This is a genomic window from Allobosea spartocytisi, from assembly GCF_014764685.1.
Taxonomy (GTDB): Bacteria; Pseudomonadota; Alphaproteobacteria; order Rhizobiales; family Beijerinckiaceae; genus Allobosea; species Allobosea spartocytisi.
This window is the reverse complement of sequence record NZ_JACXWY010000003.1, coordinates 1-114,124: the sequence shown is the minus strand read 5'-3', so window position 1 is coordinate 114,124 and position 114,124 is coordinate 1. Positions and strand designations below refer to the sequence as shown.

Here is a 114,124-nt window from a genome sequence, read left to right as displayed (position 1 = left end):
TCCACGGCGTCTCCTCCGACAACAACGATCCGGACGGGCTGACGGTGGTGCTCGACACCACGCTATCGCCGGCGCATGGCCGCTCGTTCAAGGTCGATGCGCCCCGCACCATCGCGGCCCTCGCGCGCGGCCGGGCCGAGTTCGACCAGGCCAAGCGCGTCGCGATCTACAAGGAGATGCAGGCCGCCGCCTTGGAGGAGGTGCCGCTGGTCGGCCTCGCCTGGCGCCAGCAGGGCTATGGCATGGACAAGAACGTGATGGGCTTCGTCAACCTGCCCGGTGCGCTGACGAACTCCTCCGGCAACATGCTCGAGCAGACCTATTTCGGATGAGCACGGCCTGGCTGACACGGCGGGTCCTGCTGACGCTCGCGATGGCCTGGGTGGTCGCGACCATCGTCTTCCTGGCACTGCACATGGTGCCGGGCGATCCGGCAGAGCTCCTGCTCTCGACCTCGGGCGCGGCGCCCGATCCGGCCTCCGTCGCGGAATTGCGCGAGAAGCTCGGCCTCGACCTGCCGCTGCTCACGCAATACGGGCATTTCCTCGCGGGCCTGCTGCGCGGCGATCTCGGAAACTCCCTCGTCGATGACTACCCCGTGCTGCAGGAGATCGGGCTGCGGCTGCCGCGCACGTTGGAGCTGATCCTCGCGGGCACCGTCATCGCCGTTATCTTCGGCGTGCCGGCTGGGGTCTATGCGGCTGTCCATCGCGGTGGGGCCTTCGACCGCGCGGCGTCCTGGATCACGGCGCTGCTGCTCGCCGTGCCGGTCTTCGTCGTCGGTACGCTGCTGGTGCTGCTGCTGGCGCAGACGCTGCGGCTCATGCCGGCGGGCGGCTATGTTCCCTTGGCCCAGGACCCGGCACAGCATCTCAAGCTGCTGACGCTGCCCGCCATCGCGATCGCGAAAGGCCTGGCGGCGGTGCTGTTTCGCATGACGCGCGCGGCGACGCTCGATGCGCTCGCCCATGACTATGTCCGCACCGCTCGCGCCAAGGGGCTGTCGCCCCGCCGCGTCCTCGTGGTGCATGTTCTGCGCAACGCCCTGAACCCGGTCGTCACCGTGCTCGGCCTGCAGATGGGCACGCTGCTCGGCGGTACCGTGCTGGTCGAATATGTCTTCAACTGGCCGGGGCTCTCCACGCCGCTGCTGCGGGCGGTCGAGGGGCGCGACTACCCGATGGTGGTCGGCATCATCCTGACGATCTCCGTGCTGTTCCTGCTGATCAACCTCGCCGTCGAGCTCCTCCATGCGGCGATCGACCCGCGGGTGCAGGCATGAGGCTCGCACGCGCCAAGGGCCTGAGGCGCCTCATCCTGCCCGCCGGCGTCGTCGGCCTGATCGTGCTCGTCGCGCTCGCTGCCCCGCTCCTGCCGCTGCCGGACCCGATCCGGCAGGATGTCGCCCAGCGCCTCGCCGGCCCGATGTCGGGCTCCTGGCTGGGCCGGGACGAGTTTGGCCGCGACGTGCTCTCGCGCCTGATCTGGGGCGCGCGCACCAGCCTCTCCGTCGCCTTCGCCTCGGCTGTTGTCGCCGGCCTCTTCGGGGTCACGCTCGGCCTGATCGGGGGCTGGACCCGGAGCTGGGGCGCCTTCCTGACCGTGCGCAGCGTCGAGATCATCATGTGCTTTCCGCCGGTACTGCTGGCGCTCTTGGTGGTCACGCTGCTCGGGCCGGGCGCAGGCACGCTGCTGCTCGTGCTCTCGGTGCTCTACGTGCCGGGCTTCGCCCGCGTGACCTATGCCGAGGTGCTGGCAGTGAAGGGCCGCGACTATGTCGAGGCGACGCGCGCGCTCGGCGCCACCTCCACGCATCTGCTATTCCGCACCGTGCTGCCGAACATTGCCGGCCCGCTGCTGGTGCAGTTCTCGCTGGCGGTCGCGGCGGCGGTGGTGATCGAGAGCGGCCTGTCCTTCCTGGGCCTCGGCGTCGTGCCGCCATCGCCCTCCTGGGGGCTGATGATCCGCGGCGCGCGGGCGACGATGGAGCAGGCCCCGCTGCTGCTGCTCTGGCCCTGCGCCGCGCTGACGCTGACCATCCTCGCCATGAACCTGCTTTGCGACGCCTTGCGCGATCTGCTCGATCCGCGCACGGCGGAGCACTGATCTCACCGCCCTATCAAGATCAAGCCTGAAGGAAGGACGAAGCCATGGCCGCCAAGACAGATCCCCTCGTTCACATGGGGACGATCACGGGCGGGGAGGCCCGCCAGATTCTCGAAGCGAACCCGGTCATCCTGCTGCCGATGGGCAGCCATGAGGATCAGGGCCCGCACGCGCCGATGGGCGACTATCTTCTCGCCGAGAAGATCGCCGAGCTCGCCGCCATCCGCGCCACCAAGGCCGGTACGCGCACGCTGGTGGCGCCCGTCCTGCCCTTCGGCGGGGCCGACTGGTTCGGCGCCATGACCGGAGGCATCGCCATCTCGCAGGCGACGCTGACACAGGTCATCGCCGAGATGGTCGAGTCGCTGCACCGCAACGGCCTGACGCGGATCATCGTCATCAACGGCCATGGCGGCAATGTCGGGCCGATCGCCGAGGTCGCGCGCGAGCTCTATCTGCGCGAGCAGATCGTGCTGCCGAGCCTTTATCTCTGGCGCATCGGCTACGGCCTCCTGCCCGGCATCCTCGGCGGCGCCGACAAGGCGGCGGCGGTCGCCGGACACGGCTCCGATCCGCTGACCTCGATCGGCCTGCACCTCTTCCCCGAGCTGATCCGCAAGGATCTGATCCCGGAGGGCAAGCCGCTGAAGAAGGATCCGGTTCTCGATCTGCAGTTCACCGGCCTCGGCACGGCGAGCTTCGAGGGCCATGAGGTCGCGATGCCCAACGAATACGACGAGGTCTACAATCTCGGCGTGGCCAAGGGCGATCCGCGCCTGTGCTCGGCCGAGACGGGCGCTGCCCTCACCGAGAAGCTGACCGATATCTGCGCCCGTTTCATCGCGCATTTCGCCAGCAAGGTCTCGGCCTGACGATTCCGCCTGCCGCGGTCGCCCGCGGCAGGCTCGCCCATGCCCCGCATTCGCACTCGCCAGTTGCAGGAGGTCCCATGCCGACACGCCGCCTCATCCTCAAGACGGGTCTTGCGACCATCGCCATGCCGGCCGTTCTGCGCGCGCAGGGCCTCAGCGGTCAGATCACCCTGCAATCCTATTCCGGCATCTTCCAGGACAACTACACCAAGGCGGTGATCGAGCCCTTCATCGCGGCCAATCCGGGCGTGAAGGTGAATTTCGTGCCCGGCGGCACCTCGGCCCAGATGGTCGGCACCATCCGCGCGCAGAAGGCCGACCCGCAGATCGACGTCTCGATCATGGACGTCACCACCTCCAGCATCGGCAATCTCGAGGGCCTGTTCGAGAAGCTCACCCCGGCCGAGTTCCCGGTGCTCGACGAATTGCTGCCGGAGGCGCGCAAGGCCGGTGGCGAGTTCGGCCCGGCCGTGACCTTCGACCATCTCGTGCTGGTCTACGACGCGGCGCTGACTCCGCCGCTCGCCAGGCTCGCCGATCTCTGGCGCCCGGATCTGAAGGGCCAGATCGCCCTTTCGGCCCCGCCGAACATCCAGGGCCTGGCCCTGACCGCCATGGTCGAGAAGATGGAAGGCGGCGACTATCGCAAATCGATCGACGCCGCGATGAAGAAACTCAGGGAGCTCGCCCCCTCGGTCAACACCTTCGAGCCCAATCCGGACGGCTACTCGCTGATCCTGAACGGCGTCGTCAAGGTCGCGACCGGCTGGAACGCCCGCTCGCAGCTCTATGGCGATCAGTCGAACGGCAAGATCCGCACGCTGCTGCCGCCCGAGGGCTCGGTCTTCCAGATCAACACCATCAACCTCAGCGCCGGCTCGAAGAACCGCGCCGCCGCTGCCGCCTTCGTCAGACACGCCCTCTCCCAGCCGGCGCAGAAGGCCTTCACCGAGCGCATGTTCTACGCGCCGACCAACGCCAAGGCCCAGATCGACGCCAAGGCCGTCGCGCGCACCGCCGCCGCGCCCGAAAGCCGCTCCACCATGATCCCGCTCGACTGGAACGACATCCTCAAGGTGCGCGACCAGTGGAACAATCGCTGGCGGCGCGAGGTCATCGCGGCGGCGCGCTGAGCGGGCAACGGGTAAGCGACGATGAGCTATCTCGAACTTGCCGGGCTGCAGAAGCGCTATGGCGCCTCTGTCGCAGTCGACGACGTCTCGCTCGCCGTGGAGAAGGGCGAGGCGGTCGCGCTGCTCGGCCCCTCCGGCTGCGGCAAGACGACGACCTTGCGGATGCTGGCCGGGCTCGTCGAGCCCGATCGCGGCGCAATCCGTGTCGATGGCATCGCGATGACCAATTTGCCGGCTCACAAGCGCAATATGGGCTATGTCTTCCAGTCCTATGCGCTGTTTCCGCATCTGAGCGTGGCTGGGAACGTCGCCTTCGGGCTGGAAGAGCGTCGCCGGCCGAAGGCCGAGATCGCGCGGCAGGTCGAGGACGCGCTGGCGCTCGTCCGTCTCGCGGGGCTCGACCAGCGCCGCCCGCGCGAGCTCTCCGGCGGGCAGCAGCAGCGCGTGGCGCTGGCTCGCGCGCTGGTGATCCACCCTTCCGTGCTGCTGCTCGACGAATCCCTCTCCAACCTCGACGCCAAGCTGCGCGACGCGATGCGCCACGAGATCCGCTCGATCCAGCGCTCGCTCGGCATCACCACCCTCTTCGTCACGCATGATCAGGTCGAGGCGCTGACCATGTGCGATCGCATCGCCGTGATGCATCGCGGCCGCATCGCCCAGATCGGCACGGCCGAGGACATCTACGAGCGCCCGGCGACCCGCTTCGTGGCCGAATTCGTCGGACGCGCCAACGCCCTGCCGGCGACGCGCGGTCCTGACGGCAAGGTCCTGCTCTGGAACGAGCCGCAGCCCGTCGCCGCTCCCGCCAGCGGGGAATTCGACGTCTTCGTCCGGCCGCAGCGCATGCGTATCGTTCCCCTTTCGGAAGCGGTCGGCTCGGAGAATGTCCGAGTGAGCGGGCGCATCCTGCGCAGTGTCTTCGTCGGCGACCATGTCGAGGTGCTGGTTGAGGGCGCGGGCGGGCAATTGACGGTCGAGATGCCGTCGGGCAGCCCGGCGCTGGCTGAGGGCGCCGAGGTCGCGGTTATCTGGCGGGCGCAGGACAGCCTGCCCTTCCCGCGCGAGGCGCCATGAGCGCGACGCGTCGACTGCCGCTGCTGCTGGTACCGGCCGGACTCTTCGTGCTGGCCATCTACGCCTGGCCGACCCTGCTCCTGCTGCGCAACGCCTTCAACGAAGTCGGCCCGACCGGCGCGCTGGTCGAGGCCTGGTCGCTGAAGACGGCTGCCGACACCTTCGCCGATGGCTTCACCTTCGAATTGACCTGGAACTCGATCTGGCTCTCGCTCGTCGCGACGGCGATCGCGCTGGCCCTGGCCTATCCGCTCTCGCTCTTCCTGTTCCGCACGACCTCGCGCTGGCGCAGCATCCTGGCCGTGATCGCCATCCTGCCGATGCTGATCTCCGGTGTCGTGCGCGTCTTCGGCTGGCTCGCCATCCTCGGCGACCGCGGGCTGGTCAACGGCCTGCTGCAATGGCTCGGCCTGATCTCGGCGCCGCTGAAGCTCGTCTTCAACTGGACCGGCGTCACCATCGGCCTGGCCGAGAGCATCATGCCCTACATGATCCTCGCCTTGCTCGCCGGCTTCGGCCAGCTCGACCGGACGCTGGAGGAGGCGTCGCGCTCGCTCGGTGCCTCGCCGTTCCGAACCTTCCTGCGCGTCACGCTGCCGCTCAGCCTGCCCGCCATCGTGCTGGCGGCGGGACTCGGCTTCGTCCTCTCGATGTCGGCCTATATCACGCCGAAACTGCTGGGCGGCGGGCGCGTCTTCGTGCTGGCGACCGAAATCTTCGAGCAGGCGACGACCAACACCAACTGGCCGGCGGCCGCGGTGCTCGCGCTCTACACGCTCGTGCTCCTGCTGGTGCTGCTCGCCTTCTCCAACCTGCTGGCCCGGAGGCTGAGGCGATGAACGGCGCCGGCCCCGTCCTCTCCGGCATCGCGGCACTCGTCTATGCGCTGATCCTGGCGCCGATCGTCGTGGTCTTCACACTCGCCTTCTCGGCGGATAATTTCATTCTGTTTCCGCCGTCCGGCTACTCGCTGCGCTGGTTCCAGGCGCTCGCCGGGAACGCTCCGCTGCTGTCGGCGCTTGGCTTGAGCGTGCAGGTCGCGAGCGTGGTGACGCTGTGCTCGCTTCTCGTCGGCGTGCCCGCTGCGCTGGCACTGGCCAAGGGCGAGTTCCGCGGCAAGGACGCGCTGACCGGCTTCTTCCTTGCGCCCCTCCTGCTGCCGACGCTGATCACCGGCCTCGCATTGCTGCTGTTCTTCACGCCGCTCCGGCTCACCGCGACGCTGCCCGGCCTCGTCCTCGGCCATATGACCGTGACGGTGCCCTTCGTCATCCGGATGATGGCAACGGCGCTCGCCAACCTCCCGCACGACATCGAGGCGGCCGCCGCGACGCTCGGTGCCACGCCCTGGCGTGTGGTGCGGCGCGTGACGCTGCCGCTGGCGGCGCCGGGTCTGATCGCCTGCGCCTGCCTGTCCTTCCTGCTCTCCTTCGACGAGACGGTGATCTCGCTCTTCATCGCCGGCCCGCGCGCCTCGACCCTGCCGGTCGAGATGGTGCGCTATGTCGAAGGCCGCACCGACCCGCTGATCGCGGCGCTTTCGGTCGTTCTCATCATCGCCACGCTGATCGTCGTCGTCGCGGTCGAACGCCTTGTCGGCGTCGCCCGCGCCGTCGGACGATAGCTTGGAAGCATCATGTCGTCCGAAAACCGGTCCCCACTTTTCGGCATCATGCCTCAGGAGAAGACACCATGCCCGATTACCGCATCGCCCCCATGCCCGAGCAGCTTCCGGCCGCGCTCGTGGAGAAGCTGCTCAAGGTCGAGACCGCGACCGTCGGCCACTCCCAGCATTGGGGCTTCATGGATCGCGGCATCCAGCCGTTGCTGCGCACGAAGCGCATCGCCGGCGCGGCGGTGACGCTCGCCATTCCCGGCCAGGATTCGACTTTGCTGCATCACGCGCTCGGGCTGCTCCGGCCGGGCGACATCCTCGTCGTTGACCGCCTGGGTGACGACAAGCACGCCTGCTGGGGCGGCGGCGTCACCGTCGCGGCCAAGGCGGCCGGCGCGCTCGGCGGCATCGTCGACGGCCCCTGCACCGATCTGACCGAGATCCAGGATTCCGATTTCCCGATGTGGTGCCGCGGCATGTCGCCGATCACCACCCGCCTCTACAATCTCGGCGGCACGCTCAACCATCCCATCTCCTGCGGCAATGTGCCGGTGAAGGCGGGGGACGTCATCCTGGCCGACGAATCCGGCGTGCTGGTGCTGCCCCGCGAGGAGGCCGAGGCGATTGCCGACGCGGCCATCGCCCGGCAGGAGCGCGGCGAGAAGACGCAAAACCGCGTCAAGGCCGGCGAGAAGCTCGGCGACATCTCCGGCGCCACCAAGATGGTGCTCGACGCGCTGGCCCAGAACGGCTGAGCCGCCTCGTCCCGAAGCCCCCACGACACCTTCGCCTTCAAGACCGGAATCCCATGATGTCTGAGACCATCGTCCTGCTCGATATGACGACGCCGGAGCGCGCCGACCGCCTGCGCGCGCTCCTGCCGCCGGGCTTCGTCCTGACCCATGGCACGGCGCGCGGCGATGAGCATATGAAGGAGATCATCGCCGAGGCCGACTATGCCATCTCCGGGCAGGTCGGCGTCTCGCGCGAGGTGCTGGCGGCGGGCAGGAAGCTGAAGCTCCTGCACAAATGGGGCGTCGGCTACGACAATATCGACGTCGCGGCGGCCAAGGAACTCGGCATCAGGGTCGCGCGCACCACCGGCTCCAACGCCGTTCCGGTCGCCGAATTCGCGCTCGGGCTGATGCTGTCCTCGCTGCGCTTCATCGCCTATGGCCATGAGGAGCTGAGACAGGGCCGTTGGGCGACCGGCAGGCTGCCCGGCGACACCTACATGCTCTCCGGCAAGACGGTCGGCATCGTCGGCTTCGGCGCCATCGGCAAGAACGTCGCCAAGCTGCTGAAGGGCTTCGGCTGCAAGATCCTCTACAGCAAGCGCACGCCGCTCAGCGCCGCTGAGGAGGCCGAGCTCGGTGTCAGCCACGCCTCGCTGGCGCAGATCCTGGCGGAGGCCGATGTCGTCTCGCTGCACTGCCCGCTGACGCCGGAGACCACGAACCTGATCGATTCTGCCGCCCTCAAGGCGATGAAGAAGACGGCGGTGCTGGTCAACGCCGCCCGCGGCGGGGTGGTCAACGAAGCCGATCTGGTCACGGCGCTGCGGGCGCGGGAGATCGCGGGCGCCGCGATGGACGTCTATTCGGTCGAGCCGCTGCCGCCGGACAGCGAGTTGCTGACCCTCGACAATATCGTGGTGACGCCGCATCTCGCCGCCATGGCGGCCGATAATTTCGCGCCGACGGTCAAGCGCATGTTCGCCAACATGGTGCATGTCTCGCGCGGCGAGCCCGTGCCGGAGCGCGACATCGTCGTCTGACCGGCAGCCTCAACTCCTGAGGAAGCCGATGGATATCCACGGGACTGCTGCGACGATCAGCAGCCCGATGAGAAGGGCCGCGATATAGGCCCAGATGTATTTCAGGCCATCGTCGGGGTTGATCTTCGAGATGGCGCAGGCGCCGTAATAGCCGACGCCGAAGGGCGGGGCGAACAGGCCGATGCCCATCGCGAAGATCACGACCATGGCATAGTGGACCTCGTGCACGCCGAGCTGGTGGGCGATGGGGAAGACGAGCGGCCCGAACAGCACGATCGCCGGGATGCCTTCCAGCACCGATCCCAGGATGGTGAAGGCGAGGATCGAGATGGCGAGGAAGCCCCAGCTTCCGCCGGGCACGGCGGCCATGGCCTGGGCGAGGTCGCGCGAGAAGCCGGACTGGGTCAGGCCCCAGGCCATGGCGGTGGCGCAGCCGATGATGAAGATGATGGCACCGGTGAGGGAAGCGGTCTCGACCAGCATCTTCGGCAGGCGGCGCCAGTCGAACTGGCGGTAAAGCAGGAGGCCCGCCAGAATCGCATAGGCGATACCGATGGTCGAAACCTCCGTCGCGGTGGCAACGCCTTCGACGACCGCGGCGCGGATGACGAAGGGCAGCGCGATGGCGGGCGCGGCGATCAGGGCGAGCTTGGCGATCTCGCGGCGGGAGAAGCGCGTGACGTTGCTGAGGTCCTCGCCCCGGCAGCGCCACCAGACGACGACGCAGAGCGCGGCGCCGAGCACGACGGCGGGCAGCATGCCGCCGGTGAACAGCGCGGCGATCGAGACGCCGGTGACCGAGCCGATGGTGATCAGCACGATCGAGGGTGGGATCGTCTCGGTCTGGGCGCCGGTGGCGGAGAGCAGCGCGACGAGGTCGCCGGGTTTGGCGCCGCGCTTCTGCATTTCCGGGAAGAGCACCGGGGCGATCGCAGCCATGTCGGCGATCTTCGAGCCGGAGATGCCGGAGACCAGATACATCGCGCCGATCAGCACATAGGACAGCCCGCCGCGGACATGGCCGAGCAGCGAGGCGAGGAACTGGATCATCGCGCGCGCCATGCCGGTCATCTCGATCAGAGCGCCGAGGAAGATGAAGAGCGGGACGGCGAGCAGGATGAGATGGCTCATGCCCTCGTCGAGCCGTCCGACCATGACGAGCATCGGTGTCGAGGTCGTGCAGGCGAGATAGCCGAAGGTGGCGAGGGCAAAGGAAAACGCGATCGGCACGCCGGAGAAGACGTTGAGGGCGACGACGCCGACGAAGAAGACGATCAGGTTGAGCTTGCCGAGCGGCTTCAGCATCGGGCCGGCGAGCCAGAACAGGGCGACGAGCGCGAGCGTGACGGTGGCTGCCAGCAGCACCGGCTTCCATGAGCCGAAGCGGACGAGGCGCAAGCAGGCGACGACGAGCATCAGGGCGATGCCGATGGGGAGCGCGCCCGCACGCCATGCATTGGAGATCCCCAGCGCCGGGGTGACGATGAAGTTCTCTTCCTCCGCATATTCCAGCGCATGCGGCAGGATCATCAGCAGAAAGGCGATCGCGGCGGTGACGGCGAGCGCCTCGAGCACTGCGCGGGTGCCGGGCGAGACGCGGCTGACAAGCCCGGTCATGCGCATATGCTCGCCGCGCCTGAGCGCGATCACCGCGCCCAGCATCGACAGCCACAGGAACAGGATCGAGGCGAGCTCGTCGGACCACACCAGCGGTGCGTGGAAGACGTAACGCGCCAGAACGCCGGCGCCGAGCAGCGAGATCTCGACGACGACCAGAATCGCCGCGATCGTCTCGACCAGCAGACCGAGCACCCGCTCGACAGGGGCGGCAGCGCGGCCAAGCGCGGTCGCGGAAACATCCGCCGAAATCGGCAGGCTTGCGCCGTGAGCATCCATCGAGACGTTTCCGCTTATCGTATTTTGAGCCCTTATAGGCCGGGGCGGGTCCGGGAGACTAGCCGTAACGTCGGGTTCTCCCGTTCGGCATGCACGCACCTCGATGCGTTGGGCCGCCTGGCTCAGGCCGATATCCCGTCAAGCAGTTTCGCGGGTTGCCTTTTTGAAAACAAAGAGAGAACATGGACCATGTCCCTCACCGACGCCATTCTCAACCCGCCGCCGGCGCGGCCGGATATCACCCGCGCCGTCTGCCGGGGCGCCAGCCGGCATCTGCGCGAGCGCGGCCATGCCATCGTCAAGGAGATGACCTTCGCCAATGGCCGGCGCGGCGACATCGTCGCGCTGTCGCCCGCGGGCGAGCTTTGGGTGGTCGAGGTCAAGTCCGGACTCGCCGATTACCGGGTCGACGGCAAATGGCCGGACTATCGCGACTATTGCGACGGTTTCCTCTTCGCCGTGGCGCCGGAATTCCCGCGCGAGATCCTGCCTGATGATGTCGGGCTGATCGTCGCGGACGCCTATGGCGGCGAATTGCTGCGCGAGCCGCCGCGCCATCCGCTCGCGCCGGCGCGTCGCAAGATGCTGACCATCGCTTTCGCGAAGCTGGCGGCGGGGCGGCTGGCGCTGCTCGAGGACCCGCCCGGCGCGGGCTGAGCGTCGGAGACGGCAGCGTTCCGTGTAGCCGGGTGCCCCATCGTGAATTCATCTCACAGATGATGATCCGTCTCTCATACTAATTCACAGCGCTTCAGGGGCTATCTCCGGGACAAATCGTATCCGGAGGCTTCCATGCCCGTTGCCCTTTATGCCCTGACCGTCGGTGCCTTCGGCATCGGCGTCACCGAGTTCGTGATCATGGGCCTGCTGCTGCAGGTCTCGGGCGATCTCGGCGTGTCCATCCCCGTCGCCGGCCTGCTGATGACCGGCTATGCGCTCGGCGTCTTCGTCGGCGCGCCCATCCTGACCATCGCGACGCGCGGTCTGCCGCGCAAGACGACGCTGCTCGTGCTGATGGCGATCTTCACCCTCGGCAATCTCGCAGCCGCCCTGGCGCCGAGCTTCGCCTGGCTGATGACGGCGCGCATCGTGACCGCGCTGGCGCATGGCACGTTCTTCGGCGTCGGCTCGCTGGTGGCGACGAGCCTCGTCGCGCCCGAGCGCAAGGCCTCCGCCATCGCGATTATGTTCACCGGCCTGACGCTTGCGACCCTGCTCGGTGTGCCCTTCGGCTCCTGGCTCGGCCTCGCCTTCGGCTGGCGCTCGACCTTCTGGGCGGTCACCGCCATCGGCATCCTGGCTTTCCTCGTGCTGGCGGCCTTCGTCCCCGCCGACAAGGAACGCGTCGTTCCGGGGCCGCTCGCCGAGGAGCTGAAGGTGCTGGCGCGGCCCCAGGTTCAGCTCGGCCTCGTCATGACCGTGCTCGGCTTCGGCGGCATCTTCGCGATCTTCACCTTCATCCAGCCGATCCTCGTCCAGCTCGCCGGCTTCAGCGAGGCCGCTGTCTCGCCGGTGCTGCTCGTCTTCGGCGGCGGCCTCGTCGTCGGCAACCTGCTCGGCGGTCGCTGGGCCGACCGGAGCCTCGCGCCGGCGCTGATTGGCACCATCGCCTTGATGACCGTGGCGATGTTCGCGTCGGGCTTCGCCTTCCACAGCCAGACCGGCGCGGTGATCGCTGCCTTCGTGCTGGGTGCGGCGGCCTTCGCCACGGTGGCTCCGCTGCAGATGTGGGTGCTCCAGCAGGCGGGCGGCGCTGGCCAGGGCCTTGCGTCCAGCCTGAACATCGCCGCCTTCAATCTCGGGAATGCGCTGGGCGCCTGGCTCGGCGGGCTGGTGATCTCGCATGGCCCCGGCCTTGGCGCGATCGCGCCGGTCGCCGCGCTGGTGCCGCTCGCGGCGCTGGGGCTGGCGGCGGTCGCGTTGACGCTGGATCGGAAGGCCGCGCGGACGGTCTGCGCCTGAAGAAGACGCTTCGGAAAGCAAAACCCCGCCGGATCGTGATCCGGCGGGGTTTTCGTTATCTGCCTGGCGTCAGCGCGGTGCGCGCTTGGCGAGGATGCGCTGCAAGGTGCGCCGGTGCATGCCGAGGCGACGCGCCGTCTCGGAGACGTTGCGGTTGCAGAGTTCATAGACGCGCTGGATATGCTCCCAGCGGACCCGGTCTGCCGACATCGGATTTTCCGGCGGCGAGGGGCGGGCGTCGCGGGCGGCGGCCAGCGCCGCATGGATCTCGTCGGCATCAGCCGGCTTGGCGAGGAAGTCGAAGGCGCCGAGCTTCACGGCGCTGACCGCCGTCGCGATATTGCCATAGCCGGTCAGGACGACGCCGCGCGCATCCGGGCGGCGCTCCTTCAGCCGGGCGATCACGTCGAGCCCGTTGCCGTCGCCGAGCCTGAGATCGATCACCGCGAAGGCGGGAGCCGCCTCTTCCACGGCGGCGAGGCCGGCCGCGACGCTGTCGGCGATGCGCACGATATAGCCGCGGCCTTCCATGGCGCGGGCGAGGCGGGTCAGGAACGGCTTGTCGTCGTCGACCAGCAGCAGGGACATGTCGGCGCCGGTTCCGGGCCTGTCGATCTCGCTCTGGGTATCCTGCATTCTGGTCTCCTTGCCGCTTGTCCATGCGCGCTGCGGTTGCGCGGGTTTTGGGATCGTTTCGGTTGTTCGCAGGGCTTTGGCCCCGCGCTCAACCCCTCTCATGTAGTGCGGATGGCGGGGCTGCGGTACCCCCGAAGGCCGGAAGGTCGGCTTCGAAGATGTCGCGGGGCCAGTCGATCCGGATCGAGGCGCCGCTCTCCGGCGCGGGCCGGTTCGAGAATTCGATCGAGGCGCCGCCGCGTTCGAGCAGCGTCTTGGCGATGAAGAGCCCGAGGCCGAGCCCGCCGCCGGCGCGGTTCTCCGCCGTCCCGCGCGAGAGATAGGGCTCGCCGGCTCGCATCAGCACGTCGGGCGGAAAGCCCGGCCCGTCATCGGCGATGGTCAGCGTGACATGGCTTGCGGTCCAGGATGCACGGATCGTCACGGCCGCGCGCGCGAAATCGACGGCGTTGTCGACGATGTTGCCGAGGCCGTAGATCATGCCGGGATTGCGTCGGCAGACGGGCTCCGGCTTCTCGCCTTGCATGGTGATCTCGAAGGGCACGCCGAAGGGTCGCTGCGGCCCGGCCGTTTCCTCGATCAGCAGGCGCAGCGTCAGCCTGTCGAGCGGGCCGGCATCTTCGTCCTGCAGGCTGGAGAGCTTGGCGAGGATGCCGCGGCAACGCTCGACCTGCTCGCGCAGCAGCGCGATGTCCTCCGCCATCTCCCCGTCGGGCGGGGCGAGGCGCGTCAGCTCGCGGGCGACGAGCGCGATGGTGCCGAGCGGCGTGCCGAGCTCATGCGCGGCAGCGGCGGCGAGCCCGTCGAGCTGCGAAAGATGCTGCTCGCGCGCCAGCACGAGCTCGGTCGCCGCCAGCGCATCGGAGAGGTCGCGTGCCTCCTTGGCGACGCGCCAGGCATAGATGCCGGTGAAGGCGAGGCCCAGCACCAGCGCGACCCAGTTCCCGAGCTGGTAATAGGGCGGCAAGGTCGGCCGGTCCGGCCCGGCCCAGGGCAAAGGCAGGTGGAAGCGGCTGAGCACGGTCGCCAGCGCCGCGGCGAGCAGGCCGAGCACCAGCGTGCGCTGCGGCGGCAAGGCGGTCGCCGAGATCAGCACCGGCGCCAGGAAGAGGATGGCGAAGGGGTTCTGCAGCCCGCCGGTCAGGTAGAGCAGCGCCGCGAGCTGGACGATGTCGAAGGCCAGCAGCGCGGTTGCCGGGGCGTCCCTCAGCCGGTGGCTCAGCGGAAAACGCACGCGCAGCGCGATGTTGAGCCAGGCCGAGATCGCGATGACGCCGAAGCACCAGCCGAAGGGCAGGAGGAAGCCGAGGCCGAAATGGACGCCGGCGACGGCGACGCTCTGCCCGGCGATGGCGAGCCAGCGCAGGCGCACCAGCGTGTCGAGCCGCAGATGCCGGTTGGAGCGCATCAGGGCGGGCGTCGTCAGGTCGGAGGCCGTCACTGTTCCAGAACCTTGCCCAGGACCTTGCTCAAGACCTTGCCCAAAATCTCGCCTAAGACCGCGTTCGACACCCCGTTCAACACCTTGCGATTGCTGCCGTCCTGGCTCCGTCCGCGCCGCTGCGGAGCGAGGTTCCTGCCATAGGCCATCCACATGTCAGAGAATCTTAGCCTTTAGCCGGGTTGAATGAGAACAAAATCAACGTAAGGTGCGTTGTTGCGACGCATCATCGTTTTGCTGCGCCGCCGGAAGGACGTCAAAATCGCATGTACGGGGCCGCCATGTCGTTTGCCTATCATGCCTATGAAGCGGTTCACATGCTGGTGAGCCCGATGCGCGGCGTCTCGGACGCGATGCAATTGGCGTTCAAGAACCCCGCCAATCCGCTGACCTATACGCCGATGGGCCGCAGCGTCGCCGCGTCCTGCGAGTTGTTCGAGCGCATGACCCGCCGCTACGGCAAGCCGGCCTTCGGCCTCGACGAGACGACGATCAACGGCGTCAAGGTTCCGGTCGAGGAGCGCGTCGTCTGGGAACGGCCCTTCTGCAAGCTCGTCTATTTCGACCGCAAGATTCCCGGCCGCCGCAAGCCCCAGCCCAAGGTGCTGATCGTCGCGCCGATGTCCGGTCACTATGCCACGCTGCTGCGCGGCACGGTCGAGGCCTTCCTGCCCGGCCACGAGGTCTACATCACCGACTGGGCCGATGCGCGCCTCGTGCCGCTCTCGGAAGGCCGCTTCGATCTCGATGACTACATCGATTACGTCATCGACATGGTGCACAAGCTCGGCCCCGACACGCATGTCATGGCGATCTGCCAGCCTTCGGTGCCGGTCATCGCCGCCGTCGCGCGGATGGAGGCCGAGGGCGACAACGGCGCGCCGCGCTCGATGACGCTGATGGGCGGGCCGATCGACACCCGCCGCTCGCCCACCGCGGTCAACCAGCTGGCCATGGAGCGCGGCACCGACTGGTTCCGGCGCAACTGCATCACCACCGTGCCCTTCCCGCATATGGGCGCGTTCCGGCAGGTCTATCCCGGCTTCATGCAGCTGTCGGGCTTCATGGCGATGAACATCGACCGCCACGTCACCGCCCATTACGACATGTTCAAGCATCTCGTTTCCGGCGACGGCGATTCCGCCGAGAAGCACCGGGATTTCTACGACGAATATCTCGCGGTCATGGATCTGACGGCGGAATTCTACCTGCAGACGGTCGACACCGTCTTCGTCAAGCACGCCTTGCCGAAGGGCGAGATGATGCATCGCGACAAGCCGGTCGACCTCACGGCGGTCCGCCGCGTCGCGCTGATGACCGTCGAGGGCGAGCTGGACGACATCTCCGGCGTCGGCCAGACCAAGGCGGCGCATGATCTCTGCGTCAATATTCCCGACGCGAAGCGGGTCCACTATCTCCAGCCCAAGGTCGGCCATTACGGCGTCTTCAACGGCTCGCGCTTCCGTGCCGAGATTCAGCCGCGCATCTCCGATTTCATGGTCAGCCTCGACATGGAGGCCGCCAAGGATCGCCGCGACGAGAGCGCGGGCGAGCAGCGCAAGGCGTTGAAGATCGCGGGCTGAGCCTTCCCGGCTGGCGGAGGCTGCGGCGCGCAGCCTCTTCCGCATCGCCCGCGAATCCCGCACAATCACCGCGCATGCGCATCTCCCTGTTCAAGCGCCAGCCCGACCCGGACCGCATCGACGTGGTCCATGCCGGTCAGCGTTTTCCCGTGCTGGTGAAGCGGCGCGCCAATGCGCGGCGCATGACCCTGCGCGTCTCGCAGGCGACGGGCGAGGTCACCCTGACCTTGCCCGAGCGGGCCGATTTCGCCGCCGGCCGGGCGTTCGCCGAGAATCATGGCGGCTGGATCGCGGCCCGCATCGCCAAGCGCCCCCTCGCCGTGCCTTTCGAGCCTGGGCGGGTGATCCCGTTGCGCGGCGTGCCGCATCGCATCGTCCACTGGTCGAAGGCGCGGGGCGTGACGCAGACGACGACGGACAAGGACGGCGCGCCGATCGTCGCGGTGGCGGGCGAGGGCGCCCATGTCCCGCGCCGGGTCAAGGATTTCCTCAGGCGCCTCGCGCTCGAGGATCTCGAGAAGGCGGTGCGCCGCCACACCGCCAATCTCGGCATTCCCGCTCGCAAGATCACGATTCGCGACACAACGAGCCGCTGGGGCTCCTGCTCCGCGCAGGGGCATCTGAATTTTTCCTGGCGGCTGATCCTCGCCCCGGCCTTCGTGCTCGACTATCTCGCCGCCCATGAGGTCGCCCATCTCAAGGAGATGAACCACTCGCACCGCTTCTGGGCGCTGACGCACAAGCTCTGCCCGCGCACGGAGGAGGCCGAGGCCTGGCTCAAGCGCCATGGGGCGGGGCTGCACGGCTTCGGTTGAGGCGTCGCGGGCAGGCTTCGCCAGCCCTCTTTCCGCCGTTAACCACTTTCTGAAAATTGTACCCGCACACTGGGCGCCGATTCGCCTTCAGTGTGAGTATGCTTATGGGTCAGGTCATCGCGTTCCGTCGTCCGCCACAGCCCGCCCCGGTCGGGCAGCCCGTCCTGGGCCTGTTGTCGGCGGTTGATTTCGCTCTGCGCGACCTCGCCGAGATCATGCCCCACATCGCCCTCGATTCCGCCCGCCAGCAGGCCGAAGCCTGCCGCGCCATGCTGGCCGAGGCGTTCGACGCCGAGATCGAGGCCGAGCTCGGCAACTGAACCATCGCTGCATGGCGCCCCGGCCTCTGTGAGGCTTGCCGGGGCGTCAGAATTGTCGAACCTCTGACGGAAAGAGCCGGCTGAATCGCTGGCTGCCCGTGGGAGGTTTGCGGATGTTCCTGAGCAACAGCGACATGGTCGATCTGGTCGATCTCAGGCATCGGCTGCATCGCCGGCCCGAGATCTCCGGCGAGGAACGCGAGACCGCCGCCACCATCGTCGCCTTCATCGAACCGACGCAGCCGGACCGCATCGTCACGGGTCTCGGCGGCCACGGCGTCGCGGCGATCTACGAGGGCGCCGAGCCCGGACCGACCGTGATGATCCGCGCCGAGCTCGACGCGCTGCCGATCGAGGAACTCTCCAGCAGCGACCACCGCTCGGAAATCCCCGGCAAGGGCCATCTCTGCGGCCATGACGGCCATATGACCATCCTGGCCGGGCTGGCGCGCGGGCTCCACCGCAATCCGCCCAGGCGCGGCCGCGCCATCCTGCTGTTCCAGCCGGCGGAGGAGACCGGCGCAGGAGCGGCCGCCGTCATCGCCGATCCGAAATTCGCCGCGATCGCCCCCGATTACGCTTTTTCCCTGCATAATCGCCCGGGCGTGCCGGTCGGCCATGCCCGCATCTCGGAAGGCGCGGCGAACTGCGCCTCGCGCGGCATCAGGATCGTGCTCACCGGCGAGACCTCGCATGCCTCGACGCCGGAGCATGGCCGCTCGCCCGCTCCGGCCATCGCGACGCTGATCCCCGCCCTGACGGCGCTTGGGCCGGGCGGCCCGCTCGACGAGCATTTCCGTCTGGTCACCGTCACCCATGTCGAGATCGGCGAGCCGGCCTTCGGCATCGCGCCCGGCCATGGCGAGCTCTGGGCGACGCTGCGGACCGTCAACGACGCGCAGATGGGCGCACTCTGCGCGGCGGCGGAGGCGCTGGTGCGCGAGGCGGCGGAGGCGAACCGGCTGACGGTCGACATGAGCTATCACGACATCTTCCACCATTGCGAGAACGAGCCGGAGGCCGTCGCCATGCTGCGCCGGGCGATGGACGAGGAGAACGTCCCGCACGGGCCGACCAAGCCGTCGCGTGGCTCGGAGGATTTCGGCCTGTTCGGCTGTGGTGCGAAATCGGCGATGTTCCTGCTCGGTTCGGGCGATACCGCCCATCTGCACAATCCGGATTTCGACTTCCCGGACGACGCCATCGGCACCGGCGCGCGCGTCTTCATGCGGGCGCTGCGCAATCTCCTCGGCGAAGCGCAGCCGGCCTGAGTCATGGCAGCGAATTGGACAGGGGCCGCCGCGCGCGCGGCCGACATCGCCGCCACCTGGGATCGGGACGCCGGGCCGGGTGGCGCCGTCGTGCTCTTCGACCGCGACGGGGTTCGCGAGGCGTTTGCCGGCGGGTTCGCCAGCATCGAGCACGGCCTGCCCTTCACGCCCGCCACGCCGAACCGCTTCGCCTCGATCAGCAAGCATGTGCTGGCCGTCGCGCTGCTGCGCGAGGGCGTCCCGCTCGATGCCCCGCTCGGTCGCTGGCTGCCCGAACTGCCGGTGCCCTTGGCCGCCGTCGAGCTCGGCCGCGCCCTCGACATGACCGGCGGCCTGCCGGACATGATGGAGGCCTTCTGGCAGCAGGGCGCGCCCTATACGGCGACCTTGAGCGCCGACGAGATCTACGCGCTCGCCTGCCGTTTCCCGTCATTGAGTGCGCCATCGGGCACCGAGATGGCCTATTCCAACACGGGCTGGAGGCTGGGGCAGCGCATCCTCGAAAAGCTGACCGGCAAGCCCTATGGCGAGACCGTCGCGGCGCTGTCGGGCGAATTCGGGCTCTCCTTCCGCCTGCCCTATGACAGCGCGGAGATCGTGCCCGGCCTCGCCACCGGCTATTGGCGCGATGGCGCGGCCTGGCGGCGCGGCCATTACGGCTTCCATTTCTCCGCCTCCGGCGGCATCGCCGGTTCGTCCGCCGACCTCGCCGGCTGGTTTTCGGCTTTGCTCGCCGGCCGCGGTCCTCTCGCCGGCATGCGGGAGCGGCTGACGGCGCCGCGCCATTTCGGGGATGGCAGCGAGAGCGTCTACCGGCTCGGGCTGGTCTTCAGCCGTCTCGGCGGCATCGACATCATCGGCCATGGCGGCTCGCTGCCGGGCTATCGCAACCATGCCCTGATGGCGCCCGCGCTCGGCGTCGGCGTGGTCGTGCTGACCAATCGCGAGGAGGAGGCGCTCTGGCCGGCGCTGACGGTGCTGGCGGCCTTGCTGGGAGAGCCGCTGCCGGCTGCGGCAGAGGCTCCCACGGGGCTCTTCGTGAGCGAGGAGGGCCCGTTCTGGGCCGAGCTGACCGCCGATTCGATCAGCTTCATGGGCGGTTATGAGCGCCTCGTCGCCGACGGCGAGGGCGGCCTGCGCAGCCTGCCGGCCTATCTCGACATCCGGCTGCGGCGGGAAGGGGCGGACGGCCTCGCCGGCCTGATCGGCGGCGTCCGGCGTTCGCTGCGGCGCGTGCCGGCCGACACGCCGCTCGACGCGCGATTGATCGGCCGCTGGCGCGACCCGCATTTCGGCACGGAGATCGCGATCCGGCCGGATGGCACCGCGCTATGGCCCTGGCCGGCCGGCGGCACCGCGACCCGGCTGACGCCGCTGCCCAACGGCCGGGCGCTGGCCGATCTCGCGCACGGACCCTGGCGGGCGCGGCCTTGCCTCTGGCTCGACAGTACCGGCGGTTTGCGGGTCGCCGGCCACCGGGCGAGGATCTTGCAGATGGAGCGTGTCGACTAGGCGCTCCTGAGGGGGAGGCGCCGGCCTGACGAAGACTGGAGGAGGTTCCCATGCGTCTACCCCGCCTTGCAACGGCTCTCGCCCTGGCGGCGACGGCCCTGCTGCCCCTTGCCGCCCGGGCACAGACGCAGCCGGCGCCGAACCGGGTGCTGCGCGTCGCGCCGCATGCCGATCTCAAGACGCTCGACCCGGTCGCGGCCTCCATCGTCATCACCCGCATGCACGGGCTGATGATCTACGAGACGCTCTTCGCCTGGAATTCGAACCTCCAGCCCAAGCCGCAGATGGTCGAGAGCTTCGAGACCTCGCCGGACAAGCTGACCTGGTCGTTCACCCTGCGGCCCGGCCTCAAATTCCATGACGGCCAGCCGGTGACGACGAAGGACGTCATCGCCTCGCTCGCGCGCTGGATGAAGCGCGACACCATCGGCGGTAAGCTCGCCGAATACACCGAAGGCATGGAGGCGGTCGACGCCAGGACCTTCAAGCTGAAGCTGAAGCGCCCGCTGGCGCTGGTGCCCTTCGCGCTCGGCTCCGCTGTCGGCCAGATCCCGGTGATCATGCGCGAGGCAGATGCCAAGAGCGACCCGATGAAGCCGATCACCGAGGCGATCGGCTCAGGCCCCTTCACCTTCAATCGCGCGGAATGGCGCAGCGGCTCGAAGATCGTCTATGACCGCAACCCCGATTACGTGCCGCGCTCCGAGCCGGCCGACGGGCTCGCGGGCGGGCGGGTCGTCAAGGTCGATCGCGTCGAATGGCTGATCATGCCGGATGCCGCGACCGCTGCGGCCGCGCTCCAGACCGGCGAGATCGACATCTGGGAGCAGCCGAGCCAGGACCTGATCCCGACGATCACTTCCAATCGCGACGTCAAGGTCGAGCGTTATTCCAACCTCGCCAATCAGGTGATGCTGCGGCCGAACCATCTCTATCCGCCCTTCGACAATCCCAAGGCCCGGCTCGCGCTCGCCTATGCCACGGACCAGGCCGATTTCCTCGCCGCCGGCTTCGGGGACGAGGAATGGTGGAAGCGCTGAAACGCCTATTTCGTTTGCGGCAGTCCGAACGGCACCGAAATCGGGGCGGAAGCCTATGCCAAGCCCGATCTCGAGAAGGCGCGCCAGCTCCTGAAGGAAAGCGGCTACAAGGGCGAGAAGCTGGTGCTCTCGACCAGCAACGACATCGCGCCGATCGGCCGCATGGCCGAGGTCGCGGCCGATTCGCTGAAGAAGGTCGGCTTCAATGTCGAGGTCCAGTTCGCCGATTGGGGCGCCGTCACCACCCGCCAGCAGAACAAGGGCCCGCCGGATCAGGGCGGCTGGAACCTCTTCGTCACCTATGCGTCCGGCGCGACCATGCAGTCGCCGCTGACCAATATCGGCACCAACATGGCCTGCGAGCGCGCCTGGGCCGGCTGGCCTTGCGATGCCGAGGCCGAGAAGCTGCGCGGCGCCTTCGTCGATGCGCCCGACGATGCCAGCCGGCAGCTTGCGCTCGAGGCGCTGCACAAGCGGCTGGCGGAGGTGCAGCCTTACCGCGTGCTCGGGCAGTTCGATCAGCCCTATGCCCGTCGTACCAATATCAGCGGTGTGCTGGCGGCGCCGGTCATGCTGTTCTGGAACATCGAGAAGAAGTGAGGCCGGATTTTATTCTGGCGCGCGCGTCGGAATGAAATGCGGCTCGGCCCGCCAGACGAAATCGCGGCTTTCGCCGGGTGCGAGCTTGAGCACGCCCGGCTTGTCCGCGAATTCGCCCTGCCAGCCGATCGGGCTCGCCATGCTGAACCACGGCTCGATGCAAAGGAAGGGCGCGCCCGTCGGCTTCGACCAGATGCCGAGGTCCTTGTAGCCTTCCCAGCTCACGCTCAGTGCCCGGACCTCGCGCCCGGCTTCGTCGAGAGCGGCGAAACGCACGGCGTGATTGGCGACATCCGCAATGACGATGGCGTCATTGGCGAAAAGCCCCTCGGTCAGTTCGAGCTCCCGCCCGGCGAAGGGCAGCGGCAGCGCCGGGCCGAGCAAGCCACCCGCGACGCCGAGGCCGGGGCCGGGTTCGGCTTGCGGGAAACTCAGCCTGTGCCGCTCCTTCGGAACGCCCTCGGCCAGGGGCCAGAGGAAAGCCGGGTGGGCGCCGACGCCGCAGATCAATGCGGTCTGCTCTGGATTCGTGACATGCGTCGTCACCGACAGCGCGCCATCGGCGATCTCGTAGATCATCCGCAGCACGAAGCGGAACGGATAGATTGCGAGCGTCGCCTCGCTCTCCCGCAATTCCAGCACGGCGCGGCTTTCGCTGCGCTCGACCCATGCGAACAGGCTGTCGCGGGCGAAGCCGTGCTGAGTCAGGTGGTAGGCGCGGCCCTGATGGATCAGCGTGTCCTCCGCCAATCGTCCGACGATGGGAAAGAGCACCGGCGCATGGCGCGGCCATTCCGGCCCGCCATGCCAGAGCAGCGGGCCATTCGCATCCGAAAACGCGACGACTTCACCGCCTTGCGCGCGGATCGTCGCCTTCAGGCCGCCGGAGGCGATCTCATGGGTGTCGCTCATGGTTCTTCTCCGCCGGCGGCCTGTCCCTGTCGATAAGGCAATCGCCGGCCGCTGGGAATCCGTATGGCCGCACAGGCGCTGCGCGAGGCCCAGCCTTGCCGGCAGGCCGCTTGCCGAAGCCGGGCCTTTCGGGCGATCTGGCGGCGCGGGGCCGTCGAAGCCATCGCGAGCCATGCCTGAGCAGGACCGGCCATGCCCTTCACCATCGACCATATCGTCATCGCCGTCGCCGATCTCGACCAGGCGACGCGGGATTATGAAGCGCTCGGCTTCACGGTTCTTCCCGGCGGCGAGCATCCGCGCGGCTCGCGCAATGCGCTCGTGGTGCTGGCGGATGGCGCCTATCTCGAGATCATCGCCTTCCCGACCCCGGTTCCGGATTTCCGCTGGTGGGAGGTGTTCCGGGCGGCCGGCCCCGGCTTCGTCGACTACGCCTTGCTTCCGGATGATTTCGAAGCGGACATCGCGCGCCAGCGTGCCGCCGGCATCGAGCTGGAGGGCCCGATCGACGGCAGCCGGCTCCAGCCGGACGGCAGCCGCATCGCCTGGCGTTCGGCCCGCCCGCTGGAGCCGGACATTCCGTTTCTGGTCGAGGACACCACCCCGCGTCATCTGCGTGTGCCGGAAGGGGCGCCGCGCATCCATGCCAACGGCGTGACCGGCGTGGCGGCCGTGACCGTGGCCGTGCGCGATTTGGCCGCCGCGACGGCGCGCTACCGCGCCTTGCTCAGGCAGGAGCCTGTCGCGGTCGGCACCGTGCCGGGGCTCGGTTTCGGCCTCGCGCAGTTCCGCATCGGCGAGCAGACATTGTCCATCGTCGCGCCCCGCGACGCAGGCCAGGCGCCTTCGTCGCATCTGGCGGCGCGCGGGCAGGGCATCTGCGCGCTGTCCTTTTTCGGGGCCGAGGACATCGCGCTCGACCGGCGGGCGAGCCATGGCGCGCCGCTGGAGATCGTGCGGCGCCGGCGGTCATGATCTGGTCACGCGCATCGGCGACAAGGGTGCGTTTACATTCGAATCATTCTATTTATTCAATAAAAACAACGACTTGAACGAATCGCGCTGCTCACCTATGTCTCCTTCCGCTGAAGGAATCGACGGAGGGAAGTGCCAGCATGACCGGCATCACCGAAGCAGATGTCGCGGCCGTCATCGGCCGAATCGACGAGATCATCATGCGGGAAGTGGTCCGCACCGGCGCGAGCCGGCCGGAACTGCGCCGCGCATTCGCCCTGGCCAAAGGGCCGGCCGATTTCTCCACCCATACCGCCTTGCCGGCGCGCATGCGGCGCCTTGTCGACCTGCTCGCCGTTGCGTTGCCCGAGCAGGGGCCGCCGCCGCCCCATCGTCCCGCGGCGATGCGGGGCATCGACCGTGCCGCCTGATCTGTCGGACGGCGAGGTGCTCGAAGCGGCAGGGCGCGACATCCGCGAGGCGATGATGGCGGCGTTCTGCGCCGCGCTGCAGGGGACCCGGCTGCCGCCCCTGGCGCTGGTCGAACTGGCGGCGGAGGCGCTGGGATCGATCTACAGGGAGGTGGCGGATGCTCATTGCGGCAATCGGCCGTGCCCTTGTGGCTGGCAGCCATGTCCTGCGGCGGATCTGGAGGCGCTTCAAGCGGCGCTGAAGCGCGGCGCGGCGCTGTCGCGGCATCCCGACCTCGCGCGGATGGCGGTGGCCGGCCGGGCCTGATCTCGCATTTCGGGCCGGGCTCATGGTAAGTCGCTGCGAGCCTTCGGAGCAGCATGCGCAACATCCTCGTCATCGGCATCGGAGCCGGCAATCCCGACCACGTCACGATCGAGGCGATCGAAGCGCTCAACCGCGCCGATGTGCTGTTCATTCCCGACAAGGGCGAGGAGAAGGCGGCGCTGCGCCACCTGCGCGAGGCCATTTGCGCGCGTTTCATCCGCAAGCCCGGCTATCGCAGCGTGCCGGTTACCATTCCAAGGCGGGCCGAAGCCGGCGACGACTACCCGGGCGTGGTCGACGATTGGCATGCGCGCATCGCGGCCAGCTACCGGGGCTTGTTCGAGAGCGAGCTGGCCGAGGGCGAGACCGGCGCGCTGCTCGTCTGGGGCGATCCGGCGCTCTACGACTCGACGCTGCGCATCATGGAGCGGGTCGCCGCTTCCGGCCTTGATCTCGACTGGCAGGTCTATCCCGGCATCAGCAGCGTCCAGGTGCTGGCTGCCCGCCACCGCATTCCGTTGAACACCATTGGCGCGCCGATCCTGATCACGACCGGCCGGCGGCTGGCCGCCGGCTTCCCCGTCGATCAGGACAGCGTCGTGGTGATGCTCGACGGGGAACAGGCCTTCGCCAAGATCGCTCCCGACGGGCTCGACATCTTCTGGGGGGCCTATCTCGGCACGGCCGACGAGATCCTGCTCGCCGGGCCGCTCGCGCAGACCCTTGCCGAAATCACCCGTGTCAGGGCCGAGGCCCGCGCCCGCCATGGCTGGATCATGGACACCTATCTGCTGCGCCGTCGCGTCGCGGCTTGACGGACGCGCCCTCATCCGCCATCGCTCCGGCCGTCCTTCAAGCGCCGGAGCCGTGTCCCATGTCCCTCGCCGATCTCGCCGCCACCATCGACGCCGCCTGGGAGAACCGGGCCGAGATCGGCATCTCGACCAAGGGCGCCGTGCGCGAGGCGGTCGAGCGGGCGATCGAGATGCTCGATGCGGGTGAGGCCCGCGTCGCCGAGAAGCAAGGCGCGGATTGGATCGTCCATCAGTGGCTGAAGAAGGCGGTGCTGCTCTCCTTCCGCCTCACCGACAACATGATCATCGCCAACGGCCCGGGCGAGGGCGTGTTCTGGGACAAGGTGCCGTCGAAGTTCGAGGGCTGGGGCGAGAACCGCTTCCGCGCCGCCGGCTTCCGCGTTGTACCGCCGGCCGCCGCGCGCAAGGGCTCCTACATCGCGCCGAACGTCGTGCTGATGCCGTCCTTTGTGAATATCGGCGCCTATGTCGACAGCGGCACCATGGTCGACACCTGGGCGACGGTCGGTTCCTGCGCCCAGATCGGCAAGAATGTGCATCTCTCGGGCGGCGTCGGCATCGGCGGCGTGCTCGAGCCGCTGCAGGCCAACCCGACCATCATCGAGGACAACTGCTTCATCGGCGCCCGCTCCGAGGTCGTCGAGGGCGTGATCGTCGGCGAGGGCTCGGTGCTCTCGATGGGCGTCTTCATCTCGGCCTCGACCAAGATCGTCGACCGCGCCACCGGCCAGGTCCATATCGGCAAGGTGCCGCCCTATTCGGTGGTCGTGCCGGGCTCGCTGCCGGGCAAGCCCTTCCCGGACGGCACGCCGGGCCCGGCGCTCTCCTGCGCCGTCATCGTCAAGACGGTCGACGCGCAGACGCGCTCCAAGACCGGCATCAACGAGCTGCTCAGGGACTGAGAACGCGTACCGTCATTCTCGGGCGAAGCGCAGCTTCGACCCGGGAATCTCCGGCAGGAGATGCTCGGGTCGAGCCCGAGCACGACGGGAGGGTGATCGCTCAGCCCACGGGCGAGGGAGCGCCGGTTCCCTGCGGCGCCGGCGCGGCGTTGGCTGCCGGCGGCATGGTCGCGTGGGCATCGGCCAGCGCGTCGCGCAGCTTCTGCTCCTGCGAGCGGTCGAGCGAGGTCTTGAGAACGGTGCCGCCGGTGCCGCGGATCGCCTCCAGCACCTTGTCGCCGGTCACCTTCTTGACCAGCACGAACAGCGCCGCATTGCCGGGCTGCAGGCTGCCGGCGAGGTCCTTCATGAACTTGTCGTCGATGCCGTAATCGGTCAGCGCGCCGCCGAGTGCGCCGGAAGCCGCGCCGAGCGCGGCGCCGAAGAGCGGCATCAGGAAGATCGCGCCGATCAGCAGCCCCCAGAACGAGCCGGAGACCGCGCCGAGCGCCGTGGTGTTGAGCAGCTGGTTGAGCTTCACCTTGCCGTCTTCATGCATCACCGCGATGGCGGCGTCGCCGATCTCGATCAGATATTCCTTCTGCAGGCCGATGAGCTTCTGGCGCATCTCCTCGGCGCGGGCCTCGGTCGGATAGACGATGACGACGAGATCGGACATGGCGGCGCTCCTGCTGCAAAGGCGGTGAGCCTGCCTCGGGCAGATGACAGGCAGATGGAAACGCGCCGCCGCCGGCCCGGTTCCGTTACTCCATCGCCGCGGCGGCCGTCGCAGCCTCGGCCGCCCCGCCGCGCAGCGGCAATTCCTCCATCCAGGTGATGAAAGCGAAGGCCAGCGCGAAGCCGAGGAAGGCCGCGCCGAAGACGTAGCGGAACAGCGTCACCATCATGTCGCGATCGACCGTGCCGAGCTTCAGCGCTTCGGGCGAGAGCTGGGCCGTCTCGCCGCCGACGCCGCCGAGTACGATGGCGCCCAGGGCGGCGACGATCAGCGCGCCGCCGATCTGCCGGAAGAAATTCGCCACGCCCGTCACCGTGCCGAGCTGATGCGGCCTGACGGCGTTCTGGATCGAGACCGTCGCGACGGGCAGCAGCGTGCCGAGCCCGAGGCTGACGATCGCCAGGATCATGCAGAACGGCACCAGCGGGATCCGGCCGGAAAACACGGCCATCACCGCGGTCCCCACGGCCGCGACGGCGAGCCCGACCATGGGCACGCGCTTGTAGTGGGTGAGCTTCGTCATCGCGCGCCCGGAGGCGGTGGCGCCGATCACCGTGCCGCAGGTCAGCGGCAACAGGCCGAGCCCGGAATAGGTCGCGCTCAGCCCCATCACCGTCTCGAAATAGAGCGGCAGGTAGATGGTCAGGCCGATGAAGGTGCCCATGCCGAAGCCGGCGGCGACCGTGCCGGCGCGCACCACCCGGTTGGTCATGATGTCGAGCGGGATCAGGGGCTCGCTGGCCGTGCGCTGGCGCCAGGCGAACAGGCTCCACAACACCAGCGTGGCCGCGATGAGCCCCGCGATCGGCGCCGAGCGCCACGGATAGGCCGTGCCGCCGGAGGACAAGGCCAGCAGCAGCGAGAGCGTTCCCGCCGTCATCAGCATGGCGCCGAGAACGTCGAGCTTGTGCGGCCTTTCATGCCGCGGCAGGCGCTTCAGCGCCGCGCTCGACATCCAATAGGCGCCGAAGCCGAGCGGAACGTTGATCCAGAAGATCACGGACCAGTGCAGCTTCTCGGCCAGCACGCCACCCAGCACCGGGCCGATCAGCGAGGAGGACAGGAAGACGCTGGCGAAATAGACCTGATAGCGGCCCCGCTCCCGTGGCGGCACCATGTCGCCGACGATGGTCTGCGCCAGCGCGATCAGCCCGCCGCCGCCCAACCCTTGTACGAAACGGGCGACGATCAGCAGCCAGAGATTGGGCGCCAGCGCGCAGGCGACCGAGCCGATCACGAAGACGACGATGCCGGAGAGCAGCACGACGCGCCGCCCATGGATGTCGGCGAGCTTGCCGTAGAGCGGGGTGACCGCGGTCGAGGCCAGGAGATAGGCGGTGACGATCCAGGGCAGGTGGGTGACGTCGCCGAGCTCGCGCCCGATCGTCGGCAGCGCGGTCGCGACGATCGTCTGGTCGAGCGCGGCCAGGAACATCGCAACCATGACGCCGATCAGGATCGAGCGGATGTCCGCATGCGTCAGCGGCGCGGCATGCGCCTGTGTCTCGACCCGCTTGTCCATGGAGCCTGCAGCCAAACTTGCATCTGGGGAATGGCCACAGGTTAATTCCACAGCGCATCATGCGCTAGGAGCGGGGCGTGGGGTCGGCTCTGCGGTGGAGACGGGTCGGCTCAACCCTGGACGGCAGCCGGGTCCATCCACATCACTTCCCAGACATGGCCGTCGAGGTCGCGGAAGCCGTGACCATACATGAAGCCATGGTCCTGCGGCGCGTTGTAGGTCGAGCCACCGGCGGCGACGGCGGCCTTCACGATCGCGTCAACATCCGTCCGGCTCTCCCGCGACAGGCAGGTCAGGACCTCGATGCTCTCATTGGTGTCGGCGATGGGCTTCGGCGAGAAGCTTTCGAATTTCGCGTGGGTCAGCAGCATCGCGAAGATGGTGTCGCTGATCACCATGCAGGCGGCGGTGTCGTCGGTGAATTGCGGGTTGAAGGAGAAGCCGAGCGCCTGGAAGAAAGCCGTCGATCTTGGGAGATCCTTCACGGGCAGGTTGAGAAAGATCATCTGGGGCATGGCTTGTCCTTCAGAAGTGGGAAGCGAGGGTAATCAGACGATGCGGCCGAGTTCCCGCCGGAAGCGAGGCGGGTCGTTGAGCTGCGTATCGACGATCTCATGGGTCCGTTGCCAGATCGGCACTGCCGCGGCCAGAAGCTCAAGCCCCGCCGGGGTCAGCGAGAGCCGCCGGCTGCGGCGGTCGCGCGGGTCGGCCGCGATGCTGACGAGCCCGCGCCGCTCAAGCGGCTTCAGGGCTGCGGTGAGCGTCGTGCGATCCATGGCCAGCAGTTCCGCCACCGGCTTGAGCGAGGGCGGTTCGGGCCGGTTCAGCGACATCAGCAGCGAGAACTGCCCGTTTGTCAGTCCGAGCGGCCGCAGCGCCTCGTCGAAGCGGCGCGCCAATGCGCGGGCCGCACGCTGCACATGCAGGCACAGGCAACAGTCGCGGACAAGCAGGGTCGTCTCGAAGGGGACGCTTCGTAGTTCGGTCATGATCCTTTTCTGTTGATATCAACGATTCCTGTCAAGCCGGAAGCGACGCTCTTCGGCTTGACGTTGGCTGCCGCGTGAGATGCCTATGGCGCACTTGTCGCAGGGAACCGGACCGATGCCGCTCATGAATGCAGGGAACGCCGTGCTGCTGGTCATCGATCTGCAGGCCCGGCTGGTGCCGGCGATCCATGACGGAGGACGGGTCCTGGCCAATGCGGTCCGCCTCGTCGAAGCGACACGCCTGCTCGACATTCCCGTGATCGTCACGGAACAGAGCCCGTCCAAGCTCGGCCCGACCGTTCCGGAACTCGCCGGAGCCGCCCCTGCCATCGCCAAGACGAGCTTCGACGCCTGCGCCGAGCCGGCCGTTCTCGAAGTCCTGGGCGGCGACAGGGACATCCTCATCTGCGGCTGCGAGGCGCATGTCTGCGTCGCCCAGACGGCCATCACCCTGCTCGAGCATCGTCGCCGCGTCGTGGTGGTGGAGGATGCCGTCGGCTCCCGCGCGCCGGAATCGCACGCTGTCGCGATCCGCCGCCTCGCGGCGCATGGGGCCGAGATCGTCACCACCGAGATGGTGCTGTTCGAATGGCTGCGGAGCGCCGAGCATCCGCAGTTCAGGGCGATCTCTCAGCTGATCCGCTGATCCCGCCGCTCTCAAGCGTCAAAGCGGCTTCTTGATCCATTTCGCGACGAGGCCGACGATGCCCTCGCGGAAGAGCAGGACGCAGAGCACGAAGATGCCGCCCTGGACGACGAGCACCCAGGAGCCGAGGCTGGCGAGGTAGTTCTGCATGGCGACGATGACGACCGCGCCGGCGATCGGGCCGAAGACGGTACCGAGCCCCCCGACCAGCGTCATCAGCACGACTTCGCCGGACATCGTCCAGTAGACGTCGGTGAGCGACGCCAGCTGGAAGACGATCGCCTTGGTCGCGCCGGCAAGCCCCGCGAGCGTGGCCGAAAGCACGAAGACCATCAGCTTATACTGGTTGGCGCGGTAGCCGAGCGAGATGGCGCGGGGCTCGTTGTCGCGGATCGCCTTGCAGACCTGGCCGAAGGGCGAGTGGATGATGCGGTAGATCATCAGCACCCCGCCAAGGAAGATCGCCGCCACCAGCCAGTAGAGCGCGCGGTCGTCCTCCAGGCTGATCAGCCCGAGGAACTTGCCGCGCGGCACGGCCTGGATGCCGTCCTCGCCACCGGTGAAGCGCGGCGTCTGCAGCGAGAAGAAGAACACCATCTGGGCCAGCGCCAGCGTGATCATCGCGAAATAGATGCCCTGGCGGCGGATGGCGAGCGCGCCGAACACCGTGCCGAGCAGGGCTGCGACCACGGTGCCGAGCAGGATCGCGAGCTCCGGCGTAAGGCCCCAGTTCTTGGCGGTGTAGGCGCTGACATAGCTCGCCATGCCGAAATAGGCGGCGTGGCCGAAGGAAAGCAGGCCGCCATAGCCGAGCAGCAGGTTGAAGGCGAGCGCGAACAGCGCGAAGCAGAGCACCTTCATCACGAAGACGGGATAGGCGACGAAGGGCGCGACCACGAGCAGCACCGCGATGGCGATGAACAGGTTGCGGTGCAGCTTCGCGGTGCTGTCGTCGGTCTCGGCGAGCGCGACGCCGCTGGCAGCTTCGGTGGTGGCGAGATCGGTCATGTCGTTGTCCCTCTCGCGTCAGGCCGGGCGGCCGAACAGGCCGGCGGGCTTCACCAGCAGCACCAGCACCATGATGACGAAGATCACGGTCGCGGCGCCCTCCGGATAGAACACCTTGGTCAGGCCCTCGATCAGGCCGAGCGAGAAGCCGGTGACGATCGCGCCCATGATCGAGCCCATGCCGCCGATCACCACCACCGCGAAGACAACGATGATCAGGTCGCCACCCATATTCGGATTGACCGAGTAGATCGGCGCGGCGAGCACGCCGGCGAAGGCCGCGAGCGCGACGCCGAACCCGTAGGTCAGCGTCACCAGCAGCGGCACGTTGATGCCGAAGGCCTGGGTCAGGGTCGGGTTCTCGGTCGCGGCGCGCAAATAGGCGCCGAGCTTGGTCTTCTCGATCAGGAACCAGGTGCCGATGCAGACGGTGAGCGAGGCGACGATCACCCAGGCCCGGTAGTTCGGCAGGAACATGAAGCCAAGATTCTGCCCGCCCGAAAGCTGCGGCGGGATGCCATAGGGCAGGCCGGACGAGCCGTAATAATTACGGAACAGGCCCTGGATGATCAGCGCCAGGCCGAAGGTGAGCAGGAGCCCGTAGAGATGGTCGAGATGGGCGATGCGTTTGAGCAGCAGCCGCTCGATCAGGACCCCGATGGCGCCGACCACGATAGGCGCCAGCAGCAGCGCGACCCAGTAATTCAGCCCGAGATAGTTCAGCGCCATCCAGGCCACGAAAGCGCCCATCATGTACTGGGCGCCATGGGTGAAGTTGATGATGTTGAGCAGCCCGAAGATCACCGCGAGCCCGAGGCTGAGGATCGCATAGAACGAGCCGTTGATCAGGCCGAGCAGGACCTGGCCGAACAAGGCTTGTGGCGGGATTCCGAGAAGCTCGAACATGCGTGGCTCAGATCATCTTGTGGGTGGGCTCTCGAACCTCTTCGTGATCCCGGGTCGCCCTGCGGGCGCCCGGGATGACGGTGGAGGGACCGGAAGCGCGTGTTACTTGACGAGCGAGCAGCCGGTCTCGGCCAGAGGCTGGAAGGCCTGCTCGGCCGGCAGCACGGAGATCTGCTTGTAGTAGTCCCACGGGCCCTTCGACTCGGACGGCTTCTTGACCTCGTAGAGATACATGTCGTGCATCTTGCGGCCGTTCGGGCGAATCGAACCCTTGCCGAAGAGCGGGTCGTCCGTCGGCATTTCCTTCATCTTGGCCATGAGGGTCGCCGTGTCCTTGCTCTTGGTGGCCTCGACCGCCTTGAGATAGTGCAGCAGGCCGGCATAGACGCCCGCCTGCACCATGGTCGGCATCTTGCCGCCATTGAGCTTGGCGAAGCGCTGCGACCAGGCGCGGGTCTGGTCGTCGCGGTCCCAGTAGAAGGATTCGGTCAGGACCAGCCCCTGCGCCGCCTGCAGGCCGAGCGCATGGACGTCGCTGATGAAGACGAGGAGCCCTGCGAGCTTCTGGCCGCCGGCGACGATGCCGAACTCGCCCGCCTGCTTGATCGCGTTGGTGGTGTCGCTGCCGGCATTGGCGAGCCCGATCACCTTGGCCTTCGAGGCCTGCGCCTGCAGCAGGAAGGACGAGAAGTCGGTGCCCGGGAACGGCGTCTTGACCGAGCCCAGCACCTTGCCGCCGGCCTTGGTGATGGTCGCGGTCGCGTCGCGCTCCAGCGCATGGCCGAAGGCGTAGTCGGCGGTCAGGAAGAACCAGCTGTCGCCGCCGGCCTTCACCATGGCGCCGCCTGTGCCCTGTGCCAGCGCGTAGGTGTCATAGGTCCAGTGGATGGTGTTGGCGTTGCAGGCCTTGCCGGTCAGGTCCGAGGAGCCGGCGCCGGAGTTGATGTTGATCTTGTTCTTTTCCTTGGTGATCTGGCTGACGGCGAGCGCGACCGAGGAGGTCGGCACGTCGAGGATCAGGTCGACGCCGTCCTGATCGTACCATTGCCGCGCGATGGTCGAGCCGACATCCGGCTTGTTCTGGTGGTCGGCCGAGACGATCTCGACCTTGATGCCCTTCTCGGCCGCCTTGAAGTCCTCGACCGCCATGCGGGCGGCGACAACGGAGCCCTCGCCGGCGAGGTCGGCATAGAGGCCCGAGCGGTCGTTCAGCACGCCGGCCTTGACCGAGATCTGCTGGGCGAAGGCCGGGCTTGCCAATAGGACGGCGAGCGCGCTCGTCGCGAGGAAGGTCTTCAGCTTCATCATCGTTCTCCCTGAGGTGGATGCCGGCGTTTCCCGGCGCTTTTCTGATTGCGGGGCGCTGAGCGGGTCAGACCCCGAGATAGCGGTGGAGCTTGTCGATATTGGCGTCGAGCTCGGCATTGGGGATCATGTCGATGACCTTGCCCTGCTCGACGACATAGTGCCGGTCTGCGACCGTCTGGGCGAAGCGGAAATTCTGCTCGACCAGGATGATGGTGAAGCCTTCCTGCTTCAGCTCCGCGATAGTGCGGCCGATCTGCTCGATGATCACCGGCGCGAGCCCCTCGGTCGGCTCGTCGAGCAGGAGGAGATGGGCGCCGGTGCGCAGGATGCGCCCGATCGCCAGCATCTGCTGCTCGCCGCCCGAGAGCTTGGTGCCCTGGCTCTTCAGCCGCTCCTTGATGTTGGGGAACAGCGTGAAGATGCGCTCCAGCGACAGCCCGCCGGGGCGCACCTGCGGCGGCAGCATCAGGTTCTCCTCGACCGAGAGCGAGGCATAGATGCCGCGCTCCTCCGGCACGAAGCCGATGCCGAGCCGGGCGATGGCGCGCGAGGGCAGGTCGATCGTCTCCTTGCCCTCCAGCACAACCGAGCCCTTGCGCTTGCTGATGACGCCCATGATCGATTTCAGCGTCGTGGTCTTGCCGGCGCCGTTGCGGCCGAGCAGCGTCACCACCTCGCCCGGCGCGACGTCGAGGTCGATGCCATGCAGCACATGGGATTCGCCGTACCAGGCCTCGAGCCCGCGCACTTTCAGCAAGGGCGCGGTGCCGGCCGCGGCGGCCGGGGCCCGGGCGGCTTCAGTGATGGCCATGTCCGCCTCCCGAGCCGATATAGGCCTCGACCACGCGCGGATCCTTCGAGACGGTGGCGTAGTCGCCCTCGGCCAGAACCTGCCCGCGCGCCAGCACGGTGATACGGTCGCAGAGCGAGGCGACGACCGAGAGATTGTGCTCGACCATCAGGATGGTGCGCTCGGCCGAGACCTTGCGGATCAGCGCCTCGATCCGCTCGATGTCCTCGCGTCCCATGCCGGCCATCGGCTCGTCGAGCAGCAGCATCTCGGGTTCGAGCGCCAGCGTCGTCGCGATCTCCAGCGCCCGCTTGCGCCCATAGGAGAGTTCGCCTGCGGTCAGTTCGAGGAAGGGGGAGAGGCCGACCGCCTCGACCAGCCGCCGCGCCTCGGCGTCGAGGTTCTTCAGGCTGCGCTCCGAGCGCCAGAAATCGAAGGAGTCGCCGCGCTTGCGCTGCAGCGCGATGCGGACATTGGTCAGGACGGAGAGCTGCGGAAAAACGGCCGAGATCTGGAAGGAGCGAACGAGGCCAAGCCGGGCGATCTCGGCCGGCTTCTCGCCGGTGATGTCGCGACCGTTATAGACGATCGTCCCGCGCGTCGGCGGGAGGAACTTGGTCAGCAGGTTGAAACAGGTCGTCTTGCCCGCTCCATTCGGCCCGATCAGCGCATGAATCGAGCCGCGCTTGACCTTGAGGTCGACGCCGCTGACCGCCGTAAAGCCGGCGAATTCCTTGGTCAAACCTGAAGTCGACAAAATAATATCTTCAGGCATGCGGAATACTGACCTTCATCAGCTTCGTCTTTCTTGGTTTATCGTTTCCCCTTGCATGTCATGCTGCACCGCGCTCCCCGCATAAGTCAACGTTCGGCCTTGTTCCGAACGCCGTCCGGGGCCCGATCTCATCCCTTTGTCTTATGCGGGCGATGTCATGCGAATGGAGGACGCGCGGCGCGTGCCCGCACGCGCAAGCTGCGCGCCGTTCGCGGGAGGTTGGGCAGCATCACTTTGAACCCGCCGCCGGTCGGCTGCGACCAAGGGAAAGCTGGTTTACCGGTCGGGGTGATTGCGGTAGAAATGTGGCTGCCTTCGATCACCGCTATTTTGATATTTTAGGCGTGTCCCGTCGCGCGAGTGGCCACAGATGGCCGCGATGCGCGCATGATTGAGCTGGGAGGTTGTCGTGAGCGTCGCGACTCGCATTTCGGTGTTCCGTGCCCGAATGGCCGTGGCCTTTGCGCTGGTGCTCTGTGCTGTGGCGCTTGCCCCAGCAGCCCATGCCGCCGTTCCCGAGCGCCGCGTTGCGCTTGTCATCGGCAACAGCGCCTATTCGGCGGTGCCGCCGCTGGCCAACCCGATGCGCGATGCCAAGGGTGTCTCGGCGGCGCTCAAGCGTCTCGGCTTCGAGGTGGTCGAGGGCTACGACCTCAAGATGGACGACATGACCAATCTGGTGCGCCAGTTCGCCCAGAGGCTCGACGGCGCCAAGGCCGGGCTGGTCTATTATGCCGGTCACGGCATCGCCGTGGGCGATGAGAACTACCTCATTCCGGTCGATGCCTCGCTGCGTTCGGAGGCCGATCTCGATTTCCGTGCCGTCAATATCCAGCTCATCCTGCGCCAGATGCAGCGCGACGAGCGGGTCAACATCGTCATCCTCGATGCCTGCCGCGACAATCCTTTCGCGTCCCAGCTTGCCGCCAGGTCGCGCGCCGTGACCCGTGGCCTGACGCCGATCGAGACGCAGTCCGCCTCCGGCATCCTGATCGCCTTCGCCACCGATCCGCGCGCGACCGCGCTCGACGGCGAGAAGGACGGGCACAGCCCCTTCACCGATGCGCTGCTGAAGCATATCGAGACACCCGAAGTGTCGATCACCACGGTGATGGACCGCGTCCGCGCCGATGTCTGGGAATCGACGGGCAAGAAGCAGAAGCCCTGGACCAATTCCTCGATCATCGGTGAGTTCAAGCTGAACCCGACGCTGAAGCTGGCCGCGGCCTCCGCGACCGACGTGGCCGGCGGCAGCGCCGACGCGGCCAAGGCGATCAATGCGGCGGTGCCCGCGCCGACCATGCCGGCGGCACCGGTCTTCGACCGCAGCCAGATCGATATCAAGACCTGGGAGGTGGCCGAGCGCGGCAATTCCGCGGCCGACTATCGCGCCTATCTCGACGCCTTCCCCTCCGGCCAGTTCGCCACCTTCGCGCGCAACCGGCTCGCGAGCCTGGAGGCGGCGACGCCGCCGGCCAATGCCGCGACGGCCGCCGCTGCCGCTGCTCCCGCCGTGACCGATGAGGCGCTGAAGAAGGAGATCGGCACCGCCCAGACCGAGGCTGCGATGAAGCTCGACGCGAAGGGCCGGCGCGAGCTGCAGACCCGCCTGCGCGTCGCCGGCTTCCAGCCCGGCAAGCTCGCCGCGAATTTCGGGCCGGGCCAGCGCAAGGCGATCCAGGACTGGCAGAAGTCGCGCAGCGTGCCGGAGACCGGCTTCCTCACGGCCTTGCAGGCGACGGCGCTGCGCGCGCAGAGCGAGCCCGCCTACCAGCGCTTGCTCGCGGATGAAGCGAAGGCTGCCACCGAGAAGAAGAGCAGGACGGTCGAGCGCAAGGGTGGCACGGCGGCCACCCGCAAGATCACCTATGAGGGTGACGAGATGTATCAGCGCGACCTCGCTCGCGAGCGCGGCGTTGCCAGCTCCGGCACCCCGCGCGCCGGCACCACCAGCACTGGCTATCAGGGCCGGGTGCGGCAGCGCGGCGACGCGACGGGCGATTCAGCTGGTGCGGCCGCCTTCGGCTCGATCCTCGGCGGCGCCATCATGGGCGGCATCCTGCGCGGCCGCTGAGGCACGGGATTGAGCGAGACATGAAGAGCCGGCCCTTGGGCCGGCTCTTTGTTATGTAGGCCGGCCGGGGGCGACGCTTTATCGACGGGTTCGGGACGCGCGCCGACCGCCTCGGGCTCCGCCCGTGCGGTCCTGGCTTATCGCCCGGTTTCCCAGCCCGCCTTGACCAGTTCCGGCACGGCGCATTCCTCTTCCGGCCAGCCGATGCAGAGATAGGCGATCAGCTTCCACTCCGGCGGCGCGCCCAGCGCGGCAGCGATCTCGGCGGGCTCGAGGATCGAGACCCAGCCGACGCCGAGGCCGTGGATGCGCGCCGCCAGCCAGAACTGCGTGATCGCCGCGACGACCGAATAATCCAGCATTTCCGGCATGGTCTGCCGGCCGAGGCCGTGGCCGCGTTGCGTGCCGTGGTCGCAGAACACGGCGAACTGCACGGGGGCCTCGCGCAGACCCTCGAGCTTGAGCCGGGCGTAGAGCGCGGCCCGCTCGCCTTCATAGGCGGCCAGCGCCTCGGCGTTGCAGCGGCGGAAGCTCTCCTGCACCGCCTCGCGTTGGGCTGTCTCCGTGACGGCGAGCCAGCGCCAGGGCTGCGAATGCCCGACCGAGGGCGAAAGCTGCGTCTGCGCGAGCAGATCGTCGATCAGCCCGGCGGGGACCGGGTCTCGTCTGAACCGCCGCACATCGCGCCGCCAGCGCAGCAGCTCCGCAAATTGCTGCGCGAAGCCCGTGTCGAAGGCTGGGGGGCCGCTCACGCCGATTCCGCCGTCGCGATGGCGTGAAAGAACGAACCCGTCACCAGGCCGCGGCGGCTTCCGGCGACGGCGGGAGGCGAGCCATGCGGGTCGCGGACGGTGGCGAAGGGCGGGTCCTCGCCTTGCGTGACGATGCTCGCATAGTGGAATTCGTGCCCCGTCAGCGCCGTGCCGGCCGGGCCGAGCCGACCATCCGCCTCCAGCACCGCGCGGCGATAGCCGAGATTCATCTTCCGCTTCGCGAAGGAGGTCTCGACCGAGAGCAGCCCCGCCATGGCGTGCGTCACCCCGTCGGCGTCGGTGAGCTTGCGGCCCAGCACCATGTAGCCGCCGCATTCGCCATGGACCGGGCGGGTTTCGGCGAAGCGGCGCAAGCCTCCGAGGAAGCGGCCGGCGGCAGCGAGCGTGCTGGCATGGAGTTCGGGATAGCCGCCCGGCAGCCAGCAGGCATCGCAATCCTCCGGCGGCGGCTCGTCTCTCAGCGGCGAGAAAGGAACGATCTCGGCGCCCGCCGCGCGCCAGCCCGCCTCGACATGCGGATAGACGAAGGAGAAGGCGGCATCGCGCGCGATCGCGATGCGTCGGCCGGGCGGAGGCAGCGGCGGTGTCGCCGTCTCCGCCGAAGGCAGTCGCGTCTCCCCGGCGGCCGCGATGACGGCCTCGAGATCGACGGCGGCGGACACGGCCTCGGCCAGGGCGTCGAGCCTGGCATGCAGATCCGCGGTCTCGCCGGCCTGCACCAGCCCGAGATGGCGCTCGGGCAGGATGAGGCTCGCCTCGCGCGGCAGCGCGCCGAGCACGGGCAGGCCGATCAGCTCCATGCCCTGCCGCACCAATCGCTCGTGCCGCGCGCTCGCGACCTTGTTGAGGATGACGCCGGCGACACGGATGCGGGGGTCGTAAACCTTGCAGCCGAGCGCGACGGCCGCCGCCGATTGCGCCTGCCCGGAAACGTCGATGACGAGCACGATCGGCCAGCCCGTCAGCGCGGCGATGTCGGCGCTGGCGCCGGTATGGCCGGCCGCGCCCGGCACGGCGTCGAACAGCCCCATCGAGCCTTCGGCGATGACGATGTCGGCGCCATCCGCCGCCTCGCCCGCTATGTGCCCGAGCAGCCCGTCCGACATCGCGTAGCTGTCGAGATTGGCGCTCGCTGCGCCCGTCGCCGCGGCGTGGAAGGCGGGATCGATATAATCCGGCCCGCATTTCAGCCCGCGTACCGTGAGTCCGCGCCGCACGAGCGCGCGTTGCAGCCCGAGCGTGATCGTCGTCTTGCCGGAGCCGGAGCGCGGCGCGGCGATGAGAAGCCCGCGCGCGATCACGTACCACCCCCCGGCCGGAAGCGGCGATCGTAGCCGGCTGAATAAAGCGCGCTCTCGCCGAAATCGTCGGCTGCCAGCGCCGGCCCGACCAGGATCAGCGCCGTGCGCTCCAGCGCGCCCGCCCGCACCTGCGCGGCGATGGTCGCAAGCGAGCCGCTGAGCACTGTCTCGTCCGGCCATGTCGCCCGGAACACCACGGCGACGGGGCAATCCGAGCCATAGAAGGGCGTCAGCTCCGCCACGACCTGCTCGATCACATGGATCGAGAGATGGATGGCGAGCGTCGCGCCGGAAGCTGCGAAGGTCGCGAGCGTCTCCTTTTCCGGCATGGAAGAGGCACGGCCGGAGGTGCGCGTCAGCACCAGCGATTGTGCCACGCCCGGCAGCGTCAATTCGCGTTTCAGCGCGGCGGCCGCGGCAGCGAAGGCCGGCACGCCCGGCGTCACCGTATAGGGAATCCCCAGCGCATCGAGCCGGCGCATCTGCTCGCCCACCGCGCTCCAGATCGAGAGGTCGCCGGAATGTAGGCGCGCGACGTCCTGCCCGGCCTGATGCGCAGCTTCCATCTCGGCAATGATGGCGTCGAGATCGAGCGGGGCGGTGTCGATGATGCGCGCACCGGGCGGGCACCAGCCCAGCATGGCTTGCGGGATCAGCGATCCCGCATAGAGGCAGACGGGCGCAGCCGCGATGAGATCGCGCCCGCGCAAGGTGATGAGGTCGGGCGCGCCGGGGCCGGCGCCGATGAAATGGATGGTCATGCGCGGAGCGGTTTCATGATGCTGTCCTGGCGAGCGCGCAGGTGACGCGCCCGGTCGCGATGCGCGGCTGCACCAGCGTGCCGCCCGGCCCGGCGCCGGCGAGCGCGGCGGCCTCCGCCACCGAGCCGACGCCGTAGAGCGAGGCGATCCGGGTCGAGCTCGTGGCGCAGGCGGCTTCGTATCCCTTCAGCGCCTCGTCGGGGATGGCGACGAGCTCGGCCGAACGATCGGCGGCGGCCGCGACCATGCCGGCCTCGGCGGCGCGGCTCGCCAGCGTGGCGAAGCGCGGCGTCGCCATGCCGGAAAGCCCGGCGATCGCCAGAGCCTCGTCGAGGCAGGCGAGAATGTCGGCGGCCTCCGTGCCGGGCCTGATGCCGATGCCGGCGACGAGGCGGGCGGTCATGGTTGCGCACTCCGTTCGACCCGCGCCGTTATTCCGGGCGCAGCGAAGCGGAGACCTGGAATCCATCGTAGAACGCCGAGCCCTCCGCTGGATTCCGGATCGGCGCCGCTTTGCGGCTTGTCCGGAATGACGATGGAGGAGAGGGAACGCGAAGCGGCCTTCAAGGCTTCTCGACCCGCCACTGCGTCACCGGCATCGCCGGGCGCCAGCCATGCTTGCCGCCGACCGGCGCCAGCCGGTCGATCGAGATGCGCCTGAGCGACCCGCCATGTTCGGCATGGAGCGCGGCGAGCTTCGCCTCGCCCTCGAGGGTGACGACATTGGCGACGAGCCGGCCGCCCGGCTTGAGCGCCGCCCAGGCGGCCTCGAACAGCGCCTCCTCCGTCAGGCCGCCGCCGATGAAGACGGCGTCCGGCGCCTCCTGTCCGACGAAGCCGACCGGCGCCGCACCCACCACTTCGACGGCAAGCCCGCCGAGCTCGAGCCGGTTGCGGGCGATCCGCTCGGCCCGCTCGCAGCGGGCCTCGAAGGCGATGGCCCGGTTGCGGGTGTGGCGCTGGCACCATTCGACGGCGACCGAGCCCGACCCGGCCCCGACATCCCAGAGCAATTCGCCCGCGCGCGGCGCCAGTGCCGACAGCGTGATGGCGCGGATCTCCGATTTGGTGATCTGCCCGTCATGGGCGAACCATTCCTCGTCGAGCCCCGGCGTCAGCGGCAGGATGCGCGAGTCACGGGTGGCCGCGACCTCGACCGCGATCAGGTTGAGCGGCACGATATCGTCGAGCGCGAAGGCATCGGCGCGACATTCGCGGATGCGCTCCTGCGGGCCGCCGAGCGATTCCATCACCACGATCCGGCTTGCGCCCATGCCGCGCGCGGTCATCAGGTCGGCGACGGCGCGCGGCGTCGTCTCGTCCCAGGACAAAGCGAGGATGCGCGCCTCGGGCTGGAGATGCGGCACGATCCGGTAGAGCGTGCGGCCGTGCAGTGAGACCAGCGCGCATTCCTCCTGCGGCCAGCGCATCCGCGTGCAGGCCATCGAGAAGGAGGAAAGTTGCGGGATGATCCGCATCTCCTCGGGCGGGATCGCCCGGCTCAGGCTGTTGCCGATGCCGTAATGGAACGGGTCGCTCGTCGCGAGCACGCAGACCTTGCGGCCGCGCTCGGCCAGGATCTGCGGCAGCGCGTTGCGGAAGGGCTGCGGCCAGGAGCGAAGCTCGCCGGGAACGGAGCCGACCAGCGCGATATGCCGCTCGCCGCCGAAGACGATCTCGGCTTCGTTCAGCGCCGCGAGCGCCTCGCGGCAGAGTCCGGCGGCACCATCTTCCCCGAGGCCGATCAGCGAGAGCCAGGGCGAAGCCGGGCGGCTCGACAGAATAACCGATTCACGTAAGACTGCCGGCATGACCGTCCTCATCCTTGGCGGAACGAGCGAAGCTGCTGCGCTTGACCAGCTTCTGGCTGATCAGGCTCCCGAAATTCGTGCCATTATCTCGCTGGCGGGGCATACCGTCGATCCCCGGCCGACGAATCTGCCGGTGCGGATCGGCGGCTTCGGCGGCATCGAGGGTCTCAGGCGCTACCTCGTCGAGGAGGGCATCGTCGCCGTCGTCGATGCGACCCATCCCTTCGCCGCGATCATGCCCTTCCATGCCGAGCATGCCTGCAAGGCGGAAGGCGTGCCGCTGCTGGCGATCCGGCGCGATTCCTGGAAACCGCGCGACGGCGACCGCTGGAAGTCCGTGCCGGACATCGAGACGGCGGTCCAGGCGCTGGGACGTGAACCCCGGCGGGTCTTCCTGACGGTCGGCCGCCTCGAATTGCCAGCCTTCGCCGATGCGCCGCAGCATCGCTATCTGGTGCGCGCCATCGAGCCGATCGGCGACCGCTTGCCGGTGCCACATGTCGACGTCATCCAGCAGCGCGGTCCCTTCGATGCCGACGACGAGGAGGATCTGATGCGCCGCGAAGGCGTCGAGGTCCTGGTCAGCAAGAATTCGGGCGGGCCGGCGACCGTCGGCAAGCTCACGGCCGCGCGCCGGCTCGCTTTGCCGGTGATCATGGTGGAAAGGCCGCCCAAGCCCGATGTCGAGACCGTCGATCATATCGATCAGGTCCTGCCCTGGCTGGTGACGCAGGGGCTCTTCGTCACCGAGCGCGGCGTGTAGACGTAAGGGGCTCCGCCCTCGCGCGCGATCAACCGCGTGCTGGACGCGCCGATCATCACCAGGGTCGCCATATCGGCCGTGCCCGCGGCCGCAACGGCCTCCGCCAGCGTGAGCACGCGCAGATTCTCGTCCGGCCGCCCGACGGCGCGGGCGAAGAGCACGGGCGTCGCCGCGTCGCGATGCGTTGCCGCCAGCTCCAGCGCCTTGCCGAGCTGCCAGGGCCGCGCCTTCGAGATCGGATTGTAGAGGCAGATCACGAAATCGGCCGCGAGCGCGGCTCCGAGCCGTGCCGTCACGACCTCCCAGGGCTTGAGATTGTCCGAAAGCGAGATCGCGCAGAAATCGCCGCCGAGCGGGGCCCCGGCCTTCGCAGCCGCTGCCAGCATCGCGGTGATGCCGGGTTCCACCGTGATCGGAAGTGCACGCCATTCGGCGGGGCCGGCCTCAAGCGCCTCGAACACTGCCGCCGCCATGGCGAAGACGCCGGGATCGCCGCCTGAGACGACCGCGACCTTGCGACCCTCCGCTGCCAGCCGCAGCGCATGGGAGGCCCGTTCGACCTCGACGCGGTTGTCGGAGGCGTGCTTGGTCAGTCCCTCCCGCTCCGGCACCCGGTCGACATAGGGGCCGTAGCCGACGATGTCGGTCGCGGCATCGAGCGCCGCCTGCGCGGCCGGCGTGATCCACTCCGCCGTGCCCGGGCCGAGCCCGACGATGGTGAGGGAACCGGTCACAGGCGTCGCCCTTCGCCGGGCACCAGCACCATCGCGAAATAGGGAGCCTCGTCATCGACCTTGTCGGCGAGACGCGCCACGACCTGCCGCGCCATGGTCGCGCGCTCGACATAGATCGCGCGCCCTTCCAGCCCGGCGGCCACAAGCGCCCGGCGCACCTTCGGCAGATTGCGGCCGAGCTTCATGATCACGGCGGCGTCGGTATCGGCGAGGCGGCGCGCCAGCTCCGCCTCCGGCAGCGTGCCGGGCAGCACGGTCATGACGTCGTCGCCCCAGGTGATCGGTGCGCCGGCCTCGCCCCAGGCGCCGGTCATGCCGGTGACGCCGGGCACGATCTCGGTCGGGAAGCGCGGGGAGAGCCGCCGCCACAGATGCATGAAGGAGCCGTAGAAGAACGGGTCGCCGTCGCAGAGCACGGCGAGCGTCCGCCCGGCCTGCATCTCGGCCGCGAGCCGTTCGGCAGCCTCCTCGTAGAAGGCCGCGATCGGCCCGTCATAATCGGGCTCGCCGACATTGGCCTCGATCGTCACCGGAAAGGCGAGTTCGATCTCGCGGGCCGGATCGGGCGCGATGATCGCGTCCGCCGTGCCGCGGGCATTGCCGCGCCGGCCGCGCTTGCAGAAATGCACGAGCCGGTCGGCCGAGAGGATGATCTCGCGGGCCCTGACCGTCATCAGATCCGGTGCGCCCGGCCCGAGGCCGACGCCGTAGAGCAGGGTCTTCACTGTCCCGCTCACCTGGCTATTCCTTGTCCTGCGCCAGCGCATTGACGGCTGCCGCCGCCATCGCCGAGCCGCCGCGCCGCCCATGCACCACGAGGAAGGGCACGCGCCCGTCCCTGGCCAGCGCTTCCTTCGATTCCGCCGCGCCGACGAAGCCGACGGGGATGCCGATCACCGCGGCTGGCCTCGGCGCGCCGGCATCGAGCATTTCGAGCAGGCGGAACAGCGAGGTCGGCGCATTGCCGATCACGACGACGGAGCCTTCAAGCCTTGGCTTCCACAGCTCCATCGCGGCGGCGGAGCGGGTCGTGCCCATCCCGGCGGCAAGGGCCGGAACCTGCGGGTCGTCAAGCGTGCAGAGCACTTCGTTGCCGGCCGGCAGCCGCGCGCGCGTCACGCCATTGGCGACCATCTTCGCGTCGCAAAGGATCGGCGCGCCGGCCCTGAGAGCGCTTTGCGCAGCCTTGGCGAAATCCGCCGACATCTCGACGTCATCAGGCAGATCGGTCATGCCGCAGGCATGGATCATGCGCACCACGACGCGCTCGGCCGCTCCGCCGAAGCGGGCGAGATCAGCCTCGGCGCGGATGATGGCGAAGGAGCGCTCATAGATCGCCGCCCCGTCCTGAATGTAGTCATATGCCTTGCTCAACCGCGCGGTCCTGTTGAACGCACGGCCTTGGCCAGCTGCGCGTGAATCTCCTGTCCGGGCTGCAATCGCGCCAGCAGCGTCGAAAGGTCAAGCGTCGCGACCGGATTGTCCCGCGTCGTGCCACCCAACACGGCGTCATAACGCCCGTCTCGCCCCACCAGGGTGAGGTCGGCTGCCGCAGGGTGGGCACAGGCCTTGACGCAGCCGGAGACATGCAGCGTGACGCCCTGCGCGAGCAGGCCGGCGGCAGCCTCCGCGAGAACGGCCGCATCCGCCATGGTCGGCGCTTCGGCGCGCGAGCAGGCGGGGCTGCCGGCGCAGGCTTGCACGGAAAGGCGCGGATCGTCGTCGCGCGTGATCAGCCCGAGATCACCCGCCAGCGCGAGCAGGTTCACGGCTTCCCTGCGGTCGAGATCGCGGAAGGCGAGCCCCCGCCAGGGCGAAAGCCGGATATCGGCCAGGCTCGCCTCGGTGCCTGCGCCGAGCCTGTCGAGCGCTGTCGCATCGCAGCGGCCAAAGGGCAGGCCGATGAGCGCCGCGAAACGTTCCTCCGCCAGCTTGAACAGCCCGGCGCGCCGGGGCGGAGGGCGTCGCATGGGCCCGTTGACTTCGGGCAAGGCGGTGAGGCCGGCCAGGGCTTCAGGCGACAGATCGCGCAGGCGGCGGACGCGGTCGGGCGCCGCGCTTCGCAGCTTCGCAAAGCGGTCCAGGATGGTTTCAACCGCTGCGGCAGCGTCATCACCGGGGATCGGGCCGCGCCAGAGGCGATCCGCAAGGCACAGCGCCACACGCCCGGCTCCGATGCCGACGAGCCGGATATCACAAGCGAGCCCATCCAGCGCTTGGGGGCCGCCATCGTCGACGATGACGCAGAGCTTGGCCGGCAGGCCTGGAATCGCGCGGGCCTGCCGTTCGATCTGCTCGGCCAGCGCGAAGGCATCGATCAAGCCCCGGCCGTCATTCTCGGGCGGCGCATGGCGCCGAGCCGAGAAACGCGTCGAAGAGATGCTCGGGTCGAGCCCGAGCAGGACGGCCTCGTTAAATCCCGCCAGCGGCGAAACCAGCGTCAGCCGCTGCGGCCCGTTGCCGTCATGTTCATCGACGAGACGCTCCGCCAGCAGGCGCTCGACCAGCGCCGGATGGCTCTCATGCGTCACGCCGCGGATCTGCAGATTGCCGCGCGCCGAGATTTCGACCAGCCCATTGCCATGCGCCGCGGCCAGCGCCGCGATCCGCCGCAACTGAACGGGAGTCAGCCTCGCACCCGGCGGATGCAGCCGCACCAGCCAACCGTCGCCGGTCTCCATCGGCCGGAGCGTGCTCGGGCACCAGCCGCGCCTCAGCGCTTCCGCCGACGCCAGCGATTCCTTTCGGGACAGCGCGCTCATTCTGCGGCCTCCCGCGCCAGGAAGGCGCCGACCGAGTTGCGCCGGCTCGTCCAGAGTCCGCGCCGTGCGGCATCGGCGAGCCGGGACCGGATCGAGGCGGCAGCCGGCGCATTGTTGGTTTCCAGCGCCGCCCAGACCTGCGGATCGGCGCAATAGGCCTGGAAGACGGCGTCGAACAGCCCGTCGGCGACGGCATCCGTGCTGGCGGCGAAGACGAAGAGGGTGTCGACCGCCTCGGCCAGCTCCGCCGCGCCGCGCCAGCCATGGGCGAGCTGGCCGGCGATCCAGCGCGGATGTGTCAATCGGCCATGGACGATGCGGGCGATGTCCTCGGCCAGCGTACGCGCCTTCGGCGCTTCCGGGTTCGAGCTGTCGAGGCTGTAGAGGGCGGGATTGGCGCCGAGCGCCTTGGCTGCCGCGGCGAGCCCGCCGATGACGTCGGCGGCGCTCGTCGCTTCGAGAATGTCGCGCCCGGCGGTGTCGCTGACATGGATGAAGGCGTCGGAAGCGCGAATGCGCGCGCCGAAGCCGGCGTCGCGCATGCCCACGCCTTCCGGCCCGCCATATGCATGGTCGGAAGCCGTGAGATAGGCGGCGCCCAGATCCGCCCGCTCGGTCCAGTCGCCATCAAGCGCGCGGTCGGCCATGGCCGCGCCATAGCGGCCGGGCGCGGCGCCGAAGATGCGTGCGCCATGCCCGCCGCGACGGTGGGCAGCGGCCGGCTCGTTCCAATCGTCTGGCTCGTTCAGTGCCGCGACGGCGCGTGCGGCCTGATCGATGAGGGCGATCTGACCAGGGAAGGTGTCGCGGAACGTGCCGGAGATGCGCACGGTTACGTCGAGGCGCGGATAGGCGAGCTTCGGCTGCGGGGTGATGCTGAAGCCGGTGACGCGGGTCGAGGCAACGTCCCAGAGCGGCTCGACGCCCATCAGCGCCAGCGCATGGGCGATATCCTCGCCGCCGGAGCGCAGTGTCGGTGAGGCCCAGAGGTCCATCACGATCCGGCGCGGATAATCGCCATGATCCTGCAGATGGCGCGACACCACCGCCTGCGCCGCGAGCTGGCCCAGTCGGGCCGCCGCCCGCGTCGGGATCGCGCGGGGGTCGAGCGTCGAGAGGTTGCGCCCGGTCGGCAGCACATCGGACCGGCCGCGATGCGGCGAGCCGGCGGGGCCGGGCGGGACGAAGCGGCCGTCGAGGGCGGCTAGCAGGTTTTCGCGCTCGTTGCGGGCGGAAGCCGGGTCGGCGTCGGAATGGCCGAAGATATGCAGGCCGTCGCGGAAGGGCAGTTCGGCGATGTCGCAGAGATGCGCGTCGAGCCGCGTCAACGCCTCGCTCATCGACATGTCCGGCGCGACGCCGCAGGAGGCCGCGAGCCCACTCGCTTCGGCCCGCGCCCGGATTTCCGCGGCGATGACGTCGGCGCGGCGCGGATCCAGCACCTGCGCCTGCGAGAATTCCTCGACGAGATCGCGCAGCAGCGCGGTTTCGCCGGCGGCTTCGGCTTCGGCCAGCGGCGGCGGCAGATGGCCGAGCGTAAGGGCCGAGAGCCGCCGCTTGGCGGGCGCTGCTTCGCCGGGATCGTCGACAACATAAGGGTAGATCACCGGCAATCCGCCGACAGCCAGGCGCGGCCAGCAGCCGGCCGAGAGCGCCACCGCCTTGCCGGGCAGCCATTCGGTCGTGCCGTGCGTGCCGAGATGGATCAGCGCGTCGATGGCTTCGGACTGGCGCAACGCAAGGTAGAAGGCGAGATAGCCGTGACCGGGCGGCGCGTCGGGGTCGTGATAAACAGCCTTGCGGTCGGGCGTCGCATCGCGTGGCGGTTGCAGGGCGACGATGAGCTTGCCATGGCGCACGGCGCGGAAGCGGAAGGCGCCGTCGCGGCAGGCTGGATCGGCCTCAGGCGCGCCATGGGCGGCGAGGAGTGTTTCGCGGGCGGGGGCAGGGATCGCGGCGAGCCAGGCATGATAGGTCGCGAGCCGGATGCACAGGCTTGTCGGGCCTGCGGTGAGAGAAGCCATCAGCAAGGCTCCCTCCGTCATCCCCTCATCGTCATCCCGGACAAGACGCGTCAGCGGCGTCGATCCGGGATCCATGCCGGAACGCCGCTCGGAAAGGTTCAGGCATGAATCCCGGGTTTCCGTTTGGTCGCCCGGGATGACGGTGGAGGATAACGGTCCAACCTCATATCCCGCCTCGGCCAGCAATTCCCGGATCGCCGTCACGCTCGCCGGCGTGTCGAGCCCGACGGCGAAGCCGGCCCGGCCCCCGCGCGCGGGATAGTCGGACATCACCAGCGCCAGCCGGCGCTCCGCTGCAGGCTTCCGTGCCAGCGCGATCCAGCCGGCCGCGAGATCGGCCAGCGCGGCGATGCCCTCGGCATCCGGCAGCAGCCGGCGGATGGTAAGCCCGGTCGCCGGGTCATTCTCCTCCGCCTTGAAGGCGACTGGAATGGCGCCGATGCGTCCGTCGAATTCCGGCAGCGCCACCTGCATGGCGAGATCGGCGGCGGAGAGGCCGCGCGGCGAGACGTCCCAGGCCTCGCGCGGACTGCCGACGGGCATGGCCTGCAGGATCGGGCAATTGGCGGCGTCGAGCACGAAATCGGTGCCTTCGCGAGCAGAGAAGGCGGTGGTGGTGACGATCAGTTCGGGTCTGCGGGTCGCGATCAGCGCGGCGAGCTCCGCCGTGACGGTCGGGTCCTTCAGGCTGGTCAGGGCCAGGGGCAGGGGCGCGAGGCCGCGGGCGGCGAGGGCGGCGGTCATCGCCTCGGCCATAGCCGTGTCGCCGGCCGCGACGCCGGAGCGGTAGAGCAGGATCGGGACAAGCGGCTTGGCTGCCGGCAGGGCGGCAAGCGCGTCTCGCCAGGGCAGAGGAAGGCCGTCGCCATCGAGCGCGAAGAAAGCTGGGAGAGGAAAAGGCGCAAGATCGGTCGCGTCGCGCCGGCCCTCATCCGCCTGCCGGCCCCTTCTTCCCCGAGGGGAGAGGGATGCGGTGGTATCCGTCTCGTCCTTCTCCCCTCGGGGGAGAAGGTGGCCCGGCGAAGCCGGGTCGGATGAGGGTTGAACCTCTGTCACATATGCGGAAATCCGCGACAGCAGCCGCCGCATGTTCTCGGCGCCGCCGCCCGCCTGGAAATAGGCCAGCAGTTCCGCCGCAAGCTCCGCCGGCACCGTCGCATGTTCGCCGAGCCTCGGATCGTCGCGCTCGTCGCCGGGCAGGATCGCGAGCGGGATTCCCTTCTCGCGGCAGGCCGCCCCGAGCTGCTCGATGCCATAGCGCCAGTAGTCCAGCCCGCCGAGGCAGCGCACCAGCACGAAGCGGCAATGCGCGGCCGTCTTCTCGATCAGGAAATCGACCGAAAGCAGATGCCTCAGGCGCCGGAGCGGCGCGAGCCGAACGGACAGGCTGCTGCCACCCGCCGCCACCGCCAGCGCCGAAAGGTCGCTGTCGGTGAAGGAGAGGATGAGCACATCTCCCGGCGGCAGGGCGAGATCGACGGCGTCTTCGCCATCGTCGAGCCTGATCTCGCTGGTCGGGAGAAGATGCATCGGCCGATGTTACGCCCCCGCGAGAGCCGCTTCCACGGCCTTGAGATCGAAGCCCTTGAGCCCGATCACGGTGAGGCGCCCGTCGCGGGCTTCGCTCGTTGCCCAGGGCCGGTCGAAATGATGGCCGACGCGCCGGCCGACGCCCTGCACCACGAGCCGCATCGGCTTGCCTGGCACGGCGGTGAAGCCCTTGAGGCGCAGCACGCCCTCGGCCTCGGCTGCCTTGGCGACGCGCGCCGTCAGTTCCTCCGGCGTGAGGCCCGCCGGCAGCGGCACGGCGACCGAGTCGAAATCGTCATGGTCGTGATCGTGCTCGCCCTCGCCGTGATGCGAAGGGCGGGCGGCGAGATCGCTCTCGGCCGCGGCACCGAGGCCGACGATCAGCGCCGGCTCGACCTTGCCATGGGAGGTCTCGACGATCTTGATTGCCTTGGGCAGATGCTCGGCGATCTCAGCCTTGACCCGCGCGCGACCGGCCTCGTCGACGAGGTCGCTCTTGTTGAGCAGGATGAGATCCGCGCAGAGGATCTGGTCCTCGAACACCTCCTCCAGCGGGTTGTCATGTTCGACGGAGGCGTCGGCCGCCTTTTGTGCCGCGAGTGCCTCCGGATCATCGGCGAACTGGCCCTCGGCCACGGCCGGCCCGTCGACCACGGCGATGACGCCGTCGACCGTGACGCGCGAGCGGATCGCCGGCCAGTTGAAGGCGGTGACGAGCGGCTTCGGCAGGGCGAGGCCGGAGGTCTCGATCAGGATATGCTCGGGCGGGTTCGGCCGATTCAGCAGCTTCTCCAGCGCCGGCACGAAATCGTCGGCGACGGTGCAGCAGATGCAGCCATTCGGCAGCTCGACCACGTCCTCGTCGCTGCAGCCGGCGATGCCGCAGCCCTTGAGGAATTCGCCGTCGAAGCCGAGATCGCCGAATTCGTTGACGAGCACGGCGAGCTTCTTGCCCTGCGCGTTTTCGAGGAGGTGGCGCACCAGCGTCGTCTTACCGGCGCCGAGGAAGCCGGTGATGATCGTGCAGGGCGTCTTGCCGAGATTGGCGGTCTGCGGAGCGTTCATGATGTCATCCTTGCTGGCGCGCCGGCAAAGGCGGCACGCGCGCGACCACGCCCTTGCGGAAGGACTGCGGTCGTTCTTTCCAGGGAACGATGCCGTTGGCGCTGGCGGCATAGGCCTCCGCCGCGCCGACGATCTCGTCGAGATGGGTGTCGGTGTCGAGGTCGCCGATCAGATAGGTCCATTTGCCGTCGGCGCTGAGCGCGATGGTGCAGGGCCGCTTGCAGACGGCGAGGCATTCGACGGGCAGCACGGGGATCGTGCTACCCTTGGCTGCGAGCTGAGCGGCGAGGCGTTCGGCCAGCGCCAGCCCCGGCTGGTCGTAACCATCGGGGAGGTCGGCGCGGGCACGGCGGCAGGCCGTGCAGACATGAATGGTGAGGTCGCCCTCGGACATCTGGTTTGCCTTTCGCGCGGCGCCCGAAGGCACCGCTATCCTCAGGCCGCAGCCGCGCGGCGGCTCATCCAGGGCCAGAGCGTGCCGACCATGAAGGCGGTGACCAGCCAGAGCGCGGCCTGGATGCCGAGCGACAGCGAGGTGAAATGCGCGGCGAGCTCGGCCGGCACCTTGCTCTCCGGCGTCGGCGCATGCGGCGCCCCGACGAGATGCGGCAGCAGGATCACGACGACGGCCAGGAGCTTGAGCCAGGGCGCCTCGTAGCGCAGGAACAGGAACAGCCCGATCGCGGTGGCGATGGTGGTCGCGAGCCACCAGAGCTGGCGCGCCTGCAGGGCGGCCGAGGCGGCTCCCGGCAGTTCCGGAGCGAGCCCCATTCCCGGCGCGAGGCCGAAAGCGAGGAAGCCGCAGGCGCCCCAGATCAGCGCGCGGCGCGGGTCGATGCTGTCGCCCGCCGCGAGCATGCCGGCCAGCAGCAGCGCCGCGAAGCCGATCGCGGTGCCGATGGTGGCGACGCTGGTGAAGAGCATGCGCTGGGCACCGTCTTGCGGCTTCCATTCGTCATGCTCCGCCCCTTCGGCGTGATCGGCGCCGCCATGGGCGAGGATGATGCGGGCTTCGCCCTGCGCGAAGGCGAGATGCGCTCTCGCTCCGTCGCGCATGGCGTTTTCATAGGTTTCCGCCTTGAGGATCAGCGGGGTGGTGGTGACATGCTGCAGGGCGGCGACGATCAAGCCAGCCAGGAGCCCGGCCAGGATGCTGACCGTGAGAACGCGCGTGACCATGATGGCTTTCCCTCAGTGGCAGGGAAAGGCGAGGCCGTGGCGGGTGTCGTGCGCGGCGTTGTGGACATTCGTCGAGGCCGCGAAACCGGTCGTATAGACCAATGCGATTCCGACGATGAGGGCGGCGGCGACTGCCTTCACCCGCTCCGAGACGCTGATCTGTGAGGTGGAAACCGAAACGGTATTCATGACTGTTCTCCGTAGCCGCCCCGCCGGCAGCCGGTTGGATCGTTGCGGGTCGACGGCAGGTCTCCTGGCTCGCGGATTTGGCGCCCTTGTGCCGCCTTCCCGGAGCGTGCGCTCCAGTGGCCGATGGCGAAGGACATCCGCTTACAGTTGCGGGGGCAGCCGCGGTCTCGCACCGCGTTCCCTTTTCACCTCCTCGCGGAGGCACCGTCAGCGACGATCATTAGCCTTCGGCGGACTGCTGTGCAATGCAAAGGACGTGTCATCCGCGAGCCCTCATCCTGAGGAGCGCCGCAGGCGCGTCTCGAAGGATGCTCCAGATGGTTCCGGAGCTTTCTGGAACATCCTTCGAGACGCCGCTCACGCGGCTCCTCAGGATGAGGGCTCGTGAAACCAGCGGCCGATGCGATGCAGAAAGAAATCCCCCATCTCACCCTCGTCCTTGGCGGCGCCCGTTCCGGCAAGAGCCGCCATGCCGAGGCGCTGATCGAGGCGTTGCCGGCGCCCTGGAGCTATATCGCCACGGCCCAGGCCTATGACGACGAGATGCGCGAGCGCATCGCCGAGCATCGCGCCCGCCGGCCCGCCGGCTGGCAGACGGTCGATGCACCGCTCGATCTGGCCGAGACCATCGCCGCCCAGCCGGCGGGCCGTCCGATCCTGGTCGACTGCCTGACGCTTTGGCTCACCAATCTGATCCTCGCAGAGCATGATACGGCCGCCGCCCGGGAAACCTTGATCGCTGCCTGCGAGCGCGTCTGCGCCCCGCTCGTTCTGGTCGGCAACGAGGTCGGCCTCGGCATCGTGCCGGAGAACGCGCTCGCCCGCCGCTTCCGCGACGAGGCCGGGCGGCTGCATCAGGCGCTTGCGGCGCGCGCTGCCAGCGTGGTCTTCATGGTCGCCGGATTGCCGATGCGCGTGAAATGATGCGGATGAAAAGATGACCGACAGCGAAGATGCCGCCCGCCACAAGGCGAAGATGGAGAAGCGCAAGGCGGTGCAGGACGCCGAGGTCGCCTCCAAGACGCTCGAGAAGGGGCTCCTGATCGTCAACACCGGCCCCGGCAAGGGCAAGTCGACGGCGGCTTTCGGCCTGATCCTGCGCGCGCTCGGCCATGGCTGGCGCATCGGCGTGGTGCAGTTCATCAAGGGCGCCTGGTCGACCGGCGAGCGCCGGGCGCTCGAAGCCTTCGGCGATCAGGTGAGCTGGCACAGCATGGGCGAGGGCTTCACCTGGGAGACGCAGGACAAGGCCCGCGACATCGCCGCCGCCGAGCGCGCCTTCGCCAAGGCCAGGGAGTTGATGGCCGATCCCAAGATCAGATTGTTGGTGCTCGACGAGCTCAACATCGCCCTGCGTTACGACTATCTGCCGCTCGCCGAGGCGGTCGAGGTGCTCCGCGCCCGCCGGCCGGACCTCCACATCGTCGTTACCGGCCGCAACGCCAAGCCAGAGCTGATCGAGGCGGCCGACCTCGTCACCGAGATGACGCTGGTGAAGCATCATTTCGCCGTCGGCGTGAAAGCGCAGGAAGGGATCGAGTTCTAACGTTGCCTCGCAGGTTGGCACGGGAAGCCGGAAGCGTCGTCTTTCTGGGACGTGACTTCGGAGGTCCCGGTCGAGGCGCGAGGATCCCTCTCCTGGAAGGAGAGGGCAGGGCGAGGTGTGGGAGTCGGACCAGTTCCGCTAGTGCTCACAGCGCGGCTGGATTCAAGCCGACCTTTTCGCTCCGAACACCTCCCCCTACTCTTCTCCTGGAAAGGAGAGGAGTTCCCGAGCCTCTTGACGAGGGCGGCATTCGCTCTCAAATTGAATCTGAATTCAAGTTCAATTCGGAGCCCGCATGGCCGACGGAACGCCAAAGCAACCGCGCAAGGCCGGCAAGCGGGAGGCGATCCTCTCCGCCGCGCGCGGGATCGTCTCCGAAGTCGGCTTCCACGAGACCTCGATCGCCGCGGTGGCTTCCGCCAGCGGCGTCTCGACCGGCAGCGTCTATTCCTATTTCGCCTCCAAGGCCGAGCTGATGGCCGAGATCGTCGCTATCGTCTCGACGCGCGAGCTCGCCGTGCTGCGCGAGATCGCCGCGAGCGATGCTCCCGTCACCAAGCGCCTGACCGCCGCGGTCGAGGCTTTCGCCCGGCGCGCCTTCGCCAATCGCCGCCTCGCCTGGTCGATGATCGCCGAGCCCGCCGACCCGGCGGTCGACGCGACACGGCTTGACTATCGCCGCGAGATCGCCGGCATTTTTCGCGCGCTCGTCATCGAGGGCGGCAGGCAGGGGGCTTTTCGCCCCGTCGATCCGGACGCGGCGGCCGCGATGATCGTCGGTGGCTTCATGGAGGCGCTGATCGGCCCGCTCTCGCCGGAGCGCGCGATCACGCCCGAGCGCGGCCGCGAGATTGCCACGGCTCTCGCCGATCTCTCCCTCGCCGCGCTGATCTCCCGAGAAGGACAGGCCACATGAGCACGCTCGACGCTTACGGCTACGATACGCACGAGGTGCTGAATCAGGCGCCGGCGCTGGCGGATTACGATGCCTTCGCGGCGGATCCGGCTCTCGGCCGCATTCTCGATAGCTTCGGAGCCGGCTGGTTCCGCGAGCAGGCGAGCGTGGTCGGTGGCCATGTCGGGTCGCAAGCGGTCCAGGACCTGGCGCGGCAGGCCAATCGCAGCCTGCCGGAATTGCGCACGCATGATCGCTGGGGCCGGCGCGTCGACCAGATCGAGTTCCATCCGGCCTGGCACGAATTGATGGGCCTCGCGATGCGCGATGAGTTCCATTCCTTGTGCTGGACCAGGCCGCACCAAGGCGCGCAGGTGGCGCGTGCCGCAGTCTCCTATCTCTGGAACCAGGGCGAGAACGGCATCTGCTGCCCGCTCGGCATGACCTATTCGGCCATTCCCGTGCTGCAGCGCGATTCCGCGCGCTGGGCCGAGTTCGGCCGGCTGGTCATCTCGTCGGAGTACGACCCGCGCCCCTTGCCGGCCACGCAGAAGCGCGGCGGCACGGTCGGGATGGCGATGACCGAGAAGCAGGGCGGCTCGGATCTCCGCCAGACCCAGACGGTCGCGACGCGCAATGCCGACGGCACCTACTCGCTCACCGGCCATAAATGGTTCTTTTCCGTCCCGCATTCCGACGTCTTCCTGACGCTCGCGCGGACGGAGGAGGGGGTCTCCTGCTTCGTCGCGCCGGGCTGGCTGCCGGATGGCTCGCGCAACCGGCTGCAGATCCAGCGGCTCAAGGACAAGTGCGGCAACAAGTCGAATGCCTCCTCCGAGGTCGAGTTCCGCGGCGTCCTCGCCCACCTCATCGGGGAGCCCGGTCACGGCATCCGCGCCGGGCTGGAGATGAACCACTATACCCGCCTCGATTTCGCCGTCGGCTCGGCCGGGTTGATGCGCCATGCGGTGGCGCAGGCCGCGCATCACACCGCGCATCGCCGCGCCTTCCAGAAGGCGCTGATCGACCAGCCGATCATGACGAATGTGATCGCTGACCTCGCTCTGGAGGCCGAGGCCTCCGCCTGGCTCGCCTTCCGCTTCGTCCATGCGCTCGATCGCGAAGGCGAGAGCGAGGCCGAGAAGCTGCTCGGCCGCATCGGCGCGCCGATCGCGAAATACTGGAATTGCAGGCGCGTCACGCCGGTCGTCGCCGAAGCGCTGGAATGCCATGGCGGCAACGGCTTCATCGAGGACCATCTGATGGCGCGGCTCTATCGCGAGGCGCCGCTCAACGGCATCTGGGAGGGCACGGGCAATGTCGTCTGCCTCGACGTGCTCCGCTCGATCCGCCGCTATCCCGATTGCGTGCCGGCCCTGCTCGACGAATTGCGCGCCGCCCGCGGCAACGATCCGCGCTACGACGCCTTCCTGACCGAGCTGGAGACCGATCTCGTCGATGTGCTCAGGCACGAGCATCTGGCACGACGCTTCGTCGAGCGGATGGCGCTGGCCCTGTCGGCCTCGCTCTTGATCCGCCACGCGCCGCATGCGGTCGCCGACGCCTTCGTCGCCTCGCGGCTGGCCGGCGGCTGGTCGGGACATTTCGGCTCGCTGCCGCAGGGCGCCGATCTGCAGGCGATCGCGGGGAGAGCCGTGCCCGTTCCCAACTAGGCGGTCACAGGATGGCTGTTGCCGCGAGCAGCGCCGCCAGCCCCCAGAGCAGGCCGCAGGAGCGGCGGTAGAGCCGCAGCGCTCGCCTGATATCGGTCGCATTCGCTTCGGCCCTGCCATCGCCCATCCAGTGGTCCTCGACGCGGGTTTCGCCATAGACGCGCGGGCCGGCGAGGCGCCGGCCCAGCGCGCCGGCCATGGCCGCCTCCGGCCAGCCGGCATTGGGCGAGCGATGCTTGCCCGCGTCGTGCCGCACGGCCCGCCAGGCATTGCGGGCATCGGCTGTCCGGTCGAGAGCGGCGGAGGCCACCAGCAGCAGCGCCGTCAGCCGCGAAGCGGGCAGGTTGACGAGGTCGTCCAGCCGCGCCGCCGCCCAGCCGAAGGCGAGATGGCGCGGCGTGCGGTGGCCGATCATCGAATCGGCGGTGTTGATCGCCTTGTAGGCGGCGATGCCCGGCAATCCGCCCGCGCCGAGCCAGAAAGCCGGCGCGACGATGCCGTCGGAAAAATTCTCGGCGAGGCTCTCGATCGCGGCGCGCGCCACGCCTGCCTCGTCCAGCGTCTGCGGATTGCGCCCGACGATCATCGCGACGGCTCGACGGCCGCCGTCCAGCCCCTCGCGCTCCAGCCCTTCGGCAACACTGGCGACATGTTCGTGGAGGCTGCGTTGGGCAATCAGCGTCGAGGCGAGGAGCGCGAGCGGGATCAGGCCGAGCAGTCCGAAGGAGAGACACAGGCGCTGGGCCAGTGCGGACAAGGCGATGATGACGGCGAGCAGCAGGGCCAGCGCCAGCGCGCCCATGGCCTTGCGCGTGGCGAAGGAGGCGGCCTCGCGGTTCAGCACTCGATCAAGCATGCCGATCCATCGTCCGATCCAGGTGACGGGATGGCCGATTGCGGCATAGAAGCGCGAGGGATAGCCGAAGGCCGCCTCGATCGCGAGGGCAAGCACGAGCAGCGGCAGGCTGGCGGAGAGGTTCATGCGGAGCGCGGGCGCGATTGGGGCTGGAGACTTGGCTGAGGACGGCATCTGGCATGGCGGTGATCTCGCCACGGCCCGCGCGCTCTTTCCGGATGCGCCCGGGCCCTGGATCGATCTCTCCACCGGGATCAATCCGATCCCCTATCCGCTTCCGGAGCTGCCGTTAAGCCTGTGGACGCGCCTGCCGGGCGCCGATGACGAGGCCGCGCTCCTCGCCGCGGCCCGCGCTGCCTATAGGGTGCCGGGCGATGCCGGCATCGTCGCCGCGCCCGGCACGCAGATCCTGATCGAATTGCTGCCCCGTCTGGCGCCAGCAGGGCCCGTCGCCATCCTCGGGCCGACCTATGCCGAGCATGCCCATGCCTGGCGCAAGGCAGGCTATGTCGTCACCGAGGCGGCAAGGCCCGAAGAGGCGGCGGCGACCCTCGTCGTGGTCAATCCCAACAACCCTGACGGGCGGCTGCTCTCGCGGGCGGAAATCGCGGAGCTTGCGGCGCGCTGCGCTGCCCGCGGCGGCTTGCTCGTCGTCGACGAAGCCTTTGCAGACTTCACGCCGGAGACGAGCATCATGCCGGATCTGCCAGCCAGTGTGGTGGTACTGCGCTCCTTCGGCAAGACCTATGGCCTAGCTGGTCTGCGCCTCGGCTTCGCCATTGGTGCGCCCGATCTGACGGCACAGCTCGCGGTGGCGCTCGGGCCCTGGTCGGTCGCCGGCCCGGCTCTGCATCTCGGCGCGCAGGCCTTGGCGGATGCCGCCTGGCTCGCCGATGCCGGTGAAGCGCGGGCGCGGGACGCTGCGCGCCTCGATGAGCTGCTCGCGCCGCGTGGCCGCATCGTCGGCGGCACGAGCCTGTTCCGTCTGCTCGAAACGCCGGCAGCACCAGCACTCTTCGCCCGCCTCGGCCGCCACGGAATCTATGTTCGCCGCTTCCAGAATGCGCCGGATCGTTTGCGCTTCGGTCTGCCGGGCGATGAGGCTGCGTGGTCGCGCTTGCAGCAGGCGCTGGCCGCCGATGTCCGGCAGGCATCGCCGTCAGCGTGAAGCTTGCATGCGGTGGGCGCGGGGACAGCGGCCGGCGCGCCGTCTAACGTCGCCCAAAATGCGGATTCGGGAGGAAGTGCACAGATGACGTTGTTGCCAGCGGAGAGCGAGCTGACGATCGGCTTCGCCCACGCCGCCTATCAGTTGCAGGACGAGTTCCTGACGCGCGGACGCGGCGCGAAGCATTTCGAGGTGCGCACCCTCGACGATCTGCGCGAGCGGGCGCCGGAAGCCGATGTCCTGGTCGTCTCGGGCCTCTGGCGCAACGACATCCTGCCGCGCCTGCCGAAACTGCGTTTCATCCAGTCGGTGAGTGCCGGCACCGACCAGTTCGACAAGGCGGCGCTGGCGGCGGCCGGGGTCCGGCTCGCGAGCGCCCAGGGCAGCAATGAGCGCGCCGTCGCCGAGCATGCGATCTCGCTGATCCTGGCTCTGGCGCGCCAGATTCATTTCGCCCGCGACAACCAGATGGCGCAGCGCTGGCGCCCGATGATCGGCGACCGTGCCCGGCGCGAGGACGAGCTCGGCGGCAAGACGCTGGTGATCGTCGGCCTCGGCCGCATCGGCCTGAGACTCGCGAAGCTGGCCTGCGCCTTCGACATGCGCGTCATCGGCGTGCGCCGCAATCCGGAGGCGCATCCGCATGTCCATGCGATCGTCAAGCCCGACCGTCTCGCCGAGGTCGTGGCGGAGGCCGATTTCGTCGCCCTGACCTGCCCGCTCACGCCTGAGACCGAGGGGCTGATCGATGTGCGCATCCTCGGTGCGATGAAGCCTTCGGCCTTCCTCGTCAATGTCGCGCGCGGCAAGGTCGTCGACGAGGCGGCCCTGCTCGGCGCGTTGGCCGGCGGCCAGATCGCCGGCGCCGGGCTCGACTGCTTCCATGAGGAGCCCCTGCCGGCCGCCTCGCCCTTCTGGCGCCTGCCGCAGGTGATCGTCACCCCCCACAGCGCCGGCGAGACGCGGCTCTACGAGCGCAATGTCGTCGACATGCTCCTCGACAATCTCGACAGGCTGGCGCGCGGCGAGCAGAGCCTGCGCAACCAGGTCGTCTAGGGAGGATCGCGGCGTGCCGCCGCATCTCTTCCGGTCGGGCGGGCCGGCGCTGATCCCCGCGCTCGGCGTCACCCAGATCTTCGGCTATGGCGCGCTCTATTACGCCTTCACCGTGCTCGCGCCGCGCATCAGCGCCGAATTCGGCTGGGCGCCGGAATGGACCTTCGGCGGTTTCGCCGTCGGCCTGCTGCTGGGCGGCGCGGTCGCGCCGGTGACGGGGAGCCTGATCGACCGCTACGGCACCCGGCTGGTGATGACGCTGGGTTCCGTCCTGGCCGGGCTTTCTCTGATGGCGCTCGCCGAGGTGCGCGGCATCGTCAGCTATGTCGCGGCGATGGTGGTGCTCCAGGCGGTCACGACCGCGGTGTTCTACGATGCCGCCTTCACGGCGCTGAGTCAGGCGCGTGGCGACCGGGCACGCCGCGCGATCAGCCAGCTCACCCTGATCGCCGGCTTCGCCTCGACCCTGTTCTGGCCTCTGACCAGCACCCTGCTCGCCATCCTCGACTGGCGCGGCGTCTACCGGCTCTACGGCCTGTCGCAGCTCGTCATCTGCGCGCCGCTGCATCTCGCCTTCCTGCCCGGCCGGGTCCGCCGTGCGGCCGCCCAGCCTGCGGCGATCCCGGACGATGCCGGCGCGATCGCGGCGCCGGCCTATCTCGGGGGCGAGGCGCGCCGTCGCGCTTTCCTGCTGCTGGCGCTCGCCTTCTCGTTGCAGGGCTTCGTCGTCTCCGCCATGGCCGTGCATCTGCTGGCGCTGCTGCGCGGTTTCGGGCTTAGCGCGGCCGTGGCGGTGGGCATCGGCACGATGCTCGGGCCGTCCCAGGTTGCGGGGCGCCTCGTTGAGATGCTGTTCGGGAAGGCTGTGCCGCCGGTGACCACGGCCTGGGTCTCCGCCTGCCTGATGCCGCTCGGCCTCGCGCTCCTGTTGATCGGGGGCGCATTGCCGGCGGTCGCCGGTCTCTTCGCCGTCGCCTTCGGCATCAGCATGGGGCTGGGCTCGATCGTGCGCGGCACGGTGCCGCTCCAGCTTTTCGGGCCGGTCGGCTTCGGTGCGACGATGGGCAAGCTCGCGGCGCCCGGCCTCGTCATCAAGGCGGCGGCGCCGCTCGTCTTCGCCATCGCGCTGGAACGCGGCGGCGTGACGGTCTCGACGCTGGTGCTGATCGTGCTGTCCGCCCTGGCGGCGGCGGCCCTCTTCGTGCTCGCCCGCAGCCGCGCGGCGTAACCCTTCAGGCCAGCATGGTGCGCCACCACCGGCGCGCGGCGTCGCGCGTCCGCATGGCGAAGCCATAGGCCGAGGTTTCCCTGACCCAGCCGAGCACGGTGTCGCGCACCCGCACCACCTGCGCCATGATCCAGGCGAACCAGCGATAGCTCAGCAGCTTCTCGCGCCCGGCCTCATAGATGCGCTCGACCAGGACGAAGCTCATTAGATGCGCGAAGGCGGTCACGACGAGCCCGGGCCAGAACTGGCCGCGCGCGAACAGCAGCAGGCCGAAAATCTTCAGCGGTTCGGCGATCGCGAAGGGGATCGCCAGCGCCAACAGCACGAGCGGGCGCGGCAGGGCGGCGACCCTCTCCTCGAGCTTTTGCACGATGCGCAAATCGGCAAGCCGGCGGATCAGCGGCCGGTAGAGCGGCCGCAGCAGCTCGTCGAGGACGATGAAGACGACGAGGATCGCGCGCAGCACCGCGAGCAGCCCGCGCTTGAGCGGGCCGCGCTTCGGGGCGGGCGGAGGCGAAAACGGATCGGACATCGCAGCCGGATTCATAAGCCTGAATTGATGGCGTTTCAAAGCCTGCGGCGCGGCGCATCCGGGACATGCCCCGCTCAGCGGCGCGCATCCTCCTTGAGCATCGCCGCGCCCTTCTCGGCGATCATCATGGTCGGGTTGGCGGTGTTGCCCGAGGTGATGGCCGGCATCACCGAGGCATCGATGACGCGCAGCCCGCTCACGCCGCGCACCTTGAGCCTTTCGTCCAGCACGGCGAGGGGATCGTCGGCGCGGCCCATCTTCGCCGTGCCGACGGGATGGAAGATCGTCGTGCCGAGCTTGCCGGCGGCCTCCAGCAGCGCCGCGTCGGAATCGGCGGCCGCGCCCGGCAGATATTCCTCCGGCCGGAAGCGGGCGAGCGGCGCCTGCGCCACGATCCGCCGCGTCAGCTTCAGCGCATCGATCGCGACCTGCCGATCCTCCTCCGTATCGAGATAGTTCGGGGAAATGACCGGTCCGTCATAGGGATCGGCCGAACGCAGATGCACGCTGCCCCGGCTCGACGGCCTGAGATTGCAGACGCTCGCCGTGAAGGCGTCGAAGGGATGCAGGCCCGATCCCCAGCTATCCAGCGACAGCGGCTGGAAATGATATTGCAGGTTCGCCGTCGCGTAGTCCGGCGAGGATTTGGCGAAGGCGCCGACCTGCGAGGGCGCCATGGTCAGGGGGCCGGTGCGCAGCGCCGCCCATTCCAGCGCCATCAGCGGCCGGCGCCAGAGCCTCGCATAGTCGCTGTTCAGCGTCTTGACGCCATGGACCTTGTAGACCGGCCGGATCTGCAGATGGTCCTGCAGGTTCGCGCCGACGCCGGGCGCATCGACCCGCGTCTCGATCCCGAGCGACTGGAGATGGGCGCCGCCGCCGATGCCGGAGCGTTCGAGCAGGAGCGGGGAGGCGACGGCGCCGGCCGACAGCACCACCTCGCCGCGCACCTCCACCCTGAGCTTCTCCGCGCTCGGCGTACCCGCGCCATGGGTGAATTCGACGGCGGTCGCGCGGCCCTCCTCGAAGACGATGCGCTCGACATGCACCCGCGTCTCCAGCCGCAGATTGCTGCGGTCACGCTGGTCGAGCAGCGGCCTCAGAAAGGCGTTGAAGGCGCTCAGCCGCCGTCCGCGCCGCTGGTTCACCTGGAAATAGGAGGAGCCTTCATTGTCGCCGGTGTTGAAATCCGGGATCTTGGCGATGCCGGCCGCCTCGGCCGCGTCGCGGATGGCGTCGAGAATCGCCCAGCGCACCCGCGGATGCTCGACGCGCCATTCCCCGCCGGCCCTGTGCAGCCCGCCGGGCGGCGGCGCGATATGGTCCTCATGTCTGAGGAAATAGGGCAGCACATCGTCCCAGCCCCAGCCGGAGAGGCCGCGCTGGCGCCAGCCATCGTAATCGGCCGCCTGGCCGCGCATATAGACCATGGCGTTGATCGCCGACGAGCCGCCGACGACCTTGCCGCGCGGATAGGCCAGCACCCGGCCGCCGAGCCCCGCTTGCGGCTCGGTCTGGAACATCCAGTCGGCGCGCGGATGGCCGATGGCGAAGAGATAGCCGACCGGAATGTGGAACCAGATCCAGTCATCCTTGCCGCCGGCCTCCAGCACCATGACTTTCCTATCCGGATCGGCCGCCAGCCGGTTGGCGACGACGCAGCCAGCCGAGCCCGCACCGATGACGACATAGTCGAAAGTGCCGATCAGGCGGCGGTCGGTCGAAGGCGTATCGGGCATGGCGTATCCGGTAGGACGATCAAGAGACCACCGATCGCCGGTGGCCGATCAGCAATTTGGCATAGCTCGGTATGGGGCGACAGCGCGCAGAAATGCGCCATTCGTTGATGTCCACCTTCGCTCCAAATTCCCTGGTAGCAGGGAATTATCTGGGATCTTTGAGCTGCTAGGAGGATCGAACCCACGTCTTCTGTGGCCTAAGCGCTTGTAGGAATGGCGATCTTCGTCGGTAGCGTGTTTTTTCGAGCAGGGAATTTGCCTGCGGTGAGTAGGGATTGCTGGCGGCTCGATTAGAGATGTCGGTGTTGCCGCGAAAGCCTGCAGAGGTTGTCGAGTTTGACGGCAAGACGTAGCAGGCGGTGGCCGAGCTGACAAAGACTGTGTTCATATGTTCCTATTGGAGGGCTACGGTCCTTTACAGGATGCTCGTGTGCGTTAGCAGTGGGAAGTTCGTGATTCACGGGCAATGGCCGAGACCGATCAGATTGTGTCCGGCACTCCTGATTGAGGCATTTCACCTCTGAGTGAGCAGCCCTCGTTAGGCAAGGTGGAGGCCTTCCAGCTGGGCTGGACAGGTCGTGATTTGCTGTGAGTGCCTTGTTCTGGTCGTCTCCTTGAAAAGGGAACGATCTTAATATCCTCTCATCCAAGTCTCCGGAGCGCGCTCGTCAGCGCGTCCAGCCCGCGATCAAGGATCTCGGCTCAAACGCGTTGCGGCGTGCTTTGCGCCGCAGGTGAGCGAGAGGGAGCTGTCAGAGTCGGTGCCGTCGGTGCGCAACGTGCGGACGCACTCGAAGAAGCAGATCCATCTGATTGTCGAGAGCATCACGACGTTCGGCTTCGTGTCGCCGATCGTGGCGGCGGTGAATGGCGAGATCGTTGCTGGGCATGGTCGCTTTGATGCGGCGAAACTGTTCGGGATGAAGACAGCCACGTCGATCACCTCAGCACTCAGCAGATCCGGACTTTGCGGATCGCCGATAGCCAGCGGTGGCAAGCGTGGCCTGCAGCATGAGGATACGAACCTCATCCGCCTTGTCGATTTCTCCCGTGGCGCGATAGAACTTCAGCCCGTTTCGATCGTCGGGGATATGACTGCCCGTGACGATGATCGCTGGGCTGCCTCTCCTCATTGCGGTCAGAGCCAGCGCCGGCGTAGGAAGTGCGCCGCAATCGACTGGAACGAGACCGGCATCGGCGATCGCATGCGCGCACTGAGAGGCAATGAGCGGACTCGAAGCACGTAAGTCGCGTCCGATGAGAACCTCGTCGTCGGGAATCATTGCCTCGTCCTCGCGCAGAACGGCGCGAAAGGGCCGAACATAAGTGTAGGTCGGGACGCCGGCGAGTTCATCGACGAGGCCGCGCAAGCCGGAGGTTTCGAATTTTGGACTGCTCATGTCTAACGTCCATGGTCGACCCTGGCTCTTCTTATTTGATAGATAGAGAGACGATCATCATAAAATAAAAGATATGCAGAAATTTTATGCTATTCAACTCCGTCGATATACATCTTCAATTCGGATAATGTCATCTTCGCCGAGATATGACCCAACTTGAACTTCAATCAATTCTAGCGGAATCTTACCCGGGTTGGCCAGGCGATGAACGCATCCGATCGGCAGATAGATCGATTCGGTCTCGTGCACGACGATGGTCGCATCATTGCGCGTCACTTCCGCCGTGCCGCGCACCACGATCCAGTGTTCGGCACGATGATAGTGCTTCTGTAGAGAAAGAATGCCCCCCGGCTTTACGGTGATACGCTTCACCTGATAGCGAGCCCCCATATCGACTGAGAGATATTTGCCCCAGGGGCGCTGGATTTCGCGATGGACACCGGCTTCGGCCTCGCCTTTGGACGTGATCAGCGTGACCATGTCCTTAACCTTGTCGGCCTTAGCCTTCGGCGCCACCAACACGGCATCACGCGTCGAGATCACAGCAATGTCATCGAGGCCGATCACGGCAACTAGGGTGTCTTCAGAACGGACGAGATTATTCGATCCATCCAGCACATAGCCACGTCCTTCGACGGCGTTGCCGTTGGTGTCCTTCTCTGAAAGATCCCAGACTGCCGACCAACCGCCAACATCCGACCAGCCGAAATTGCCGGTAATCACCGCAGCCTTTTTCGTTCGCTCCATCACGGCATAGTCAATTGAAATTGTCTTGGCCTGGTCGAATGCCTTGGCATCAAGCAATAAAAAATCCAGATCGGGTTTAGCTTCAGCGACGGCTATCATCACGGGTTCCAGCACATGTGGCTCGAAGGCCTCCAACTCGGCGCGCATTGTTGTCGCATCGAAGATGAAGTTGCCGGAATTCCATAGGAAGCCGTTCAGCAAATATTGTGCGGCGCGCTCCGCATCTGGCTTCTCGACGAACGCTGCGACCTGTCGCACTCCGCTGGAGATCTCCTTCCCCGGCTGGATATATCCGTACCCAGTCGCTGGGTAATTGGGCGGGATACCGATCGTCACGATCTTGCCTTGTGCCGCAACAACCCCGGCCTTACGGCAGGTCTCGACAAAAAGCACGCTATCCTGAACGATGTGATCGGCGGCAAAGACGCCAACAATAGCATTAGGGTCACGCGCAAGCGCGAATTCTGTCGCCACGGCCACCGCGGCCGCAGAATCACGGCGCATTGGCTCCAGTACGACCTGTGCCGATATTCCAACCGCCTGCAACTGCTCGAGAACTGTGAAACGGTACTCGGCATTGGTGATCACGATTGGCTCTGCGAAGACGGTCGAGTTCGCCAATAGCCGAATGGCCCGTTGGAAAGTTGAATCCTGTCCCAGCAGCGGAATGAACTGCTTCGGCATCGTATCACGTGAGACTGGCCATAGACGCGTTCCCGCGCCCCCACACATTACGACTGGGATTAGCTTTGAAACCATATTTGCGCACTCCTGATGCCGGTTCTCTAGTAAGTCTATGGAAGCTGCACAAGCCTGGCCGAACTGCGGCGAGCCGTGCGGTGTAAACTGATGAGGAAACCCTGTGGTGCGAACTGCACCGTTCCAGACGTCGTGAAATTTGTCTGGTGGACGCCCCTTTGGGTCGGCGTCGTAAGGAGCCACTGCTGCCGAATGCGGGCGGACGGAGCTGCCGTTTCGTGGGGCCCCTTCGCGGAGTGCCTCAGCTTGTTGACTTTGGCTGCAGAGCGTGGCCAGAGAAAATGAACCACTCAAGACGCATAATTGGACGCGGAGCCCGTTCAGGACATGACAGCAAGACGAGCGCTAATCACCGGTGTCACCGGACAGGACGGCGCCTATCTTTCACAATTTTTGCTATCGAAGGGCTATGAAGTCCACGGTCTGCTGCGGCGCAGCGCATCGGCCGATGTGGTGAATAGCCGCCTAACTTGGCTTGGTATAGCTGATCAGGTCATTCTGCATGACGGCAATCTGACTGACTTGTCCGGGTTGATTCGCACGCTAACCGAGATTCGCCCGGATGAAATTTATAATCTGGCCGCCCAATCTTTCGTGAAGTCGTCTTGGCAACAACCGCTGCTCACCGGAACGGTTACGGGTCTGGGCGCAGGCAACATGCTCGAGGCTGTCCGTTTGGTTTGTCCGACTGCGCGATTTTATCAGGCGTCGTCTTCAGAGATGTATGGACTGATTCAGGAACCCATACAGTCAGAGAAAACTCCGTTCTATCCACGCTCGCCCTACGCCGTGGCAAAGCTCTATGCGCATTGGATGACGGTAAATTACCGTGAGAGCTTTGGACTGCACGCATCAAGCGGCATTCTCTTTAACCATGAGTCTCCGTTGCGAGGCATCGAGTTTGTCACTCGCAAGATCACAGATGGTGTCGCGCGGATTAAGTTGGGCCTACGCAATGAACTCGCGCTCGGCAATCTCGACGCCAAACGCGATTGGGGGCATGCTCGCGACTACGTCAAAGCGATGTGGTTGATGCTGCAGCAAGACAAGCCAGACGATTATGTTGTTGCCACCGGGCGAACCGTTTCGGTCCGCGAGTTCTGTGAGCTGGCCTTCGGTTATGTCGGCCTTAACATGGATGACCATGTTGTAGTCGACCCGCGCTATCTGCGCCCCGCGGAAGTCGAGGTGCTGCTGGGCAATCCTACCAAGGCCACGGAGGCGTTGGGATGGACGGCCGAGACCAATCTTGAGCAACTCGTCACCGAGATGGTTGAGGCCGACCTAGAACGATTGAAACAACATACGCATTTGTAACAGCAGGATGCTGGCGGCGATGCGGCTCCTGATAACCGGTGCGGCTGGCTTTGTCGGCTCGTATCTACCGCCGGCGCTGACCCGCGCCTGCGGTCGAGACATTGAGGTCATCGCGACGTCAAAGACGTCGGGGCATCATCCTGTCCATGGATATGTCGAGGCATTGAACGTCCAGGACCGCGCCGCAGTCCGGCAGGCGCTCGAACGCTACGCACCCACTCATGTAATCCATCTCGCCGGGATCGCTTCTCCAGCGGCAGTAGACACAGATCTGCGCTTGGCCTGGGACGCGCATCTCGGCAGTGCGCTTAATCTGAGCGAGGCTATCCTCACGCATGTACCCAGCTGTTGGCTACTGCATATCGGCACGGGCATGATCTATGGCAACAGCGCCAAGTCGGGCGAGCCCTTAGGCGAGGATGCGCTGCTGGCCCCAATCGATAGTTATTCCGCGAGCAAGGCCGCTGCCGATCTCGCCCTTGGAGCGATGGTGCAGCGCGGGCTGAAATGTATCCGCCTACGACCGTTCAACCATTCCGGTCCAGGTCAGAGCGAGGCCTTCGTGCTGCCTGCCTTCGCGATGCAGATCGCTAGGATCGAAGCCGGCCTTGCGCCGCCCGTGCTCCAGGTCGGCAACCTCGATGCCGAGCGGGATTTTCTGGACGTCCGGGATGTGGCTGACGCCTATGCCTTAGCCGCCCAGCAGGCCGGATCGCTCGAACCGGGAGCGATCTTCAACATCGCCTCTGGCACGCCGCGCCGCATTGGCGCCATACTCGAGTGTCTTCTGGCGCGCAGCCGTGTGACGATCGACGTTGCCCATGATCCCGCGCGCATGCGACCGAGCGATCTCCCACGCATCCTCGGTAATGCCGCCCGGGCAAAGGAAGTGCTAGGGTGGTCGCCGCGACATACTTTCGAAGATATGGTCTCGGCCGTGCTGGACGATTGGCGCGCGCGGATCGCCAAGCTTTAACCTGACGGGTTCGCGAATGTTTTTAGCAGTCTGGCGGTACCGCCATTTCATCACCGCCTCGATTCGCGGTGAGCTCAAGGGACGCTATGCGCGCTCGCGTCTCGGGCTTTTGTGGACAGTCCTGAACCCCTTGGCGCAAGCGACAATCTTTGCGGTGATCCTCTCCGAAGTTCTCGGCTCCAAGCTCGGCGGCGTTGACGTGAAGGGCGCTTATCCGATCTACCTCATGTCGGGCATGGCGGCCTGGGGTCTGTTCAGCGAGATCCTGAACCGTTGCCTCTCGGTGTTCGTCGACTATGCGGGCACGTTAAAGAAGATTTCGTTCCCGCGCCTGTGCTTACCGATCATCGTTTGGGGCGGCGCGCTGGTCAACCATGTGCTGCTCCTGCTGTCCGTGGTCGTGGTCTTCGCTTTCTTCGGACATTTTCCGAGCTGGGCATGGCTTTCGGTCGTCCTCGGCATCGCGTTGATCTCGATGCTTGCTTTCGGTCTCGGCATGATGCTTGGGATCTTCCATGTCTTTTCTCGGGATGTCGGCCAGGTCGTCGCGGTCCTGTTGCAAATCTGGTTCTGGCTGACGCCGATCGTCTACATGCGCGACATCCTCCCTGCACATCTGCGCTGGCTGCTCGACCTCAATCCGATGACGGCGCTTGCCGGAATCTATCAGAACGCCCTGCTGTTCAATCGTTGGCCGGACCTGTCGACGCTCGCGCTTCCGGCCGTGCTCGCGCTCACGCTGTTCGCCATGTCCTTCCTTCTCTTTCGCCGCGCCAGCGCCGAACTGGTTGATGTGCTATGAGCCGCGTCGTCCTCTCAGTTGAACGACTCGGCAAGGCCTTCACGAGCTATCGGAGCAATCTGCTGCGCTTTGCGAGCTGGTTTGGAGCCCCCACGCATCCGGACAAGGAATATTGGGCAGCCCGCGACATTAGCTTCGAGCTCAGGACAGGCGAGGCGTTGGCCCTGATCGGACAAAACGGCGCCGGCAAGAGCACGCTGCTCAAGCTGATTACGGGCACATTGCGGCCGACCGAGGGGATCGTGGCGGTCAACGGCCGGATCAGCGCCATCCTGGAACTGGGGCTCGGCTTTAATCCTGAATTCACCGGGCGTGAGAACGTCTTCCAGGCGGGCGGGCTAATGGGATTTTCCCAGCATGAGATAGCGGCCTTTCTCCCTGATCTCGAGGATTTCGCTGAGCTCGGCGATTTCTTCGACCAGCCCTTGCGCGTTTACTCGTCGGGCATGCAAGCACGGCTTGCCTTCTCGCTGGCGACTGCAATGCGGCCCGAGATCTTGATCGTCGACGAGGTGCTCTCGGTCGGCGACAGCTATTTTCAGCACAAGAGCTTCGACCGGATCCGCCAGTTCAAGGACCAGGGGACCGCGATCCTCTTCGTCTCGCACAGCATGGGCGACGTGCGCGCGCTTTGCGACCGGGTGTTGCTGCTTGACAAAGGGCGCGCTCTGAAGGACGGCCCGCCGGACGAGGTTGCGGATTACTACAATGCGATGATTGCGGAGAAGGAAAACGCAAAGCTCACCGTCGAGCAGAAACGTGTGCAAAGTGGTTGGGTTAGCACCCGGTCCGGGACGTTCGAGGTAAAGGCCGCAGCCCTCGAGCTGCTCGATGCGCAGTCGCGTGAGCCTGTGGCGGTGGCGCGGGTCGGGCAGAAGCTTTTATTGCGGCTGCGAGCGAAGGCAGAAAGTGATATCCCGACCCTAGTGCTTGGATATATGATCCGTGACCGTACGGGACACGTGGTTTGGGGCACGAATACCTGGCACACGAAGCAGACTGTCTCAGGCGTGACGGCGGGAGAAACGATCGAATTCGAGCTGCGCTTCACCTGCCGACTCGGTCCTGGTTCCTATTCATTTTCTCCTGCGCTGGTGAGCTCCGATACGCATCTCGAAAACAATTATGAGTGGAGCGACAACGCCATCATCTTCGACGTCATTAACGTCGACGAGCACTTCTTTATCGGAACCTGCTTCCTTGATGGCAGCTTCGACATCAAACGGCTGCAGGCATGACGTTCACATCCTACGCTCAGAATCTGGAAGACGTGATCCTTATGCGCGCGCTGGGGCACGTACAGGCGGGGACCTATATCGATATCGGCGCGAACGACCCTGTCGCCGATTCCGTTAGCCTTGCGTTTTATGAGCGTGGCTGGCGTGGCGTGCATGTCGAACCGGTGCCAGAGTTTGCTGATCGCCTGCGCGAGGCACGGCCAGATGAAGAAGTGATTCAGGCGATCGTTGGTCTACGCGATGGTATGGTACCGTTTTACAGCATCCGCGATACCGGGATGAGTACAGCTGACCAAGTTATCGCCAAAGAACGTGAAAGAGCGGGCTTTCCGATCGAAGAGATCCACGTCAAATCGATCACATTGGCGACGATCTTTGACAAATTCGACGGACGGGACATCCACTGGCTCAAAATCGACGTCGAGGGCATGGAGGAGGATGTTATCGAGAGCTGGGGGACGTCAAAGGCGCGCCCTTGGATCATCGTTCTCGAGAGCGTTTCGCCGACAGACACGACCGTCGAGACTCTTGGCTGGGAAAAACATCTTATCAAGCGGGGCTACCAGTTTGCTTATTTCGATGGGTTGAACAGATTCTATGTCATCGACACTCACCGTGAACTGCTGAAGAAATTCGACCTAGGGCCGAATTTCCTCGACGATTTCGTTGTCGGGGATCTTTCTCCTTTCGCCAGAGGTGTCCAAGCGCAGCTTGCGAGCCGGGCGGCTGAAATTCAGAACCTCAACCTCGCAGTGGTTGGGCGGGACCGGCAGCTCGCGGATGCTGTCGCGAAACAGGGAGAGCTCCAGCGCTCGGTGCAGGACTTTCAGTCACGGCTCAAGGGAGCAGAAGCACGCGGTACCGCGCTGCAGTCGCAACTTGATGCAGCAGAAGCACGCATCGCAGCGCTCTACAAGAGTACGTCCTGGCGTCTGACGGCGCCGCTGCGGCGATTGGCCATTGTCGCGCGCACGCTGCTGCGCGGCGGAGTGGCTTGGGCGAGCTTCGCTCCCGGCAGCCGGCCGCGCCGTCTCTCCCGGCGGTGGTTGATGCGATGCTTTGATGCCATCGTCGGCAATCCGTGGCTTCGCCCTGTCGTTGGGCGCGTCTTTCGGCGTTTTCCCCGCCTGAAGGAACGGCTCATGACGGCGATACGGAACGAGCGGGCGCTTTCGCTCGATTTCGGCTTGCGCGGCGCGACCAATGTTGCATCAGCCACTTTGATGAGCCCGTTCGTGGCGCCGGCCGACGAGGCCACCATCTATCTATTCGTCGACCATACGGTCGCTTGTGCAACGAACACCGGCGTGCAGCGAACGGTGCGGGGCATCGCGAGCGGCTTGACCCGTTTGGGCCAGCGGGTTCGCTATGTGAAATGGGATCCGAACCTGTCTGCTTGTGTACTGATAGATCAGGGCGAACTGCAAGAATTCGCGAAATGGAACGGCCCGTCGATCACAGATGAGGAGCGCGAGGGCTATCCGTCGTCGGGTGAAGCGCCGGTTCCCGTCGTGCCGAGATTCGGCGACTGGCTGATCGTGCCAGAGGTGCCGCATATCACCTTTCAGCGCATGCCTGCGACGCTTGAGCTGATTATTTGGGCGCGAGGTGCAGGAATCGGTGTCGGCTTTGTCTTCTACGATGCCATTCCGCTGCGGCGCGGCGAATTCGCCCATATGGCGCCGGCTCACGCCGCCTACATGCAGGCGCTCCGCCTGGCAGATATCGTTTGGCCGATCTCGCGCTGGGCTACCGACGATCTCGTGGCCTTCTGGGCTGCGGGAGAAAATGCAACGCCCGACACGATGCCAAAGGTGTTGCCACTGCATCTGGCGGGAGCGCTCGACTGGGCAAGGGCGACCGCGCCAGCGGCGGTCACCGAAAAACTGATTCTCGCCGTCGGGACTCTAGAGCCTCGCAAGAACCAACTGGCCCTCATCCGCGCTTTCCGGACTTATCTGCGCGATCATCCCGGCAGCGACTGGCGGCTGGTCCTGGTCGGAAACCTGCACCCGCTCGTCACCCAGGAGGTGCAAGAGGCTTGCGCTGCCGTCGCAGAGATCAGCCATCGTCCGGCAATCCCGGACAAAGAACTCCGTGACCTGTTTGAACGTGCTGCCTTTACAGTATTCCCTTCCTTGGAGGAGGGTTTCGGCCTGCCCATCCTGGAAAGCTTGTGGTTCGGCAAGCCCTGCCTATGTGCCGATTTCGGCTCGATGGGGGAGGTGGCGGAGGGCGGTGGCTGTCTTACCATTGACATGAACGACGAGGCCGCTCTCCTTCAAGCGCTGCAACGGCTGATCGAGGATGATGATCTGCGTCAGCGCTTGGCCTCGGAAGCGTGCGCCCGCGCCATGATCGAATGGAAGGATTATGCACGATCTATTCGAGATTCGGCGTGGTGCGCCACCGGCCCGATATTCTACTACTGGGTGGATGGTACGGTAGCATTTGCTAAGAATACCGGCATCCAGCGCGTCGTGAGGCAGTTGGCGCGCGAACTGATGCAGAACGGAAATCGCCTCGTTCCTGTCAAGTTCAACAGCGACGGAACTGGGCTAGCTTCGGCGACGCTTGAGGATTTGCTTCATCTTGCTCAATGGAACGGCCCCTCGCCCGAAATGTGGAGCGAATGGATTCCGCCCGCGGCAGTAGGCGCGAACGGATTCTTCATAATGGCCGAGTTGCCAGTTAACCTGACTGCTCGCCAGCAGTCGGATCTAAAAGCTGCCACTACACGCTACAAACTAAAGACCGCAGCCGTATTCTATGATAATATTCCTTGGAAAATGAAGGATGTTTATCGCGATTTTTATTCAGAACCGGTATCGGGCGCTCACAGACGATACATGAACTGGATTTACGATTTCGATTTGGTAATGCCAATATCAAATTATAGTACAAAAGAGCTATTTGCTTTCTATAAAGCAGAGGGAAGGCTTCAGGATCCGTCCGGTGTGGAAATTTTACCGGCCGTCTTGCCAGGTGAGTTCCCTGAAAGTCCGCGCACCCGACGGCCTAGTGCCGTGAAAGCGGATGGACCTATTACAATACTATGTGTCGGCACGATTGAGCCGCGCAAGAACCATCTTGTTCTGCTTGAGGCCTTCATCTTAGCGACCCGTCGCTCGCGACGCGAACTGCGGCTTGTGATCGCAGGGCGGAGGACAGAGCCCAGGCTCGCGGAGCGGATAGAGACAATTTTGGGGGAGAATAACAATATCGTTTGGGAGGACAATGCCGACGACGCACGTTTGAACGACCTGCACCGGGCGTGCGATTTCACGGCTTACCCCTCGTTGGAAGAAGGGTTCGGACTACCGATTCTCGAGAGCCTTTGGTACGGGAAACCTTCGATCTGCGCCGATTTTGGGGCAATGGCAGAAGTTGCCGAAGGCGGTGGGTGCCTTATGGTCGACGTCCGGAATGGCAATGCCTTGGCCGAGGCCATCCTTGAACTGGCGAATAATCCGGAGCGACTGCTAGCCCTGTCGTCGGAGGCCGTGAGCCGGCCTTTCAGATCCTGGCGCGAATACGCCAAGGACGTGCAAAGTCAGCTGCAGCATTTGGCTCCAAGGTTACCGGCGGCAAAGTTGCCAACAGCGGACGATATCTTGCGCCGGGCTGATGACATGCACCTGGTACCTCGCCCGAAGCTGTCTGTATGCATCAGCACCTATAATCGAGCCGAATGGCTGGCTGTGAGCTTGCGGAACTGGGCGCGACTCTATCCAGAGCCAATACAAGGCGTCGAGCTTTTCGTTTGCGATAACGCCTCGACAGACCATACTCCGGAGGTCGTGAAATCTTATCTTGATCGGTCCGATTTCGTTTATCGCCGCAATCCGGTCAATGTTGGGATGCTCGGCAATCTGCGTGAAACCGCACACGCTGCGCACGGCAGCCACATCTGGATTCTCGGGGACGACGATCTGCTCTTGCCAGGTTCGATCGAAAGAGTGCTTCAATCCATCGACGCTAATCCCGGCGTCGGGTTAATTTATCTCAATTATTCCTTCACGCGCCTGGAAGATGCGCGGCAGATTGCAGATTTTGAGAGCTTCTTCCACGATGCAACTCCCATCGTGCCGCCTGAGCCCGATCTCGTTGGACCGATCCGGGATATCTGTGCGCGTAACGAGAATTTCTTCACGGCGATCTACACGTTGGTCCTTCGGCGTGATCACGCGATTGGCGCTTATTCACAAAATACGAGCGGGCGTCCGTTCTCCACGATGCTGACATGCATTCCGACAACGTATTATGTGCTCCATCACATGATGGAAGAAAAGGGCGTCTGGCTGGGCTCGCCACAGGTCGTCGTCAATATGAATGTCTCGTGGATGCGATACGCGCCGCTCTGGATCCTTGAGCGGATACCAGAGGTCTATGACGTCGCCGAACGCCGGGGTGTCTCCCCCGACGACATTAATCGCTGGCGACGTCATACGCTTCCGTCCGTCGTGGCTTTCTTTCGACAAATATTTGAGCAGGATTCGGAGGGTAACGCGGCGTTCATCGATCTGGCGCGAGTGGTGCGCCGGTTCAGCGCATTGCCCGAATTCGCCGACGCTGGCGCAGAAATGCGTGCGGTCTACGAGAAGGCACATCTCGCAAGGCACCCGCTCGCCACACGCCGCGTCGATGAGGTTTTTCCGAGTATGTCAGCTCGATAGAGGTTGGACGCCTGAGCACAGCAACCGCAACAGCCATGTTGCAGTTGCGACCGTAGTACCCTCTGTATATAGCACCGCAAGTGCTAGAGCTCGCCGTGTTTCTCGCGCGATTGGTGGATGATGATGAACGAAGCTGGGTACAGAAAGATTGAACGCTGTCGTCTGAGCGGTAGCCGGAATTTAGTGCCTGTCCTGAACTTGGGTCACCAGGAATTGACAGGAGTGTTTCCAGCTAAGGCTGGGGAGCGAGTTACGAACGGGCCTCTCGAGCTCGTCTGGTGCCCCGACAGCGGCCTCCTTCAACTCGCCCATTCGTACGATCCCGGCGAGATGTACGGGGACAATTACGGCTATCGCTCCGGTCTGAATCAATCGATGGTCGACCATCTGACGCGCAAGGTTCGTCATCTCGAACTCTCGGCTGATCTGAAGCCAGGCGATACGGTTCTCGATATCGGCTCAAACGACTGCACGACCCTCAAAGCCTACTCGACGTCTGGCCTCAAGCGAATCGGGATTGATCCCACGGGAGAAAAATTCCGATCATTTTACCCCGACGACATTAAACTTGTCCCGGACTTCTTCTCCGCCGAGAACTTCTCTAAGGTCTCGAACGAGCGGGCGCGGCTCGTTTCGTCCATTGCGATGTTCTATGACCTCGAGGATCCCGTCGGTTTTGCCCAGCAGATCGAGCAGGTCCTCGCGCCGGACGGGCTGTGGCACTTTGAGCAAAGTTATATGCCGTCGATGCTCCGGCTTTGCTCGTACGATACGATTTGCCATGAGCACCTCGAGTACTATTCGCTCGGTGCTGTGCAGGAGATCGTACGTAAGGCGGGTCTGAAGATCATCGACGTGCAGATGAATGGAGTCAACGGCGGCAGCTTTGCTGTGACGGTCGCAAAAGCGGCCAGTTCGCGCGCAGCAAACCAAGCTGTCATCTCCTGGCTGCTCGAGCAGGAGGAGCGGATGGGACTCGCGACCCCGAGACCGTATCGGGAATTCGAGGAACGCGTCTTCCGGCACCGGGCCGATCTCGTGCGCTTGCTGGACGGGCTTGTCGCGGATGGCAAGACCGTGCTGGGCTATGGCGCATCCACGAAAGGTAATGTGGTTCTCCAATTTTGCGGTCTGACCGAAAAGCACATCCCGGCAATTGCCGAGGTCAATCCGGAGAAATTTGGCCGTTTTACGCCGGGAACCAACATTCCGATTATTTCGGAAGCCGATGCGCGAAAAATGAATCCTGATTATTTCCTCGTCCTACCTTGGCATTTCAAAGATGGGATCCTTCGCCGTGAGCAGAAATTTCTCGATCAAGGCGGGAAGATGATCTTTCCATTCCCCGAGATCGAGATCGTCTGACGCAATCTGAAGCCCTTTCGTGCCGAATTTCCTTGTTCGCCTTTTCCACCAGCAAATCTGGCGCCGACTGCCGCTCGGCGCTCGGCGGGCCGTGTTTGCGCAGGTTTCGGCCTGGCGGGCTCCGTCAATCGCGCCGGAGGCCAAGGCGAAGCAACCGATCATCATTGTCGGCATGCTCCGACAGGCCTCCGGCCTCGGAGACGCTGCACGTAAGTCCCATGACGCGCTCAAGGCCGCCGGAATGTTCGTCTATGGCGTGGATGTCACCAGGCTTCTCATGCACGAGGCGAATTATGCCGACTTCTCCTTCGAGGACGGCCGCGATCTCCTCGGCGAGGGGACTGTCATCCTGCATGTGAGCGGCCCAGTTGTGCCGCGGGTGATGGCCTTCCTCGGCAAGCGCTTCGTGCGCAGCAAGCGGATCATGGCGCATTGGTTCTGGGAATTGCCGACCCTGCCCGAGAACTGGCAACCGGCCTTGCCCTTCTTGCACGACATCTGCGCCAGCACGCGCTTCGTTGCCGATGCGATCCGGCCCATGGCTGGCGGGAGGCCGGTTCACATCGTCTCCTATCCGATCGACCCGGAGATCATCCGGCCGATGCAGCACCTCCAAGCCGGGCCGTTCACCGCGCTCGTCGCCTTCAACTTTGCCTCGAATTTCACCCGCAAGAACCCCTGTGCGGCGATCCGCGCGTTCCGTTTGGCCTTCGGCGATGATCCGGGCGTGCGCCTCGTCGTTAAATATCTGAATGAAGCCTCCTGGCCTGACGGCGTCCGGCTGATGCAGGCAGCCGCCGCTGGCGCCGAGAATATCACGATGAACGGCGAAGTGCTCGACGATGCGGGCGTGGACCATCTCTATCAGCAGTCTGACGTCGTGATGTCGCTCCACCGGGCGGAGGGACTTGGGCTCACGATCGCCGAGGCGATGATGCGCGGGCTGCCGGTGATCGCAACTAACTGGTCGGGCAGCACCGACTTCTTTGCGGCCAATGCCGGCTTCCCGATTAGCTTCAAACTTGTCCCGATCGACGATCCGCAGCAGAACTACGGTGGCGCCGGAGTCCATTGGAGGAACCCGACCGACGCCGTCTGGGCCGATGCCGATATCGAGGAAGCTGCCGCTGCATTGCGGGCGCTGCGGGCGGATACAAAACTGCGTGAGAGCTTAGGCGCCGCCGGAGCCAAGAAGGCGCAGGATTTCTTCGATCCTGCGCGCCATGTTGCGCAGATCAAGCAAGTCCTCAATGGTGAGCAGCAACGCCTCTAGACGGAGCCCGGTCGTTCGATTCAGCCTGGACGGAAAAATTCGTGCCAATTCGACAGGTGGGGCGCCTCGCATCGCAAGGAGGTATCGCTTTGCCCATCATTGCCGGAAGGAGAGGCTTGGCGGCAAGGCGACAATGGGCTACGACCCGGTGGTTCCATTGGCATCGAGCCGACTGACGTTGCCAAATCGAGGCCGCCGAAGGCTAGCTTTGGCGAACCGCTTCACATCGAGAAACGGCGCGCCAACGGGGTCGGCTTTCGGGTCAAATGGGTGAAAACGTGAACAGGCTGGATTTGCGCGCTTTTCAATCCGTGCAGCCCAATACACGCCTCCTCTTGCTGTATCTGGGGCGGCGCGGCGCGATGACCCGTTTCACCTTCGACGCCATGCGCGCGAGCCTCTCGCTATCGGAATTGCAGGTCAGCGTTTGTATCTCGAAGCAGAATGAGAATTTTGCCTCCTACTCCGATTTCGGCCCCGCTCTGATCGGCATCGATACCTTCAACAATCATGCCGGAGCGCTGCTCTCTGCTTGGCGTATCCCGTCGATCGGACGGCATCTCGCGGCCGAGATCGCGCAGCGACGTGTGACGGCGGTGATCGACCTGATGCCGCATGTTTGGTCTTCGTTCCTAGTTCCCTATATCCGTAAGGCCGGCGCACGGTACCTGACCATCGCCCATGACGCGCAAGCGCATCCGGGCGACATGACCGCGTTGGTCAAAGGGCTCACCGACCGAGCATTTGGTCAAGCCGATACCGTGATCGCGCTCAGCGCATCCGTAGCGAGGGACCTGCAGGCGGCCCATAGGGGAGACGGGCTGCGGCTCGTCACGCTTTTCCACCCCATCCTCTCCTATCGCTCGCCACGGCTGCCGCGGCATCGACAGGCAGGTCAGCCGCTTCGTCTGCTCTTTTTCGGCCGAATCATGCCTTATAAGGGGCTGTCATTGTTCGTCGATATGCTGGAAATCCTGCGCGAACGCGGCTTAAGCGTCGAAGCCGGCGTCTTCGGAGAGGGGGATTTGGGTCCTGAGGCCTCTCGCCTTGCAGCCTTAGATGCGGAGGTCGCGAACCGCTGGTTGTCCGACGGGGAGATCGTCTCCGCGTTCGACCGCTACGATCTCGTGGTGGTGTCGCATGTAGAGGCAAGCCAGTCCGGAGTTATCGCTACTGCTTTCGGCGCGGGCCTTCCGGTCGTTACGACTCCGGTTGGAGGACTTCCTGAGCAAGTGAACCACAATGTCGATGGACTTATTGCCGCAGAATTATCAGGGCAGGCTCTAGCGAACGCTGTCGAGCGCATTGCCCTTGAAAAGGGACTCTATGACGTTTTATTCGCTGGAGTCAGAAAACAGCTGAATGACCGTTCTATGCAACGATTTGTCAGCGAACTTGCGAGGCTGGCGAGGGAATGATCTGATTGTCCCGGTGGTGCTACGCGGCGGTGCCGGACCCCGCCTATGACCCGCATCGCGTGAGACCTACCCGAAGTAGCTCTTCTGACCTCAGACCCTCATGCGCTTGGTTGAAATAGTCCTCTGCATCGGTGACGTCGAGCTATAGGGAATTCACCAAACCTGAAACAAGCTTGATGGTGACGCCGTATCAAGGAGCACGATATCTAGACCAGCTAAAAAGGGGTAGACAGGCCGAGATCCTTTGCGACTTCGAGGAGATAACGACCGTACTCGCTTTTTGCGAACCCTTTCCCCAATTTTGCAAGCTCAGCTGCTGCTATCCAACCTTGCCTCGCGGCAATCTCCTCGGGACAGGCGATCCGCAATCCCTGACGGGTTTCCAGGGTCCGGACGAACTCACATGCTTCCAGCAGACTGTCAGGCGTGCCGGTGTCGAGCCAGGCGAAGCCGCGGCCCATCGATTCCACCGAAAGCTCGCCGCGCTCCAGATAGATCCGGTTGATGTCGGTGATCTCGAGCTCTCCGCGCGGCGAGGGCTTCAGCGACCTTGCGATGTCGACGACCTGGGCGTCGTAGAAGTAGAGGCCCGTGACCGCCCAATGCGACTTGGGGTTCTGCGGCTTCTCCTCGATCGAGATCGCCTTGCCGTTCGCGTCGAAATCGATCACGCCGTAGCGCTCCGGATCGCCGACGTGATAGGCGAAGACGGTCGCGCCCTTGGTCCGCGCCTTCGCGCGCGCCATCATCTCCGGTAGGGTGTGGCCATAGTAGAGATTGTCGCCGAGGATCAGCACGGAGGGCTGGCCGGCGACAAATTCGGCGCCGATCAGATAGGCTTGGGCCAGACCGCCGGGGTGGGGCTGCTCGGCGTAGGAAAGACTCATACCCCAGTCCGAGCCGTCGCCGAGCAGGCGCTTGAAGTTCGGCAGATCATGCGGGGTCGAGATGATCAGCACCTCGCGGATGCCGGCGAGCATCAGCGTCGAGAGCGGATAATAGATCATCGGCTTATCGTAGACCGGCAGAAGTTGCTTCGACATCGCCAGCGTCATCGGGTGCAACCGCGTGCCGGAGCCACCGGCGAGGATGATGCCCTTCATTGTCTATTCCTGATCTGCGAGGAGCCGTTTGACGCAGGCTGAAAGCGAGTCCTGCCATTGCGGCAGCCTTACGCCGTGCGTCGCTGCCAGTTTCGTCGAGTCGAGCCGCGAATTCGCCGGCCGGCGCGCCGGTGTCGGGTAATCCGTGGTGGCGATACGCTTGACCGCCACCGGCTTGCCGCCAAGGCGGGCCCGTTCGGCGAAGATCGCTTCGGCAACATCGGCCCAGGCGGCTTCGCCTCGGGCTGCCATGTGGAAGATGCCGCGCAGAGGAACCTCGCCCGGCCGTTCGGCGAGATTGCGCGCCACAGCAAAGATCGCGTCGGCGATGTCGAGCGCGCTGGTCGGACAACCCTGCTGATCGGCGACGACGCCGACCTCGTCGCGCGTCTCGGCCAGTCGCAGCATGGTCTTCACGAAATTCTTGCCGAAGGGGCTGTAGATCCAGGCCGTACGCAGAACGGCATGGTTCGCTGTCGCCGCGGCGACGGCCTGCTCACCGGCGAGCTTGCTCGCGCCATAGGCCGAGATCGGGCCGGTCGCATCGTCCTCGCGATAGGGCCGGCCGAGTGTTCCGTCGAAGACGTAGTCAGTCGAGAGCTGGATGACGGGAATGCCAAGGGCGGCGGCCGCGTGCGCCGCTTCGCCGGCCGCCCCCCCGTTGATGCGCATGGCGAGCTCAGGTTCGCTCTCGGCCTGATCCACGGCCGTATAGGCCGCCGCATTGACGATGACATCGGGCCTGGCCGAGCGCAGAGCCGGCGCGATTGTCCGGTGATCGGCGAGATCAAGCTCCGGGCGGCGCAGCGCGATGACCTCGACACCTGCCGGCACACGCTCCAGCATGGCGCGGACGACCTGGCCGGTCCAGCCGGTGACGGCGATGCGCAGGCCCATCATTCGAAAAAGCGCAGCATTTCGGACAGTCGCGGATGCTTGCGGTCCTTGTCGGAGAGGGTGAGTTTGTCGGCCGGCAGGCGCCAGTCGATGCCCAGTGCTGGGTCGTCGAAGGCGAGGCCGTGGTCGTTTTCAGGCGCATAGGGCGCCGTGACCTTGTAGAGCACCTCGGTGTCGGGTTCGAGCGTGACGAAACCATGCGCGAAACCGACCGGCACCAGGAGCTGCTTCCAGTTCTCGGCCGAGAGCTCGACCGCGACATGCTGGCCGAAGCTCGGGGAGGAGGCCCGGATGTCGACGGCGACATCGAGGATGCGCCCGCGCGTCACGCGCACCAGCTTGTCCTGGGCGAAAGGCGGCGACTGGAAATGCAGCCCGCGCAGCGTGCCGACGGGCGCCGACAGCGACTGATTGTCCTGGACGAAATCGAGATCGAGCCCGGCCTCGGCGAACGCCTTGCGGCTCCAGGTTTCGGAGAAGAAGCCGCGATGATCGCTGAACTTCTTCGGCGTGATCATCTTGACGGCAGGGATCGCCATGCCCTCGACGCTCAGCATCGCTTCCGTCTCCCGCTCAGGCCGCGCCGAGGCGCTCGCCGCGATAGATGCCGGAACGGATATCGCCCCACCATTGCGGATTGGCCAGATACCATTCGACCGTGCGGCGCAAGCCCGTCTCGAAGGTCTCCTTCGGCGTCCACCCGAGCTCGCGGCCGATCTTGCCGGCGTCGATCGCATAGCGGGCATCATGGCCCGGCCGGTCGGTGACATAGGAGATCAGGCGCTCGCGCGGTCCTGTCGGATCGGGTTTGAGCTCGTCGAGGATCGCGCAGATCGCCTTCACCACCTCGATATTGGCCTTCTCGTTATGGCCGCCGATATTGTAGCTCTCGCCGAGCTTTCCGGTGGTGGCCACCGTCAGCAGGGCGTCGGCGTGATCGTCGACATAGAGCCAGTCACGGACGTTCTGGCCGTTGCCATAAACCGGCAGCGGCTTGCCCTCCAGCGCGTTGATGATCATCAGCGGGATCAGCTTCTCGGGGAAGTGATAGGGCCCGTAATTGTTCGAGCAGTTGGTCATCACCACCGGCAAGCCGTAGGTGTGATGCCAGGCGCGCACGAGATGGTCGGAGGCCGCCTTGGAGGCGGAGTAAGGCGAGTTCGGCTGATAGGCGGTGTCTTCCCTGAAGAAGCCCTCGTCGCCCAGCGAGCCGAAGACCTCGTCGGTCGAGATGTGGTGGAAGCGGAAACGTGCCTTTCCGGCTCCGTCCAAACCACGGTAATGCCGAAGCGCCGCCTGCAGCAGGGTGAAGGTGCCGACGATATTGGTCTCGATGAAGTCGCCGGGGCCATCGATCGAACGGTCGACATGGCTCTCGGCAGCCAAATGCATCACCACGTCGGGAGCGAAATCGGCGAAGATCGCCTTCATCCGCTCAGCGTCGCCGATATCCGCCTGCTCGAAGCGATAGCGATTGCTGCCCGCAACAGGCTCCAGCGAGGCCAGATTGCCGGCATAGGTCAGCTTGTCGACCACGCAGACCCGATGCTCGGTCTCCCCGATCAGCTTCCGCACGACCGCCGAACCGATGAAGCCCGCGCCGCCCGTCACGAGAAATTTCAGAGACACGTTACAGAACTCCGAGACGAAAAGCCGTCCAATTTCAAGTCGATCCGGCAAGAAGCAGCCTCTTCAGGCAGCGTCAAGCCGCTTGCGGCTTTCGATCGTCGCGCCGGGGCCGCAGGAAATATGTCGAGATATGTTCCATATGCTGGGCGATTCACGCGCATCTTGTAGAGCGGAGGCGGGATCGCTGCTACCGCTTCACGCCTTGACGATGTTGTCGCCGCCCAACCCGGCTTTCGCACAGGCATTGCGGGTGTCGACGACGAGGCGAGCGGCCTCTGCCAGAGCCCGATAGTCGATCGCGTCGTGATCGGTTGCGATCAGCACGGCGTCATAGCTCGCCACAATGTCGGCCGTCAGAGGAACCGAGGCGCGCCCTGCAAGGTTGCCGTGCTTGCGGGTCCGCGGCAGCTCCGGAACATATGGGTCGTGATAATCGGCTGTCGCGCCGCGTTCTTCTAAAAGCTCGATAAGCTTCAGCGCGGGACTTTCGCGCGTGTCCTCGATATTCTTCTTATAGGCGATGCCGACGACAAGAATGCGCGCGCTGCTCAGTCCACGGCCTTGCCGGCGGTCCAGCGCCTCGGCGACGCGGTCCACCACCCAATGCGGCATGGCGGTGTTGATCTGACCGGCGAGCTCGATGAAGCGGGCGGTGACATCGAACTCGCGCGCCTTCCAGGTCAGGTAGAACGGGTCGATCGGGATGCAATGACCACCCAGTCCCGGCCCGGGATAGAAGGGCATGAAGCCGAAGGGCTTCGTCTTGGCGGCGTCGATCACCTCCCAGACATCGATCCCCATTTTGCTGTAGACGACCTTGAGCTCATTCACGAGTGCGATGTTGACGGCGCGGAAGATGTTTTCGGTAAGCTTGACGGCCTCGGCCGTCCTGGGGCTCGATACGGGAACGGTCTTGACGACCAGCGCGCTGTAGACCGCATTCGCCAGCGCCAGCGCATCGGCTCCGTCGCCGCCGACGACCTTCGGGATGGTCGAGGTGTCGAAATCCAGATTGCCGGGATCTTCGCGCTCGGGCGAGAAGGCGAGGTAGAAGTCGACGCCGCTCTTCAGGCCGGTCGCCTCGAAGATCGGGCGCATGACCTCGTCGGTCGTCCCGGGCCAGGTCGTCGATTCCAGTACGACGAGATGACCCTTCCGCAAGCGCGGTGCGATCGCCCGGGCCGTTGCCTCGACATAGCTCAGATCCGGCTCGCGATGCTTGGTCAGCGGCGTCGGCACGGCGATGACGATGGCGTCGACGTCGCGTAGCTCGTCGAAATCGGTCGTGGCCCGGAAGCGCTCGTCCTTGATCGCGGCGTTGATCGCCTCGGTCGGGATATGCTTGATGAAGCTCTCGCCGCGGTTGATCTGCATGACGCGCTTGGCGTCGATGTCGAAGCCGAGAACCTTGAAGCCGGCCTTGCAAGCCGTCATCGCCAGCGGGAGGCCGACATAGCCGAGGCCGATGATGCCGATTCGGTAGTCCTTCCCGGCGATGCGCGCGAGTTGATCGGAAAGGCCGGAATCGGTGACGGAGCGAGGGGGCGCTGAAGCTGACATGAGCGGCCTTCCGCTGGGTGGGCGCTCACGGCGCGAAAGCAGGATTCAAGGGAGGCTTTGCTGTTCGGTTGGAACGATGTCAACCTGAGGTGCTTTCGTTGCGGAGTTTGTCGCTCTCGTTTTCGGCGGCATTCCATCGCTCGGACCTGCGGCACTCTGAGCCGCTTCAGCGAACGAGGGCGGCGCCTCGCTTGGCCTTTTCCCGGAGCTCTGCAGCAGCGCTTATCCGATCGACCTGCTGCAGCAGAGCGCGCTGCTTGGTGCCGCGCGCGTCCGGAGGCTGTCCGATCGACTTGAGGCAGGATTGTTTTCCTTCCGGCCTCTTGCCACCGGCCCCGACTCGTTGCGATGAGAGGAGTTGCGATGTCTTGTCATGGGTGACCCGTTGAATCACAGCCTGTCGTTGAACCGTGTCGTCGTGACGGGAGCCGCGGGCTTTATCGGCCTTCATGTCGCGGAGGCGCTGCTGGAGCGTGGCGTCGAGGTCATGGGCGTCGATGCGCTCGTCCCCTATTATGACCCGGCGTTGAAGCAGGCGCGCCTCGCCCGGCTGCTGGGCCGCAACGGCTTTTCCTTCGAGCAGATCGACATCGCCGATCATGACGCCTTCGATGCGGCGATCGGTGCATTCCGCCCCGATGCGATCATCCATCTGGCGGCGCAGGCGGGTGTCCGCTACTCGCTTGAAAATCCGCGCGCCTATGCCAGCGCCAATCTCGACGGTTTTCTCTCGGTGCTGGAGGCGAGCCGCCGGCATGCCGTCGGCCATCTCGTCTATGCCTCCTCGAGCTCCGTTTACGGTGCCAATGCAAAGGTGCCGTTCAGCGAGCATGACGGCGCCGACCATCCGGTTTCCCTTTACGCCGCGACCAAGCGGGCGAACGAGCTGATGGCGCACTCCTATGCCCATCTCTACGGGATTCCGATGACGGGGCTGCGGTTCTTCACGGTCTACGGGCCCTGGGGCAGGCCGGATATGGCCTATTTCAAATTCACCAAGGCGATCCTCGAGGGCAGACCGATCGACGTCTATGCCGAAGCGCAGATGAGCCGCGACTTCACCTATGTCGATGATATCTGCGAAGCGATCGTGCGCCTTGCCGCGCAGCCCGCGGCGGCGAACCCGGCTTTCGACCCCGGGCGGCCCGATCCGGCGACCTCCACGGCGCCATGGCGCATCTACAACATCGGCAACCACACCCCGGTGGCGCTCTCGCACTTCATCGACGTGGTTGAAGCCGCCTGCGGGCGCAAGGCGATCAGGCGTCACCTGCCCGCGCAGCCCGGCGACGTGCCGGCGACCTATGCGGATGTGGCCGATTTGGCCGCCGCGGTCGATTTCCGGCCGGGTACGCCGATCGAGGTCGGCATTCCCCGCTTCGTCGCCTGGTTTCGCGATTTCTACCGCGTCTGAGCCGGGAGGCGGGCCCAGTTCGAGCCGCATCGCGTCGCGCGAATCGAAGGCAGCCACTGCGGGCATCTGACCGCGCGTCGCGGCAGCCATGACCGGGGCCGCCTTGCTCCGCACAGGCCGTCTGCGCGATAAGCGATGTGCCGCGTCTTCGGTGTCCGAGCCCAACGGAGTCTCGATGAGTTTCGCGAATATCCACGAGCACGGCTTGGTTCGCCTTGCCTGCGCCGCGCCGCGGCTGAAGGTGGCGGATCCGGCTTTCAACGTCGCGGAGACGGTGAAGCTGCTGCGCCGGGCCGATGAAGGCGGCGCCTCGCTCTGTCTGTTCCCGGAGCTCGGCATCAGCGCCTATGCGATCGACGACCTCCTGCAGCAGAACGCGCTGCTCGACGCGGTGAGCGCGGCGCTGGCGCGCCTTGTCGAGGAGAGCCGCAGCCTGCGTTGCGTCGCGGTCGTCGGCGCGCCGCTGCGGGTCGAGGGGCGGCTGTTCAACTGCGCCGTCGCGATCCATCGCGGCCGCATCCTCGCCGTGGTGCCGAAGACCTATCTGCCGAACTATCGCGAATTCTACGAGCGCCGCCAGTTCGCCTCGGGCGAGCGGGCAGGGGCCCTCTATATCGACCTCTGCGGCCAGGAGGTGCCTTTCGGCACGGATCTGCTGCTGGCGGCGAGCGATATCCCGGATTTCATCGTCCATATGGAGATCTGCGAGGACGTCTGGACGCCGATCCCGCCCTCGTCCTTCGGCGCGCTCGCCGGCGCGACCGTGCTGCTGAACCTCTCGGCCAGCAACGTCACCATCGGCAAATCCGACTGGCGCCATGCCCTGTGCAAGGCCCATTCGGGGCGCTGCATCGCGACCTATGCCTATTCCGCCGCCGGCACGGGCGAGTCGACCACCGATCTCGCCTGGGACGGGCAGGCGATGATCTACGAGAACGGCGCGCTGCTGGCCGAAGCCGAGCGCTTCGCCGCCGAGCCGGAGCTTATCCTCGCCGATATCGACCTCGAGCGGCTGGCGATGGACCGCATTCGCCAGAACACCTTTGGCGACAGCATCGACGTTCACCGCGAGAAGCTCGCCTTCCGCCGCATCGACTTCGCGCTGGAACCGGACCGGGAGAGCGATCTCGGCCTTGCCCGCGCCGTGGAACGCTTTCCCTTCGTGCCGAGCGACGATGCGCGGCTGAACGAGCTCTGCTTCGAGGCCTACAACATCCAGTCGCATGGCCTGCGCAAGCGGCTGGAAAGCACGCGGATCGATAAGGTGGTGATCGGCGTCTCCGGCGGCCTCGACTCGACGCAGGCGCTGATCGTTGCCGCCCATACCTTCGATGCGCTCGGGCTGCCGCGCGAGAACATCCTCGCCTATACGCTGCCGGCTTTCGCCACCAGCCAGGGCACCAAGGACAATGCCTGGCGCCTGATGCGGTCGCTCGGCGTCAGCGCCGAGGAAATCGACATGACGCCGGCCTGCCGGCAGATGCTGGTCGATATCGGCCACCCCTTCGCCGCGGGCGAGCCCGTCTACGATATCACGTTTGAAAACGTGCAGGCCGGGGCGCGCACCTCCGTGCTCTTCCGCCTCGCCAACCGGCACAATGCGCTGGTGATGGGCACCGGCGATTTGTCGGAATTGGCGCTCGGCTGGTGCACCTATGGCGTCGGCGATCAGATGTCGCATTACAACGTCAACGGCTCGGTGCCGAAGACGCTGATTCAGCATCTGATCCGCTGGGTGGCGCAGTCCGGCCGCTTCGGCGCGGAGGCGTCCGCCGTGATGCTCGACATCCTCGCCACTGAAATCTCGCCCGAGCTGGTGCCGGGTGATGGCGACAAGCCGGCGCAGAAGACCGAGGATTTCGTCGGCCCCTATGCGCTGCAGGATTTCAACCTGTTCTACACGACGCGCTACGGCTTCAGGCCCAGCAAGATCGCCTTCCTTGCCGAACATGCCTGGCGCGATGCCGCCAAGGGCGCCTGGCCGCCCAATATGGAGGAAGGCAAGCGCGTCGCCTACGACCTGCCGGTGATCAAGCGCTGGCTTGGCGTCTTCATCCGGCGCTTCTTCGAGACGAGCCAGTTCAAGCGCTCGGCCATGCCGAACGGCCCGAAGGTCTCATCGGGCGGCTCGCTCTCGCCGCGTGGGGACTGGCGTGCGCCCAGCGACGCCTCAGCGGCGCCGTGGTTGGCCGATTGGGCGCGCATCCCGGACTGAGCGAAGCCGCGGCGATCGGGGCGGATCGCCCGACCGCCCTTGGTTCGGTGGTGGGGCGCTCAGCCGACGCCGAGCACTCGGATGAGGCCGAGGCTGACAGCCGCCAAGGCAAGCAGGGAAAGCGTGACCGCGGCGGTGACCCGGCCGCCGGCTCTGGCAACAACGCGGATATCGACCCCGAGACCCAGGGCCGCCATCGAGATGATGGTGAGGATGGTCGCGGTCGTGGCGATGGGTGCGAGCGCGACTTCCGGGATGAAACCGTGCGTACGCAACGCCGCCATCCCCAGGAAGGCGATGATGAACCACGGCACGAGTTTATTGAAGGCCACGCGTTGCGACGCCGGCTTGACGCCGCCTGTGCCGGTCGCGCCGACATCGTCCCGCAGCCTGTGGCCCAGGACGGAGAGCGCGAGCACGACGGGCCCCAGCATGAGGACGCGGACGAGCTTGACGAGAGTCCCGATCTGCACGCTGGCGGCCGCGACCGGAGCGGTGGCGGCAAGGACCTGAGGGACGGCATAGACCGTCAACCCGGCGAGAACGCCGTATTGGGTCTCGGACAGGCTCAGGAGCGGGACGAGAAGGGGCAGGCCGAGCACCACCAGAACGCCCAGCACCGCGGTGAAGGCGATGGAGGCGGCCACATCCTTGCCGTCAGCGCCGATGACCGGCGCGACGGCGGCGATGGCCGAGTTGCCGCAGATCGAATTGCCGCAGGCGACGAGGACGGCCATGCGCTTCGGCAGCCCCAGCGCCCGGCCGAGCAGGAAGCTGACGACGAGCGCGACCGACACCACCGCCGCGATGCCGGCAATCAACGCCGGTCCGGCGGCGATGATCATCGCGACATTCAAGGACGCGCCGAGCAGCACGATGGCGATTTCCAGAACGGTCTTCGCCGAGAAGGCGATGCCCGCGCGCCACATTTCGGAGGGCGTCCAGACCGTGCGGACAGCGGTGCCGATCAGGATGGCCAGCACCAGGGCTTCAAGCCAGGCGCGGCCCGTGGCGAAGGCCTCGATATGCTCCAGCGCGAAGGCGATCGCGCTGATGCCGGCGCAGAGCCCCAGACCGGGCAGGATTCGCCCCAGGCCCCTCAGCGCTGAAGGGGAGGGCGCGGGCAACGGAGTGACGGAGCGCATATCGGCCATGGGAGAACCTTCTTCTCCGCGGACCTAATCGGAGAAGAATTATGCTGTCTATCGCATTGTTGCGATCGTTCCGTTTCATTGGGGCGAACGATTGGCCCGCTTGCGCGTGTTTGCGGAGCCGATGCAGGGCGCTTCGGCAACACCTTCCGATTGGCGTGACCGAGCCATTCTGGCAAATTCAGCTTTCACAATGTTCGCCCGGGGGCAGAAGCCACAGGGAGTTCGTCATGAATCGCTTGCGCTTGACGCTTGAAGCCATCATCGCAAATTCCCGTTGGTTCCTGGCGCCCTTTCTCCTTGGCCTGATCCTCACCCTCGCGGCCCTGCTCTTCAATTTCGCGCTGAAGCTGTTCGATTTTTTCACGAGCGCCCGGATGTCCGATCCGTCCGAAATCATTGTCGGCAGCTTGAAGCTCGTCGACATTGCCTTGACGGCAAATCTGATCGTCATCGTGATCTGCTCGAGCTACGAGAATTTCTTGGCGCCGATCGATGTCCAGCAACGCCCGGCCTGGCCAACCAGCCTGGCAAATGTGGGGTTTTCGGGTCTGAAGCAAAGGCTGCTTGCATCCATCGTCGCCATCGCGGCGGTGAACGTTCTGGAGTGGTTCCTGGATATCGAGAACAGCGCGGATAGTACGAAGCTCGGATGGCTCATCGCCATCATGTTGGGCTTTGCGCTGACGATGCTGCTCATGGCGATCGCGGATCGCGTCGGAGAGGCTGAGCCGCCAAAGCATTAGGGCCGATCGAGGACCGCTGAAGCAGCGGCCACACCCCAACAAAAAAAACCCGCGGCTCGCGCCGCGGGCTGATCGTCTCGATCTTGGAAGGGCTCAGGCCGCGATCGCGGCCGGATCCTTCTTCTCCCATTCCTCGCCCCAGATCATCACGGCATGGCCGGGCGAGACCTCGCGATACTGGCGCACCGGCGGCTCGTAGTCGGGGGCGCGGACCGGGCTCTTGATCTCGTCGTTCGAGACCGGGCGCTTGATCAGGCGCCGGGCGGGATCGGCGACCGGCACGGCGGCCAGCAGGCGCTTGGTGTAGGGGTGCTGCGGGTTCTCGAAGATCGAGACGCGCGGGCCGATCTCGACGATCTCGCCGAGATACATCACCGCCACGCGATGGCTGACGCGCTCCACCACCGCCATGTCGTGCGAGATGAAGAGATAGCCCAGCCCCATGCGCGCCTGCAGGTCGAGCATCAGGTTGACCACCTGCGCCTTCACCGAGACGTCGAGCGCCGAGACCGCCTCGTCGGCCACGATCAGGCGCGGCTCGACCGCGAGCGCGCGGGCGATGCAGATGCGCTGGCGCTGGCCGCCCGAGAACTCGTGCGGGAAGCGGTTGGCCATGTCGGGCGAGAGGCCGACGCGCTTGAGCAGGTCCGCCACCTTGTCGCGCGCCTCCGAGCGGCTGGCGAGGTTGTTGATCAGCAGCGGCTCAGCGATCGCGGTCCCGACATTCATGCGCGGATTGAGCGAGGCGAAGGGGTCCTGGAAGATCATCTGCATGCGTTTGCGCTGCTCGCGCAGGTCATGCTGGTTGAGCTTCAGCACGTCGACGCCGTCGAGCAGCACCGAGCCGGTGAGCGGCTCGATCAGGCGCATCACCGAGCGGCCGGTGGTCGACTTGCCGCAGCCGGATTCGCCGACCAGCGCCAGCGTCTCGCCGGCCTTCAGGCTGAAGGAGACGTTCTCGACCGCATGCACCCGGCCCTTGACCGAGGAGAGCAGGCCGCCGCGGATCTCGAAGCGGGTGGTGAGGCCGGCGACTTCGAGGACGGGACGCTCGGCCGCCTGGACGGTGTCGGGCGTCTCGGTCGGCACGTCGGATTCGCCGGTGGCGCGGTCGACGACGGGGAAGCGCATCGGCCGGGCCTTGCCGATCATCGAGCCGAGCTTCGGCACGGCCGAAAGCAGCGACTTGGTGTAGGGCTTCTGCGGCCGGGCGAAGATGTCCTCGGTCGGGCCGGTCTCGATCTCGTCGCCATTGTACATGACGACGGTGCGGTCGGCGATCTCGGCGACGACGCCCATGTCGTGGGTGATGAAGAGGACGGACATGCCCTCCTCGTCCTGCAGCGTCTTGATCAGCTCCAGGATCTGCGCCTGGATGGTCACGTCGAGCGCGGTCGTCGGCTCGTCGGCGATCAGGAGCTTGGGCTTGCAGGCCAGCGCCATCGCGATCATCACGCGTTGGCGCATGCCGCCCGAGAAGCGGTGCGGATATTCGTGGAAGCGCGACTTCGCGGCGGGGATGCGGACCTTCTCCAGCAGGCGGATCGTCTCGGCCTCGGCCTCGGAGCGCGACAGGCCGCGATGCAGGATCAGCGCCTCGGCGATCTGGAAGCCGATGGTCAGCACCGGGTTCAGCGAGGTCATCGGCTCCTGGAAGATCATCGCGATCTCGTTGCCGCGGATATGGCGCATATCCGCGTCGGGCAGCGTCAGAAGCTCCTTGCCGTTGAGCTTGATCGAGCCTTCGATCTTGCTCGAGCCGGGCGGGGTCAGCCGCATGATCGAGAGCGCGGTGACGCTCTTGCCGGAGCCGGACTCGCCGACCACCGCCAGGGTCTCCTTCGGCTTGATGTCGAAGGAGATGTTGCGGACCACCGACTTCCACTGTCCCTCCACGCGGAAGGAGGTGGTCAGGTTGGAAACGGAGAGGATCGGGGAGGTCATGTCAGGTCCTTCTCTGGATCAGATCACGCGGCGCGGGTCGAGAGCGTCACGCAGGCCGTCGCCGATGAAGTTGATCGACAACACGGTGAGGAAGATCGCGGCACCGGGGAACAACGCCCAGTGCGGCGCGGAATCGAGATGGTCCTTGGCGTCGAACAGCAGGCGCCCCCAGGTCGGGATGTCCGGCGGGAAGCCCAGCCCGAGGAAGGAGAGCGTCGATTCGGCGATGATCGCCGCGGAGACCTCGATCGTCGCCGCGACGATGACGGGCCCGAGCGCGTTGGGCAGGATATGGGCGAACATCTGCCTGAGCTTGGTCGCGCCCTGGGCGCGGGCCGCCTCGACGAATTCCTTCTCGCGCAGCGACAGGAACTGCGCCCGCACCAGCCGGGCGACGGGCATCCAGCGCAGGCCGCCGATGACGACGACGATCAGCACGAAGACGCCGCCCTCGACACCGAAGAGCGCCTTGAGCTGCTCGCGGAAGAGATAGATCACGAGCAGCAGCAGGGGCAGCTGCGGCAGCGACAGGAACAGGTCCGTCACCCACATCAGGACGGGATCGGCGACCTTGCGCGACATGCCGGCGAGCGCGCCGATGATCACACCGACGAAGGTCGCCACCACCATGGCCGCGAGACCCACGGAGAGCGAGATGCGCCCGCCATACATCATGCGCGCCAGGATATCCTGGCCGAGATCGTCGGTCCCGAGCGGGTGAGCGAAGGACGGTCCCTGCAATTGCGCCGTGAAGTCGATGTCGTTGATCGCGACCGGCCACAGCCAGGGGCCGACGACCACGCCGAGGATCAGGAAGCCGAGGATGAAGCTGCTGACCACGGCGAGGCGATGGCGCTTGAAGCGCCGCCAGGTCTCGCGCCCCGGCGAAACCGCCGCCGTGGTGGCGCGCGCCGCCACGGCCGGTTCAGCTGAAGGAGATGCGAGGGTCGAGCCAGCCATAAAGAACATCCGCAATGAGGTTGAACAGGACCACCAGGCAGGCGAACACGAAGGTCACGGCCATGATGACTGGGGTGTCGTTGGCGAGGATTGCGTCGATCAGCAGCGAGCCGATGCCCGGCACGCGAAAGATCTGCTCGGTCACGAGCGCGCCGCCGAACACGGCGGGCATCTGCAGCGCGACCAGCGTCACCACCGGGATCAGCGCGTTGCGCGTGATGTGGCGCAGCGTGACCTTGCGCTCGCTGAGGCCCTTGGCGCGGGCCGTCGTGACATAGTCGAGCCGGATCACGTCGAGCACCGAGGAACGCACATAGCGCGTATAGGACGCTGCCTGGAACAGGCCGAGCACGGTGATCGGCATGATCGCCTGGCGGAACATCTCCCAATACCAGCGCCAGCCGGTCGCGGCGATGTCGGAGCGGTAGACGAAGGGAAACCAGTCGAGCGTCACCGAGAACAGCAGGATGAAGAGCAGGCCGGTGAAGAAGGTCGGCAGCGAGAAGCCGATGAAGGCCAGCGTGTTGGCGATCTGGTCGAAGACGGAATAGGGCCGCGTCGCGGCGTAGATGCCGACGGGCAGCGCGACGCACAGCGCCAGGATCTGCGAGGAGCCGACGACGAACAGCGTGGTCGGCAGGCGCTGCAGGATGAGCTGGTCGACATTGATGCGGCTGGCGAAGGAGAAGCCCCAGTCGCCCTGGGCCATGGCGGAGAGCCAGCGCAGATAGCGCACGAAAATCGGGTCGTTGAGGCCGAAGCTGGCGCGGATGGCCTCGCGCACCTCAGGCGGCACGTTCGGATTCGTCGCCATCTCCGAGAAAGGATCGCCCGGCGCGAGCGCCAGGACCGTGAACAGGATCAGGCTGATGCCGAGCAGGCTTGGAATGGCGATAAGAAGCCGCCGTATCAGATATGTCGCCATGAAGTTTGTTTCTCTTTGCGTGCGCGGCCGGGCCGCGGACTGAACGCCGGTAGCAATCGGCAAGCCCTCCTGCACTTTTGGCACAGGAGGGGCAAGCCGATGCAGTCGCCCTTCACACAGCGAAAGACTGCGTGAAGGGCGTTTTCAAGCTCAGCTGCGATACCAGGCCGCAATGTTCCAGGTATCGACGTCCCAGCCGGAATGGTCGTGCATGACGTTGTTCGCAGCCGCGGCGACGCGGGTGCGCGAGAGCAGCGGCAGGATGATGTTGGCCTCGCAGAAGATCTCGTTGACCTTGATCAGCAGGGCTGCGCGCTTGGCCGGGTCGAGCTCCTTCTGGGCGGCCTTGTAGGCCTCGTCGGCAGCCGGATCCGAGTAGCGCGAGACGTTGCGGCCCAGCCACTTGTTCTCCTTGTTGGCGATCTCCCAGGAGACGAACTGGTTGAGGAAGCGCTCGGGATCGGGCTGCGGCTGCGTGGTCGTGTACATCTCCATGTCGACATAGAGCTTGGTGTAGGTGTCGGGGTTGGCGACGTCCGAGGAGAAGAACACCGAGGCCGTGACCGACTTCAGCTCCAGATCGATGCCGGCGCGCTGGCAAGCCTGCTTGATGATGGCCTGGGTCTTCTGGCGCGGGGCGTTGATCGAGGTCTGGAAGACGTATTTGAGCTTCTTGCCGTCCTTTTCGCGAATGCCGTCGGAGCCCTTCTTCCAGCCGGCCTCGTCGAGGATCTTGTTGGCCTTGTCGATGTTGAACTCGTATTTGAGCTTGGTCGACTTGAACTGCTTGGGCTCATTGACGAAGCTCGCCGTCGCGATGCCGCCGCGGCCATAGATGAACTTCTGGACCGAGTCGCGGTCGATCAGCAGGTTGATCGCCTCGCGCACCTTCGGATCGCTCAGCGTCGGGTGTTTGGTCTTGACGCTGGAGCGCTCGCCGTCGACCTCGGTCCACGGATCGGTCGGGTTCAGGATGATGAACTCGATATCGCCCGAGGGAACCGTGCTGACCTTGCCGCGTCCGCCGGTCTCCATGCGCTTGAGGACCTCGTCCTCGACCTGCAGGTTCCAGGCATAGTCGTATTCGCCGGTCTGCAGCACGGCGCGCGCCGCCGAGACCGCGTCACCGCCGCCCTTGACCTCGAGTGTGTCGAAGGCGGGCTGGTTCTTGATGTGGTAGTCGGGGTTGCGCTCGCCGGTCAGCACGTCGCCCGGCTTGAAGTCGACGAACTTGTAGGGGCCGGTGCCGATGGGCTTCAGGTTGTCCGGCGCCTCGCGCGACTTGGCGCCGACATAATCGCCGAAGCGGTGCTTCGGCAGGATCTGGCCGACGGTGCCGACGAAGGGGTCGGCCCAGAACGGCGTCGGCTGCTGGAAGATCACCTTGACCGTGAGATCGTCGACCTTCTCGACCTTGATGTTGGTGTAGGAGCCCGTGGTGTAGGCGGCGGTCGCCGGCTCCTTGGCGTATTCCCAGGTGAAGACGACGTCGTCGGCCGTGAACGGCTTGCCGTCATGCCATTTCACGCCGGGCTTCAGCTTCCAGGTGACGCTCAGGCCGTCGGCCGAGAGGCCGCCATTCGCCTTCGTCGGCACTTCGGCGGCGAGGCAGGGGATGAGGTTGCCTTCCTTGTCCCAGCCGGCGAGCGGCTCATAGAAGATGCGCGAGGCGATCTGGTCCTTGGTGCCCGAGGCGAAATGCGGGTTCAGCAGGGTCGGCGCCTGCCAGAGCAGGATCTTGAGCGGTCCGCCGCCGCCGGCCTTGGTCGGCTTGTATTCGAGCGTGGCATTCGCCATCGCCACGTCGTTCCAGACGAGAATTTGGCTCGCGATCGGAGCGGCGATGCCGACTGCCGCCATTTTCTGGATGAAGGAGCGTCGCGACAGCGTGCCTTCCTTCACATCCGCGATCAGGCCGCGGATTTCCTGGTCTTTCATCGGATTGCCTCCACCTTAAAAAAAACAAAAAGCATCCCCGGCGCTCTGGCGCCATTGTTATGGTTGCGGCCTCAGCAAGGCATGTGCCAACGAAAGCGTCAACTGTGCAGCGCGGTGCAAATTCCGGATTTGCCCGCGCTAGCCGGCTGACATTCCCGGGCTACGGGAGTTTTTTCACCGAACCGCGCCGGTTGTGCAATTTTGTGCGAATCAGTCGGTGAAGACGACAGTTTTTTGCCCGTTGAGGAGCACGCGATCTTCCAAATGGTTGAGAACCGCCCGGGCCAGGACGCGGCGCTCGATGTCGCGCCCCTTGCGGACGAGGTCTTCCGGCGTGTCGCGGTGCGAGATGCGCTCGACGTCCTGCTCGATGATCGGGCCTTCGTCGAGATCGGGCGTGACGTAATGCGCGGTGGCGCCGATCAGCTTGACCCCGCGCTCATGGGCCTGGTGATAGGGCTTGGCGCCCTTGAAGCCGGGCAGGAACGAGTGATGGATATTGATGCAGCGGCCGGCGAGCTTGGCTGAAAATCCATCGGACAGGATCTGCATGTAGCGGGCGAGGACGACGAGGTCGGTCTTCGTCTCCTGGATCAGGCGCCAGATCTCCGCTTCCTGCTCCATCTTGCTCTGGCGCGTCACCGGCATGTGGTGGAACGGCAGCGTGCCGAGATCGGTCGAGGCGATGTGCTCGCGCGCATGGTTCGAGACGATGCCGGTGATCTCCATCGGCAGTTCGCCGATGCGCCAGCGATAGAGCAGATCGGCCAGGCAGTGGTCGAATTTCGAGACCAGCAGCATCACGCGCTTCTTCCGCCCGACCTCGCGCAGGCTGGCTTGCATCGCGAAGCGTTCGGCGAGCCCGTCGACGGCGGCCGCGATGGCTTCGTGCGGCTGGCTGCCTTCCAGCCGGTTGAAGACGACGCGCATGAAGAAGCGCCCGGTCTCGGTGTCGTCGAACTGTTGGGCGTCGAGGATATTGCAGCCGGCCTCGAACAGCAGCGTCGAGACCGCCGCGACGATGCCGGGCCGGTTGGGGCAGGACAGGGTGAGGATGGAGATGTGTTCGAGCATGGCTGATGCCGCCGGTTCGGCGGCCCTTCGGCAGGAATGACGGGGGATGGCGATGGGACGGGCGGCGCGCGACGCGCTGCCGTCAACCTCGGCCGTTGGCCGGGCGGGTGCCGGCTCTGGCCGGGCTCGTCGGGGCTGGTGCCGTCATGGGCGTGGGGAACCGTTCCAGCGCGACCGTGCCATGGCCGCACCTCTGCAACACCGCGTCGGGCCGATCTTGTCAAGCGCCGGCCTCCGGGTCGTCTTGACTTGGCCTCTCCGAAAATGGAATGTTTATTCCAACAAAAGTGGAACTAAAAAATTTCTGCCGTTTTCAGGGAGCCGGCGCAGGTGCCGCAAGCCGCAAGTTTCAGCCGCAGCCTCGAGGGCCGGGTCGCGATCGTCACCGGCGCCAGCCAGGGGCTGGGCGAGGCGATCGCCCATGAATTCGCCGGCCGCGGCCTCCGCGCCATCCTGTTGACCGGGCGCAATGCCGCGCGCGGCGAGGCGGTCGCCGCGAGCCTGCGCGCGGCGGGCTGCGAGGCGCTCTTCCACCGTGTCGATCTCGCCGATCTCGACGCCGTCAGGCAGATCGTCCCGGCGGCGGAAAAGGCCTTCGGGCGGCTCGACATTCTCGTCAACGCCGCCGGCGATACCGATCGCGGCACGATCTTCGACACCGAGCCCGCGCTCTATGAGCGCATCATGGCGGTCAATCTGCGGGCGCCCTTCTTCCTGATCCAGGATGCGGCCGAGTTGATGCGCCGGCAGGGCATTGCGGGCGCGATCGTCAACATCCAGTCGATGTCGGCCCATGGCGGCCAGCCCTTCCTCTCCGCCTACAGCGTCTCCAAGGGCGCGCTTGGCGTGCTGACGAAGAACGTCGCCTACGGCCTCATCAAGCACCGCATCCGCTGCAACGGCCTCAATATCGGCTGGATGGCGACGCCGGGCGAAGACGCGATCATGAAGCTGCGCCACGATGCCAAGGATGGCTGGCTGGAGGAAGCTTCGGCCTCCCAGCCTTTCGGCCGGCTGATCGATCCGCGCGAGGTCGCCAAGGCGGTGGCCTATCTCGCTTCCGACGAATCCGGGCTGATGACCGGAGCCAATATCGATTTCGACCAGAATATTCTCGGCGCGCATGACTAGCGCTCCGGGGCGGATCGCTGCAGGACGGCTGCGGAAACGATGACGGGACTTGAAGACACCATGAAGATCGGATTGCTGGGCGCCGGCCGCATCGGGCGCATTCACGGGCTGAACGTCGCCGCGCGCGGCGATGCCGAGCTTGTCGCCGTCACCGACGCGATGCCGGAGGCCGCCGCCTCGCTCGCTGCCGCCACCGGCGCGAAGGTTGCGAGCACCGAGGCGATTCTCGCCGATCCGGCGATCGACGCCGTGCTGATCTGCACCCCGACCGACACCCATGCCGACCTGATCGAGCAGGCGGTCGCAGCCGGCAAGGCCGTGTTCTGCGAGAAGCCGGTCGATCTCGACGCCGCCCGCATCCGCCGCTGCCTCGCCACGGTCGAAAAATCCGGCAAGCCGCTGATGATCGGCTTCAACCGCCGCTTCGATCCGAATTTCGCCGCGCTGGAGAAGCGCCTGCGTTCGGGCGAGGCCGGCGCGATCGAGATCGTCACGGTGATCTCGCGCGATCCGGCCCCGCCGCCGGTCGAGTATGTCAGGCGCTCGGGCGGGCTCTTCCGCGACATGATGATCCACGACTTCGACATGGCGCGCTTCCTCCTCGCCGAGGAGCCGGTCGAGGTCTTCGCGCTCGGCTCGGCCTTGGTCGACAAGGCGATCGGCGAGGCCGGCGATGTCGACACCGCCGCCGTTGTCATGAAGACGGCCTCGGGCAAGATCGCCCAGATCTCGAACTCGCGCCGCGCCACCTACGGCTATGACCAGCGCATCGAGGTCCACGGCTCGCAGGGCATGCTGCGCGCCGGCAACATCCACGAGACCACCGTCGAGATCGCGACCGGGCAGGGTTTCCGCGCCGATCCGGTGCAGAACTTCTTCCTGGAGCGCTATGCCGCGGCCTATCGCGCCGAGCTCGACGCCTTCATCGCCGCCTGCCACGGCAAGGCCGCGCCGTCTCCGACCGGCCTCGATGGCTTGAAGGCGCAGATCCTCGCCGATGCCGCGACCGAGTCGGCGCAGACCGGCAAGCCCGTCCGCGTCGATCTGGGAGCGAACTGATGACCCCGGCGGAACGCGATCTGCGCTATTACGCGGCGCTCGGCCTCGCGGCCGAGGCGAGCCATCTGGCGCTGGGCTATTTCAGCAAGCGTGAATCGCTCGGCACCACCATGAAGGGTGCGCAGGACTGGCTGACCATCGCGGACGGCAAGGTCGAGGATTTCCTGCGCCAGCGCCTCTCCGCGCTCTTCCCGAACGATTCCGTCATCGGCGAGGAGGGCGGCGGCCAGGCCTCCGACGCGGTCTGGATTCTCGATCCGATCGACGGCACCGCGAATTTCGCCCATGGCGACCGCAACTGGTGCATCTCGATCGGCTTTCTGGCGGATCGGGTGCCGGAGATCGGCGTCGTCGCCGCACCGGCGCTGGGCGAGGTCTATGCCGCCCGGCGCGGCGCCGGCGCGACCCTCAACGGCGATGCGATCAAGGTCTCGGGCGGGGCGGACATTGCCCGCGCCTCGGTCGAGCTGGGATGGTCGACCCGTATCCCGGCGCAGCGCTATGTCGAGACCATCGGCCGCAGCTATGCGGCAGGTGCGGCGGTCCGGCGCGGCGGCTCGGGCACGCTCGGCCTCTGCCATGTCGCGAACGGCAGCAGCGACGCCTATGCCGAATTGCACATCAACGCCTGGGACGTCGCGGCCGGCATCGTCATCGCCTCGGAGGCCGGCGCCCATATCAATGACTTCTTCGCCGGCGAAGGCATCGCCAAGGGCAATCCGATCCTGTGCTGCACGCCGGCTCTGGCGCCGGCTCTGAAGGAGATCACCGGGGTCGTTTAGCCGGCACGCTATATCGTTGACCTTTTCGGCCAAGTCGTTTCACTTTCACGACAATCACAAAAACCGGACGTAAGAGGCCGGTCCACACAATCAGGGAGGTTATCATGCAGTCAAAATCCTGGCTCAAGGCGGGGCTTTTCGCCGCCATCGCCACCGCGGCCTTTGCCGCGACACCGGCCCGCGCTCAGGGGTCGCTCGTCATGTATTGCGGCGTCCAGGAGGAATGGTGCCGCGCCATGTCGACCGCCTTCGAGAAGGAGACCGGCATCAAGGTCGCGATGACCCGCAAATCGGCGGGCGAGATCTATGCGCAGCTCAAGGCCGAGTCCTCGAATCCGCGCGGCGACATCTGGTGGGGCGGCACCGGCGACCCGCATCTGCAGGCAGCCGAGGAAGGGCTGACGACCGAATACGAATCGCCCGCGAATAAGGACCTCAACGACTGGGCGCTGAATCAGTGGAAGGCCGCCAACAAGCGCACCATCGGCATCTATGCCGGCGCGCTCGGCTTCGGCTACAACACCGAGCAGATCAAGGCGAAGGGCATCCCCGAGCCGAAATGCTGGGCCGATCTGCTCAACGCCAAGCTCAAGGACGACGTCCAGGTCGCCGATCCCAACTCCTCGGGCACGGCCTATAACCTGCTCGCCACCGTCGTTCAGCTCATGGGCGAGGAGAAGGGCTTCGACTACCTCAAGGCCCTGCACAAGAACGTCAGCCAGTACACCAAGTCGGGCGCCGCGCCGGCCAAGGCCGCGAGCCTCGGCGAGACGGCGGTCGGCATCGTCTTCATCCATGACGCGGTGGTCTTCGCCGTGCAGGGCGACCCGATCAAGCCGGTCGCGCCTTGCGAGGGCACGGGCTACGAGATCGGCTCGATGTCGATCGTCAAGGGCGCGCGCAACCTCGACAACGCCAAGAAGTTCTACGACTGGGCCCTGACCCCGGCCGCCCAGGCGCTCGGAGCCCCGGCCAAGTCCTATCAGGTGCCCTCGAACAAGAACGCGCCGGTGCCAGCCCAGGCCCCGAAGATGAGCGAGATGAAGCTCATCAACTACGACTTCGTGAAATACGGCTCCTCGGCCGAGCGCAACCGCCTGCTCGCGAAGTGGGACAAGGAAGTGAAGGCGCTGCCGAAGTAAGGCGGCGCTTCCAAAGCAATCTGGGGAACTCGACCTCGGAAATACCCCGTCATCCCGGGCTTGACCCGGGATCCATGCCAGAGCGCTTGCGATAAAAGTTCAGGCATGGATCCCGGATCTCCGCTTCGCTGCGTCCGGGATGACCACGGTGGTATCGGTCGAACCGTATCATCGACATGAAAGCCGGAACGAACCGGCTCGAAGCATCAGGTGAGGGACAGGGCAAGGATGGCACCGGCGACGCGACTCGTGCTGCTGATCGGCTGGATCGGCTATGCGCTGATGCCCTGGTATCTCGTCGAGGGCATGGGCCTGACCGATCTCGGCTGGCTTGCGGGATATCCGTTCGGCAAGGCCGGCAGCGCGCTGGCGCTCGCGCTCTCGGGACAGGCGCCCTGGCTCCTGCCGGTGGGCATCGCCCTTGCGGTCGCGACCGCCTTCATGGGCAGCGCCGACCGTGGACGGGCGGCGAAGGTGCTGATCGGGGCGGGCCTGCTCGGCATGCTCCTGTTCTTCGCCCAGGCCTTCGCCATCGTGCTCAAGGACCAGGGCATTCCCTGGCTCGCCGCTCTGTTGGGCGGAGCGGGCGCGGCCCAGCGCGGCATGGGCGGCGGCGGCTTCCTGACGCTGCTCGCATTGCTGCTGCTGCTCTGCCACGGGCTCGCCTATCGCGGGATTTGCCGCGGCGACCTCTTCACGACCTCCTCGATCGGCATCGTCATCCTGCTGATCGGCCTGTTCATCTTCTTCCCGGTCTGGATCATCCTGAAGAGCGCACTGATCGAAGCGGACGGCACTTTCGCGCCCGCCGCCTTCCTCGCGCGCTTCCTCGATGCCTCGATCTGGGGGCTCGGCTGCGTCACCAGCAACACCAATTGCGGCGTCGCCTGGAACACGCTGGTCCTCGCCGTGCTCTGCGGCGTCATCACCACCTTGCTGGGCTTGGCCTGCGCGCTTTTGATCCTGCGCACCGGCATGCCCGGCAAGCGCATCATGCGGGCGCTGACGGTGCTGCCGATCATCACCCCGCCCTTCGTCATCGGCCTCGCGCTGATCCTGCTCTTCGGCCGCGCCGGCGCGGCCTCGACCCTGCTCTATGAATGGTTCGGGGTTCCCCGCTCGCGCTGGCTCTACGGCCTGCCCGGCGTGCTGCTGGCGCAGGTGCTGGCCTTCGCGCCGATCGCCTTCCTCGTGCTGATCGGCGTGGTGCAGGGCATCAGCCCGAGCCTGGAGGAAGCCTCGCAGACGCTCGGCGCCAAGCGCTGGCAGACCTTCCGCACGGTGACCTGGCCGCTGCTCAGGCCGGGCATCGCCAATGCCTTCCTGCTCGGCTTCGTCGAGAGCATGGCCGATTTCGGCAATCCGCTGGTGCTCGGCGGCAATTTCGAGGTGCTCTCGACCAAGATCTTCTTCGCGGTGGTCGGCGCCTCCTACAATCAGGGGCAGGCGGCGGTGCTCGCCATCATCCTGCTCGCCTTCACGCTTGGTGCCTTCTGGGTGCAGCAGCGTTGGCTCGGCGACAAATCCTACACCACCGTCACCGGCAAGGGCGATGCCGGCCTGCCGACCCCGCTGCCGCGCCGCGTCTCCTGGCTCGCCACGGCGGCGATCGTGCCCTGGGTCGCGCTCACCGTCGTCATCTATGTGGTCATCCTGATCGGCGGCTTCGTTCGCAATATGGGCCGCGACTTCACCCCGACGCTGGAGCATTACCGCACCGGCTTCGCCATCGACTTCAGCAACGGCATCTTCTTCGAGGGCTCGGCCTGGTCCTCCTTCTTCACCACGGTGAAGGTCGCGGCGATCTCGGCGCCGCTGACGGCGCTGATCGGGCTGCTCACCGCCTATCTGCTGACGCGGCAGCGCTTCCGCGGGCGCGGCGCACTCGAATTCGCGACGATGCTCTCCTTCGCCATTCCCGGCACGGTGCTCGGCGTCGCCTATATCCTCGCCTTTAACGTGCCACCGATCGAGATCACCGGCACCGGCCTGATCCTCATCATCGCCTTCGTCTTCCGCAACATGCCGGTCGGCGTGCGCTCCGGCATCGCCGGCCTGTCGCAGATCGACAAGAGCCTGGACGAGGCCTCGACCACCTTGCGCGCCCGCAGCTTCACGACGCTCTGGCGCGTCGTGCTGCCGCTGCTGAAGCCGGCGCTGGTTTCCGCCTTGGTCTACAGCTTCGTGCGCTCGATGACGGCGGTCAGCGCCGTGATCTTCCTCGTCTCGGCCGAGTACAACCTCTCTACCGCCTATATCGTCGGGCGCGTCGAGGCCGGCGAGTTCGGCCTCGCCATCGCCTATTCCTCGGCGCTCATCGTTTTCATGGCCTTCGGCATCGCGCTGATCCAGTTCCTCGTCGGCGAGCGCAAGCTCGGCCGGCGCAAGATCGTCGCGCTATCCAGCTCGGTCTCCAACCCCATCACCCAGGGAGCAGCAAGTTGACGAAGGCCGGCCCCGCTTCCGTTGAATTCCGCAATGTCTCGATGCGCTACGGCGCGGTGACGGCGGTCGACAACGTCAATTTCACCATCGAAGCCGGCAAGCTCGTCACGCTGCTCGGCCCCTCCGGCTGCGGCAAGACCACGACCTTGCGCATGATCGCGGGCCTCGAGATCGCCAGCGAGGGCCAGATCCTGATCGGCGGCAAGGACGTCACCAAGCTCTCGGCCGCCGACCGCGACGTCTCGATGGTCTTCCAGTCCTATGCGCTGTTCCCGCATATGAGCGTGCTCGAGAACGCCGCCTATGGCCCCACCGTGAAGGGGCTCGGCAAGGAGCAGGCGAAGCAGATGGCGCTGGAGAAGCTGGCGCTGGTCGGCCTGAAGGGCTTCGAGAGCCGCTACCCCTCCGAGCTCTCCGGCGGCCAGCAGCAGCGCGTCGCGGTCGCCCGCGCGCTCGTGCTGGAGCCGCAGGTGCTGCTCTTCGACGAACCGCTCTCCAATCTCGACGCCAAGCTGCGCCGCCGCGTCCGCGAGGAGATCCGCGAATTGCAGCAGGACCTCAACCTGACCGTCGCCTATGTCACCCACGATCAGGAGGAGGCGCTGGCGGTCTCCGACCGCATCATCGTGATGTCGAATTCGCGGATCGCGCAGGAAGGCGCGCCGCGCGAGCTCTATGAGCAGCCGGCCAATGCCTTCGTCGCGGATTTCATCGGCGACGCCAATCTGGTCGAGGTGACCGTGAAATCCGTGGCGGATGGCCGCGCCGAGGTCGCGATCGGCTCCGCCGCGATTTCGCTGCCCGCCCGCGATCTCGGCCCCGGCCCGGCCAAGGTCGCGATCCGCCCCGAGGCGCTGCTGCTGTCCGGCACCGCAGGCCCGGCCTCGCTGCCGGGCAAGATCAGCAAATGCGCCTATCTCGGCAATCACCTCGACGTCATGGTCGAAACCGAGATCGGCGAGCTGTTCGTCGTCCAGTATGGCGCCCGCACGATGCTGGAACCGGGAGCGCCCGTCGCGGTTTCCTTTGCCGAGTCGGGGGTGACGCTGATCCCGCCAGCCTGATTCCGCCGCCGAAAGCCCGGATTTCGCCTGCCCGGATCACAATTCCGATGATCTCATTATGGGCACTTTTTTGCGAGATATCAGTTGGCCGGCTAATCAAAAATTGATAGATTCGGCAGATATTTCAATCCCAAACCGGAGAAAGACCGCACCGAAATGAACGCGAGCGAGAGCGCAACCACCATCCTGATCCATCTGGCCGGCGGCGTCGCGCTGCTGATCTGGGCGGTCAGATTGGTCCGAACGGGCGCGATGCGCGCCTTCGGCTCGCAGCTCAGGCATGCGTTGCAGAGTTTCACGCGCAATCGCTTCGCCGCCTTCGGCAGCGGCATCGCCGTGACCATGGTGCTGCAGAGCTCGACCGCGACGACGCTGCTGGTCTCCTCCTTCGCCGGGCAGGCGCTGATCGTGCCGGCGATGGCGCTCGCCGTCCTTCTCGGCGCCAATCTCGGCACGGCGCTCGCCGCTTTCGTGATCTCGATGGATCTGGGCTGGCTCTGGGGGCTCTGCGTCGCCATCGGCGTCGCGATGTATCTCTCCAGCGAGGCGATGGAACGGCCGCGCAATATCGGCCGCGTCCTCGTCGGGATCGGCCTCATCCTGCTGGCGCTGATCGAGCTCAACGCCGCCGCCGCGCCGCTCGCCCGGTCGCCGACCTTCCGCGTCGTCCTCGGGGCCATCGGTTCCGAGCCGCTGCTCGGCATGCTCGTCGCCATCGCCGCGACCTGGCTGGTCCATTCCAGCATCGCGGTCATCCTGATGATCGCGACCTTCGCCGCCTCGGGCCTGTTCCCGCCGGCAACCGCACTGACGCTGGTCATCGGCGCCAATCTCGGCAATGCGCTGATCCCGGTGCTGGACCAGCTCGGCGCGCCGGCCGCCCAGCGTCGCGCCGCCGTCGGCAACCTGCTGACCCGGCTCCTGCTGGCGCTCGCCGTGCTGCCCTTCGTCGGCCCGCTCTCGGGCTGGCTGCTCGGCCTGTCTCCGTCGGGCTCGCGCCTCGCCATCGAGTTCCATGTCGTGCTGAACTTCGTCGGCGCGCTGATCTTCCTGCCCTTCGTCAAGCCCATCTCGGGGCTGGTCGAGCGCTTCATGCCCGGCAAGGAGGAGAAGGGCGAGGCGGTGACGCCGCGCTATCTCGACCCCAATGCGCTGGACAGCCCGACCGAGGCGCTCGGCGGCGCGATGCGCGAGGCGCTGCGCCTCGGCGACCGGGTCGAGTCCATGCTGCGCGACACCATGACGCTGCTGGAGAAGGACGAGCTCAAGCTCTCCCGCGCCATCGCCCGGGCCGATGACGGCGTCGACACCATCCATGAGTCGATCAAGCTCTATCTGGTCAAGGTCTCGCGCAACGAGCTGACCGACGAGGAAAGCCGCCGCCTGTTCGAGATCGTCACGCTGATCACCAATCTCGAGCATATCGGCGACGTCATCGACAAGAACCTGCGCGAGCTCGCCGAGAAGAAGATCCGCAAGCGCTACTCCTTCTCGCCCGAGGGGCTGGCCGAGATCCGCGAGTTCCATCACCGCGTCGCCTCGGCGCTGGCGCTGGCGCTCAACGTCTTCGCGACGCGCGACCTCGTGCTCGCCCGCCAGCTCTTCGCCGACAAGGCGGCGATGCGCGAGGCCGAGCGGCGCGCCACCGACAGCCATTTCCAGCGCCTGCGCTCGGGCCGGCCGGAATCGATCGAGACCAGCGCGATCCATCTCGACATCATCCGCGACCTCAAGCGCATCCACGGCCACATCGTCTCGATCGCCTACCCGATCTTGGAGAGCGCCAACGAGTTGCGCGAGAGCCGCCTGCGCGAGACCAAGGAAGCGGCGCGCAATCGCGAGACGCCGGCCACGCTCATCCCCGCCCCGCATTCGGGCGGGTGAGCATCGGGCGTTTCGATCGGGAGGTGGCCCGTCCCGCCGTCATGCTCGGGCTTGACCCGAGCATCTCCGGGCGGAAGGGCTCCCCTTCTTGCATGAGATTCTCGGGTCGAAGCGCCGCTTCGCCCGAGAATGACGTTCATGCCTGCCTAACGCGGCGCCGCCAAGATGATCGCAGCGCCCGCGAGGCAGATGATGCCGCCCGTCACGTCCCACCGGTCCGGCCTCAAACCCTCAATCGCCCAGAGCCAGCCGAGCGAGGCGACGATATAGATCCCGCCATAGGCGGCGTAGGCGCGCCCGGCCGCGGCGCTTTCCACCAGCGTCAGCAGCCAGGCGAAGAGCCCGAGCGAGACGAGCCCCGGCAGCAGCCACCAGACGGGCTTGCCGAGCCGCATCCAGCCCCAGAAGGCGAAGCAGCCGGCGATCTCGAAGAGCGCGGCGCCGATATAGGCGGCAAGCGTAGGCATGGCACGGTCCGGGTGGGTCGCGAATGAGGTTCCCTCGCGGGAGCCCCCAGTCTAAGCCGTCATTGCGAGTGAAGCGCAATGCGAGCAAGCCCGGGACATGTCAGCACAGAATATCGCCATCATCGGCGCCGGCCCGGCCGGATTGATCGCTGCCGAGCGGCTGGCGCAGGCCGGGCATCGCGTCACGATCTACGAGCGCATGGCCTCGCCGGCGCGCAAATTCCTGCTCGCGGGCCGGGGCGGATTGAACCTGACCCACTCCGAGCCGCTCGATGCCGTCCTCGGCCGCTATCGCGAGGCGAAGGGCTGGCTGGAGCCGGCCATCCGCGCCTTTCCGCCGCAAGCCTTGCGCGACTGGGCCGATGGGCTCGGCGCGGAGACCTTCGTCGGATCGAGTGGGCGCATCTTTCCCCGTGCGATGAAGGCCTCGCCGCTGCTGCGCGCCTGGCTGCGGCGCCTCGAAGGGCTGGGCGTCAGGCTGGCGTCCGGCCGGCTCTGGACCGGCTGGGACGCTGCCGGTGCCCTGACCTTCCGGCTCGCTTCCAGCGAAACCGAAACCGTCCATCCCGCGGCCGCCTTGCTCGCGCTGGGCGGCGCGAGCTGGCCGCGTCTCGGCTCCGATGGAGGCTGGGTGCCGCTGCTCGCCGCGCGGGAGATCGCGATATCGCCGCTCCGGCCCGCCAATGCTGGTTTCACCGTCGCCTGGTCGCAGACGATGCGCGCGCGTTTCGCCGGCACGCCGCTGAAGCGCATCGAGGCGCGCTTCGGCGATGAGGAGGTGGCGGGCGAGGCCATGATCGACGCTGATGGCATCGAGGGCGGCCTGGTCTATGCTCTCTCGGCGCCGCTGCGCGAGGCCGTTCTGCGCGATGGCGCGGCGACGCTCCGGCTCGATCTGAGGCCGGATTTGTCCACCGAGGCGCTCGCCGCGCGCCTGACGAAGCGCCGCAAGGGCGAGACGCTGAGCAATCATCTGCGCAAGGCGGCCGGGCTTTCGCCCGTCGCCGTGGCGCTGCTGCGCGAGGTTGCGGGCGCCGCGATGCCGGCCGAGCCCGGAGCCCTGGCGCTGCTCATCAAGGATGCTCCGCTGCGCCTCGCCGCGCCGATGCCGATCGCCCGCGCCATCTCGACCGCCGGCGGCATCGCCCATGGCGAGCTCGATGCCGGCTTCATGCTGAAGCGCTTGCCGGGCGTCTTCGTCGCCGGCGAAATGCTGGACTGGGAGGCGCCGACCGGCGGCTACCTGCTGCAGGCGAGCCTCGCGACGGGCGTCGCCGCTGCCGCCGGCCTGGAGGCGTGGCTCGCGAGGGCCTGAATCCGCGGTGAAGCCCGTCACCCCGTGGCGGTCAGCCGGCGCGCGAAGCGGATGCCGCTGTCGACGGTCGAGATTTCCCCGACACGGGCGAGCGAGACGAGGATCTCGCGCACGGCGCGTTCGACCCGGCGCCCCTGCCGGAACTGCCCGGCGATGGCTGCCGCATCGAGCGGGATCGCGGTGCCCGCCAGCATGGCGAGCACCGCCGCGACGCGCTCGACGGCATCGGCCGGAAAGCTCGGTTTCGTCGCGGCGGGACGCGCGGCGACCAGCACCTCCGCCTCGAGCTGTTCCCCGCCCCTGTCCGTGTCGCCATGGCGCGGGCGCTGATAGTCGGGCCGCAGCCAGTGGACATGGCCGCGCTTCTCCTCCTGCGCGCGCTGCTGGTTGAGCGCCGCGAGCCGCGCCAGCACCTCCTCCTCGGCGAGATCGACAGGCCAGCCATAGGCGGCGGCCACGGCAGCATCGACGGCCAGGTGATGCTCGTCGAGGATCAGCGCCAGGCCGCGATCGCGGACACTGGTCTCGGCCGCGTTCAGCGCACAACCCGTGCGGATCGCCTCGCGGACATTGTAGAGCTTGGTCAGGGTGAGGTCGGGATGCTCGGCCAGAACCTGCTTGCGCAGCGCGTCCAGCGCCTCGGCCGGCAGCCGGATCGCCTCCTTCTGGGCTTCGCTGACCTCCGGGAAGGGAAACGGGTCGAAGCAGCGCGATTTCGAGTAGCGGGGGTCGTTGCCGATGCCGAGCCGGCCGCCGGCGCGCAAGGCCCAGGCGACGTGGAAACGCGAAGACAGCACGCCGAGATGGAAGGCATCCGACAGTGCGACCGCGACCAGCATGTTGTCGGGCAGGATCGACCCGTCGAGGAACTGGAAGACACGGTGCTTCGCGGTCTCGACCGTGGCGATGTAGCGCTGGAGCTGGGCGAGGGCGGGGCGCAAGAGCTGCCGGGGCTTCCCGAACAGCCACCAGTGATCGAGGTATTCGGAGGCGTCCTTCGTGGGGGAGCGCCGGAACTGTGCATCGCGCTCCTGGCGCACGGTCAGTTTCAGATGCTGATAAACCTCCGGAAAACGCTCCCGAGCTGTTTCCAAGGGGAGCCCGAAAAGGTCGATCACCATCGCATTGCGCGGCCTTGCGGTCAGGTCGCGGCCGTTGCGGTAAGCGCGGATATGCTCTGTCAGACCGCTGCGGCGGCCCAGCCCGAGCGCCCCGGCCTCCTCCGGCGTCACGATGAACCCGGCGCCGTGCAGCTTCACGCCCGGTGAGCACAACCCGTGATTGGCGCGCAAGGCGTTTGTCTTGGTGAGATCGGCGCCGATCGTCAGATCCGCATTGATCCGCCCCTGTCGCTCGGCTAGCTCGATTTGCGGTTGGTCCGTATCGAGCCCCGCTTCCGAGACCAGCTCGAGCAATCGGCCGTCATGCTGCCCGGCCTCGACCACGGTCATCGCAATGCGAACGGCGGCGGTATCCTTTCCCGCCTTGGTCCAGGGATGATCGGCAATCGCCATGACGAGCGAGATCGGGCGCTCGGCGATAAGATGCCGTTCGAGGACGCGCCTCTGGAAGACCTGTGCGATGGAATTGGTGGTGACGAAGCCGAATCGGCGCAGCCGGGCTCCCGGCCGGGTCGCCGCGGTCGCGGCGCGATCCACCCAATACATCACGAAATCGGCGCTCTCGTTGATATGGGGATAGATTTGGCGCAGGCCCGCGACATATCCGTCGCCCAGCCGGCGACGCAGATCCTTGCCGCCGATGAAAGGGGGATTGCCGACGATGAAATCGACCTCCGGCCAGGGCGCGAGATGCACATCGGGCGGAGCCACCGCCCGGCCCAGTAGGGTCGCCGGAACCGGCCATTTCGCCCATGAGATCAAGGCGTCGCAGGTCCGGATCTGCTCGAGCTTCTTCAGGATCGGTTCTTGCGGCGCATAGGCTCGGGTGCGCAGATGCCATTGCAGATAGCCGATCCACAGCATCAGATCGGCGATGGCGGCAGCGCGGGAATTCGCGTCGAGACCGAAGAACTGCCATGGACCGACGCCCCGCGCGCCGAATCCGCCGAGATGTTCTGCCGCACCGAGTTCGGCGGCCGCTTCCAGCACCTCGCCTTCCAGCCGCTTCATCAGGTCCTGCGCGACATGCAGGAAATTGCCGGTTCCGCAGGCCGGGTCGAGGATGCGTATCGCGCAAAGCCGGCTGTGAAACGCTTTCATATGATTGAGGGCGAGGCTCTTCTGCCCGGCATCGCGCGCTTGCTGTGCCGCTCCGACGACCGCGCGCCACTCCTCGCGCAGTGGCACGATCACGGTCTCGATGACCAGCAGCTCCACATAGCTGCGCGGCGTGTAGTGTGCGCCCAGGCGCGCGCGCTCGGCCGGGTTGAGCGCCTGTTCCAGCAGGCCGCCGAAGATCGACGGCTCCACCAGGCTCCAGTCATGCTCCGCGGCGGCCAGCAATTCGGCGATGCCGTCGCGGCCGAGGCCGAACACCTGCGGATCGGCGAACATGCGCCCGTTGAAGCATTTGATCTCGGCACGGACCGCAGCCGAAAAGCCGCCACGGTCCATCGTTCGCCAGAGCTCTTCGAGGAGCGGCTTGAAGCTTTTCGGTGAGTCCAGGCATTCGCGCAACAACCGCTTGAAGCTGTCGGCGGGAATGAGCCGAACATCCTCCGCGAACATGGTGAAGATGCAGCGCATCAGGAAGAGCGCGACGAATTCCGGATCATGCCGCTGTTCCAGGGCCTTGGAGACGACCGCGAGCCGCTCAGCGATCTGCCGGGTCGCGATGGCCGCCCGGCGCGCCGGGTCGAGCGAGAGCGGGTCTTCCCAGACCCGTCTCATCAGATCCCGGATCTGCGGGTCCCTCAAATCTTCCAGATAGATGCGGAAGCGGTGCCGGTCGGGAAACTGGGCGTAGTTTTTCCCGAGGCTGGAGAAGTCCGCATAGAGCTCGAAGCAATGGCCGACATCGCAGACGATCAGGAAGGGCGGCCAGCCATGGCTCGCCGGCACGGCCTTGGCGTAGCGCTCGCCCTGATTGCGGGCGTTGAGCATGAACAGGTCGCGCCCGAGTTCCGGGCCGCGGCGGCCGCGCGTGTTGGCGGAAGCCACTTCGGCGCCTTCGTCGTCACCGACCAGCAGCAGCGCTTTCGGTCTGCCCTTCAATCGGCTCTGCTTCGCCTCCAGGACGAAGGCGCTCTTCTTGTAGAGGTCGATCCGCCCGGTCGTGTGCCCACCCTGTCCGTCAGGAAAGCGCACGGGGTACTCGAAGCGATAGGCCACCGCGTCGGCGTCGCTGGTTGGCGGCTGCGGCGCCTCGACGCCGATCAGAGGGCACAATTCGCTCAGGAACTGCGCATAGGCCGCGCGCTCGGCCCCTTCCGACATGCGCCAGCGGGCGATGAAGGCTTCGACCTCATCCTCCGCCGGCTCGGGTCTGCTCCCCGGCATCGTAACGGCCCCTGATTGCGGATGCCGCATCCATACAACTATAAGTTGCAGTTTTCTGTCCTGTCAACTCCTGTCACCAATCATGCCAGCCGGGCGCTGCGCCCCCTCGCATCCGCGGCGGTTCCGCCCCATATTGCGGCCATGCCGAAAAGCTCCGACACCACCGCGACCAGGCCGAAGGCGGCGAAGAAGCCCTCTTCGGCCCGCACGCCGAATTCCAAGGCGACCAAGCCCGAGCTCAAACCGCTCGAAGGCTATCTCGCCGATCTGCTGAACCCCGCGATCAACCGCGGCACGGCGGTGCCGGGCGGCGCCTCCGGCTTCAGCGACAGGCCGCAGGCCGGCTACGAGGCGAAGCCGAGCTATGCCACGGAGCGGCCGGGCGGCGAGGAGAGGCCCAAACGCAAGCTCTCCAAGAAGGCGGATGGCGCCTTCATCGGCGCCGAGGGCGCGGCGGCCGCCACGGCGAGCTCGTTGCAGCATCTCTTGGAGACCGGCAGCCCCTTCATCCAGCCCGGAAAACCCTGGACGCCGCACCGGCCCGAGCGCCCCGAGAAATCGGAAGGCGGCATCCGCTTCCAGATGAAGTCGGAGTTCTCCCCCTCGGGCGACCAGCCGACCGCGATCGCCGATCTCGTCGACGGCATCCGCCGGCAGGAGCGCGACCAGGTGCTGCTCGGCGTCACCGGCTCGGGCAAGACCTTCACCATGGCCAAGGTGATCGAGGAAACGCAGCGCCCGGCACTGATCCTCGCGCCGAACAAGACGCTGGCCGCGCAGCTTTACGGGGAGTTCAAGAGCTTCTTCCCCGACAACGCGGTCGAGTACTTCGTCTCCTATTACGACTACTACCAGCCGGAGGCCTATGTCCCGCGCTCGGACACCTATATCGAGAAGGAATCCTCGATCAACGAGCAGATCGACCGCATGCGCCACTCGGCGACGCGCTCCCTGCTCGAACGCGACGACGTGATCATCGTCGCCTCAGTCTCCTGCATCTACGGTATCGGCTCGGTCGAGACCTATACGGCGATGACCTTCTCGGTGAAGCTCGGCGAGCGCATCGAGCAGCGCCAGCTCATCGCCGATCTCGTCGCGCTCCAGTACAAGCGCACCCAGCACGACTTCGCCCGCGGCACGTTTCGCGTGCGCGGCGACGTGATCGAGCTCTACCCGGCGCACTATGAGGACCGCGCCTGGCGCATCGGCCTGTTCGGCGACGAGGTCGAGTCGATCTCGGAGTTCGACCCGCTGACCGGCCAGAAGACCGGCGAGCTCGAATTCATCAAGGTCTACGGCAATTCGCACTACACCACGCCGCGCCCGACGCTGACGCAAGCCGTGAAGTCGATCAAGGAGGAGCTCAAGGCCCGCCTCGACGAGCTCAACCGCATGGGCCGCTTCCTGGAGGCGCAAAGGCTCGACCAGCGCTGCACCTTCGACATCGAGATGATCGAGGCCACCGGCTCCTGCAACGGCATCGAGAACTATTCGCGCTATCTCACCGGCCGCAAGCCGGGCGAGCCGCCGCCGACGCTGTTCGAATACCTGCCCGACAACGCGCTGGTCTTCACCGACGAGAGCCACGTCACCGTGCCGCAGATCGGCGGCATGTACCGGGGCGACTTCCGCCGCAAGGCGACGCTGGCCGAATACGGCTTCCGCCTGCCCTCCTGCATGGACAACCGGCCGCTGCGCTTCGAGGAATGGGACGCGATGCGGCCCCAGTCGGTGCATGTCTCGGCCACGCCCGGCGGCTGGGAGATGGAGCAGACCGGCGGCGTCTTCACCGAGCAGGTCATCCGCCCGACAGGTTTGATCGACCCGCCGGTCGAGATCCGCCCCGCCAAGCACCAGGTCGCGGACCTCCTGGACGAGATCAAGGAGGTCACCGAGAAGGGCTATCGCACCCTCGTCACCGTGCTGACCAAGCGCATGGCCGAGGATTTGACCGAATACCTGCACGAGAACGGCGTGCGCGTGCGCTACATGCACTCGGACATCGACACGATCGAGCGCATCGAGATCCTCAGAGACCTCAGGCTTGGCACCTTCGACGTGCTGGTCGGCATCAACCTGCTGCGCGAGGGCCTCGACATTCCCGAATGCGGCTTCGTCGCCATCCTCGACGCCGACAAGGAGGGCTTCCTGCGCTCCGAGACCTCGCTGATCCAGACCATCGGCCGCGCCGCCCGAAACGTCGACGGCAAGGTCATCCTCTATGCCGACCACGTCACCGGCTCGATGGAGCGGGCGCTGGCCGAGACCAACCGCCGCCGCGAGAAGCAGCTCGCCTACAATGCCGAGCACGGCATCACGCCGCAGACGATCAAGCGCGCCATCGGCGACATCCTCGGCTCGGTCTATGAGCGCGACCATGTCACGGTCGACAAGGGGCTGGTGGCGCCGGCCTCGGGCCACAACCTCAAGGCCGCGATCGCCGATCTCGAGAAGCGCATGCGCGAGGCCGCGGCCGATCTCGAATTCGAGACGGCGGCCCGCCTGCGCGACGAGATCAAGCGCCTGCAGGCGACGGAGCTGGCGATCGCGGACGATCCGCTCGCCCGGCAGGGCGATGTCGAGGCCTCCGCCGGCAAGTACAAGGGCGAGCGCAGCTACGGCTCCAGCGCCAACCTGCCGCCGACCCGTGCCCGCAAGCCCACGGACGCGGATATGGGCCCGCATAATCTCGGCGGCGGCGAGGGCAAGCCGAAATCCGGCGAGAAGCCGAACCCGCTGCTGGCGGGTACCTCACGGGTGCGGAAGCCGACGCTGGACGAGATGGGCCCGGTGCCGGAGCAGCGGCCTAAGGGGGCGGAGGAGAGACGGAGGAGGCGTTAGATGCGGATTCCGAACGCTATCTTTCAATTTCTTTACAGATCGATGATATTAATTCTGAAAGGCTAGGAGATTGGTTGCGGTCAATTTGAATATGGGGCGTTATATTCTTTGCCCAGATATTTTTCTGTTTCCCAATTTCTGAGTAATGTTGATTTTTTAGGGCTTTAGATCCGCCGGTGTAAAGGCTGTCTGCTAACTTCTCCCATGTTCCACAAATACTGTCGTAAGAGTATGAGTTTATTGGCGTAGCAATCGCTCGCGGATATGCCTTGAATATGGCGTCCTTGTCCCCGAGAAGCCACGCCTCTCCTTCTTCGATAGCCGGACAAACGTAGTAAGTTGGCTTTGTTTTTATCCGCGAGAGAGATTCTTCAATTTCCTTTAGAAATGTAAATTTGTCCCGATTATCTAAGTCGCAAATAACAACGACGATCCGCCTATATTCTGGAGGGTCATTTGCAAATGTTTTTCCGTATCCGCTAATTAATCGAGGCAGTTGATCTAGCAAGATTCGTTTCTTTGCATCAGATCCTGGGCGGAGGCCGGTTGGGATTCTTCCAATGCCGCGATAGGGGATTATCCTAGGCTTCGTGGACAAAGGGTAGCCAGAGTTTGACTGCGGCAATGGCGACGAATCCGAGGTAAGATTCCTTGCTCTTGTCGTAGCGTGTGGCGACGCGCCGCCAGTTCTTGAGCTTGCTGAACAGA

General features: G+C 66.3%; 100 protein-coding genes, 2 pseudogenes and 1 riboswitch (1 of these 103 cut by a window edge). Of the genes and pseudogenes, 53 read left to right on the top strand and 49 right to left on the bottom strand.

What is annotated here, in order from left to right:
• The 10 genes from IED13_RS05910 to IED13_RS05865 form a co-directional block, all read left to right on the top strand.
• Positions 1-332, top strand: partial view of an ABC transporter substrate-binding protein gene (locus IED13_RS05910; RefSeq protein ID WP_191123664.1) — the end only. The gene continues 1,201 nt to the left of window position 1, outside the view; 332 of the gene's 1,533 nt are visible here — the last part of the coding sequence; the start codon falls outside the window, past its left edge; its stop codon occupies positions 330-332.
• Positions 329-1,282 carry an ABC transporter permease gene (locus IED13_RS05905; RefSeq protein WP_113253521.1) on the top strand — a complete coding sequence of 318 codons (954 nt, stop codon included), beginning with the start codon at positions 329-331 and terminating at the stop codon, positions 1,280-1,282. Before IED13_RS05910 ends, IED13_RS05905 begins: the two co-directional genes overlap by 4 nt.
• Positions 1,279-2,106: an ABC transporter permease gene (locus IED13_RS05900; RefSeq protein WP_166652887.1), complete on the top strand. Its 828-nt coding sequence runs from the start codon at positions 1,279-1,281 to the stop codon at positions 2,104-2,106. The genes IED13_RS05905 and IED13_RS05900 overlap by 4 nt, the downstream gene beginning before the upstream one ends.
• A gap of 44 nt (positions 2,107-2,150) precedes the next feature.
• Positions 2,151-2,978: a creatininase family protein gene (locus tag IED13_RS05895; protein ID WP_038364642.1), complete on the top strand. Its 828-nt coding sequence runs from the start codon at positions 2,151-2,153 to the stop codon at positions 2,976-2,978.
• Between the two features lie 77 nt (positions 2,979-3,055).
• The gene (locus IED13_RS05890; RefSeq protein ID WP_210323522.1) at positions 3,056-4,111 is read left to right on the top strand and encodes an extracellular solute-binding protein; all 1,056 of its coding nucleotides are present in this window, start codon (positions 3,056-3,058) and stop codon (positions 4,109-4,111) included.
• Positions 4,112-4,132: 21 nt separating this feature from the next.
• Positions 4,133-5,188 (top strand): ABC transporter ATP-binding protein, encoded by a 1,056-nt coding sequence (locus tag IED13_RS05885; RefSeq protein WP_191123663.1) that lies wholly within the window; start codon positions 4,133-4,135, stop codon positions 5,186-5,188.
• Entirely contained in the window at positions 5,185-6,027 is an 843-nt protein-coding gene (locus IED13_RS05880) for an ABC transporter permease (RefSeq protein WP_191123662.1), read from the top strand. Before IED13_RS05885 ends, IED13_RS05880 begins: the two co-directional genes overlap by 4 nt.
• Complete coding sequence (locus tag IED13_RS05875) at positions 6,024-6,812, top strand: ABC transporter permease (RefSeq protein WP_038364633.1); 789 nt, start codon at positions 6,024-6,026, stop codon at positions 6,810-6,812. The genes IED13_RS05880 and IED13_RS05875 overlap by 4 nt, the downstream gene beginning before the upstream one ends.
• Before the next feature lie 68 nt (positions 6,813-6,880).
• Entirely contained in the window at positions 6,881-7,558 is a 678-nt protein-coding gene (locus IED13_RS05870; protein WP_038364631.1) for an RraA family protein, read from the top strand.
• A 56-nt stretch (positions 7,559-7,614) separates the two neighbouring features.
• Complete coding sequence (locus tag IED13_RS05865) at positions 7,615-8,580, top strand: 2-hydroxyacid dehydrogenase (RefSeq protein WP_191123661.1); 966 nt, start codon at positions 7,615-7,617, stop codon at positions 8,578-8,580.
• Positions 8,581-8,589: 9 nt separating this feature from the next.
• On the opposite strand, the gene IED13_RS05860 is transcribed toward IED13_RS05865, so the two are convergent.
• A complete protein-coding gene (locus tag IED13_RS05860; protein WP_191123660.1) occupies positions 8,590-10,476 on the bottom strand; it encodes a TRAP transporter large permease in 1,887 nt (628 codons plus the stop codon).
• A gap of 189 nt (positions 10,477-10,665) precedes the next feature.
• Here IED13_RS05860 and IED13_RS05855 point away from each other — a divergent pair, with 189 nt between their 5' ends.
• Together IED13_RS05855 and IED13_RS05850 are read left to right on the top strand one after the other, a co-directional pair.
• Positions 10,666-11,133, top strand: coding sequence for an MmcB family DNA repair protein (locus IED13_RS05855; RefSeq protein ID WP_133565880.1), 468 nt, complete (start codon positions 10,666-10,668; stop codon positions 11,131-11,133).
• Positions 11,134-11,268: 135 nt separating this feature from the next.
• The gene (locus tag IED13_RS05850) at positions 11,269-12,438 is read left to right on the top strand and encodes an MFS transporter (protein ID WP_133565881.1); all 1,170 of its coding nucleotides are present in this window, start codon (positions 11,269-11,271) and stop codon (positions 12,436-12,438) included.
• 69 nt (positions 12,439-12,507) lie between these two features.
• Here the strand turns inward: IED13_RS05850 and IED13_RS05845 are convergent, their stop codons facing one another.
• From IED13_RS05845 to IED13_RS05835, 3 genes are all read right to left on the bottom strand, one after another.
• The gene (locus IED13_RS05845) at positions 12,508-13,074 is read right to left on the bottom strand and encodes an ActR/PrrA/RegA family redox response regulator transcription factor (RefSeq protein ID WP_038364622.1); all 567 of its coding nucleotides are present in this window, start codon (positions 13,072-13,074) and stop codon (positions 12,508-12,510) included.
• Between the two features lie 88 nt (positions 13,075-13,162).
• On the bottom strand, positions 13,163-14,482 hold the full coding sequence (locus IED13_RS05840; protein ID WP_112765222.1) for an ActS/PrrB/RegB family redox-sensitive histidine kinase: 1,320 nt from the start codon (positions 14,480-14,482) through the stop codon (positions 13,163-13,165).
• 29 nt (positions 14,483-14,511) lie between these two features.
• Positions 14,512-14,664, bottom strand: coding sequence for a hypothetical protein (locus IED13_RS05835; RefSeq protein ID WP_210323521.1), 153 nt, complete (start codon positions 14,662-14,664; stop codon positions 14,512-14,514).
• Positions 14,665-14,796: 132 nt separating this feature from the next.
• On the opposite strand from IED13_RS05835, the gene IED13_RS05830 reads away from it, so the two are divergent.
• The 6 genes and pseudogenes from IED13_RS05830 (at position 14,797) to IED13_RS28695 (ending at position 21,656) form a co-directional block, all read left to right on the top strand.
• The gene (locus IED13_RS05830; RefSeq protein WP_081925507.1) at positions 14,797-16,098 is read left to right on the top strand and encodes a polyhydroxyalkanoate depolymerase; all 1,302 of its coding nucleotides are present in this window, start codon (positions 14,797-14,799) and stop codon (positions 16,096-16,098) included.
• Between the two features lie 74 nt (positions 16,099-16,172).
• Entirely contained in the window at positions 16,173-16,913 is a 741-nt protein-coding gene (locus IED13_RS05825; RefSeq protein WP_191123658.1) for a M48 family metallopeptidase, read from the top strand.
• A gap of 104 nt (positions 16,914-17,017) precedes the next feature.
• Complete coding sequence (locus IED13_RS05820; RefSeq protein WP_112765190.1) at positions 17,018-17,233, top strand: hypothetical protein; 216 nt, start codon at positions 17,018-17,020, stop codon at positions 17,231-17,233.
• Between the two features lie 113 nt (positions 17,234-17,346).
• Positions 17,347-18,504, top strand: a complete 1,158-nt coding sequence (locus IED13_RS05815; RefSeq protein WP_191123657.1) for an amidohydrolase — start codon at positions 17,347-17,349, stop codon at positions 18,502-18,504.
• Positions 18,505-18,507: 3 nt separating this feature from the next.
• Positions 18,508-20,016, top strand: a complete 1,509-nt coding sequence (locus IED13_RS05810) for a serine hydrolase domain-containing protein (protein ID WP_191123656.1) — start codon at positions 18,508-18,510, stop codon at positions 20,014-20,016.
• A gap of 50 nt (positions 20,017-20,066) precedes the next feature.
• A pseudogene (locus tag IED13_RS28695) lies at positions 20,067-21,656 on the top strand (ABC transporter substrate-binding protein).
• 9 nt (positions 21,657-21,665) lie between these two features.
• Here the strand turns inward: IED13_RS28695 and IED13_RS05800 are convergent.
• Positions 21,666-22,568, bottom strand: a complete 903-nt coding sequence (locus IED13_RS05800; protein ID WP_191123655.1) for an aldose 1-epimerase family protein — start codon at positions 22,566-22,568, stop codon at positions 21,666-21,668.
• A gap of 192 nt (positions 22,569-22,760) precedes the next feature.
• Between IED13_RS05800 and IED13_RS05795 the strand changes: the two genes are divergently transcribed.
• The 5 genes from IED13_RS05795 to dapD all read left to right on the top strand — a co-directional run bounded on the left by IED13_RS05795 (position 22,761) and on the right by dapD (position 25,977).
• Positions 22,761-23,543 carry a VOC family protein gene (locus IED13_RS05795; protein WP_191123654.1) on the top strand — a complete coding sequence of 261 codons (783 nt, stop codon included), beginning with the start codon at positions 22,761-22,763 and terminating at the stop codon, positions 23,541-23,543.
• 140 nt (positions 23,544-23,683) lie between these two features.
• The gene (locus IED13_RS05790) at positions 23,684-23,953 is read left to right on the top strand and encodes a hypothetical protein (protein ID WP_038364612.1); all 270 of its coding nucleotides are present in this window, start codon (positions 23,684-23,686) and stop codon (positions 23,951-23,953) included.
• The gene (locus IED13_RS05785; RefSeq protein WP_260368373.1) at positions 23,943-24,260 is read left to right on the top strand and encodes a hypothetical protein; all 318 of its coding nucleotides are present in this window, start codon (positions 23,943-23,945) and stop codon (positions 24,258-24,260) included. The genes IED13_RS05790 and IED13_RS05785 overlap by 11 nt, the downstream gene beginning before the upstream one ends.
• Before the next feature lie 53 nt (positions 24,261-24,313).
• Positions 24,314-25,075 carry a precorrin-6A synthase (deacetylating) gene (cobF, locus tag IED13_RS05780; protein WP_191123653.1) on the top strand — a complete coding sequence of 254 codons (762 nt, stop codon included), beginning with the start codon at positions 24,314-24,316 and terminating at the stop codon, positions 25,073-25,075.
• A gap of 59 nt (positions 25,076-25,134) precedes the next feature.
• Positions 25,135-25,977: a 2,3,4,5-tetrahydropyridine-2,6-dicarboxylate N-succinyltransferase gene (gene dapD / locus IED13_RS05775; RefSeq protein WP_112765198.1), complete on the top strand. Its 843-nt coding sequence runs from the start codon at positions 25,135-25,137 to the stop codon at positions 25,975-25,977.
• Positions 25,978-26,077: 100 nt separating this feature from the next.
• Here the strand turns inward: dapD and IED13_RS05770 are convergent, their stop codons facing one another.
• From IED13_RS05770 to IED13_RS05755, 4 genes are all read right to left on the bottom strand, one after another.
• Positions 26,078-26,635, bottom strand: a complete 558-nt coding sequence (locus IED13_RS05770; RefSeq protein WP_113253753.1) for a DUF1269 domain-containing protein — start codon at positions 26,633-26,635, stop codon at positions 26,078-26,080.
• 85 nt (positions 26,636-26,720) lie between these two features.
• Positions 26,721-28,232 (bottom strand): MDR family MFS transporter, encoded by a 1,512-nt coding sequence (locus IED13_RS05765; RefSeq protein ID WP_248312473.1) that lies wholly within the window; start codon positions 28,230-28,232, stop codon positions 26,721-26,723.
• Positions 28,233-28,327: 95 nt separating this feature from the next.
• Positions 28,328-28,732: a VOC family protein gene (locus IED13_RS05760; RefSeq protein ID WP_113253754.1), complete on the bottom strand. Its 405-nt coding sequence runs from the start codon at positions 28,730-28,732 to the stop codon at positions 28,328-28,330.
• Positions 28,733-28,765: 33 nt separating this feature from the next.
• Positions 28,766-29,206, bottom strand: a complete 441-nt coding sequence (locus tag IED13_RS05755) for a MarR family winged helix-turn-helix transcriptional regulator (protein WP_191123652.1) — start codon at positions 29,204-29,206, stop codon at positions 28,766-28,768.
• A gap of 124 nt (positions 29,207-29,330) precedes the next feature.
• Between IED13_RS05755 and IED13_RS05750 the strand changes: the two genes are divergently transcribed.
• A complete protein-coding gene (locus IED13_RS05750; protein WP_248312472.1) occupies positions 29,331-29,852 on the top strand; it encodes a hydrolase in 522 nt (173 codons plus the stop codon).
• Between the two features lie 18 nt (positions 29,853-29,870).
• On the opposite strand, the gene IED13_RS05745 is transcribed toward IED13_RS05750, so the two are convergent.
• From IED13_RS05745 to IED13_RS05725, 5 genes are all read right to left on the bottom strand, one after another.
• A complete protein-coding gene (locus IED13_RS05745) occupies positions 29,871-30,860 on the bottom strand; it encodes a branched-chain amino acid ABC transporter permease (protein WP_191123650.1) in 990 nt (329 codons plus the stop codon).
• 18 nt (positions 30,861-30,878) lie between these two features.
• Positions 30,879-31,766, bottom strand: coding sequence for a branched-chain amino acid ABC transporter permease (locus IED13_RS05740; protein ID WP_038364595.1), 888 nt, complete (start codon positions 31,764-31,766; stop codon positions 30,879-30,881).
• 102 nt (positions 31,767-31,868) lie between these two features.
• Positions 31,869-33,071, bottom strand: coding sequence for an ABC transporter substrate-binding protein (locus tag IED13_RS05735; RefSeq protein WP_370955008.1), 1,203 nt, complete (start codon positions 33,069-33,071; stop codon positions 31,869-31,871).
• Between the two features lie 67 nt (positions 33,072-33,138).
• A complete protein-coding gene (locus IED13_RS05730; RefSeq protein ID WP_191123649.1) occupies positions 33,139-33,885 on the bottom strand; it encodes an ABC transporter ATP-binding protein in 747 nt (248 codons plus the stop codon).
• Entirely contained in the window at positions 33,872-34,639 is a 768-nt protein-coding gene (locus IED13_RS05725) for an ABC transporter ATP-binding protein (protein WP_038364593.1), read from the bottom strand. The genes IED13_RS05730 and IED13_RS05725 overlap by 14 nt, the downstream gene beginning before the upstream one ends.
• Positions 34,640-35,048: 409 nt before the next feature.
• Between IED13_RS05725 and IED13_RS05720 the strand changes: the two genes are divergently transcribed.
• Positions 35,049-36,713: a caspase family protein gene (locus IED13_RS05720; RefSeq protein WP_191123648.1), complete on the top strand. Its 1,665-nt coding sequence runs from the start codon at positions 35,049-35,051 to the stop codon at positions 36,711-36,713.
• Between the two features lie 137 nt (positions 36,714-36,850).
• Here IED13_RS05720 and bluB read toward each other — a convergent pair whose 3' ends face one another.
• The 5 genes from bluB to cbiE all read right to left on the bottom strand — a co-directional run bounded on the left by bluB (position 36,851) and on the right by cbiE (position 41,359).
• On the bottom strand, positions 36,851-37,465 hold the full coding sequence (gene bluB / locus IED13_RS05715; protein ID WP_191123647.1) for a 5,6-dimethylbenzimidazole synthase: 615 nt from the start codon (positions 37,463-37,465) through the stop codon (positions 36,851-36,853).
• Positions 37,462-38,787 (bottom strand): cobyrinate a,c-diamide synthase, encoded by a 1,326-nt coding sequence (locus IED13_RS05710; protein ID WP_260368372.1) that lies wholly within the window; start codon positions 38,785-38,787, stop codon positions 37,462-37,464. The genes bluB and IED13_RS05710 overlap by 4 nt, the downstream gene beginning before the upstream one ends.
• Positions 38,784-39,548, bottom strand: coding sequence for a precorrin-4 C(11)-methyltransferase (gene cobM, locus IED13_RS28690; protein ID WP_248312471.1), 765 nt, complete (start codon positions 39,546-39,548; stop codon positions 38,784-38,786). Before cobM ends, IED13_RS05710 begins: the two co-directional genes overlap by 4 nt.
• 13 nt (positions 39,549-39,561) lie before the next feature.
• Positions 39,562-39,951: a cobalamin biosynthesis protein gene (locus IED13_RS05705; RefSeq protein ID WP_191123645.1), complete on the bottom strand. Its 390-nt coding sequence runs from the start codon at positions 39,949-39,951 to the stop codon at positions 39,562-39,564.
• Between the two features lie 160 nt (positions 39,952-40,111).
• Positions 40,112-41,359 carry a precorrin-6y C5,15-methyltransferase (decarboxylating) subunit CbiE gene (gene cbiE, locus IED13_RS05700; RefSeq protein ID WP_191123644.1) on the bottom strand — a complete coding sequence of 416 codons (1,248 nt, stop codon included), beginning with the start codon at positions 41,357-41,359 and terminating at the stop codon, positions 40,112-40,114.
• Between cbiE and IED13_RS05695 the strand changes: the two genes are divergently transcribed.
• Positions 41,358-42,122 (top strand): cobalt-precorrin-6A reductase, encoded by a 765-nt coding sequence (locus tag IED13_RS05695; RefSeq protein ID WP_191123643.1) that lies wholly within the window; start codon positions 41,358-41,360, stop codon positions 42,120-42,122. The two genes, cbiE and IED13_RS05695, sit on opposite strands and share 2 nt — an antisense overlap.
• Here IED13_RS05695 and cobJ read toward each other — a convergent pair.
• From cobJ to IED13_RS05650, 9 genes are read right to left on the bottom strand one after another with little or no spacing between them, the layout of a single operon-like run.
• Complete coding sequence (gene cobJ, locus IED13_RS05690) at positions 42,065-42,856, bottom strand: precorrin-3B C(17)-methyltransferase (protein WP_191123642.1); 792 nt, start codon at positions 42,854-42,856, stop codon at positions 42,065-42,067. The genes IED13_RS05695 and cobJ overlap by 58 nt on opposite strands.
• Entirely contained in the window at positions 42,853-43,623 is a 771-nt protein-coding gene (locus IED13_RS05685; protein ID WP_191123641.1) for a precorrin-2 C(20)-methyltransferase, read from the bottom strand. The genes cobJ and IED13_RS05685 overlap by 4 nt, the downstream gene beginning before the upstream one ends.
• Entirely contained in the window at positions 43,598-44,230 is a 633-nt protein-coding gene (locus IED13_RS05680) for a precorrin-8X methylmutase (RefSeq protein ID WP_191123640.1), read from the bottom strand. The genes IED13_RS05685 and IED13_RS05680 overlap by 26 nt, the downstream gene beginning before the upstream one ends.
• Positions 44,227-45,618: a precorrin-3B synthase gene (locus IED13_RS05675; RefSeq protein WP_191123639.1), complete on the bottom strand. Its 1,392-nt coding sequence runs from the start codon at positions 45,616-45,618 to the stop codon at positions 44,227-44,229. Before IED13_RS05675 ends, IED13_RS05680 begins: the two co-directional genes overlap by 4 nt.
• Positions 45,615-49,172: a cobaltochelatase subunit CobN gene (cobN, locus tag IED13_RS05670; protein WP_191123638.1), complete on the bottom strand. Its 3,558-nt coding sequence runs from the start codon at positions 49,170-49,172 to the stop codon at positions 45,615-45,617. The genes IED13_RS05675 and cobN overlap by 4 nt, the downstream gene beginning before the upstream one ends.
• A gap of 9 nt (positions 49,173-49,181) precedes the next feature.
• Positions 49,182-50,237 carry a cobalamin biosynthesis protein CobW gene (cobW, locus tag IED13_RS05665; RefSeq protein ID WP_191123637.1) on the bottom strand — a complete coding sequence of 352 codons (1,056 nt, stop codon included), beginning with the start codon at positions 50,235-50,237 and terminating at the stop codon, positions 49,182-49,184.
• A 4-nt stretch (positions 50,238-50,241) separates the two neighbouring features.
• A complete protein-coding gene (locus IED13_RS05660; protein ID WP_112765217.1) occupies positions 50,242-50,631 on the bottom strand; it encodes a DUF1636 family protein in 390 nt (129 codons plus the stop codon).
• A 41-nt stretch (positions 50,632-50,672) separates the two neighbouring features.
• Positions 50,673-51,416: a CbtA family protein gene (locus IED13_RS05655; protein ID WP_191123636.1), complete on the bottom strand. Its 744-nt coding sequence runs from the start codon at positions 51,414-51,416 to the stop codon at positions 50,673-50,675.
• Between the two features lie 12 nt (positions 51,417-51,428).
• Complete coding sequence (locus IED13_RS05650) at positions 51,429-51,605, bottom strand: CbtB domain-containing protein (RefSeq protein ID WP_038364570.1); 177 nt, start codon at positions 51,603-51,605, stop codon at positions 51,429-51,431.
• 37 nt (positions 51,606-51,642) lie between these two features.
• Positions 51,643-51,828: riboswitch (cobalamin riboswitch) on the bottom strand.
• A gap of 182 nt (positions 51,829-52,010) precedes the next feature.
• Here IED13_RS05650 and cobU point away from each other — a divergent pair.
• From cobU to IED13_RS05630, 4 genes are all read left to right on the top strand, one after another.
• Complete coding sequence (cobU, locus tag IED13_RS05645; RefSeq protein WP_191123809.1) at positions 52,011-52,529, top strand: bifunctional adenosylcobinamide kinase/adenosylcobinamide-phosphate guanylyltransferase; 519 nt, start codon at positions 52,011-52,013, stop codon at positions 52,527-52,529.
• Between the two features lie 13 nt (positions 52,530-52,542).
• A complete protein-coding gene (gene cobO, locus IED13_RS05640) occupies positions 52,543-53,151 on the top strand; it encodes a cob(I)yrinic acid a,c-diamide adenosyltransferase (RefSeq protein WP_191123635.1) in 609 nt (202 codons plus the stop codon).
• A 295-nt stretch (positions 53,152-53,446) separates the two neighbouring features.
• A complete protein-coding gene (locus IED13_RS05635) occupies positions 53,447-54,067 on the top strand; it encodes a TetR/AcrR family transcriptional regulator (RefSeq protein WP_191123634.1) in 621 nt (206 codons plus the stop codon).
• On the top strand, positions 54,064-55,719 hold the full coding sequence (locus IED13_RS05630; protein WP_191123633.1) for an acyl-CoA dehydrogenase family protein: 1,656 nt from the start codon (positions 54,064-54,066) through the stop codon (positions 55,717-55,719). The genes IED13_RS05635 and IED13_RS05630 overlap by 4 nt, the downstream gene beginning before the upstream one ends.
• Before the next feature lie 4 nt (positions 55,720-55,723).
• On the opposite strand, the gene cbiB is transcribed toward IED13_RS05630, so the two are convergent.
• Positions 55,724-56,701 (bottom strand): adenosylcobinamide-phosphate synthase CbiB, encoded by a 978-nt coding sequence (gene cbiB / locus IED13_RS05625; RefSeq protein WP_191123632.1) that lies wholly within the window; start codon positions 56,699-56,701, stop codon positions 55,724-55,726.
• Here cbiB and cobD point away from each other — a divergent pair.
• The 3 genes from cobD to IED13_RS05610 all read left to right on the top strand — a co-directional run bounded on the left by cobD (position 56,700) and on the right by IED13_RS05610 (position 60,027).
• Complete coding sequence (gene cobD, locus IED13_RS05620) at positions 56,700-57,743, top strand: threonine-phosphate decarboxylase CobD (RefSeq protein WP_191123631.1); 1,044 nt, start codon at positions 56,700-56,702, stop codon at positions 57,741-57,743. The two genes, cbiB and cobD, sit on opposite strands and share 2 nt — an antisense overlap.
• Positions 57,744-57,827: 84 nt before the next feature.
• A complete protein-coding gene (locus IED13_RS05615) occupies positions 57,828-58,799 on the top strand; it encodes a D-2-hydroxyacid dehydrogenase (RefSeq protein ID WP_191123630.1) in 972 nt (323 codons plus the stop codon).
• 13 nt (positions 58,800-58,812) lie between these two features.
• On the top strand, positions 58,813-60,027 hold the full coding sequence (locus IED13_RS05610) for an MFS transporter (RefSeq protein ID WP_191123629.1): 1,215 nt from the start codon (positions 58,813-58,815) through the stop codon (positions 60,025-60,027).
• A 4-nt stretch (positions 60,028-60,031) separates the two neighbouring features.
• Here the strand turns inward: IED13_RS05610 and IED13_RS05605 are convergent, their stop codons facing one another.
• The 5 genes from IED13_RS05605 to IED13_RS05585 all read right to left on the bottom strand — a co-directional run bounded on the left by IED13_RS05605 (position 60,032) and on the right by IED13_RS05585 (position 65,204).
• The gene (locus IED13_RS05605) at positions 60,032-60,559 is read right to left on the bottom strand and encodes a hypothetical protein (protein ID WP_191123628.1); all 528 of its coding nucleotides are present in this window, start codon (positions 60,557-60,559) and stop codon (positions 60,032-60,034) included.
• Positions 60,560-60,633: 74 nt separating this feature from the next.
• Positions 60,634-62,298: a GMC family oxidoreductase gene (locus IED13_RS05600; RefSeq protein ID WP_191123627.1), complete on the bottom strand. Its 1,665-nt coding sequence runs from the start codon at positions 62,296-62,298 to the stop codon at positions 60,634-60,636.
• A 688-nt stretch (positions 62,299-62,986) separates the two neighbouring features.
• Entirely contained in the window at positions 62,987-63,241 is a 255-nt protein-coding gene (locus IED13_RS29405) for a hypothetical protein (RefSeq protein ID WP_248312469.1), read from the bottom strand.
• Between the two features lies 1 nt (position 63,242).
• Entirely contained in the window at positions 63,243-63,698 is a 456-nt protein-coding gene (locus IED13_RS05590) for a phosphohexomutase domain-containing protein (RefSeq protein WP_191123626.1), read from the bottom strand.
• 93 nt (positions 63,699-63,791) lie between these two features.
• Entirely contained in the window at positions 63,792-65,204 is a 1,413-nt protein-coding gene (locus tag IED13_RS05585) for a mannose-1-phosphate guanylyltransferase/mannose-6-phosphate isomerase (RefSeq protein ID WP_191123625.1), read from the bottom strand.
• Between the two features lie 327 nt (positions 65,205-65,531).
• Here IED13_RS05585 and gmd point away from each other — a divergent pair, with 327 nt between their 5' ends.
• The 8 genes from gmd (at position 65,532) to IED13_RS05545 (ending at position 78,269) form a co-directional block, all read left to right on the top strand.
• Positions 65,532-66,521, top strand: a complete 990-nt coding sequence (gene gmd, locus IED13_RS05580; protein ID WP_191123624.1) for a GDP-mannose 4,6-dehydratase — start codon at positions 65,532-65,534, stop codon at positions 66,519-66,521.
• Between the two features lie 19 nt (positions 66,522-66,540).
• Positions 66,541-67,497, top strand: a complete 957-nt coding sequence (locus IED13_RS05575; protein WP_248312468.1) for a GDP-mannose 4,6-dehydratase — start codon at positions 66,541-66,543, stop codon at positions 67,495-67,497.
• Positions 67,498-67,513: 16 nt separating this feature from the next.
• Positions 67,514-68,299, top strand: a complete 786-nt coding sequence (locus IED13_RS05570; protein WP_191123622.1) for an ABC transporter permease — start codon at positions 67,514-67,516, stop codon at positions 68,297-68,299.
• On the top strand, positions 68,296-69,537 hold the full coding sequence (locus IED13_RS05565) for an ABC transporter ATP-binding protein (RefSeq protein WP_191123621.1): 1,242 nt from the start codon (positions 68,296-68,298) through the stop codon (positions 69,535-69,537). Before IED13_RS05570 ends, IED13_RS05565 begins: the two co-directional genes overlap by 4 nt.
• Positions 69,534-74,213, top strand: a complete 4,680-nt coding sequence (locus IED13_RS05560; protein ID WP_191123620.1) for an FkbM family methyltransferase — start codon at positions 69,534-69,536, stop codon at positions 74,211-74,213. The genes IED13_RS05565 and IED13_RS05560 overlap by 4 nt, the downstream gene beginning before the upstream one ends.
• A gap of 117 nt (positions 74,214-74,330) precedes the next feature.
• Positions 74,331-75,578: a class I SAM-dependent methyltransferase gene (locus tag IED13_RS05555; protein WP_248312467.1), complete on the top strand. Its 1,248-nt coding sequence runs from the start codon at positions 74,331-74,333 to the stop codon at positions 75,576-75,578.
• Between the two features lie 19 nt (positions 75,579-75,597).
• Complete coding sequence (locus IED13_RS29165) at positions 75,598-76,851, top strand: glycosyltransferase (protein ID WP_191123619.1); 1,254 nt, start codon at positions 75,598-75,600, stop codon at positions 76,849-76,851.
• Positions 76,852-77,117: 266 nt separating this feature from the next.
• On the top strand, positions 77,118-78,269 hold the full coding sequence (locus IED13_RS05545; protein ID WP_210323519.1) for a glycosyltransferase: 1,152 nt from the start codon (positions 77,118-77,120) through the stop codon (positions 78,267-78,269).
• Positions 78,270-78,484: 215 nt separating this feature from the next.
• Here IED13_RS05545 and rfbA read toward each other — a convergent pair whose 3' ends face one another.
• The 5 genes from rfbA to IED13_RS05520 all read right to left on the bottom strand — a co-directional run bounded on the left by rfbA (position 78,485) and on the right by IED13_RS05520 (position 83,458).
• Positions 78,485-79,372, bottom strand: coding sequence for a glucose-1-phosphate thymidylyltransferase RfbA (gene rfbA, locus IED13_RS05540; protein ID WP_191123617.1), 888 nt, complete (start codon positions 79,370-79,372; stop codon positions 78,485-78,487).
• A gap of 3 nt (positions 79,373-79,375) precedes the next feature.
• The gene (gene rfbD / locus IED13_RS05535) at positions 79,376-80,269 is read right to left on the bottom strand and encodes a dTDP-4-dehydrorhamnose reductase (RefSeq protein ID WP_113253792.1); all 894 of its coding nucleotides are present in this window, start codon (positions 80,267-80,269) and stop codon (positions 79,376-79,378) included.
• Complete coding sequence (gene rfbC / locus IED13_RS05530; protein WP_191123616.1) at positions 80,269-80,826, bottom strand: dTDP-4-dehydrorhamnose 3,5-epimerase; 558 nt, start codon at positions 80,824-80,826, stop codon at positions 80,269-80,271. The genes rfbD and rfbC overlap by 1 nt, the downstream gene beginning before the upstream one ends.
• A gap of 16 nt (positions 80,827-80,842) precedes the next feature.
• Positions 80,843-81,898, bottom strand: a complete 1,056-nt coding sequence (gene rfbB / locus IED13_RS05525; RefSeq protein WP_113253794.1) for a dTDP-glucose 4,6-dehydratase — start codon at positions 81,896-81,898, stop codon at positions 80,843-80,845.
• A gap of 195 nt (positions 81,899-82,093) precedes the next feature.
• Complete coding sequence (locus IED13_RS05520) at positions 82,094-83,458, bottom strand: nucleotide sugar dehydrogenase (RefSeq protein ID WP_191123615.1); 1,365 nt, start codon at positions 83,456-83,458, stop codon at positions 82,094-82,096.
• A 373-nt stretch (positions 83,459-83,831) separates the two neighbouring features.
• Here IED13_RS05520 and IED13_RS05515 point away from each other — a divergent pair, with 373 nt between their 5' ends.
• Both IED13_RS05515 and IED13_RS05510 read left to right on the top strand, forming a co-directional pair.
• On the top strand, positions 83,832-84,872 hold the full coding sequence (locus IED13_RS05515; RefSeq protein ID WP_191123614.1) for an NAD-dependent epimerase/dehydratase family protein: 1,041 nt from the start codon (positions 83,832-83,834) through the stop codon (positions 84,870-84,872).
• Between the two features lie 175 nt (positions 84,873-85,047).
• A complete protein-coding gene (locus IED13_RS05510) occupies positions 85,048-87,087 on the top strand; it encodes an NAD(+) synthase (RefSeq protein WP_191123613.1) in 2,040 nt (679 codons plus the stop codon).
• 59 nt (positions 87,088-87,146) lie between these two features.
• On the opposite strand, the gene IED13_RS05505 is transcribed toward IED13_RS05510, so the two are convergent.
• Positions 87,147-88,232, bottom strand: coding sequence for a YeiH family protein (locus tag IED13_RS05505; RefSeq protein ID WP_191123807.1), 1,086 nt, complete (start codon positions 88,230-88,232; stop codon positions 87,147-87,149).
• A 236-nt stretch (positions 88,233-88,468) separates the two neighbouring features.
• Here IED13_RS05505 and IED13_RS05500 point away from each other — a divergent pair, with 236 nt between their 5' ends.
• A complete protein-coding gene (locus IED13_RS05500) occupies positions 88,469-88,984 on the top strand; it encodes a YqhA family protein (protein ID WP_051988187.1) in 516 nt (171 codons plus the stop codon).
• Between the two features lie 93 nt (positions 88,985-89,077).
• On the opposite strand, the gene IED13_RS05495 is transcribed toward IED13_RS05500, so the two are convergent.
• The 5 genes from IED13_RS05495 to purU form a co-directional block, all read right to left on the bottom strand.
• Entirely contained in the window at positions 89,078-90,928 is a 1,851-nt protein-coding gene (locus IED13_RS05495; RefSeq protein WP_112763901.1) for an ABC transporter ATP-binding protein, read from the bottom strand.
• 18 nt (positions 90,929-90,946) lie between these two features.
• Positions 90,947-91,888 carry an ABC transporter permease gene (locus IED13_RS05490; RefSeq protein WP_038364517.1) on the bottom strand — a complete coding sequence of 314 codons (942 nt, stop codon included), beginning with the start codon at positions 91,886-91,888 and terminating at the stop codon, positions 90,947-90,949.
• Positions 91,854-92,813, bottom strand: coding sequence for an ABC transporter permease (locus IED13_RS05485; RefSeq protein WP_038364515.1), 960 nt, complete (start codon positions 92,811-92,813; stop codon positions 91,854-91,856). Before IED13_RS05485 ends, IED13_RS05490 begins: the two co-directional genes overlap by 35 nt.
• Before the next feature lie 150 nt (positions 92,814-92,963).
• The gene (locus tag IED13_RS05480; RefSeq protein WP_038364513.1) at positions 92,964-94,751 is read right to left on the bottom strand and encodes a peptide ABC transporter substrate-binding protein; all 1,788 of its coding nucleotides are present in this window, start codon (positions 94,749-94,751) and stop codon (positions 92,964-92,966) included.
• 210 nt (positions 94,752-94,961) lie between these two features.
• Positions 94,962-95,825 (bottom strand): formyltetrahydrofolate deformylase, encoded by an 864-nt coding sequence (purU, locus tag IED13_RS05475; protein ID WP_038364511.1) that lies wholly within the window; start codon positions 95,823-95,825, stop codon positions 94,962-94,964.
• A gap of 330 nt (positions 95,826-96,155) precedes the next feature.
• Here purU and IED13_RS05470 point away from each other — a divergent pair, with 330 nt between their 5' ends.
• The 7 genes from IED13_RS05470 to IED13_RS05440 all read left to right on the top strand — a co-directional run bounded on the left by IED13_RS05470 (position 96,156) and on the right by IED13_RS05440 (position 105,332).
• Complete coding sequence (locus IED13_RS05470; protein ID WP_133565918.1) at positions 96,156-96,956, top strand: SDR family oxidoreductase; 801 nt, start codon at positions 96,156-96,158, stop codon at positions 96,954-96,956.
• 39 nt (positions 96,957-96,995) lie between these two features.
• A complete protein-coding gene (iolG, locus tag IED13_RS05465) occupies positions 96,996-98,015 on the top strand; it encodes an inositol 2-dehydrogenase (RefSeq protein ID WP_248312466.1) in 1,020 nt (339 codons plus the stop codon).
• The gene (locus IED13_RS05460; RefSeq protein WP_191123612.1) at positions 98,015-98,797 is read left to right on the top strand and encodes an inositol monophosphatase family protein; all 783 of its coding nucleotides are present in this window, start codon (positions 98,015-98,017) and stop codon (positions 98,795-98,797) included. Before iolG ends, IED13_RS05460 begins: the two co-directional genes overlap by 1 nt.
• 104 nt (positions 98,798-98,901) lie before the next feature.
• Positions 98,902-99,939, top strand: a complete 1,038-nt coding sequence (locus tag IED13_RS05455; protein ID WP_038364503.1) for an ABC transporter substrate-binding protein — start codon at positions 98,902-98,904, stop codon at positions 99,937-99,939.
• A gap of 228 nt (positions 99,940-100,167) precedes the next feature.
• Entirely contained in the window at positions 100,168-102,384 is a 2,217-nt protein-coding gene (locus tag IED13_RS05450; RefSeq protein WP_191123611.1) for an ABC transporter permease, read from the top strand.
• On the top strand, positions 102,381-103,448 hold the full coding sequence (locus IED13_RS05445; protein ID WP_211200689.1) for an ABC transporter ATP-binding protein: 1,068 nt from the start codon (positions 102,381-102,383) through the stop codon (positions 103,446-103,448). Before IED13_RS05450 ends, IED13_RS05445 begins: the two co-directional genes overlap by 4 nt.
• Positions 103,449-103,604: 156 nt before the next feature.
• Positions 103,605-105,332: a Na/Pi cotransporter family protein gene (locus tag IED13_RS05440; RefSeq protein WP_112763896.1), complete on the top strand. Its 1,728-nt coding sequence runs from the start codon at positions 103,605-103,607 to the stop codon at positions 105,330-105,332.
• Positions 105,333-105,478: 146 nt separating this feature from the next.
• Here IED13_RS05440 and IED13_RS05435 read toward each other — a convergent pair whose 3' ends face one another.
• Positions 105,479-105,799: a YnfA family protein gene (locus tag IED13_RS05435; RefSeq protein ID WP_038364498.1), complete on the bottom strand. Its 321-nt coding sequence runs from the start codon at positions 105,797-105,799 to the stop codon at positions 105,479-105,481.
• Positions 105,800-105,896: 97 nt separating this feature from the next.
• On the opposite strand from IED13_RS05435, the gene IED13_RS05430 reads away from it, so the two are divergent.
• Positions 105,897-107,114 carry a TIGR03862 family flavoprotein gene (locus tag IED13_RS05430; protein WP_191123610.1) on the top strand — a complete coding sequence of 406 codons (1,218 nt, stop codon included), beginning with the start codon at positions 105,897-105,899 and terminating at the stop codon, positions 107,112-107,114.
• A gap of 17 nt (positions 107,115-107,131) precedes the next feature.
• Here IED13_RS05430 and IED13_RS05425 read toward each other — a convergent pair whose 3' ends face one another.
• Positions 107,132-110,575, bottom strand: a complete 3,444-nt coding sequence (locus tag IED13_RS05425) for a class I SAM-dependent DNA methyltransferase (RefSeq protein ID WP_191123609.1) — start codon at positions 110,573-110,575, stop codon at positions 107,132-107,134.
• A 141-nt stretch (positions 110,576-110,716) separates the two neighbouring features.
• On the opposite strand from IED13_RS05425, the gene uvrB reads away from it, so the two are divergent.
• Positions 110,717-113,416 carry an excinuclease ABC subunit UvrB gene (uvrB, locus tag IED13_RS05420; protein ID WP_191123608.1) on the top strand — a complete coding sequence of 900 codons (2,700 nt, stop codon included), beginning with the start codon at positions 110,717-110,719 and terminating at the stop codon, positions 113,414-113,416.
• 16 nt (positions 113,417-113,432) lie between these two features.
• Here uvrB and IED13_RS05415 read toward each other — a convergent pair whose 3' ends face one another.
• Positions 113,433-113,924 (bottom strand): hypothetical protein, encoded by a 492-nt coding sequence (locus IED13_RS05415; protein ID WP_191123607.1) that lies wholly within the window; start codon positions 113,922-113,924, stop codon positions 113,433-113,435.
• A 73-nt stretch (positions 113,925-113,997) separates the two neighbouring features.
• Positions 113,998-114,124: pseudogene (locus IED13_RS05410) on the bottom strand (IS5 family transposase); the annotation flags it as partial.

Bases quoted from the DNA above. Each gene is read 5' to 3' on its own strand.
- IED13_RS05905 (WP_113253521.1), top strand. From the start codon at position 329: ATGAGCACGGCCTGGCTGACACGGCGGGTCCTGCTGACGCTCGCGATG.
- IED13_RS05900 (WP_166652887.1), top strand. From the start codon at position 1,279: ATGAGGCTCGCACGCGCCAAGGGCCTGAGGCGCCTCATCCTGCCCGCC.
- IED13_RS05895 (WP_038364642.1), top strand. From the start codon at position 2,151: ATGGCCGCCAAGACAGATCCCCTCGTTCACATGGGGACGATCACGGGC.
- IED13_RS05890 (WP_210323522.1), top strand. From the start codon at position 3,056: ATGCCGACACGCCGCCTCATCCTCAAGACGGGTCTTGCGACCATCGCC.
- IED13_RS05885 (WP_191123663.1), top strand. From the start codon at position 4,133: ATGAGCTATCTCGAACTTGCCGGGCTGCAGAAGCGCTATGGCGCCTCT.
- IED13_RS05880 (WP_191123662.1), top strand. From the start codon at position 5,185: ATGAGCGCGACGCGTCGACTGCCGCTGCTGCTGGTACCGGCCGGACTC.
- IED13_RS05875 (WP_038364633.1), top strand. From the start codon at position 6,024: ATGAACGGCGCCGGCCCCGTCCTCTCCGGCATCGCGGCACTCGTCTAT.
- IED13_RS05870 (WP_038364631.1), top strand. From the start codon at position 6,881: ATGCCCGATTACCGCATCGCCCCCATGCCCGAGCAGCTTCCGGCCGCG.
- IED13_RS05865 (WP_191123661.1), top strand. From the start codon at position 7,615: ATGTCTGAGACCATCGTCCTGCTCGATATGACGACGCCGGAGCGCGCC.
- IED13_RS05860 (WP_191123660.1), bottom strand. From the start codon at position 10,476: ATGGATGCTCACGGCGCAAGCCTGCCGATTTCGGCGGATGTTTCCGCG.
- IED13_RS05855 (WP_133565880.1), top strand. From the start codon at position 10,666: ATGTCCCTCACCGACGCCATTCTCAACCCGCCGCCGGCGCGGCCGGAT.
- IED13_RS05850 (WP_133565881.1), top strand. From the start codon at position 11,269: ATGCCCGTTGCCCTTTATGCCCTGACCGTCGGTGCCTTCGGCATCGGC.
- IED13_RS05845 (WP_038364622.1), bottom strand. From the start codon at position 13,074: ATGCAGGATACCCAGAGCGAGATCGACAGGCCCGGAACCGGCGCCGAC.
- IED13_RS05840 (WP_112765222.1), bottom strand. From the start codon at position 14,482: ATGCGCTCCAACCGGCATCTGCGGCTCGACACGCTGGTGCGCCTGCGC.
- IED13_RS05835 (WP_210323521.1), bottom strand. From the start codon at position 14,664: ATGGCCTATGGCAGGAACCTCGCTCCGCAGCGGCGCGGACGGAGCCAG.
- IED13_RS05830 (WP_081925507.1), top strand. From the start codon at position 14,797: ATGTCGTTTGCCTATCATGCCTATGAAGCGGTTCACATGCTGGTGAGC.
- IED13_RS05825 (WP_191123658.1), top strand. From the start codon at position 16,173: ATGCGCATCTCCCTGTTCAAGCGCCAGCCCGACCCGGACCGCATCGAC.
- IED13_RS05820 (WP_112765190.1), top strand. From the start codon at position 17,018: ATGGGTCAGGTCATCGCGTTCCGTCGTCCGCCACAGCCCGCCCCGGTC.
- IED13_RS05815 (WP_191123657.1), top strand. From the start codon at position 17,347: ATGTTCCTGAGCAACAGCGACATGGTCGATCTGGTCGATCTCAGGCAT.
- IED13_RS05810 (WP_191123656.1), top strand. From the start codon at position 18,508: ATGGCAGCGAATTGGACAGGGGCCGCCGCGCGCGCGGCCGACATCGCC.
- IED13_RS05800 (WP_191123655.1), bottom strand. From the start codon at position 22,568: ATGAGCGACACCCATGAGATCGCCTCCGGCGGCCTGAAGGCGACGATC.
- IED13_RS05795 (WP_191123654.1), top strand. From the start codon at position 22,761: ATGCCCTTCACCATCGACCATATCGTCATCGCCGTCGCCGATCTCGAC.
- IED13_RS05790 (WP_038364612.1), top strand. From the start codon at position 23,684: ATGACCGGCATCACCGAAGCAGATGTCGCGGCCGTCATCGGCCGAATC.
- cobF (WP_191123653.1), top strand. From the start codon at position 24,314: ATGCGCAACATCCTCGTCATCGGCATCGGAGCCGGCAATCCCGACCAC.
- dapD (WP_112765198.1), top strand. From the start codon at position 25,135: ATGTCCCTCGCCGATCTCGCCGCCACCATCGACGCCGCCTGGGAGAAC.
- IED13_RS05770 (WP_113253753.1), bottom strand. From the start codon at position 26,635: ATGTCCGATCTCGTCGTCATCGTCTATCCGACCGAGGCCCGCGCCGAG.
- IED13_RS05760 (WP_113253754.1), bottom strand. From the start codon at position 28,732: ATGCCCCAGATGATCTTTCTCAACCTGCCCGTGAAGGATCTCCCAAGA.
- IED13_RS05755 (WP_191123652.1), bottom strand. From the start codon at position 29,206: ATGACCGAACTACGAAGCGTCCCCTTCGAGACGACCCTGCTTGTCCGC.
- IED13_RS05750 (WP_248312472.1), top strand. From the start codon at position 29,331: ATGAATGCAGGGAACGCCGTGCTGCTGGTCATCGATCTGCAGGCCCGG.
- IED13_RS05745 (WP_191123650.1), bottom strand. From the start codon at position 30,860: ATGACCGATCTCGCCACCACCGAAGCTGCCAGCGGCGTCGCGCTCGCC.
- IED13_RS05740 (WP_038364595.1), bottom strand. From the start codon at position 31,766: ATGTTCGAGCTTCTCGGAATCCCGCCACAAGCCTTGTTCGGCCAGGTC.
- IED13_RS05735 (WP_370955008.1), bottom strand. From the start codon at position 33,071: ATGAAGCTGAAGACCTTCCTCGCGACGAGCGCGCTCGCCGTCCTATTG.
- IED13_RS05730 (WP_191123649.1), bottom strand. From the start codon at position 33,885: ATGGCCATCACTGAAGCCGCCCGGGCCCCGGCCGCCGCGGCCGGCACC.
- IED13_RS05725 (WP_038364593.1), bottom strand. From the start codon at position 34,639: ATGCCTGAAGATATTATTTTGTCGACTTCAGGTTTGACCAAGGAATTC.
- cobM (WP_248312471.1), bottom strand. From the start codon at position 39,548: ATGACCATCCATTTCATCGGCGCCGGCCCCGGCGCGCCCGACCTCATC.
- IED13_RS05705 (WP_191123645.1), bottom strand. From the start codon at position 39,951: ATGACCGCCCGCCTCGTCGCCGGCATCGGCATCAGGCCCGGCACGGAG.
- IED13_RS05695 (WP_191123643.1), top strand. From the start codon at position 41,358: ATGACCGTCCTCATCCTTGGCGGAACGAGCGAAGCTGCTGCGCTTGAC.
- cbiE (WP_191123644.1), bottom strand. From the start codon at position 41,359: ATGCCGGCAGTCTTACGTGAATCGGTTATTCTGTCGAGCCGCCCGGCT.
- IED13_RS05685 (WP_191123641.1), bottom strand. From the start codon at position 43,623: ATGCGCTGGCGCAGGACAAGGAATAGCCAGGTGAGCGGGACAGTGAAG.
- IED13_RS05675 (WP_191123639.1), bottom strand. From the start codon at position 45,618: ATGAGCGCGCTGTCCCGAAAGGAATCGCTGGCGTCGGCGGAAGCGCTG.
- cobN (WP_191123638.1), bottom strand. From the start codon at position 49,172: ATGCATCTTCTCCCGACCAGCGAGATCAGGCTCGACGATGGCGAAGAC.
- cobW (WP_191123637.1), bottom strand. From the start codon at position 50,237: ATGAACGCTCCGCAGACCGCCAATCTCGGCAAGACGCCCTGCACGATC.
- IED13_RS05660 (WP_112765217.1), bottom strand. From the start codon at position 50,631: ATGTCCGAGGGCGACCTCACCATTCATGTCTGCACGGCCTGCCGCCGT.
- IED13_RS05655 (WP_191123636.1), bottom strand. From the start codon at position 51,416: ATGGTCACGCGCGTTCTCACGGTCAGCATCCTGGCCGGGCTCCTGGCT.
- IED13_RS05650 (WP_038364570.1), bottom strand. From the start codon at position 51,605: ATGAATACCGTTTCGGTTTCCACCTCACAGATCAGCGTCTCGGAGCGG.
- cobU (WP_191123809.1), top strand. From the start codon at position 52,011: ATGCAGAAAGAAATCCCCCATCTCACCCTCGTCCTTGGCGGCGCCCGT.
- cobO (WP_191123635.1), top strand. From the start codon at position 52,543: ATGACCGACAGCGAAGATGCCGCCCGCCACAAGGCGAAGATGGAGAAG.
- IED13_RS05635 (WP_191123634.1), top strand. From the start codon at position 53,447: ATGGCCGACGGAACGCCAAAGCAACCGCGCAAGGCCGGCAAGCGGGAG.
- IED13_RS05630 (WP_191123633.1), top strand. From the start codon at position 54,064: ATGAGCACGCTCGACGCTTACGGCTACGATACGCACGAGGTGCTGAAT.
- cobD (WP_191123631.1), top strand. From the start codon at position 56,700: ATGCGGAGCGCGGGCGCGATTGGGGCTGGAGACTTGGCTGAGGACGGC.
- cbiB (WP_191123632.1), bottom strand. From the start codon at position 56,701: ATGAACCTCTCCGCCAGCCTGCCGCTGCTCGTGCTTGCCCTCGCGATC.
- IED13_RS05615 (WP_191123630.1), top strand. From the start codon at position 57,828: ATGACGTTGTTGCCAGCGGAGAGCGAGCTGACGATCGGCTTCGCCCAC.
- IED13_RS05605 (WP_191123628.1), bottom strand. From the start codon at position 60,559: ATGTCCGATCCGTTTTCGCCTCCGCCCGCCCCGAAGCGCGGCCCGCTC.
- IED13_RS05600 (WP_191123627.1), bottom strand. From the start codon at position 62,298: ATGCCCGATACGCCTTCGACCGACCGCCGCCTGATCGGCACTTTCGAC.
- IED13_RS05590 (WP_191123626.1), bottom strand. From the start codon at position 63,698: ATGAGCAGTCCAAAATTCGAAACCTCCGGCTTGCGCGGCCTCGTCGAT.
- IED13_RS05585 (WP_191123625.1), bottom strand. From the start codon at position 65,204: ATGGTTTCAAAGCTAATCCCAGTCGTAATGTGTGGGGGCGCGGGAACG.
- gmd (WP_191123624.1), top strand. From the start codon at position 65,532: ATGACAGCAAGACGAGCGCTAATCACCGGTGTCACCGGACAGGACGGC.
- IED13_RS05575 (WP_248312468.1), top strand. From the start codon at position 66,541: ATGCGGCTCCTGATAACCGGTGCGGCTGGCTTTGTCGGCTCGTATCTA.
- IED13_RS05570 (WP_191123622.1), top strand. From the start codon at position 67,514: ATGTTTTTAGCAGTCTGGCGGTACCGCCATTTCATCACCGCCTCGATT.
- IED13_RS05565 (WP_191123621.1), top strand. From the start codon at position 68,296: ATGAGCCGCGTCGTCCTCTCAGTTGAACGACTCGGCAAGGCCTTCACG.
- IED13_RS05560 (WP_191123620.1), top strand. From the start codon at position 69,534: ATGACGTTCACATCCTACGCTCAGAATCTGGAAGACGTGATCCTTATG.
- IED13_RS05555 (WP_248312467.1), top strand. From the start codon at position 74,331: ATGATGATGAACGAAGCTGGGTACAGAAAGATTGAACGCTGTCGTCTG.
- IED13_RS05545 (WP_210323519.1), top strand. From the start codon at position 77,118: ATGGGTGAAAACGTGAACAGGCTGGATTTGCGCGCTTTTCAATCCGTG.
- rfbA (WP_191123617.1), bottom strand. From the start codon at position 79,372: ATGAAGGGCATCATCCTCGCCGGTGGCTCCGGCACGCGGTTGCACCCG.
- rfbD (WP_113253792.1), bottom strand. From the start codon at position 80,269: ATGGGCCTGCGCATCGCCGTCACCGGCTGGACCGGCCAGGTCGTCCGC.
- rfbC (WP_191123616.1), bottom strand. From the start codon at position 80,826: ATGCTGAGCGTCGAGGGCATGGCGATCCCTGCCGTCAAGATGATCACG.
- IED13_RS05520 (WP_191123615.1), bottom strand. From the start codon at position 83,458: ATGTCAGCTTCAGCGCCCCCTCGCTCCGTCACCGATTCCGGCCTTTCC.
- IED13_RS05515 (WP_191123614.1), top strand. From the start codon at position 83,832: ATGGGTGACCCGTTGAATCACAGCCTGTCGTTGAACCGTGTCGTCGTG.
- IED13_RS05510 (WP_191123613.1), top strand. From the start codon at position 85,048: ATGAGTTTCGCGAATATCCACGAGCACGGCTTGGTTCGCCTTGCCTGC.
- IED13_RS05505 (WP_191123807.1), bottom strand. From the start codon at position 88,232: ATGCGCTCCGTCACTCCGTTGCCCGCGCCCTCCCCTTCAGCGCTGAGG.
- IED13_RS05500 (WP_051988187.1), top strand. From the start codon at position 88,469: ATGAATCGCTTGCGCTTGACGCTTGAAGCCATCATCGCAAATTCCCGT.
- IED13_RS05495 (WP_112763901.1), bottom strand. From the start codon at position 90,928: ATGACCTCCCCGATCCTCTCCGTTTCCAACCTGACCACCTCCTTCCGC.
- IED13_RS05490 (WP_038364517.1), bottom strand. From the start codon at position 91,888: ATGGCTGGCTCGACCCTCGCATCTCCTTCAGCTGAACCGGCCGTGGCG.
- IED13_RS05485 (WP_038364515.1), bottom strand. From the start codon at position 92,813: ATGGCGACATATCTGATACGGCGGCTTCTTATCGCCATTCCAAGCCTG.
- IED13_RS05480 (WP_038364513.1), bottom strand. From the start codon at position 94,751: ATGAAAGACCAGGAAATCCGCGGCCTGATCGCGGATGTGAAGGAAGGC.
- purU (WP_038364511.1), bottom strand. From the start codon at position 95,825: ATGCTCGAACACATCTCCATCCTCACCCTGTCCTGCCCCAACCGGCCC.
- iolG (WP_248312466.1), top strand. From the start codon at position 96,996: ATGACGGGACTTGAAGACACCATGAAGATCGGATTGCTGGGCGCCGGC.
- IED13_RS05460 (WP_191123612.1), top strand. From the start codon at position 98,015: ATGACCCCGGCGGAACGCGATCTGCGCTATTACGCGGCGCTCGGCCTC.
- IED13_RS05455 (WP_038364503.1), top strand. From the start codon at position 98,902: ATGCAGTCAAAATCCTGGCTCAAGGCGGGGCTTTTCGCCGCCATCGCC.
- IED13_RS05450 (WP_191123611.1), top strand. From the start codon at position 100,168: ATGGCACCGGCGACGCGACTCGTGCTGCTGATCGGCTGGATCGGCTAT.
- IED13_RS05440 (WP_112763896.1), top strand. From the start codon at position 103,605: ATGAACGCGAGCGAGAGCGCAACCACCATCCTGATCCATCTGGCCGGC.
- IED13_RS05435 (WP_038364498.1), bottom strand. From the start codon at position 105,799: ATGCCTACGCTTGCCGCCTATATCGGCGCCGCGCTCTTCGAGATCGCC.
- IED13_RS05430 (WP_191123610.1), top strand. From the start codon at position 105,897: ATGTCAGCACAGAATATCGCCATCATCGGCGCCGGCCCGGCCGGATTG.
- IED13_RS05425 (WP_191123609.1), bottom strand. From the start codon at position 110,575: ATGCCGGGGAGCAGACCCGAGCCGGCGGAGGATGAGGTCGAAGCCTTC.
- uvrB (WP_191123608.1), top strand. From the start codon at position 110,717: ATGCCGAAAAGCTCCGACACCACCGCGACCAGGCCGAAGGCGGCGAAG.